Raw genomic sequence first — 115343 nt, forward strand, 5'->3', positions numbered from 1 at the left:
AATGATTCCAATGATTCCAATGATTCCAATGATTCCAATGATTCCAATGATTCCAATGATTCCAATGATTCCAATGATTCCAATGATTCCAATGAAAAATATTAAAAAATTAATTTAAAAACAAATATTTATGTATTATTTTAAGATGTTGAAATAATTTTGGAAAATTCTGGATAAAAAACTTGTCATGTATAGCACTATGCCGCAGAAAATGAAGTTGTATAATATTTAATCCAAAAATAAATATGATTAAATATTAACCACTTACGTAAAATAGGTGAGACCTTGATTAAAAAATGTCTTGTTAAATTAAAGGGTTAACAGAAGATAAGTATTCCCCTTATCTTCTGTTTTTTGTTCAATTAAGCGACAATTTTATTGAGATTGTTATGGTTCAGCTGCTCTGAAATCTCGAGTAATACAGCTTCAGTTTTATCCCATCCTAAACAACTATCTGTGACAGATTGACCATAAGTCATGCATGCAGAGATTTTTTGTTGCCCATCTACCAAATGGCTTTCTAACATCACACCACGTACTTGCGTTAAAGCACGTTCTTGTACAACCTGCTGCAAAATCTCAGGCTGGCGTAACGGATCTTTACCACTGTTGCCATGACTACAATCCACAATGATTGCTGTCGGCTGCTTTAACGTTTTTTGGATTGCCTGAATTGATGCTGCATCATAATTGGTAGACGTATTTGAGCCGCGTAAAATGATATGCGGTAAAGGATTTCCTGAGCTTGCGAGTAATACTGGCGCACCAGTTTGTCCCATTGCAAAAAACTGATGAGAATGCTGTGAAGACAAAATAGCATCTGTTGCAATTTGTACTGAACCATCTGTGCCATTTTTAAAACCTACTGGATATGGCAAACTGCTGGCAATTTCGCGGTGAATCTGTGATTCTGATGTCCGCGCACCAATCGCACCCCATGCTAAAAGATCATCAAAATAACCTGTCACCATTGGGTTTAAAATCTCACTTGCCAGTGGTAAGCCCAATTGTAAAATTTGTAAGTACAATGCGCGAGATTGCTGTAAGCCTTCATTTAAATCGGCTTCACCATTTAAATGTGGATCATACAAAAAACCTTTCCAACCTACTGTGGTACGTGGTTTTTCAATATAAGCGCGCATTACAACATAAATCTGTTTATCGACCTGAGTTTGTAATTGTTTGAGTTTTTCTGCGTACTCAAGTACTGCTTGAGGGTCGTGAATAGAACAAGGCCCTGTAATGACCAATAATCGCTTGTCCTGCCCTTTTAAAATTCTTTCAATGATTTGTCGCTGTTGTTGTACCTGTGCAGCAAGTTCTTGTGTGAGCGGTTGTTGCTGCTTCAGTTGTTGCGGAGTTTTCAAAATGCTGTTCATAAAATTTCCTTGGCGTTTAATCCATCAATAAGGGTGTATGTTTTGCTGATCGGTTATATGCAACATAAAGCCAGAATCGAGGTTGAAAATAAGCCACCAAATAAGTTGTAAACATCATCATTATTCTCCAAATTTAAAATATAAAAAAACCTGATTGGTGTTGCCAATCAGGTATAAATTTTTTTGATGGGCAACCTATCTTTTCCGTGCCCAAACGTGTTCGGGCGACTATCTAAAGTGCCAGAAATACGCATAATAAGTCATAAAGATAGGTTGCTGTAACATCAAAGTCATCACGAATAAACTATTAATTATTAAAATACGCCTGTTTATTTTATTAAACAAGTATTTTTATAAAATAAATAAACTTTTCTATGAAAATACTTTATTTTCATAAACTAAGGTAGAACACGGCGTAAAGTAACGACGCATTTATCTTGTTTTTCTGATGTACAAAACTGGATGGTATTGATGTTGCGCCACTGAACAAAATACTGTGACACCTCTCCTGCCTGATCTTGCTGATGCCCTGAGCAGTCTTTCTGATTGTTATCATATTTAACTTGCAAAGCTAAAGCACCAATTTTGGAGTTTTCAGGCGATGGCTGATATTCATAAATTCCGGTTGACCATTCAGCAGCGCTTTTAATAATGACTTGATTGTTGCTTTTAAAGTTATAATATTCCACACATTTTTTGTTATTTGGAATTTCCATTCCCCATAAACCTACAATTTGTGATCGTACAACAATATTAATTGAATTGTCATTTTGAGGGTTTGCTACTGACTGGGCAGACTGAGGTGCCGCCATTGCAAATGTTGAGCATATACAAAAAACACTGGAGATGAATAATTGCTTCATAAGTTGTTCTATACCTCTAAGTGATGAGAATAACTTAGCATATCTACTTGAAGAATTTGTATTAATAACTTGTTTATTTAACCTTTTGTTGCCAGAGCATCATCATGTTGACTATGGCGCGGCAACCAGTATGTCAGTGGTAAAGCCAGCAATACCACCATCGCGGCATACACAAAAATATGCTGCCCTGATAACAAGTTCCAGTAATGCCCGGCTAAAATACTGCCAACAGCAACACCAATACCCCACATCGTACTATACAATGCCTGACCGCGACCTTGCTGCTCGGCACTAAAGTGCTGAAAAATAACCTTCATCGCAATAAGATGAAACAAACCAAAACTAAAAGCATGAATCGTTTGCGCCAGTAGTTGCACTACAAAATAGGCAGACCCAACACCCACGATATACCAACGGATTGAGGTGAGAATCAAACACAGAATCACCAGTTTTTGCCAAGAAAACCGTTGTAAAAAGATACGCTGTGCATAAGCAAACATCACAATCTCAGCAATGACACCTGTTGCCCATAACGCTCCGATTTGTGCAGTGCTGTAGTGCTGCTCATGCAAATAATTGCTATAAAAACTATAAAATGGTGCAAATGAAAACAGCAGAATAAATTCGATGGAAAAAAATGCCAGAACTGTAGGATGGCGAATATTTTTCCAAATCGGTTGTAATTTTTTTTGTGCCTTCGGCGCATTGCTGGGTTCTTGAATGGTAAATGCCCAGATGAATGCAAGAAATGCGATACTTAATAGAATAATTGGAAGCCAGCGAATAGAAATGAGATCAAGCAGTTCACCAATCAAAAATACTGCAACAATAAATCCAACAGATCCCCATTTTCTGACCCTCCCATACAGTTTTGCCTTTTCATCACCTAACCAAAATAACGTAACACCTTCAAATTGCGCTAAAATTGCATTTTGAAAGAAACTAAAAATGAGCATTAAGGTCGCGATTGACTGAAAATTATTAGGAACAATAAAAATTAAAAACCAGATACATGTCTCAATCCAGGTGGCAATCCGAACCAAGAGCATACGTTTGCCAGATTTATCTGCAATCCAACCCCAAATGAACGGCGCAAAAAAACGAGTAATAATGGCAATCGAAGACAACCACCCAATTTGTTGAAAGCTAAATCCTTGATGTTGAAGGTATAAGTTCCAATATGGCATGAATGTGCCAACAATCGCATAGTAGAAGAAGTAAAAAGCACCTAGTTTGCTGCGGACTGGAATACTTAACATCTAGTTATATTCCATTTTATTTTCAATAGCTTAGTACTTTTAAAGACCATATCGACTTGCATTCAATTACTCTCGTTTATATTTCAACAGTCTACAAATTAGTTTACAAATCATAAAAAAATATTTTTTAGACCTGTGTAATTAGCCAACTTGGAGCCTATATATTAAAGCTTTTAACTCACAGACAAATATAAAATTTCTAGTCTCAGTAAAAAGCCTTCTTTCATATTTTCTGCTTTAGCCTGAGCAATTGAAAAATCAGCCGTAAATACTCTAAATAAAGTCATTATTGAAGGCTTAAAGCCAAAATAAAAATTTCATTGTGGATACTCTATCTGAAAAGGTGCTGCATATCGCTGAATAAAGTTTTTTTGTCTTCTCCATAAAAATAGCCTCAAGAAAATTCCTGAGACTATTTGGGTGATTCGCATGCTCTTGTTTTTTGAAGTACTACATAAAAGAAGTTAAAACTTAAATTCCAGCCAGTAATTGACTATAGCGAGCCATATCAATATTACCGCCACTGATAATGACTCCAATTCTTTTGCCCTTTAGCTCTTTTTTGAGCATTCTAGCTGCTGTAAAACCAAGACATCCTGTTGGTTCCACAATCATTTTCATACGTTCTGCAAAGAAGCGCATTGAGTTAATTAACTCCTCATCTGGCACTGTTAAAATATCATCAACTTTTTCTTTAATAATGGAAAAAGTATATTGACCTAAATGCTGGATTTGTGCGCCATCAGCAATTGTTTGTGGGGTATCTATATGTACGATTTCACCTTTTTGAAAAGATAGTTGACCATCATTACCTGCGTCAGGTTCAACTCCGTATATTTTACAATTTGGCGATAAATGCCTTGCAGACAAAGCTGAACCTGCCAATAGCCCACCACCACCAAGACAGACAAATAAAGCATCTAACTCACCAACCTCTTCAAATAGTTCCTTAGCCACAGTCCCTTGACCTGCGATAACATGAGGATGGTCATAAGGTGGAATTAAAGTTAGGCCTTTTTCTTTCGCTAATGCTTGCCCAATTTCTTCTCGGTCTTCCGTGTAACGGTTATATTCAATTACATTTCCACCATAGCCTTTGGTTGCTGCTTTTTTTGCAGCAGGAGCATCATGAGGCATAATAATGGTTGCAGGAATTCCCAAAAGTTTAGCTGATAAAGCAACACCTTGAGCATGATTTCCAGAAGAATACGCAACGACACCAGCAGCTCTTTGCACATCATTCAATTGAGCCAAAGCATTCATTGCTCCACGGAACTTAAACGCACCTATGCGTTGGAAATTTTCACATTTAAAAAATATTTTGGCACCAAAGTCTGTATCTGCCGTTCTAGAGGTTAATACAGGTGTTTTATTTATATGATGATTGATACGTTGAGCTGCAGCAATAACATCATCAAATGTTGGAAGTCTTTGTTCTTGCATGTTTTAAAACCTATCTAAAATTTTGCTTCAATATTTTAGATAAAATATACATAATAGGATTATTTGTCTAATTATTTTAGACTAAAATTCTAGTTCTTCGCTTTTTATTTTAATATTTAAGACAAAAAATCTAAAAATACAGCAAAATTGTCTAAAAAAAGATAAAATGAACTTAGAGATGAAATTTGGAATTGAAATGTCAGCATTTGATGAAAAGTACCTATTAAAACAATTAGATATGATTGCACAAGGATTAAGTGAAACACTTGCACCATTCTGTGAGGTTGTCGTACATGACCTAACCAATCCTGAACATTCAATTCTTGCCATACACAACAATTTATCTGGGCGAAAGGTTGGAGACCCTGCTACCGAGTTAGGTCTTGCGAGAATCACATCTTCGGAATTCCCCAGTTTAATAACTAATTACGCAAATCAATTTGCAGATGGTCGCCCTACAAAAAGCACATCTATAGGAATTAAAAATACAGATGGGCAATATGTCGCTGCTTTATGCATGAATATTGATTTAACGCTCTTTCGAGGAATGCAAAGTGCTTTAGATCGTTTTACTCATATAGAGAGCACAAGTATTGTTGAGCACTTAGAACCGAAAGGCAGTGAAGCCATTCGACAATATATTGATCAATATGCCGCTCAATCAGGTAAAACAGCACACATGCTTAAACTTCAGGAAAGAAAAGCCTTAATGGCTGAATTAAAACAAAATGGTTTACTGGAGATAAAAAAAGCAATTGAAACGGTTGCTCAGCATTTGAGTATATCAAGAGCAACGGCATATTTGTATTTTAAAGACCTTTAGGTTTTGTAAATCATTAATGCTCTTTATTTTAAAGATAAAATATCTAAATGCTTATTTGTAAATTAGAATCTTAAAAGAAAATTCTGGAATTAAAATTGGTTGGAATGAAAAAGCTTAAAGTTGCTATTGTTGGGTTTGGTTCTGTAGGCCGTAATATTGCTCAACTTTTGGAAAAACGTGCAGACGACTATGCTCAAAAATATGACATATCGATTCAAATTACAGGTGTATGTAAATCACGATCTGGTCTGATAGAAAATCAACACGGACTAAGCCTAGACGAAATTTTAGATATTCCTCAATATGTCTCGGGTTTAACCAATCATGATTTTATGCAACGGGTTGAGGCCGATGTCATCATAGATGTTGGGCCAAGTGACTATGTCACTGGCGGTAGTTCCTTAGAATATATTCGCCAAGCACTGAAAAATAAAATAAATGTGATCTGTGTATCAAAGGGTGCTTTAGTTTTAGAGTTAGAAAGTCTTTTAGAATTAGCTACTCAGAATCGGGTCAAACTTTTGTATAGCGGAGCAACTGCTGCTGCCCTCCCTACGGTTGATTTTATTCGATCCAACCTGTTGGGCTGTAAGATCCTCACCATTCAAGGCATTTTAACAGGAACGACCAATCTTATTTTGGATGAGATGATGCAGAACAATTTAAGTTTTGATGATGCCTTAACAAAAGCTAAAAATCTCGGTATTGCAGAACCAGATAGTAGTTTTGATACTCAAGGATGGGACACTGCTGCTAAAATTTGCATTATTGCTAAGACATTCTTTAAAAAAGAAAATATCGACTTTTATCACTTGTCTAAACAAGGCATTGAACACATTACTCAATTAGATATAGAGCATTGGCGCTTAAACAGTCTTGTCCCTCGCTTAGTTGGATATATTGATTGTATGGACCATAATTTGAGTGCGGGTGTCAGACTTGAACTATTTGAAAAGACTCACCCATTTTCCCTAGTTACTGGGAAAAATAAGGCTTTGCGAGTTCTGACTGACGATATGGGAGAATTTTATATTAGTGGAGGCGCATCTTCACCTGTTGCAACAGCCGCCGCCGCATTAAAGGATCTAGAATATCTCATTTTGAATAAGCTTGTTTGATGAACATGCTTATTTCAGAAAGCATGCTCAAAATTATCAGGTTTAGTTAACCATGCACAAAGATGTCTATAAAACCTCAAAAGTCCTTGTAGTAGTTAAAATTGTTGCGATGATTGGGCTTTAAAATAGTGATCTACCAACAGACCATGTAAAATCAGCAATCTATTTTGTTTGATTTAACCTGAAGAAATGCGAGACTCCACAATTAATTCCCCAGTTAAACATTGGTGTGAATTTGAATTTATCTCAAAAACGGTGAAAAATCCCAATATCCATATTCGGGGGAACTATAGCTATTACAGCGCTTTTTGGGATAGTGGCTTTGAAAGATGTGTCGTTAGATATCTACACAATAAACCGTCAACATCTGCAAATCAGATCGATCAGCTTTATATTGGTAACTTTGTCTGCTTTGGTGCGGAATGCGTGATTATGATGGGCGGTAATCAGTTACATCGGACAGACTGGATTTCAGCATTTCCCTTCGATACCCGCTGTTTTGTACCTGCTGGAGATACAATCATTGGGGATGGTTGCTGGATTGGTAGTCGTGCCATGATCATGCAGGGCGTAAAACTTGGTGAAGGTGCGATTGTGGCAACAGGCGCAGTTGTGACCAAAGATGTACCACCTTATGCTGTGGTTGCTGGTGTTCCTGCACAGATTATGAAGTATCGCTTTTCACCTGATGCCATACAGAAATTACTGTCTGCCAGAATTTATGATTTAGATGAAAAAGTCCTGTTAAAAATCAGAGAAAATTTGCAATCTGATAATGTCGATGCTTTGATTGAGTTTTTACAAAATCATACTGCTTAGCAAACGCTTATAGTAAATGATATCCATAATCAAACTTATGGATTCAAATCTTGAGAGATATTTAAAATAAAAAAGGCTCATCAAAGAGCCTTTTTCTCAAGAATATTTACTTATAAATAACGTGCCCACTGAACTGTTGCTGTAGTGGTTGTAGAACTGCTTGAACCAGAGCCTGAACTTGAACTTGAACTTCCACCGCCTGTTGAAAAATCAGGGTGATCTTTTAAAGTTGAGAGATCAATAGTTGTCGAACCTGTAAATTTAGACCCTTTACTGGTATCTCCAAGACCTGCAGCCGATAGAGAACCTACGATTTTACTATCACCAGATGTGCTTAACAGGTTACCTGCTATCACATTACCATAGACTGTAGCTTGTGCACCCAAGGAAATATTCCCACCAGTATATGTAGACTGACATAAAGCAACCGTTGTGGCGTTAGTACATGACCCAGCCAATAAAGCAATATTACCAATACTTGCAGGAATTAAGGACGTGCTTGAACTACATAAGTTGGTTGGTCGACCAAAATCCGTACTATTACAAACCACACTTGCTCCAGCATAGTTTGGAGCCTGCGAGGTAATAGAGCCACCATAATCGATGTTTCCAGTCGATAAGAAAGTATTCACATATTTACCTTGTAAGAGTTTTAGATCCCCTTTAAATAAAAATACGCCAGGAGCCAAAGAAGGATAACCTGAATTCCCATTGATATTTAAAGACCACGTTCCTCCACTGTAGGCAATAACATCGGCCCGTGAATATTTAGGGTAGATATAGCCCACTGGTGTACTCGTACAGATATTTTTCTTATCCACACTGCTACATAACTGTCCTATATAAGTATTGTAGTTCTCTACGTATGAAGCAATATGATAATTACCATTTGGAATTCCATTCACATTTTGCACAGTGACAATAATATTTTTACTGCTATCCACACTCAAAATATAATTTGCCTGAGACTCGTAACTCAAAGCATTCACAATAGGTTTACTTGGTGCTGTCACGGTGACCAAAGCACCGGTTGCCACAATAGAATTTGTGCCTGCAGGTAAAGTTGTTGCATTTTTAGTTGAACATGATTGAAATGAAACAGCTTTTAACCAGCTATACTTATCCCAACCTGTTGATACACATGTAAGTTTTCCCTCACTAGTTACATTAGAAATATTTCCCCATGTAGATAAGTTAACATTTCCCTTTGCTAGTACCTGATTTACTGAGCCACCACCACCACTAACATTAACATAATCGCCTGCTGTGAATGTTTGTGCTGAACCACCACCACTAGAAAATTCTATATAGCTTAAGGTGCTTGCATTATGCAGACTACCATTACTTATGGTTATATATTTATCTGCATATAAATCACCTTGTGTGCCGCCACTTTTAATATCTATCCACCCTTTCGCGGAAATTAACTGAGCAGATGCACCGCCTTTTAATGTCACATTTCCATTTGAATAAATATTATTAATTTGTGCCTGACTATCTAAAGTAACATTCCCTGTTGTAGTTAAACTATCTATACCTTTTAGACCAACACCACCTGTTGAAAAATCACCATAAACATTAATCGCGACTTTGCCAGTCCCATTTTGGCTAAATGTAATTCCCCCAGATAAATCCAGATTGCTATAAATATCCATAGCAGAAGTCGTACCAGTGCTTGTGCCCGTTCCAGTACTGCTTGATGATGTCGATGTCGGCATGACATTGTACAAAACCTGAATCGTGGATGCTGCTTGAGCAGTGCTACTTGTATTTTTAATGGTTGCAACGATTTGATATGGGTCTGCGCTGGTTGCTGGAGCTGTAATCGTATCAATGGATGCTGTGATTCCAGAAGCATTGATACTTATTGCACCTGTTTCTAAACTTTCAAGTTGGCTTTCGCTTAAACTTTCAAGATACTTGCGCAAAATTTCTACACCAGCCCAAGCACCCGCTTGCGCATTTGTCACAGCATGGCTAGATACCGCAGCCTGTTGCTTACTTCGAATATAATAAGCTGTACTTAAAATCGCGACGGCTAATGCAACCCCAACTAGCATCACGGTCAGTACGGTTGCAACACCTTTTTGTGAGGTTGCTAAATTTGGCTGGGCTTTTCTTATCATAAAAATGACCCTGTTAAGATGTAATGTTTGATAAGCAAATCGGGAAATTTGTAGAGTTTGCTGAAATTGTCAGTTTTGGATGATTTGCTACTTTCCCAACACCATATGGCGTACATGACTCTGTTGTTAGTGCAAAAGCAATGGTTGCAGTTGATGGTAGTACCGCTAAAACACGATCTATAGACCATTTCAAGCTATTAAGAGAAGCGGTTTGTGCACAGCCATCCGCTGCAGTTTTAAGTAAAACTAGCTTGTTCTGGTCGTTATTAATAACGCTTGCGATGCCCTGACACGTTAAAGTGTTTGCATTACCTAGCGTAGAGTAATAACGCCATAAAGCAGATTGTCTGTTGTCTACGGTAATGCCGCCATTTAATTGAAGTGGATTGGGTGCAATGAGAACATTGGTACCAGAAGAAAAGCCGAAGCCTGCGCTTTGTGCCAAGATTTGTGCAACGGTAAAACCATTATAGATTTGGGTTTGTTGCTTTGAACTCTGACGAGAATCAACGCTATTGACCATCACCGCACGAAAAATTGTGACCAGTGCAATTAAGCATAATAGAGAAATTAATAGACCAATCATCAGGCTAATCATGGTTGAACCTGTTTGATGATGCTTCATGATGATTCTCCAACGCGAACTTCCCCACCTAAAGAATCATCCGTTACACTCAATACAGGTTTTTGTATACTAATGCTACTTTGCCCCACGGTAATATTTTGCTGGGTACACGTCACAGTTACGTTTAAATTTTCATTATTGACCGTGATTTGTGGTGTTGTGCCACACAAATTACTTCCAGATTGTAATAAAACCCGAAGCTGGTCTACCGCGACTTGTTGAATGTTGCTTTGCCGTTGTGTTTTTAAAATTTTACCGATACTCAGCGCCCCACCCAAAGCAATAATGCTGGTTAAAAGCAATGCAACCAATGCTTCTAGCAAGGTGGAGCCTTTTTGACCAAGATTAGTTAAATGTATAGGTTTCATTGAGATTGCCATTGGTTATGGTTATGACTTGATCGCTTGTACATGGTGAAACAGAAAGTTGGCTTCCTAAATGTCCGAAAGCAATACATTGAACAGTAGCGCCAGATGTATCTTTAATTTGAACGCTCGATGGAAGATCAAAATTATAATTAGATGCGGAGTTACAGTTTGCTGCAGTGCTTGAACTGGATTTGTGTACAGATAACACCTGATTATTGAGACAGACCTGAGTTACAGCAGAATTATCTGTAAATCCACTTTCATTTTTAATTGCGGCTGATTTGGCTAGATTAATTGCATTATCTAGAGATGAGACCGTTTTTGTTAGCTCAGCTTGCCTGACCCAATCTCGTGTAAAGGCAGCACCTGCTACTGCTAAGATTGCCAAAATCGCAATTGTCACCATAATCTCAATCAGCGTAAAACCAAACATGTGACGCATAAACACTCCGGATTAATAGGTATCGCATGAACTTGGTGATGACGATGTATTCGTCATGGTCATTGTGCAATTCCCTTTGGTCGCGGTGAGCGTGTAGCTGCTTGCTGTTGAAGTTGCTGTGTAGGAAAAAACATCTTCACTCGGGTTCCATGAAGTGAAGGCTGTTTTAGTTGTTGCAGTATTTGTTGTTGTAGAAACTGGGTAGCTGAGCGTTCTTTGGTATGTGTTTTCTAACACTAAACTCAAAGCAACTAAATCAGACTGTGCTGCTTTAATATGTGCTCTTTTCACATAATTCCCATATGCAGGAATTGCAAAGCTGGCAATTATGGCCAATATGACAATCACGATCATCAGTTCAATTAAGGTAAAACCTTTAACTTTCGATATGTTATTCATCTTTATATTTGGTAATAACCCCATTATTTTGCTTGTGGAAATTGGCATTTTGTTACATATAAAACATTAAACCATATTTAATGCTTTAAGAAAATAAATTACCAAATGACATAACAATATTATTCAACAACTGAATATTAACAAAAAAATTGTAAACTATGTGACTTGATTCACAAAAAATGATTTTACCTAAGCTAAATCTAAGGTTCAATTATTTTTTATCTTTCATTAAAAATAACACTATTAGCAATAATGCTCATAAGGTGCGATGATTGTCATCTATTTTCGTTTCAAGTGAAATACACTACTGGAGTATTAATCAGAATATTTTTACACTACAAGGCATGATAGATTTTGCTATATTTCTTGTTCAGTAGCTCTTGTTAAATATTATTTTTCGCTGAGGATAGAGGATAAATGAAAAATTCCCAGATCATATCTCACACATCAAAACAATGTTTTGGCAAATTGACCTGAGAAAATTTTGCGATCACCTATTAAGCAACAGCGTTACATCAGTTTTTTCTTTTAGTCTGGTTTACATTGTTTTTATAAATTGAAGATTCCAGCAACACGCTGAAATCTATACGTCCATACTGTGATTTCTCAGGATTTTTGCCGTGTAGCAAACCAGCATAAAACAGATCCCGCACATACCATCGCAGCGCCTTGCCAAAATGCAAGTGATAACGGCGTATGCAAGACCGCCGCTGCAAGTGCAGAAGAAAACACAGGAATAAAATACGATGCACCCGCAAGAACGGTGACATTGCCATGCAAGATTCCAACATTCCATGCAGCATAGCCGAACCCCATTGCTGCAGCAGCCAAAACTAAATAGACAATAGCAGATACACTGAAATGCATTGGTTCAGCCGCCAAAATAAAGTATTTCACCCACAAAATACTGGCGGTGAGCATAAAAAATAAGGTTACACCATTTTTACCATTCGCGATTCTCGTGGTTACGGTACAGTAACCCGACCAAATCAATGCCCCAATAAATGCCAAACCATAACTCAACGGATTATCTTGTATATTGTACAGCATGCTCGGAAAATCCAAGCCTTGATCACCAGCCAACACCCAGCAAATACCAGAGATTGCAATAATAAATCCTGGAATGATCAATAGATTGGATTTTTGATGATTAAAAAAAATAGCGGCGACCATGGTGAGTGCAGGCCACAGATAATTAACAATCCCCACTTCTATGGCTTGCCTATGAGTATTGGCATATCCAATCGATAATGCCAGACACACCTCGTAAGAGACAAACAGAACACTACCCCAAATCAGATAACGCTTGGGAAATTCACGAATTTTTGGAAAACCAACACTAAGTAGCAGAAATACTGAGGCAACACTATAAATCATGGCCGCGCCTCCCGTAGCGCCAAGCGAATCACTAACACTACGAATCAGCCCAATAATCGAGCTCCATAGAAAAACTGCGATCAAGCCAATCAGCGTTGCATTTCTTTTGCTTATCATGATTTAAGCCACTTATAAAATTTCTGATAAAGATGAGGAGAAAATAAACCCATAAAATTTAATCATGCATGTGTACAAAACTTAGATAGCGTAAAATGGGTAGTAAATCTTTATATATTGAGTGCTTAGCTCAGGTCAATTCTAATCCTTTCAAGTCAGGCAATTATTTTTCAGCATAAAAAAACCACATAGTCGCGAAACCATGTGGTTAAAACTAAAAAACTACAGCGTAAGTATTCTTTAGAAGGATAAAGTATATAATAAATACACCTTTAATGTCAAACATAAATTTCTTGGTAGCGTAAAAGTGTGATTAACGACTGTCAGACCGATGATTTATAGCTTGTTGAATACAACAGATTAATTGCGCTAATGCCTGCTGTATCCGTTCATTCAGATTAAATGAACAATTAATTCGAATAAAATTCTGTGTCAAGGTGTTCAAACGAAATAAGCTACTTGGCGCAATGGCAATTTTATATTCAAGCAATTGCCGATACAGTGACATACTATCTACATGTTCAGGCAATTTGACCCACAAAAAATAACCACTGGAATAATAATAAATCTCACATTGCGTAGACAAATGCGCTTTTAAAAACTGGTAAAATACCTGTTTATTGTGCTCAAGTTGCAGCCGCAGTTGCCGCAAATGTTTTTCATAATGATGACTAGGTAAAAAATCCACTAGAGCGTGTTGTACCAAGGTACTAGCAGATAATGTACTCATCATCTGTAAATGCTGAATGGCATTGGAAAATTTACCGACATGAACCCACCCGATTCGAGTCCCCATGCCTATTGTTTTGGAAAATGAAGAACAGTGCAACACATAGTTATGCTGATCAAAGTACTTCATCGGTAGCGGTTTTTGTGCGCCGTAATAAAGCTCCTGATAGACATCATCTTCGATCAGATACACCTGATGTTCATGCAGCAATTTGGCAATTTGAAATTTAATCTCATTACTGACCGTAAAGCCAATCGGATTATGCGAATTGAGCATGAGCCAGCAGACTTTAATCGGGTATTTATTCAGTGCCGCGTCAAATGAAACCAGATCAAAACCATGCTGCGGATGCTCAGGAATGGTAATGACTTTTAAACCGAGACGTTCTGCTGCCTGCCATGCGCCGTAGAAAATATTTTGTTGCAGCAGGATATAATCGCCTGCTTGAGTCAGCGCTTGCAGTGAAAGATTAAGCGCTTCCAATGCGCCTGAAGTAATTACAATATCATTAGCATCAGTTGGAATGCCTTGCAGACTATAGCGACTCGCAATAATTTTTCGGAGTTCAAGATTACCTGGCGGCATACTGTCAGAATTTAAGTAGCTACGTTTACGCTTGGCATGTTGAGCAATAATTTGCATCAACTTGGCATTATAGAGCAAGTCCGAACAAGGAAATGCCGAACCTAGCGGTACAATCTCCTCATCCTGTGTGGCTTTTAAATAGTTAAAAACCTGAGAGTTAATCTCAATATGTGCATTAAGTTTGGTTTCGGGGTGATGCGCCAGTGCTTGTGTCGCCAGATTCCCAGCAACAAAATAACCTGATTTTTCTTTGGAATAGACCAGACCTTGCGCTTCAAGCTCCTGATAGGCGTTCAGCACCGTCATTAAGCTAAAGCCTGAACGCTGCACCTGTTCACGCAAGGATGGAAGTTTGCTGTGGGCTTGCCATGAACCATTTTCAATAAGTGCCCGTATGCTACGCGCCAATTGTTCTGATTTATACATAAACTATCAAGACAAACCCAATGTTGAAAAAATGATTATTGACTTCTTTCATCGTGCTTTACGCTTTTCAGAAAAAACACATCGACAAAAGAAGTCACGCTCTTGTTTTAATGCAAATTGGCTTTGGCAAGTAGCAGTAAACTGCGGAAAATTCCCGCAATGACAGCCAAACTCAAAAAGCCGAATAGCCATAATACAATAAACCATTGCCATTGTTTGAGTTGCGGTCGTTTAGTCATGATAACCCTCATCGCCTACTCGCACTTTGTCTTTAAACACCCAATACGCCAAACCTGTATACACTAAGATAATCGGCAATAAAATACATGCCCCAATCAGTGCAAACAGTTGACTGCTATATGGTGCAGCCGCCTGCCAAATCGTGATAGATGGCGGAATGATATTCGGCCACAGGCTAATCAGAAAACCAACATAGGCGAGTGTAACCAACGCCAACATATAGATAAATGGCTGTTTTTCCTGTTGATGCAGACAAGCTTGATACAATTGATAACTGACCCAAAGCACCAGTACAGGAACCAGACTCAAATAGTACAGGTTGGGCAAACTAAACCAGCGTGCTGCAATTTCAGCATGTTGCAAGGGTGTATAGATACTCACACCAAGGAAAATGACCAACAATGCCCATAATAGTTTAGGCATAAGTTGATACATGTGTTGCTGAAGATCAGTTTCGGTTTTCATGATCAACCACGCACAACCCAAAGCGGCATAGACCAGTACCACGCCAATCCCTGTAAAAACAGAAAATGGAGTCAACCAATCCCACGCACCTTGTTGTGGATGGATTCCTTGAATATAAGCACCTAAAATCATGCCTTGAAAGAAGCTGGCAAGTACCGATCCCCAAATAAATGCCTGATCCCACAAATAACGACTGCGATGTGCTTTAAAACGGAACTCAAATGCCACACCACGAAAAATCAGTGCAACCAGCATAAACATAATGGGCAAATACAACGCCGACAGCACCATCGAATATACCAGTGGAAACGCGGCAAATAGCCCTGCACCGCCTAAAACCATCCACGTTTCATTACCATCCCACACGGGTGCAACGGTATTCATCATCACGTCGCGTTGCTGTTTCTCAGCAACTACGGGAAATAAAATCCCGATACCGAGATCAAAACCATCTAAAACCACATAGATCCAAACCCCAAGACCAATAATCCCGACCCAGATTAATGACAAATCGATCATGATTTTTTCTCCTCATCGAGATCTTCGGCATCGAGCATACTCATAGGACGCATAGGGGTTTTAAAATGCCCAACACCCGCAGCTTCCTGATGTTCCAAGGTTTGATGCTGCGGCCCTTTACGAATCAGTTTGAACAGATAATAAAAACCACTGCCGAACACAATGCTATACACCACCACAAAAAGCGTCAGACTTAGACCAACCTGTGGTGCAGTCACCTGATGCGACAGACCATCAATGGTTTTCAGCAACCCATACACCACCCACGGCTGGCGTCCAACCTCTGTAGTGACCCACCCCGCCAGTAAGGCAATATAGCCGCTTGCACCCATCAACATCGCAAAGCGTAGAAAGCCACGACTGTCATATAAACGTTGACGATAACGTAACCAGAGTGCTAGTACAGACATCAGTACCATCAACATGCCCATCGACACCATGACACGGAAACTCCAAAACACCAGTAATGCATTTGGACGTTCATCACGCGGGAAATCTTTCAGACCTGTCACAGCGCCGTTCATTTCATGGGTTAAAATCAGGCTACCCAGATACGGGACACCCAGTTCAAAATGGTTTTTTTCTTGCTGCATGTCAGGAATAGCAAACAGTAACAGTGGCATTGGCTCTTGGTGATTGGTTTCCCAATGCCCTTCAATCGCTGCCAGTTTGACAGGTTGATGGTGCAAGGTATTTAAACCATGCTGATCACCAACAAGAACTTGTAGGCTGGACGTCAACAACACCATCCATAAGCCCATTGAAAATGAGGTTTTGACTAAAGCATCGCGCCGCCCTTTGAACAAATGCCATGCTGATGCACCTGTCACCAGTAAACCTGACACCAAAAATGCAGCAATACCCATATGCGCAAAGCGATAAGGAAAACTTGGATTAAAGACAATCGCCCACCAGTCTTTAGGCACTAAAATGCCATGTTCCAAGGCAATGCCTTGCGGCGTTTGCATCCAACTGTTTGATGACAAAATCCAGAACATGGAAATACACGTTCCAATTGCGACCATTAGAGTGGCAAAGAAGTGAGCTTTTTCACCAACTCGACCCCAGCCAAACATCATGATGCCTAAAAAGCCCGCTTCGAGGAAAAAGGCACTCAACACCTCATAAGTCAGTAATGGGCCAGTCACGCTGCCTGCGATTCGGGAAAATTCACTCCAGTTGGTACCAAACTGATACGCCATGACAATGCCAGAGACTACACCCATGGCAAATGCCACCGCAAAAATTTTCAACCAGTATTTAAACAAATCCTGATACAACGGGTTGCGGCTACGTAGCCATTTCCATTCTAGAACCGCAAGGAAACAGGCTAAACCAATCGAAGTCGCAGGAAAAATAATATGAAAAGAAACAGTAAAGGCAAACTGCATTCTTGCCAAAGCAAAAGCACTCAGACCAAAATCCATAATCACCCTCTACTTCACGAAGGTATTTAATACATTGCAAAAATTCATAACAGATGCTCTGTAAATGATGACTTTGTTATGATGCAGAGCGCCCTGTTGAATTGTTAGATACAAAATAAGATAGAAAAACCATAACAGTTTTAAAAAGAATTCAGCAAATGAATGGTCAAAAAGCTTCAATAAATCATTGATTAACTCATTTGCACCGTATCTAGCTTTAAATAACAGCTCATCTGTTATAGTTTTTTAGAACAGATTTGTATCTACTCAAGAGGCAGAATTTTTCTCAAAATAGATTCAAAAGTTCTATTGAGGAATCAGCACATGAACAACGATGATGAAAACAAAAAACCAGTACAAAAGTACGCCGACAGCAGCATTTCAGACAAAGCCTTTAAAAACTTACTGTTTTGGTTTGCGCTATATACTGTCCTGTTTTGTATTGGTGTAGTCTTCGCCGTTGGTGCGGACATGAAATAATGAATCAGTGCACACGAGAACCGCTCATGTTCATCACGCCTGAATTACAGCATTTGCCACGGGTTTTTAATTTAGAGCATCTTTCGGAAACTGTTCAGCATCGCCTGAGTATGGAATACATGAATCTGGAAGGTGCGATTTTACGGGCAAAAGTCGTTCGGGCATTTGGACGGCAAAATTTGCATTACATCATTCAGGATGCAGTACAGGAACAGGATGCCAATCTGGGATATGTATTTAGCCCATTTATTTTTGCCAATCTGAACAAGCCTTGTATCTACAGCACACTTAACACTCCCATGATTGAAAATATTTTGGGTCGTTTTGGGCAAGTCGACTACAAGATCAAGGCAGACTATGCACTTGATGCCATGCACATGTATTTAGATATTAGAGAATCTACTTACTCTGATGCGGAAATGTTGCAGTTAGGCTTGCTGCGCGCCTTGTGTCGCCCTGACCTCAAGCATGTGTTTCTCATTACCGATACCACACAGTTAAATACGCAGGCAATTACGGAAATTGAGCGGTTTCTCAAAATCCATATCCACCCGATTCACAAGCAGCAACAATCGGAATGGATAGTTCCTGTGGCAACCGAAATTAAACTCAAAAAATTGCTGTTTAAACATAAAGATTCGCAATATATGGCGTTATGCGAATATTTTTCTCAGCAAAATGCTGAATTACTCAAACGCTGTGACAGTTTAAAGCTAGAACAAAATACCCGCTTAATTGAAGACATGTTCTACAGTGAACACATCTTCGAAAAAATGTCGGTCTATAGTGAGTATATTCAGACCCTTTCACAAAATGCATTGCATGGCTGAGTACGCTATTCAGCCATCAGCAGGCTTGTTCTGTACTACTGCATCAGGTGTTTTGACTGCAAACTGTTGTAGCAAGTGCTGTAACTGCTCAGAAAACTGCTGTTGCAAATAGAGTTCTGACTGCGTTTGTTTAAGCTTTCCTTGGGTTTGCTCAAGCTGCTGCTGTAATGACTGGTGTATATGTTCAGCTTGCTCTAACGTATCTTGCTGCTGTTGAAATTGCTGCTTCAGCATTGAAAATGTTTGTGTCTGTTGTATATATTCTTGCTTTAAATCAGTCAGTTCATCTTGCTGTTGCTGGTTTGATTGCTGTAATTGTTGTACTTGATTCTGCTGCTGTTCCAGATATACAGTCTGTTTGGTGTGTTCCGTGTGCAATACAGACAGCTCATTGTTTTTGATCACAATAGTTTGCTGTAACTGTTGAATCTCAGTCTGTAGTTGCTGCACTGCCTGATCATGACGCCGTAAATCCTGCTGACGCTGTTCCTTGACTGACTCTCGGTAATGCTCCAATGCTTGTTGGGCATGTTGAAATTTATCTTCTAACGCCAAATGGTGCTGTTCATTTTGTTCAAGTAAGGCATTTAAATCCGTGGTTTGCTGTTCTAAACGATTGCGCAATATAGTTTCTTGTTGCAGCTTCTGTTGAAGTTGTTGCTGAGTCTGTATCAGTTCATCCACCTGAGTATTTTTCTGCTCTAGTTCTGCCTGAGTGTCTGTCAATTGCGTATTTAGATTCTGAATCTGCTGTTGTTGTTCTGCTTCACGTTGCTGCATTTGTTCCTGAAAAACATTGATTTTTTCTTGTGCTTCCTGATGCAACTGCTCGGAAAGTCGCTGTACCAAATTTTGTAGCGTTTCACTAATCGAGGGTTGTGTAATCACATCCTCATCTTCTTCTTCAAGTTCTTTTAAGTACTTATGAATCGTGCTTTTGGAGCCTGTGTTCCCGAGTTCAATCCGCACAGCATCAACAGATGGATATTTTTCTTGTGCTAACAAAGTATCACGGGCTTTCTTGACTTGCTGCTTGCTGAGACCTGTACGAGACATGTTACACCTGAATATCATAATGTATTATGTAATACATAATAACATAATAAAAATAAACACCATTATTTAAATTTAATTTGATATTAAAAGCAGGATAATTAAGGATTATCCTGTGTTATAGTCATTTGGGCAAAATGAGGGAAATTTGGTATTACACCTCGGTATGCAAGCGATATTGGAGCTAAAAACGCAAAATGAACCGTCTGGATCAGTATTTACAGGCTGCGACACGGGAAAATACCCGAAAAAGTTACGCTTCCGCGCTTAGACACTATGAAGTGGAATGGCAAGGTTTATTGCCTGCGACTGCGGACAACATCGCTCAGTATCTGGCAGATCATGCTGAAATCTTATCAATTAACACGTTAAAACAAAGACTTGCTGCACTTTCACAGTGGCATGTCGATCAAGGTTTTCCTGATCCAACCAAAGCACCTCTGGTCAAGCAGGTCTTTCGTGGCATCAAAGCGGTACATCCCGCTCAGGAAAAACAGGCAAAACCTTTACAAATCCTAGAGCTTGAACAGGTAGTGAATTATCTAGATCGAGAAATTGGTGTACAGCAAGCACAGGGAAATTTCGCACAGGAAATGCGTTTAAAACGTGATAAATCTTTATTATTGCTGGGTTTTTGGCGTGGTTTTCGTGGCGATGAACTGACCCGTTTACAGGTTGAGAATATTCAGGTTTCCCCTCAAGAAGGCATGCAATGCTTTTTGCCCTACAGTAAAACTGACCGACAGTTTCAGGGGCAAACATTTCAGGTGCCTGCTTTGGCGCGGCTTTGTCCTGTACAAGCCTATACTGACTGGATCGAGATCAGTGGTTTAACGGAAGGCTTTGTATATCGCGGGATTCATCGTTATGGCAAGTTGTCTGATCAGGGTTTGCATATCGATAGCTTGTTGCCCTTGCTGCGCAAAATTTTCACGCAAGCGCAAATTGCAACACCTGAAAGTTATAGTACCCACTCATTACGCCGTGGTTTTGCCAACTGGGCAAGCCAAAGTGGCTGGGATGTCAAAACGCTGATGCAGTATGTGGGCTGGAAAAATGTCAACTCGGCATTACGTTATGTAGAAGCAGCCAATCCTTTTCAAGGCTTTTCCAAGAATTGGCTGGAAACTAAAAATGATGGTTAGTTTAAGCTAGCGGTCTTAAAGTCAGGATTTGCTCACTACGTCCGAACGGCCCTTGTTCATCATGCAAAATCGAACTGGTCAACCCAATCCCATCTTCGCCGTATTGCTGCACGGTTTCCAGCCCTAGCCAGCGACCATGAGGCATACGGTGTAAATGGATTTGCAGGTCCAGATTGGCAAATGACCAAGAAAATTGCTCTTTTTGTCGAGGGACAATCCCATTTGCGGTATCGACCAATCCCATTAAATGTACAAAATCACTGGTTTCATGACCTTCAATCATTTCTATATGTGTGTTGAGCCAAACAATGCCTTTGCCTGCGCGGGTTAGTGATGCATGTGTTCTAACTTCTACACTTTCAATAAAGCCCCCTGGCCATTGTTTTAAACGTTCTTCAGGCAAACTATGTTCGGGCTGTGAAATACTGTCATCTTCCAGACCTGCAATGGCACGTGAATCCAGCGTCTGCATACGCCACGCCCGCGCTACAATGCAGGTTTTACCTTGTGCCTGCATTTGCGCTTCAATCAGCTCAATGGTTTTTCCTGCACGAATTACTTGTGTCTGAATCACAAATTCGCCCGCAGCAATTAAACCAAAAATGTCGAGGCTAATCCGGCCTATACGCATATTTTCACGCGGAAAAAACTGTTCTAGCTCAGCACATAAAATCCCTGTTGCAGGTGCCATATGCTGTTCATGGCTATTCCATGCGCCCTGTGTATGAATCGTTGAGCGATAATATGTAGTTGTCACTTGCTTCTGTGTATCTTGATGGCGCTGTAACAGTTGATAATATGCAGTCATAAAAAATCCCTATTTTTGTTTATTATTCTCATGAATTGTATGTTGCTACGCGACAAAAACCAAGTCACTGAAATGGTCAAGCCAGTTCATCATTTAAGGTATAAGGTTACTCAAATCACACCGAAGAAATGCCCATCTGCCAATATATACATTAGATATAAAACTCTCTACAATCAGCGTAATAAACCGCCAAATTGGCTTAGTATGTAATGAGTGTCTGGCCTCACATGAATAAATCTTCTTATTTACAACCGATTTGTCGGGTTCTCACAGTCTTAGCAATTTCTACAGGTTTGGTCGCTTGTGGTGATAACTCACTTTTTTCTAAAGATGATGAAAAAATCCTTCAGGAAAAACAGATCAAACGTCTAATTCCCCCTCATGCGAGTAATCGTGAGTCTTGGGCGAAAGATATGAGCGACATTATGGATGAACTCAAGATTGAGAAATCCAAACAGAATGTTTGTACGATCGTCGCCATTATCGATCAAGAATCTAATTTTGTTGCGAACCCTCGTGTACCAGGACTCGGTAAAAAAGCGGTAGCTGAAGTGAATACGCGCCTGCAAGAAAAATTTACCGACAAACTGGGTGAAACACTGGGAACTCCTATTGCAGGCTATTTTGAAAAAGTCTTAAAAACCCAACCATCACCTGAAAATAGCTATTTAAAACAGCTTGGAAAAGTTAAAACTGAACAGGATGTTGATGTTCTGTATCGTCAGATTTTTGACTATATGTCGAAACATTATCATGTCAGTGCCTTAACAGGAGCCGCAAAACTGGTTGGGCAAGATATTGGCGAACGTATGAACCCGGTTACCACTTTGGGTTCCATGCAAGTCTTGGTGCGTTATGCACAAGATCATCAAAAAGATCGAATGAATGTCAATGAACTCCGCGATTATTTATATACACAATATGGCGGCATGTACTACGGTATTCACCGTTTAATGATGTACAAAGCCGACTATGACAAACCGATTTACCGTTTTGCAGACTATAACTCGGGTATGTATTCAAGCCGTAATGCCTCTGTCCAGAAGGCACTAAATACATTAACCGATTCAGAGTTGTCTTTAGATGGCGACTTGCTGCTGTATGATAAAAACGAAAATGTACAATCTGCCCAAAGTTCAACTGAATTAGCAATTAGCAAGCTGTTTGCACAAAATGGTGTGATTATTACAGCGCGTCAGCTACGTAGTGACTTGAAGGAAGAAAAAACTCAGAATTTTGAAAAAACCCAAACTTATTTAACCATTGCTAAGCTCTATCAGCAAAAGACTGAAAAAGAAATGCCGTATGCAGTTATGCCGCAAGTGGTGATTTCTGGGCCAAAACTGAGCCGTGATTACAATACCAACTGGTATGCTAGCCGTGTGAATGGACGCTACGAAACATGCATGCATCGCGCAAAACGTCTGAAAGAATCTTGATTAAGGAGGGAAAAACCCTCGCCCTATTCGATTTTGATGGCACGCTTTGCCTGAGCGATAGCTTCACGCAATTTATTTTCTATACCTTGTCGAAAATGCATATTATTCGGCAAGGTATCAAAATCTTGCCGTGGATTCAGGGCTATTATCTGAACTTGTACCCTGCACATGCGATGCGTACCAAGCTTTATAGCCAAATGTTCAGTCAGCAGAACCTACAAGAAATCGAAAGCTTGGCATCAGAATATAGTCGCGAGCTATTAGAGCATTTAAATCCTGTTATTTTGGCGCAGCTTAAGCAACATCAGGATTTGGGTCATGAGGTAGTAATTGTTTCTGCATCTTTAGATTTGTACTTACAACCGATCGCCCAGCATCTAAATGTGAGACTGATTTGTACTGAAACGGAAAAACAGCAGAATATTTTGACTGGGCACTATATAAGTCCAGATTGTAGTGGCGAACAAAAAAAATTAAGAATTTTAGATTATTACAATCTTGAAAATTATGATCAAATCTACGCATATGGCAACAGCCATGAAGACAAACAAATGCTAAGCCTAGCGCATTATCCTTTTATGGTCGGCAAAGACCGACGCCTGCCTAGCATTCCTTGCAAAGCACACTGAGCATAACAGGCACTCCAGTGGAGCGCCTGCTCATCTGATCAAGTTAAGCAACTTTTGGGAAAAATACACTTGCACCACAAATCACACTTTGCATTGCATGTGGATGAAAACTAATCGTTAAAATATGTTGATCAATCTGAATATGATAATCATGAATCAAAGTTGAAATACCACGTTGACTATCGATTAGATACTCATCAACAATATTTAAAATACCTTCCAGATTAATTGTACTTGATGCACGGTCTTGACCAAATAAATCATAAATGGTTTGTAGATGGAAAGTGACTTCCTGTTCTGTTGGATGCTGTTTGATGTATTTTTCCAAAAACAACACCATTTTATGTGCAAAGAAAAAATAATCGGGTTTGTGTAGATATTCCATGTTCATCTTCTTCTCCTTAAACCTTTTTCAGACCATTTTGATCAAGTTTCCTTATGGTTTTAAAGTAAAAATACCACCTTAAAAAAATCTTAAAATATCTATTTTGTTTACATTTATTATCATATTATGAAAAAACATTAATTTTTATAAATTTATGATATTCAGAAACTACAGCAATGCAAGCTATTGAATCTACACAGCAATGCTTTTCAGAAAAATGTGAGTTTTTGACATCTTTCCAATGCTGCATTAAAAAATCATAATCCCAAACAATGGTTAAAATGTGTAAAAAACTGCTATTTTTTTTTACACATTGACCCAAATAAAAAGCCATCGCACAAGGCAATGGCTCTATGGCAACTGGGTCGCTTAACCCTGAATTTTAATAATAGGCTTGAGCGTAATCCCTTTTTGGCTGTCGAGAGCCGCCTGATTGATTTGTTCAAAGTCGTAAAACTTGACCAATTTATCAAATGGGAATAATCCTTGCTGATAAAGCTTAACTAATTCAGGAATAAATTTTTTCGGTGCGCCACTACCCTCAACCACACCCATAATCATTTTTCCGCCTAACAGCAAATCATTCACATCAAACTGTGCGGTTGTTCCTAAAGGCGGTGCACCAACCACTGCAATTTTTCCGAGTGTACCTAAAGCATCAATTCCCTGTTTTAAGATTTCAGGACGACCCGTTGACTCTAGTGCAAAGTTAACCCCACCACGTGTAATCTCTTTGATGGCCTGTACAGGGTCTTGTTCCTTGCTGTTAATCACATGGGTTGCACCTAACTCTTTAGCAAGTTCCAGACGAGATGGCACAACATCGACAGCAATGATGGTGGTTGCTCCACAGATCTTGGCGGCAAGTAATGCACTTAAACCCACTGCACCTGCGCCAAGTGCAACAAAACTACTTGCAGGTGTAACTTTAAGCGCATTAATAACGGCTCCTGCACCTGTCTGAATACCACAACCCAGTGGGCCAAGGAGTTCCAGTGGAGCATCTTCAGGCACTTTAATCGCGTTGTTTTCTCGGCTTAAAGCAAGGCTCGCAAAAGATGACTGAGCAAAGAAATGGTCATGCACTGCATCGTGCTGGTGGTTACACAGCGCTGTATGACCTTCTAGGTCGGCACCACCAAAGTTGCGCCCAAAAAATTCACTACAATACGCAGGATTACCTGTATTGCATTGGGTACATTTGCCACAGTAACCGTAGGTCAGAACTACATGATCACCGACTTTCAAGTCTTTCACATCGGGGCCAATCGCTTGAATAATGCCTGAACCTTCATGTCCAAGCACTGCAGGTAATGGTACGGGATAATACTGGTCACGCACAATCAGGTCGGTATGACACATGCCTGTTGCGACAATTTTCACCAAAACTTCATCATGCTGGGGTTGGCGAATTTTTAATGGCTGTAACTTAAAATCTGCGCCTTTACATTCAGTGACGGCTGCGGTGATATCTAAAAGATCCTGTTGGATTGTCATTGTTTCATTCCTTGTGTTGTTGTCTTTAAAACAGTTTTTAAACGATGATTTAGAACGGATAGTTAGGCGCTTGAGTTTGAATGGTCATCCATTGCCATTGTGTAAACTCATCCAGATTTGCCAGACCACCAATACGTGTACCATTACCCGATGCGCCGAAACCACCAAATGGATTGACGGTTTCATCATTCACAGTTTGATCATTAATATGTAATAACCCGACTTTAAGTTGCGCGCCAATTTGCATGGCATGTGCCACATTGCTGCTGATAATGCCTGCCGATAAACCATAATCCCCCATATTGGCCAGTTCAACCGCTTCGGCATCACTTGAGAATGGAATCAGTACCGCAACAGGACCAAAAATTTCTTCACTAAAAATCGGGTTATCGGCAGTAACGCCTGACAAAACTGTTGGCTGGAAAAATACGCCGTCTGCTTTACCACCGATTTCAAGAGTAGCGCCGTGTGTGACCGCAGCATTCACCAGTTGCTGTACTCGCTGACTTTGTTTTGCGTTAATCAGTGGCCCAAGATTGACATTTGGGTCGGTTGGATTACCCACCACAAAGTTTTTAACTTTCTCTATCAGGCGCTGCTTCAGTGTTTCATACAAACTTTTATGTACCAGAATTTTGCCCGAAGTCATACAGATCTGGCCTGAGTGTAAAAATGCACCCCACGCCACATTTTGTGCAGCAAGTTCAAGGTCAGCATCAGGTAAAATAATCAGTGAGTTTTTGCCACCGAGTTCCAAGGAAACTTTTTTCAGGGTTTTGCCTGCATTTGCCCCGATGATTCGCCCAACCTGTGTTGAACCTGTAAATTGAATACTGGCAATATTTGGATCAAGCGTCAGTGCTTCACCCACATCTGCACCGCCTGGAACGACATGCAGCAAACCTTTTGGTAAACCTGCCAATTCAAAAATTCGAGCAATCGCAAAACCACTACAGACTGCCGTGCGTTCATCAGGTTTCAATACGACTGCATTTCCAAGTGCTAATGCAGGTGCAACTGCACGTAGGGCCAAATACAATGGGAAGTTAAACGGTGAAATCACCCCAATTACGCCCAGAGGCACACGTTTTGCCAGACTGATTTTGCCTGTTTGCGTCGGTAAAATACTGCCTTGTTCGCTGGCAGGTAATGCGCTGCAGTGCTTAAGTATTTGCAAGGAAATGTGAGTTTCAAAACCTGCCTTGAGTTGAATCGAGCCGCTTTCACGGACTAACCAGTCAATAATTTCAGGTTGATGCTCAGTTAAAAGTTGAGCGGCACGTTCAAAGACTGCTGCACGTTCCTGATACGGCAGTGCTGCCCATGCTTGTTGTGCCTGTTTTGCACTGATAGCAGATTGAGCAACATCGTCTGCGGTAGCGCAACCGAGTTGTCCAAGCACTTCACCTGTTGCAACTTCGGTCACAGGCATGCTTTGCGTTGCTGGCAGCCATTCACCATGAAATAATCGCTGATTCCAGATTTGAGCATCTAATAACGACATAATACAACTCCTTGATTAATCTTATTATCCTGTCAATTAAAACAAATATAACAATCGGAAATTTGCACCGAGTTGCTTTTTAAAACCACTTTCTAATTGGGTATCTGAAGTTAGCTGTGCGCTAAATTGTGTTCTTGCATTCAGCATTTGTTGGTATTCAAAACGGACTTGCTGGGTTTTGGTTTGAGTATTCTGATCAACCCCATCGAGTTCTTGTTTACCACCATAGGTTGCCGAATAGCCTAGTGCGACACGTTGCTTAGGGTTGAAGTCATAACGCAGATTCGCTTGGGTTTGATAGCTTGTATGTTGCTTTAGGGTTTGGCTGCCATTGCCTGCCTGATCATTATTTCCGTAAAAAACCACGTCTTGATAAAATTCGGCTGACCAGTTTTTATAAAGCGGTTCAACCCAGCCCAGTTGCAAATCGTATTTAAAGCGGTTTTCACCCAGATTGACACTGTCGTGCTTGTTGTACTGACCGACAGGTAAATAAATCAGCGGTGTCAGACCAACATAACGTCCTGAAACACCCGCCTTGGGTTGGTTGACCAACCAAAAGGTCGCGCCAATGATCGGATCAGCAATGCCGCTAGCGTCATTTAAATGTTGTCCAGCAACACGGGTGTTATATACCGTTCCAAATGGCAGTAAAATTTGCGGGTCAACGGTCATGTTGCCAATTTGGGTAAAATGAATCAGACGCAAAATCCCGATATCCGACTGGGATTTGGCATCGATTTTATCTCCATTGACATAGTAACCGTCAGATTCGCCGTGTTGATAATATAACGCTGCAACATCGGTTCCTACGGGCAAAGCAGTATAATCACCTGCGTTGACATCGACTGCATACGCACTGTGGAGTGTTGTGAAACTGGCTACGAGTGCAGCAATTTTTTTTAAATGTGTAAAAAACATTCGTCAAATCCCCTGACTGAAATATTGTCCTTGACTGCGTGTGAACCTCAAACGCGGGTCGCAAGTAGCGATATCGTCCTGATCAATAGCTACCTGTGATACTTATGTTATTTGCAGCAACCGTGCCAATCTTATAATTATTTATATTTCAGTGGCTTATATTTTTTAATTTCAACTTTATGTCCAATATCTGGACAACTTCACGTGAACACTGTCCAAATACTGGACAGTGTATCTTACTGATTTTAATTTAAATACTTATAGACTGTAGTTCTGGAAATATTCAGGCGTTTTGCCGTTTTGGACACATTGCCTTGTTCCTGTTGCAGTACTTGCTGAATCAGTTGACGGGTTTGCTGTTCCAAATCAGCTGGGCTTGTAGACAGTTGTCCAGCAATTGAAGATGTAGACTGTTCAGGCAAATGTAAATGTTCTAGGATCGGCTGTTCAGACAATGCCACCGAAAGTTTTAAAACATGAATTAACTCACGAATATTGCCTTGCCAGTCATATTGTTCAAGTTGTTGTTCAACCTGTGTTGACCATTGCTGGATACCCAATTCCTGCAAAATCTGCCGCATCAAGACCAGTTTGTCACTGCGTTGTCGTAATGGTAATAACTGCACTTCATAACCTCGGATACGGTAGTACAGATCACTACGGAATTGCTGCTGTTTAACTTGAGTCGGCAAGTCCTGATTGGTGGCACAAATCAGTCTAAATCTAGATTGAATCGGTTGTCGTCCTCCAACACGGTAAAACTGCTGATCTTGCAAGACGCGGAGCACTTTGACTTGTAGATGCATTGGCAAATCACCAATTTCATCGAGAAATAAAAAGCCCTGATCCGCCAGTTCAACCAGCCCTTTTTCACCTTTGTGCTTGGCACCTGTAAATGCACCACCTTCATAACCAAACAGTTCTGATTCCAGTAAATTTTCTGGAATTGCACCACAGTTAATCGAAATAAACGGCAGGTGCTCAGGAAATTGCTGACGAAGTTGTTGGGCAAAATGCTCTTTGCCTGTGCCTGTTTCACCTGTAATCAGAATCGGAATATTGGCACGAACCGCTTTGACTGCTTGTTGGAGTTGTTGTTGCTGTGGAATCGCAGACTTTCTAATAGATTGGTTTGAGATGACTTGACGCGTTGGTCGATGCTGCCGTGCATAAAACAGCGCATGGTCACGAGTTTGAATCAGAAAATCGCCCGATTGTTCGACCATTGGCGTGAGGAAAAACTGCTGTAACGATTGTCCAAGTACTTCATGAATATCTCGATTGAGCAGTTTAAGCGCCATTTGATTGGCTTTGCGAATGATCTGCTGATCATCATATTCCAGCATCGCGCTATAAGCATTGCCAAGTAAATCGGGAGAATGCTGAAAAACCAGTAAATGCTGCTCAGACTGTTGAATCAAGAGCTGATTTTCCAGTTTATAGGTCTGATACAGTAAATGCCGTAACCAGTTACTGGCGAGCAGACCTTGCCTTGAAGTAATATCGAGTACCCCTAAAACACCACCTTGACCATCAAAAATCGGGACTGAAGCGCAAGAATAATCGCTAAATTCATCCAGATAATGTTGATGACCCACCATAATCAGCGGTTGCTGGCAGGACAAACTACAGGTCGGTGCAATTGCCCCAAACACGGTTTCATCGACAATTCGCCCTGTCTGTAAAAAGCTATAGCTTTGATGGGCAAAGTCATTGTGTTGCTCTGCAATAATTTTGCGTTGCTGATTAATCAGAAAGACACTAATGTCCTGTTGCCCAAAAATTTTCCATGTATCTTGCAAAATCGGTTGGGCCAGTTCTGCCAGATATTGGTCGCTATCTGTAAGCGCTGCATGTGGAAAATCACTCAGATCAGAAACTTTGGTCAACGGGCTTAAGCCTGCCTGTCGGGATTTTTGCCAACCCTGAATAATGGGGGAATCTGCCAAAATGGGGTTGGGCAAACTGCCCGTTTCAAAAAAATGATGTTTAATATCCTTCCATGGATAATGTGCGTGTCCGTGCATATCCTCTATCCTATTTAAAAATAAAATAACCCAATCATTCACAAGAACAATTGGGTTCGGCACAGCATGTTATTCCTGTCTGTTTTATACAATAAAGCCTTTTAGCAATTGATTAAAGTGCTCTGGTTGCTCAATGTTGGAAATATGCGAGGCTGCAATCTCAGCGAGTGTTGCGCCGTGAATTTGCTGTTGCATAAATTGCCCATCCGCAACGGTCGTCACAGGATCTGCAGAACCTGCAATAATCAACACTGGAATCTGAATTTTCGCAATTTCATCACATAAATCGGTATGAGCCAAAGCTTCACAGCACTGTGCATAACCTTCAGCGCTACCAGCAGCCAAATTCTCACTTAAAGTTTTAATCAAAGCAGAATTCTTTTCGATAAAAGCTTCAGTAAACCAGCGAGATGCTGCTGTTGCAGCAATCGGTTGCAAGCCTTGTGCGCGTACCAATGCAGCACGTTCTTGCCAAGCTTGTGCTTGCCCGATTTTAGCTGCGGTATTGCACACCACCACTTTTTTAAAGCGTTCTGGAAAATAGCGCGCCAGCCACTGACCTGTCAGACCACCCATCGAAATACCACAGAAATACGCCGTCTGAATGTTGAGGTGATCCAGTAAATCAATCACATCTTGTGCCAGTTCCGCACAGCCAAAAGGCTGTGTCGCCGTTGAAGATGCACCGTGCCCACGTGTATCGTAAGCAATCACAAAAAAATCTTTCTGAAAAAATTCAATTTGTGGTTGCCACATGCTCAGGTTGGTTCCAAGCGAATTGGAAAATAATAAAGCAGGATGCTTCGGGTCACCAAAAGTTTGATAATTCAGTGTAATTTGCTGTGGAGTCACAAAACTTGGCATTGGTTTATCCCTCTACGCGCTCAATAATCAAAGCAATCCCCTGACCGACACCGATACACATTGAACATAAGGCGTACTTGCCGCCTGTCTGTTCAAGCTGGTTCAAAGCCGTAGTCACCAGACGCGCACCTGAGGCACCCAGTGGATGACCCAGTGCAATCGCACCGCCGTTTGGATTGACGCGTGCATCATCATCTGCCAAACCAAGGTCACGGGTACAAGCTAACGCTTGTGCAGCAAAGGCTTCGTTCAGTTCAATCACATCCATCTGTGCCAAAGTCAGGTTGGCCTGTTTCAGTAATTTCTTGATCGCAGGTGCTGGTGCAAAACCCATGATGCGTGGTTCAACACCCACGGTAGTTGCCGCAATAATTTTGGCACGGGCTTTCAGTTCGTATTTTGTGATGGCTTCATCTGACGCAATCAAGAGTGCTGCTGCACCATCGTTAATGCCTGACGCATTGCCCGCAGTTACCGTACCTTCGGCTTTCACCACAGGTTTGAGTTTGGTCAAGGTTTCCAGCGTGGTTGCACGTGGGTGTTCATCGGTATCGATAACAATCGGATCACCTTTGCGCTGTGGAATGGTGACAGGCACGATTTCGTTGGCAAAGTAGCCTTTGGCTTGTGCAGCAGCAGTACGTTGCTGGCTGGTTAAAGCAAACTTGTCCTGATCTTCACGGCTAATGTGGAACTGTGCTGCGACGTTTTCCGCAGTTTGTGGCATGGTGTCCACGCCATACATTTCTTTGAGTTTCGGATTGATAAAACGCCAGCCCATGGTGGTGTCTTCAATCTTCTGGGTACGTCCGTAAGCGGTTTCCGATTTGCCCATCACAAATGGCGCACGGCTCATGCTCTCTACACCACCCGCGATGATCAGATCTGCTTCACCCGCTTTGATGGTACGTGCTGCCATGGCAATCGCATCTAGAGATGAACCACAGAGACGGTTGATGGTAGTGGCTGGCACTTGGTACGGTAAGCCTGCAAGAAGCGATGACATGCGTCCGACATTACGGTTATCTTCACCAGCTTGGTTGGCACAGCCATAGATCACATCATCCACCTGTTGCCAGTCCACGCTTGGGTTACGCTGCATCAAGGCTTTGATCGGTAAAGCACCGAGGTCATCAGCACGAACTGAGGCTAGACCACCAGCATAACGACCAAACGGAGTACGGATGGCATCAACAATATAAGCATTTTTCATTCTTTAATCCTGTCCTGTTACATCACCTTTTCCCTCTCCTTTCAGGAGAGGGTTAGGGAGAGGTTTTATCCCTGAGTCGCATCAATCAGTATTGCACCCGTCATTGCCTGTAGCTCGTCAAAGCTTAAGCCTTCGACTTTCTCCAGTACTTTTAGCCCTTCAGGTGTGACATCAATCACACACAGGTCGGTATAGATCCGGTCTACACATTTCAGCCCTGTCGCTGGATAAGTCAGTTCTGCCACGATCTTTGGTTCACCCTGTTTGGTGACATGATCTGTAGTGATAAAGACTTTCTTCGCACCCACAGCCAAGTCCATGGCCCCGCCTACGGCAGGAATGGCATTCGGTGCACCAGTATGCCAGTTGGCCAAATCACCATTGGCTGCAATCTGGAAAGCACCAAGCACTGCGATATCAAGGTGACCACCACGCATCATGGCAAACGAATCGCCATGATGGAAAAACGCGCCGCCTTTGAGCATGGTTACGAATTCTTTACCAGCATTGATCAGTTCAGGGTCTTCTTCACCTTCAGCTGGTGGTGGGCCAAAGGCCAACAAGCCATTTTCAGAATGCAAAAACACGTCTTTGTCTGCAGGCAGGTAGCTGGCGATCTTGGTCGGTAAGCCAATGCCAAGGTTGACATAAGCGCCATCAGGAATGTCTTGAGCGACACGTTCAGCAATTTGGTCACGGGTTAGTTTTTTATAGCTCATATCAGTCTCCTTATGCGCTTGTCAGTGGTGAAGTAGGTTCAACCTGAACCACATGCTGCACAAAGATGCCTGGGGTAATGATGTGTTCAGGATCAAGTGCACCCAGTTCAACCACTTCAGAGACTTGTGCGATGGTGACTTTCGCTGCCATCGCCATGATTGGGCCAAAGTTACGTGCGGATTTACGGTAAACCAGATTGCCCCAACGGTCGCCCTGCTGTGCCTTGATCAAGGCAAAATCGGCATGGATCGGGTATTCCAGCACATAGTCTTTACCCTCGATATGGCGGGTTTCTTTGCCTTCAGCCAGTAAAGTGCCATAACCTGTCGGCGTAAACACAGCACCTAAGCCCATACCAGCGGCCTGAATACGACAAGCGAGGTTGCCCTGTGGCACCAGTTCCAGCTCGATTTTGCCTGCACGGTACAGTTCGTCGAACACCCAAGAGTCAGACTGACGCGGGAAAGAACAGATGACTTTTTTCACAGCGCCCGCTTTAAGCAACTTGGCCAGACCATAGTCGCCATTGCCTGCATTGTTGCTGACAATGGTCAGGTCTTTGATGCCCAAATCCAGTAAGCCATCAATGAGTTCGGCAGGTTGTCCTGCGGTGCCAAAGCCACCAATCATGATGGTCGAGCCATCTTTGATGTGTGAAAGCACTTCTGTTATAGAAGCAGAGCTTTTGTCAATCATAATATTTCCTAATCAAACCTTACTGTGCTTGAGTTTTAAAGAATGCGTTGTTTTGAAGCTCAAAATGAAATGGGCAAGCATGCCGATACAAATGCCCCAAAACACCGAACTTAAACCGAGAAAATGCATACCTGAAACACTGGCTAAAAATGTGATCACGGCAGATTCACGTTGCTGTTCGTCACGCAGTGCAATGGTTAAATTGTTGGTAATGGCACTGAGTAGTGCCAAACCTGCTAAAGCTGCAATTAACTCTTTGGGAAATAAGCTAAATAACAACACAATACTACTGGCAAACAATCCACCCAGCAGATAGAACAGCCCATTGGCAATACCTGCAATATAGCGGCGCTGCGTCTGTTCATGACAATGTTCACTCATACATAGTGATGCAGTAATTGACGCCAAAACAATGCTAATACCACCCGTACATGCAACCAGTAATGATGCCAGACTGGTCGTGCCAATCACGGTGCGCCCTGATACTTCATAATCATGCAGTTTAAACAGCGCCATGCCCGGCAAAAATTGTCCTGTAATGCTCACTAAGATGAGAGGTAAAGCAAAATTGAGCGTCGATGCCCATGTCCAGTGCGGGCTAATCCATTCGGGAACAGTCAGCGACAATTGCAAGGCAACTGGATGTAATTTCCCGAGAAACAGACTAAGGAGAATGCCCGTACAGAGAACCCATAGCATGCTATAACGCGGGTTATAGCGTTTGGCACACAGATACACCACGAGCATGCTAAATACGATGGTTGGCATATGATTGGTGGCTTGAAATACACCTAAACCAAACTGAAATAAAATGCCTGCCATCATACCTGCGGCAATACCCGATGGAATCCAGCGCAACAAACGGTCAAATGAACCACTGACACCAATCAGCAGCATGACGACTGCTGCGGTTATATACGCAGCAACGACCTCATTTAAACTAATATGTGGAAATAACGTCACCAAGAGCGCTGTGCCTGGTGCTGACCATGCGGTAATTACAGGCACCTTGTAACGAATCGACAGGTAAATTCCTGAAATCGCAGCACCAATCGAAATGCCCCAAATCCATGAACTGAGCATATGTGAATCGATTTGTGCTTGTTGAGCCGCCTGAAAAAAGATAACCAGTGGCCCAGAATAAGAAATCAATACCGCCAAAAAACCTGCAATGGTGGCTGAAATTGACCAATCTTGTTTGAGGGACTGGATCAGATTAGACATCGTATGCCTCCATGCTCACGATATTATGATCATTCCGAATTTAACCGAGATCACCACCACCGACAGGCACAACACTACCTGTAATATATGAAGCTTCGTCAGACGCTAGGAAAGTAATGACGTTGACTTGCTCATCAATTGTGCCATAGCGTTTTAAGAAGGTACGATCAACTGTTTGATCTACAACTTCCTGCATCCATGTTTTGTCCTGTTCAGACATTGGCGCGCTATTACGTGGTACTTTACGTGGCGGAGCTTCAGTTCCACCAGTTGCCACAGCATTCACGCGAATCCCATCGTGAGCATGTTCAAATGCTAAAGATGCAGTTAAACCGTTCACACCACCTTTTGCCGCAGAGTAAGGAATACGGTTAATACCACGCGTTGCTACAGAAGATACGTTTACAATTGCACCAGATTGCTGAGCGATCATGCTCGGCAGTACGGCATGGCAACACCACAGAGTTGGAAATAATGAGCGGCGAATTTCTTTCTCTACTTCTTCAGGTTTAAACTCCTGAAAAGGTTTCATCCAGATTGCGCCACCCACGATGTTGAGGAGTACATCCACACGACCGTATTTTTCCAAGGCAGCATGAACAACTTTCTCGGCACCTTCGAACTGTTCCAGATCTGTACGTACCGTGATGGCTTCACCGCCAGCATCAATGACTTCTTTAAGGACGTCTTCGACATACTCAGAAAAATCTGCCATGACAACTTTTCCGCCTTCACGGGCAACGCGTAGAGCTACACCACGACCAATACCTTGTGCCGCACCTGTGACAATAACCACTTTATTGCTGAAACGTTGTTGACTCATCTTTACTTCCTTATCTTGCATGAATGAACCATGTTAAAATTTAGTTCGCAGAGAATTTCTCGAACAAGAAGTTAGCAGGTTTCACTCCTTCTTTATCTAACCAGCCACGTACTGCTTCAACCATTGGCACTGGACCACAAAGGTAGATATCAACATCACCGCCATTGAGCCATTCATTGTCGACATGCCCAGTCACATAACCTTTACGTTCATGTGCAGATTCTGGGTTAGCAACGACTGTACGGTATTCAAACCATGGGAATTTTGCTTGCATTTCATTCAGGCGTTCGATTGCAACCAAGTCAAAGTCATTGGTTACACCAAACACAAGACGTACTGGCTGTTCAGAACCTTTTTCTTCCAATACTGAAAGCATTGACAAGAATGGTGCAATCCCTGTACCGCCAGCAAGCATAAGCACTGGGCGAGCCACACTACGCAAATAGAAGCTACCAAACGGACCAGTGAAAGTCATTTTGTCGCCTACTTTTGCAGTTTGGCTGAGGTAAGTACTCATTTTTCCATTTGGCACGTTACGGACAACGAAACCTGTTTGACGGTCGCCTGGTTTAGAACTGAATGAATAAGAACGAGTTTCTGTTGTACCAGGAATACCCACATTGACATACTGACCTGCCAAGAAGTTGATGTCAGGTTCTGCTGCATCAAGCTCAATGCCAAAAGTAATCGTAGAGTCAGACAGATTTTCAACAGAAGTTAACGTACCTTGATAGGTATGAATTTCAGTTTTGCATACATCTGAAGTCGCATGAATCTGGAAGACTGCATCTGACGTAGGGCGACATTGGCAAGCCAAAATATAGCCTTCCGCAGCTTCTTCAGGTGTTAGTGCATCTTCAATATAAGTATCTTCAGGCATGTCATATGAACCTGATTCACAAAACGCTCGGCAGGTTCCGCAAGCGCCATCGCGGCAGTCTAGCGGAATATTGATCTTTTGACGGTAAGCAGCATCAGATAGTGTTTCACCATCTGTAACACTGATAAAACGTGTAACGCCATCTTCAAATTGAAGTGCAACATTGTGGTTTGACATGGCTGAATATCCTATATAAAGCTTTAAAACTAGACCTTTCAACCAATTTTCCATTTGATTGAAAGGTTTTTCCTTGCTGTATAAACAGCTTTAGAGATGGTAAATATCGATAACTTGGTTAATGTAATCGTTTTTCAACACGACATATTTGTTCACGATTTTTGGCTCATCACCAGAAAAATCAATTACATAACGAGACATACCAAAATAGCTATAGCTAGTTTTATAACGGAAACTTAACGTATTCCAGTTAAAACGAACTGTAACCAAATCACCATCTTGTTCTACAATTTCAATATTACTAATGTTGTGGCTAGTACGCGTATCTGGCATGGTTGCAGATGAGCGTTCAGTTTTGATACGAAACACACGGTCTTCTAAACCTTGACGGTCTGGATAGAAAATCAATGAGATTTCAGACTGTGGGTCTTCGGTTAGCTTGTCATCATCATCCCAAGCTGGCATCCAGAATTGTGCATTTGGTGCATAGCACTGCAACCAGTTATCCCATTGTTCGTCATCTAAAAAACGTGCTTCACGATAGAGGAACTGAGCAATATTTTCTAAAGTCATCGCGCTCATGCGTTTTCTCCTTCAGTTACAGCCATTTCTTTTTCAGTCGCAATTGCTTTTTTCATGAGTTTTAACCAGTATTCATGTTGAGCAAGGTATAGACCTTCATCTTCAGTTTTGATACCAGAAAGTTTTGGTTTTAAACCGATTTCATTCGCAGCATCATCTGGTCCTTGAACCCAGTGTTTTGCACCACGGCTCATGTCGTTCCATTCAAGGGCGATTCCTGCATAACCTGCTTGGCATGCACGGAATTCTTCCAAGTCATCTGGAGTTGCCATGCCTGACGCGTTAAAGAAGTCTTCGTACTGGCGGATGCGGCGTGCACGAGCTTCAGGTGCTTCACCCTTAGGCGCGATACAGTAAATGGTGACTTCAGTCTTATCTACAGACAGTGGACGAAGAACACGGATTTGTGAACCAAACTGATCCATGAAGTAAACGTTTGGATACAAGCAAAGGTTACGAGAACGCTCGATCATCCATTTTGCCATTGCAGCGCCATAACGCTCGGTGTATTCATCTTTTTTCGGGAAGTTTGGACGGTCTTCTGGGTTTGCCCATTGTGTCCAAAGCAACATGTGGCCATTTTCAAAACCGTAAGAACCACCACCTTGTTTACCCCAGGCACCAGCACTCATTGCACGGATGTTATCGCCACCTTGTTTTTCTTTACGTTGCTGTGTAGTTGCAGCATAGTTCCAGTGTACAGCAGACACGTGGTAACCATCGGCACCATTTTCAGCCGTAAGTTTCCAGTTACCTTCATAGGTATACGTAGATGCACCACGAAGAACTTCAAGACCGTCTTCAGATTGACCGACGATCATGTCAATGATTTTAGTCGCTTCACCCAAGTATTCTTCAAGAGAAGGAACATCAGGGTTCAAGCTACCAAATAAAAAGCCTTTATAACTTTCAAAACGAGCAACTTTTTTCAAGTCATGTGAGCCGTCTTGGTTAAAGCAGTCTGAATAACCCGCATCGCTTGGGTCTTTAACCTTAAGCAATTTTCCTGAGTTATTGAATGTCCATCCATGAAATGGACAGGTATAAGTGGCTTTATTACCACGTTTATTACGGCAAAGCTGTGCACCACGGTGCGAACAAGCGTTAATCATTGCATTAAGTTCGCCATTACGGTTACGTGCAATAATGATTGGCTGGCGTCCGATATACGTAGTGTAGAAATCGTTATTATTTGGAATTTGGCTTTCGTGTGCCAAGTATACCCAGTTGCCCTCAAAAATATATTTCATTTCAAGGTCAAAAATGTCCTGATCAGTAAAAACAGAACGATGGAGTTTAAATTCACCTGTTTCATAATTTTCAACAAGTAATTCATCGATACGATCTAGGTGACTGGTATTGATTACAGGAATACGTGGCATGTCCGTTCTCCGACTTTCCAAAAGTTAGGAAGTCACCAAAACGCTTGAGTGTAAAAATTAAGCGTTTTGGTTCCTTTAGATAGGGTGAATTAAGCGCTTGCGCGACGACGTTCAACTTCAGTAGAAGGAGCGCCAGCTTTGTCTTTTTGCAGCACAACATTGAACTGGATGTGTTTGAAAGGACCTTTCAAACCGCGACGTGCAATTTCAGCTTCGTCAGTTACATCAACAGCAGTTGCAACTAGGCCTTCACGAGTACCGAATGCAAAGTCGTCCCAAAGGTATTTATCACCTTCGATGTTGAACTGTGTGGTCAATTTACGGTGACCTGGTGCAGAGATGAAATAATGCACGTGTGCAGGACGTTGACCGTGACGAGAAATCTGGTTCAATACACCTTGTAGTGGGCCTTCAGGGTTCAAGCCATAGCCTACTGGCATAGTAGTTTGCGCAGTGTAGTTACCGTTTTCGTCAGACAAAATTGTACGACGTAGGTTGAAGTGAGACTGTGACTTGTCGAAGAACGAGTAGTTACCATGGCTGTTTGCATGCCACATTTCAACTTTCGCACCAGGAATGATGTCACCATCAGTATCTGTTACTGTACCGTCGATGATCAAAGTTGCAATTTTGCCTTCTTCAGAACCATCATCCATACGAGCGAAACCTACAGATTCAGGCGCACCAGCAACGTATAAAGGACCTTCAATCGTACGTGGCGTACCACCTGTCAAGCCAGCTTTAGCATCAGCTTCATCGGCACGAAGGTCAAGGAAGTGTTCAAGACCTACAGCAGAACCCATAAGTGCAAGTTCATCAGCCTTAGCGATATCGATCATAGTTTCGATACCTTTCCAAACTTCAGACTGGCTGAGATCAAGATCTTCGATTGCTTGGAACAAATCAGTAACCAAACGTACAAGAACTTGTTGTACACGTGGGTTTACTGGACCTTCAGAAGTGTCCACGTTACATGTTTTAACTACATTTTCAATTGTTTGGCGATCCATATAAATTCTCCTTGAATATGAATACTGGCTAATTGTGGCAAGCTATTCCTAAAAGCTGGCAAATGTTGCTAACCACATCCTTGTTTTAAAAACTAATCCTGTTCGTGTCGGTATCGACTAGCGATCATTTTCACGAATAGATGACGGGTGACGATTAAGTGCCATCACTTCAACATTCATGTATGGGTATAATGGCAACCCTTGTAAAATCTGGTGTAATTCTTCATTACTCTCGACATCAAAAATACTGATGTTGGAATACTGCCCTGTAATACGCCAAATATGACGCCATTTACCCTGACGTTGTAATTCCTGTGAGTAGGCTTTTTCAACAGCTTTGATTTCAGCTGCTTTATCTACTGGCATATCTAACGGAATATTGACATCCATGCGTACCTGAAAAAGCATATGTGCGACTCCTTTAAACCTTACTGGCGACGTAATTGATCGATTTTGTCTTCATCCACTTCAATCCCAAGACCTGAACCTGTTGGAACCTTAAGTTCAAAGTTTTCGTATTGCAGTGGAGTTTTGAGAATGTCCTGAGTCAGTAGCAATGGCCCAAATAACTCAGTGCCATAGGCAAGCGATTCAAATGTTGCAAAGGCATGTGCTGAAGCAATTGTCCCAATAGGACCTTCCAGCATCGTACCGCCATATAGATCAATACCTGCCAGTTTGGCAATTTTGGCAACTTCACATGCTTCAATCAGACCAGCAGACTGGTTAATTTTGACTGCAAAAACATCTGCACCATGCTGTTTAGCAAGACGATATGCACTATCTGGCCCAGTTAATGCTTCATCTGCCATAATGGCAACATCAAAACGCTGGGTTAAACGAGCAAGTGCATTCGTGTTTTCAATTGCACAAGGTTGTTCAATTAAATCAATGCCGCCATCTTGTAACTGTTGAATTCCTTTAATACATTCAATTTCAGACCAAGCACGATTGACGTCTACACGAATACTGATGTCATCACCAAGTGCTTTTTTAATCGCAATAACGTGATCAACATCTTGTTGTAATTTGTTAGCACCAATTTTTAATTTGAATGCATTGTGACGTTTAATCTCAATAAGCTGCTGTGCTTCAGCAATATCTTTCTCAGTATCGCCAGAAGCTAAAGTCCAAAGTACAGGCAAGGCATCACGTAAACGACCACCAAGTAACTCGCTGACTGGAACACCTAAGCGCTTACCTTGAATATCAAGCAAAGCCGTTTGAATCGCACATTTCGCAAAACGGTTACCATTAATGCTCTTACGAATCACTTTTAATGTTTGAGCAATATTTAAACCTTGGACTGATTTCAACAAAGGCGCGAAATAAGTTTCGACATTTGTCTTTACACTTTCCGGGCTTTCTTCACCATAGTTCAAGCCACCAATAGTGGTTGCCTCACCCCAGCCAATAAAACCATCGTCTGTTGTGATTTTTACCAAGACCAATGTTTGTGTACTCATCGTTGCAACAGAGAGCTTATGCGCACGAATTGTTGGTATATCAATCAGAATTGTTTCAATGGATTTATACATGGTCTTTTAGTGTCCAAGATATTCTTGCTTGTGTATACTTTAAAGGAATGGTTAAATTATGTGAAAGACTGTTTTTGCATTTTTATATATCTTTTAGGTATGGAGTTAGGGTATGGAATTACGTCATCTACGCTATTTTGTGGCGGTGGTAGAGGAGCAAAGCTTCACAAAAGCAGCCGAACGATTATTTATTGCTCAACCTCCTTTAAGTCGGCAAATTCAGAATCTAGAGCAAGAGCTTGGAATTCAGCTATTTGAACGAGGAAGCCGTCCTTTAAAAACGACTCCCGCAGGCGATTTCTTTTATCAGCATGCCATTAAACTTTTGTCGAATGCAGAGCAAATGGTGTCGATGACTCAGCGCATTAATGCTGTACAGACCACCATTCGTATTGGTTTCGTGAGCTCATTATTATTTGGTTTATTACCCCGAATTATTTATTTATATCGACAAAAGCACCCACATTTAAAAATTGAATTGATCGAAATGGGCACACAGGCCCAGGTAGAAGCTCTAAAAGATGGGCGAATAGATGTTGGATTTGGTCGTCTTAGAATCAGTGATCCTGCAATTAAACGTGTTTTATTACGCAATGAAAAACTAACCGTAGCAGTACACGCCAGTCATCCATTAAATCGATATAAAACTCAAGGTGTGCATTTAGCGGATTTAGTAGATCAAAATATCTTACTTTACCCTTCTACTGCCAAACCAAATTTTTCAACACATGTGCTTTCTATTTTTTCAGAGCATGGTTTAGAGCCACAAAAATTGACTGAAACGCGAGAAATTCAACTTGCTTTAGGTTTGGTTGCTGCTGGTGAAGGAGTTTGTATTGTGCCTGAGAGTACAAATAGTATTCAGTTAGCTCAATTAAATTACTTACCATTAATTGATCCAAATGCCCTTAGTTCAATTTTTATTACGATTCGAAACATGGAAGATAGCAGTTATATTTATGCTTTATTTGAAACGATTCGTCAAATTTATGATTATGAAGGTATTCGTTATGATGATACTGAAATAAATAATTATTAATTTACTTAGGCTATTTTTAATCAATATATCCTGCCTGCTAAATTTTAAAAGATCGTAGCACAGAGGTATTTTATAAGAGCTTTTGTGCTGCCACATTAGGTTATTAACCAGATGATATAAAATGAGTTTTTATGGAAGCTATACTTCTCTTACACTTGAGGGATGAAATTGATTTATAAAAATCTTAAATGCTTCTTTATAATTTTTTAACTGGAATATTTAAAATGACGTGTTTTATTTTTATTAGTTTACTTAGGCTATTTAAATCATTTTAAAGATTAACGTAACAAACCTTGTGGTTGTAATATGATGATTGCAGCGCCAATAAGCACAATCACCCCACCCAAAACATCCCAACGAGTTAGAATTACTTGATCAACAAAGCGCAGCCAAAGCAAGGCTGTGAAAATATAAACTCCACCATACGCTGCATAAATTTTACCTGAAGCAGCAGGATGCAATGTCAGTAACCAGACAAATAACATCAGGCTAATTGCCGTGGGCAACCAGAGCCATGCACTCCTCCCCTGATTTAAAATCAAATAAGGAAAATAACATCCAAGCAGTTCAGCAATTGCTGTAATAAGAAATAACCCAAATACACGAAGTATTTGGGCTATAGGTAAAATTTCATTCATAAATAATTATGCAGGTTCTGCGGTTTGATCTTCAAATACAGTAAGTTGTAGACCAACATCTTTCCCATTTTCTTTTTTAACGGTCACAGCAACATTGCCACCATATTCTGCTAACTCTCCAAACAGGATCATTTCAGCCAATGGTTTTTTCAAGTGCTCTTGAATCAGGCGTTGCATTGGACGAGCACCCATTAGACGATCATAACCATTGGTTGCTAACCAGTCACGTGCACTTTGATCCACTTCAAGCACCACTCTTTTATCATCAAGCTGTGCTTGCAATTCAGTTAAGAATTTATCAACCACAGATTCGATGACGACAGGAAGCAAGGCTTTAAATTGAATCACACTGTCTAGACGGTTACGGAACTCAGGTGAAAAAGCTCGTTTCATTGCTTCCTGATTGTCATTGCTGTTGTCTTGTTCAGTAAAACCAATGCTGCTTCGTGAGATACTCTCTGCGCCAATATTGGTGGTAAGAACTAAAATAACATTACGGAAATCAGATCTACGACCGTTATTATCGGTTAATGAGCCATGATCCATAATTTGCAACAACAAGTTATAAACGTCAGGATGTGCTTTCTCAATTTCATCAAGCAGCAACACGCAGTGCGGGTTTTTATGAATGGCGTCTGTGAGCAATCCGCCTTGATCAAAACCGACGTAACCAGGAGGTGCACCAATTAAACGAGAGACTGCATGACGTTCCATGTACTCAGACATATCAAAACGTACCAGCTCTACACCTAAAAGTTTTGCCAACTGTTTGGTGACTTCGGTTTTACCCACCCCTGTTGGACCTGCAAATACAAAACTACCTACAGGTTTATCTGGTGATTTCAAACCAGCACGTGACAGTTTAATCGCAGAAGCCAAGGCAGTAATTGCTTCGTCTTGACCAAAAACTACACGTTTCAAATCACGTTCAAGGTTTTCCAAAACAGTTTTATCATCTTTCGATACGGTTTTTGGTGGAATACGGGCAATTTTAGCAACAACATCTTCAATGTTTTCAACCGTAATCAGATTGTTATCTTCTTTTGGTTTTAAACGGCGCTGTGCCCCTGCCTCATCGATGACATCAATGGCTTTATCTGGCAAGAAACGGTCTGTAATGAATTTCGCTGCGAGTTCAACGGCTGAAACAAGCGCTTTATCGTCATATTCCACATGATGGAATTCTTCGAATTTGCTTTTCAACCCACGAAGAATGTCAATGGTTTCTGAAATACTTGGTTCATTGACATCAACTTTTTGAAAACGACGAGATAAAGCATGGTCTTTTTCAAATACCTGACGGTATTCTTGGAATGTAGTTGAACCAATGCAACGCAATGTACCATTTGCCAATGCAGGTTTAATCAGGTTTGATGCATCCATCGTGCTGCCCATACTTGAGCCTGCACCAATAATCATATGAATTTCATCAATAAATAAAATTGCATTTGGATTTTTTTTCAACGCAGTCAATAATTGTTTCAAGCGTTTTTCAAAATCACCACGATACTTGGTTCCTGCAACCAATGCGCCAATATCCAGACTATAAACTTCAGCTTTACTCAGTGGTTGTGGTGCTTTTCCATTCACAATCAGCCAAGCCAAACCTTCGGCAATTGAGGTTTTACCCACGCCAGGATCACCTACAAGAAGCGGGTTATTTTTGCGGCGACGGCAAAGAATCTGTGCGGTACGTTCAATTTCTTTTTCACGACCAATGAGCGGATCAGTTTTACCTTTGGCAGCTTCAACATTTAAATTGGTTGTATATTGTTCTAAAGGGCCTGCTGCCGCGTTGGTGGTTTCACCTTCAAGATCGTCAGATTCTTCTTCAACCTGAATTTCTTCTTTACGCGAACCATGAGAAAGATATTGAGTCAAAGTTAAACGATTAATTTGATGACGTTTTAATAAATAAACTGCAAAAGTATCTCGTTCAGAATACATAGCAACAAGGACATCTGCACCTTCTACAGTACGGTCTCCGCCGCTAGATTGCACATGGAAAATCGCACGTTGCAAAATACGATCAAAACTTTCAGTTGGATGTGGTGCCTGCTCACTATTTTCGCCAAGTTTTGGCGTATGCTGTTCAACATATTCTTCCAACTCTTTACGCAACGTAACAACATCTGCACCACATGCTTTTAAGGCATTAACCGCAGAATCATTGTCGAGCAATGCAAGGAGTAAATGTTCAACCGTCAAAAACTCATGTCTCTTTTGCCGAGCCATGCTTACAGCTAAACGCAATGATACTTCTAATTGGCGACTGAGCATGTTGACCCCCTTATTATGATTTTGGCTCAATCTGACAAAGTAATGGATGACCTTGTGACCGAGCGTAATTATTTACCTGATTTGCTTTTGTCTCAGCAATATCTCGAGGATAGACGCCTGCGACACCTTTCCCCTCATAATGTACAGTTAGCATTACTTGAGTGGCTTGGTCAAGATTCATTGCAAAGAATTCTTGTAAAATTTCAATAACAAAGTCCATAGGTGTGTAATCATCATTCAACAACACCACAGCATACAATGGAGGACGCTTTAGTTCGGGCGGAGCCGTTTTGACAGCGAGGTCAGAATCAGGATGCTCGTCAGACTGATCATGCAAAGACGGGTTGAAATGCCAGTCGACATATCCTGATTGCTGAAAGGTCATTTTGACATCATTTAGACAAATTTTTCGTTTCATGTTTGCTGTCATATCTAATTTCATGGTTATTGTGCTCGGGCTTCTGCTTGTGGAACTTCGGAAACGAAAGCTGATGTATTTTTCACTTCTTCTCCACGTAACCAGCTAAAGCGTTTAACTTCCGACACAGAACCATTTAAATGAATTTCAATATATTGTGGCACAAAGTCTTTTGGCATCGTCCAGCGCCCTGTAAGGCGTTCAAAGTCCATAAAGTTGAATTGGCTGTCTTCCATAGGTACAGCCAACACCTCAGTACCACGAATCAGACGAATTTCAACTGAACCAACTGCACGACTGTTATTTGGACTAATTTGTGCCAAATCAAGCTGATATTCATAGGCATTTTCAGGTAATGGCTTAACACTTAAATTTTGAATGCTTAGACTTAAACCGCCACGTTGCCGTAAAACATCGCGATAAATTTTACTTTGCGATTGTGCAATCGATAAATCATCTTTGGTTTTTTTCAAAACTGCTGTCAAGTCATTGGTATTGCTCACAGCAATATCACGTTCCTGAATCGCCATGTTATAACTTTTATTGAGATTACTCAGGTTGTCTTTTTGCTTTTGTACGATCCCGACCAACTCCTGAGCGTCAGCATCGTAACCAACCACTGACAAACCTTGTCGATGCCCTACAGAATACCCCAGTATTGTTCCACCACATAGCAGCACAACACCAGCCAATATCAAAAATTTATTGGATTGTAAAAAGGGAGCTTTTGGCTCAGAGTATGAATCTAAAGGATTATTCGATTCTGTAGTTTGATCTGTCATCTCGAATGCTCAATTTTTTACTGTGCCATCACAATAATGGCACTTCTTTTTGCTTTAAAAAAATTATGGTAATAAACCAATACCTGCCAAGCCTTCATCTTCTGCAAAACCGAACATAATGTTCATATTTTGCACGGCTTGCCCTGCTGCACCTTTCACCAGATTATCTTGCGCAGATAACACGATCAGTTTGTTTGGATGAGGTTTATGCAAAGCAATACGTAACTGGTTTGCACCACGCACACTACGGGTTTCTGGCGAACTACCCGCTGGCATAACATCTACAAATGGCTCGTTGGCATAAAACTGCTCGTACAAGGCTTGTAAATCGGTCTGAGCACCTGCTTCAGTCAAGTCCACATAAATGGTGCTTAACATACCGCGAATCATTGGCACTAAGTGCGGAATAAAAATCACGTGTTCAAATACACCAGTTTTACCCGAAATATTTTCAAGTGCCTCTACAATTTCAGGATGATGGCGATGCCCTGCAACCCCATAAGCCTTGAAGTTATCGGCATTTTCCGAGTAGATCATGCCAAGGCTAGCTTTACGACCAGCACCTGAAACACCCGATTTTGCATCAATAATAATACTTTCAGGTTTAATGAGGTCTTGTGCTGCTTTTAATACAGGTGCCAAACCAAGCTGTACAGTTGTTGGATAACAACCCGGGTTACCAATCACGTTGGCTTGTTTGATTTTGTCGCGATTTAACTCAGACAAACCATAAACCGAGTCTTTTAACAACTCAGGGCAAGCATGTTGCATGCCATACCATTTCTCAAATTGTTCAAGGTTTTGTAAACGGAAGTCAGCCGCCAAATCAATCACTTTGGTGTTTGCTTCGGTCAGTGCTTGAGCATGTTGCATGGCAACCCCATGCGGTGTCGCAAAAAACACCACATCACACTGTTTCAGCACGTCAATATCTAAATCAGAAAATTCTAGATCGGTATGCCCACGTAAATTTGGAAACATATCGGCAACACGTTTACCAGCTTCAGTCCGTGAAGTGAGAACTTGCACTTGAGCTTGCGTATGTCGAAGTAAAATACGCAAAAGTTCAACACCTGTATAACCCGTGCCACCCACAATACCCACTGAAATCACTTTGTGTTACCTCATGCTGTACTTTAAAAAAATAGGTCTAGTATGACAGGAAGATTGGCTTTTCTAAACCTATTTCATAATCAACTGGATAGATTTTTCAAGCCTTAAATCAAAATCGCTTTAACCTAGCCACCAATTTGACCACTGAAATTTTTTCAATATCTGCCGATGTTGCTGAAAATTGGCGTCGTGTCGGGCAACTTCCTGCCAAAATTCAGCACTATGGTTAAAATGGCGTGTATGCACAAGTTCATGCACACAGACGTAGCGAATAATTTCTTTGGGTAATAAAACCAGCGCGGCATTCAGCATAATTTTGTGCTGAGTACTACAACTTCCCCAACGTGACTTGGCAAAACGTATCTGATAAGACTGGTAAGGCAAGCCGATCTGCTGGCTCACATCTTCAAGAAATTCGGGTAAGGTATTTTTGGCATGGGCAATCACAAAACTTTTTAAAGCTTTGGCAGCCTGTTGCTGATGTAAATAAACACAGTTATTTTCAGGTTCAAAAACAAAATTTTGTTGCTGTAAGCGCGGTACAATTGCCAGTTGAGGAAAGTTGAATAAGTCCAAACTATCAGGAAAATCAGCAGGTTTTTGTTGTTGGATTTTTTGCCAAGTGTCTTGTAGCCAAGGCTGTGAATCTTCTAAGAATTGTTGAACCTGTTTTTGTTTGCAGCGCAATGGAACTGTTAGACGAATCTCATGTGTGTAGACACGCAAGCGCAACTGGGTTGCCCTCGCGTGACGTACAATTTTAATTTCAGGTAGCGTAACCTGCGACATGGTTAAACTGCGAAACGCTCTTCAATGCCATCGTTAGTGGCAACAATCGCAATATCAGCCTTGTTTAACGCAAAAATACCATTGGTCACGACACCTGGAATGTTATTGATGGTTTTCTCAAGTTCTAGTGCATCTAGAATATTTAAGTTATAAACATCCAGAATCACATTACCATTGTCGGTAATCACTGCTTGTTCCTGATCATCTACACGAAATACAGGATCACCACCCAAAGACACCAGTTTACGTGCAACAGCTGAACGCGCCATAGGAATCACTTCAACAGGAAGCGGGAAATCACGTCCAAGTTGCTCAACCCATTTTGAATCATCAACGATACATACAAATTTTCGGGCAATTGATGCCACAATTTTTTCACGAGTTAATGCCGCACCGCCGCCTTTGATCATATGCAAATGACGGTCAATTTCATCGGCACCATCAACATAGGCATCGAGACTTCCCACCTGATTCATATCAACAACTTCAATCCCTAGCTTTGTTAAACGCTCGGCAGTTGCTTTTGAACTTGCCACAGCCGCTTCAAGTTGTAGTTCTGGTAACAAGTCAATTAAAAAGTTAACTGTACTGCCTGTACCAACACCTAAAATGCCGCCTCTAGGCAAATGTTTCAATGCGGCTTGTGCTGCAGCTTGTTTTTTCGCATCTTGGGTTGCATATAGACTCATAATGGTTTTAACTCAATATCTCAAATGATGAAAGATTTAGCGTAATTTAGCCGCCCAAAAGACAAGCGGTTTGTTACAATGTAAATCTATTTTAAACTGTTAAATGGAAGATGAACATGTTGTTTCGCTTGGTAAGACAAATTTTACAAGCAACAGTCTATGACGTTGCAATTGAATCTCCTCTCGAAGCGGCACCACGAATTAGTCAAAAACTCAATAATAATATTCGTCTGAAGCGTGAAGATTTACAACCTGTTTTTTCTTTCAAGCTGCGTGGTGCTTATAACCGTATCAGCCAACTTCCTAAAGAACAGTTAGAACGTGGTGTGATTACGGCTTCGGCAGGTAACCATGCACAAGGTGTGGCATTGTCTGGCGCAAAACTCGGTATTCCAGCGATTATTGTCATGCCGCAAACCACGCCAGATATTAAAGTTCAAGCTGTAAAACGTCTTGGTGGACAAGTGGTTTTACATGGTGACGCTTTTGATGCAGCCAACAAATATGCTCAGCAACGCGCGCAAGAAGAAGGTCTAACGTTCATTCCCCCATATGACGATGAACTGGTGATTGCAGGTCAAGGCACAATTGCCAATGAGATTCACCGTCAATGGCGCGAAGTCGACTATATTTTTGTTGCTGTTGGTGGTGGCGGTCTAATTTCAGGCATTGCCGCATACTTCGGTGAAGTTGCACCTCATGTCAAAGTTGTCGGCGTTGAATATGATGAATCAGCCTGTTTAAAAGCAGCATTAGCAGCCAATGAACGTGTTGTTCTACCTCAAGTGGGTTTATTTGCCGACGGTACAGCAGTTGCACAAATTGGCGCACTGCCATTTGATATTTTGCGTATGGACAAATCAGATGGTTCAGGAAAAATCATTGAGCCTGAAATCATTACCGTCAATACTGATGAAATCTGTGCAGCAATCAAAGACACTTATGATGAAACTCGCAGTATTGTCGAGCCATCGGGTGCTATGGCACTTGCAGCAATCAAAAAATTTGTGGCTGAAACCGGTATTCAAGGCAAAAACATGGTGTCTATCGTGTGTGGCGCCAACATGAACTTTGACCGTTTACGCTACATTGCAGAACGTACCGAACTTGGTGAACATCGCGAAGCAATTTATGCAGTGACTATTCCTGAAGAAAAAGGGTCTTTCCTGAACTTCTGCCGTGCCTTGCAAGGTCGCAACATTACCGAATTTAACTACCGTTGTAATGATGAACATTCAGCGCAAGTCTTTGTCGGCATTAGCTTAAAAGGTGGTCAGGCTGAACGCAAAGAAATCTTTGAGTCGCTCAAAGCCAATTACGATGTGGACGATTTATCTGATGATGAAGTCGCAAAATTACACATCCGTTATTTGATTGGTGGGCATGCCAACATCAACAATGAGCGTCTGTTCCGTGTCGAATTCCCTGAACGCCCAGGTGCATTACTAACTTTCCTAGAGCGTTTAGGACCAAACCATAACATTACCTTATTCCACTACCGTAATCACGGTGCGGCTGAAGGTCGTGTACTTGTTGGTTTACAGGCGACAGATGCAGATGAACAACCAGACGTATTAATTGAAACATTAGAAAAGATTACTTATCCGTATGAAGAAATTAGCCAAAACTTAGGCTACAAACGCTTCTTAAAATAAGTTGCTTGAAACAAAAAACCGATGCCTCATGCATCGGTTTTTTGTTTTTGGCGAAGTTTATTGCTTTTAAAGTGTATTTAAACTGAAGCTCTGACTATAGCTTTAACTACCTATATACTGATTTTTTGTGGTTTATATATCATGCCAATGTTTAAACCCAATAAAAGTTTTTAGATTGACTGTTTGTTTGCAGTCATGTCTGCGGTATGCCTGGCTGAATGATGATCAGGGATTACAACACAGTTAAACTCATTACTAAGGTATTTAGTTCTTTATTTGACTTAATTTAACCGCAGTATTGAAGAAAAGCTCTTTGAATTATTTTATGACTCGAATTAATTGATGGTTTAATTTTAGTTTTTGAGTAAGTTTAAACTATGAAATACTTAGGCTATTTAAATTTTGTTTATAAAAAAACCATGCTTAGCATGGTTTTTTTAATGTGGGAAAATTTAGAACCAATCCATCAAGGAAACACCCACCCCGATGTAATTAGCACGATGGTTATAGTCAATCAAACTTTCACCATAACCACTAAAGTACTGAATTTGACCACGTAATTTACCTTTAATCGGGAATGTCCAGTCAAACTGTACTGCACCATGCGATGCATCGCCTGTACGTAAAGAGTGGCGTAACATTAAAGAGAAGTCATAGTCATTTACGCGGTAAAATGCCGTAATATCGCCGCGCCCCATATAATTTTCAATATCAGGGTTGTTATCATCCCGCGTATTTTCAGGAATTCGATACCATGGGCGAATCATAATGGCAAAATTGTCACGTTCAAAACCAAAGTTTAACATGACACGATTCCAGCTACGCGAAAATGGATCGGCACGCCCATTGGACTGATGGTTAAAACTTACGCCAAACAAACGACCATCTAGTCCCATCAGGTTATAGTTGGTGCGAAAAATCAGGCTTGCTTCAGGTTCATAGTTGGTTTCCCGAAATGGGCGTGAATTTTCTGCATTATAGACTTGCCAACGTGACGACTGAGTATAACCAATCCATAAATCACCATTGTCACCAAAGATGTTTTCCCATGCTTTGGTTTTTAAAGACAACTGGAATTTGGATTCTGTGAACTTCAGATCTTGCCGCTCGGTCACAGTATTCAACGGATTTGGGCTGCTCGGGTATACATTACGATTGCTTGTCCAAAAAATTGGTAACACATAAATCGGTTTATATCCCCGAATATTCCATGTACCCAATTTGCTTTTTTCAGACAATTCCCAACGGCTGTCTAGCAAAGAGTTTTGGGTATTCAAAGGTTGCCGCGCATCATTTGAATAAATATAGTGCAAAGAGCGGGCGAGCTTTTCTTTTAAGCTGGCATCTTCTGTGCTGCTTTGCGCCACTGTTGTAGCAGGCACAGACATGAGCTGACTTGGTTGAGTCGCTGTCTCGGTCAAAGCATTTAAAGGCGCATTATCTTGTAAGAGCTTCGGTTTAAAATAGCTGTCATAACAGGCCAGACGGTCAGAATCAGCGATAATTCCTGCACAGGCCTGCCCACTGGTAGGATGAAAATTTTCTGATGTTTTTTCTTCAGCAAAACTCATAGAGCAACACAATAACCCGCCACCAAGCACTGGAATAAATCGCAGTGCCTGATAAGTACGTTCAATCGCTTTGAACGACATATGTTGAATCTCCAACAGATTAATTGACTTGTTGAATCTCAAAACCTAGTTGTTCCAGTTGCTCTCGTTTGGTAAATGGTGCAACAACCGCTTTTACTGCTTTATGGTTAAGCAAATATTGCTCTACAACACGTTTTAAATCATCTAATGTGACTGCCAATATTTGTGCACGTAGCTGGGTTCTAAATGCAGGTGAACGTTTGTGTAACAACGCATAACATGCACTAATCGCTTCACCTGCTGGAGAACCTGGTTTATCCATACCAGCAATCAAGCCCAAAATCGCCTCTTCAAGCTGATGCGGTAACTGTGGTGCAGTCATCAACCAATTCAAGCTCGCTTCAAAATCTTGGAAAGTTTCAGTGAGACGCGGGTCACGGTAGCTATAGAAACGGAACGCACAGGCATTGCCATCGTAACTTGCGCCACCACCATACGCACCACCCTTTTCACGAATCGCGCTATGTAAGAAACCATTGCGCAAGTAGCCTGCCAAGACCATAAATACCGCAGCGTCAGGATGTGATACTTCTACAGCCTGATAAGCAGCCGAACAGAATTGTACATTGGTCTGAATGAGCCATGCCTGATCTTGCTTAGAATCTTCACGGCGTACTGTACTTAATTCGATTGGCTCATGAGAAAATTCAACTTTATCCCAAACATCCTGTACATGCTCAACCAATGTTTGACTGTGCATGTCTTCACAAACCAGTAAAAATTGTTTTGGTGCTTGCAATAACAACTGATGAATATTTTTTAATTCCTGAATAAAATCAGTATAAGCCTGTTCATCTTTTTGAATTTTTTCAATCAGCTCTATCAGCCAGTTCAAAGCACCCAGACCTGTGTTGAAATAATCACGCTCTGCTAAAGCACTCATGTGACGCGAAGCAATCTGCATAGCATAACTGTGTCCTGAGCCAGACAAACGTGATTGCCAACGTGTTTTACGCTGTTGCAACAATTCTAAAATACGGTCTTTTTCATCGAAACGTAGTTTTTCAAACGCCAGTTTCAATAAACCAATCGCATCAAAACGATCTGCCAAAGACTTCGTGGTTAAAGTTAAAAATGCACTGATCTGATTTTTATCATTCAAACCGCTACGTAATGAAGCTCCCATGCCCAAACCACCACTCACAGCAGTTTGTACATGTTGAAGCGCCAAGTAGTCATACTCACCAGCACCAACTTCGCCAACTAAAATTGACAGTAAGTTGAAATATGGCGATTGCACCACAACATCTGGAATTTCAACAATCACTTGTTGATAGTACAAACCATTGGTTCCTGCATGGTATAAATGCAACGGCATATCGTGGTTATTGCTAATAATTTCGCGCAACTCACCTTGTACAATCTGGATTTCAGCTGGAATGTCTTCTAAACCGACTTTAGGTAACAGCTCAAGATTATCTGGTGTTTCCTGACGTTTGTTGAGTGCTTCTGTATTAGCAATAATCTCAGCGCGATCAGCGTCTGTTAAATTCGCTTCAATCTGGTCTAAACGTGCCTGTTCCAGTTGTTTTTCATGCGCTGATTTATTGGCATCTGGCACTAAAGTCAGCTGCACACAGTGTGTATTATCAAGCAAATAGGTTTGTATTAGTTTAGACAACCACATTGGGTCTTTCAGTTCTTCTTTCACAGCTTCCATAGCCGCATCAACATCCCATACATGTACAGGATCACTGTGATGAATCGCGCTACTTAAACCATTTAAAATCAGACTTAAACCATACGGCGTACCATCTCCACCGACTTCACGCTGATGTAATTCAATCTGATGTAAAATTGAATCAACCATCTTGGAATCAACAGGTTTAGAAGCAGCTTCTTGCAGTATGTTTAATACGCCCTCTTTAAACGTTTGGGCATGTTCAGGATCTGAGCCCTGTACCGCACAGTAAAAGGTCATTTCAAAGTTGCTGTCATCGACGCCCATAAATGGACCTGTAGAATCGGCATAACCACACGTTTCCAAATAATGGCGCAGTGGTGATGCAGAATTTTCCAGTAAAATACCTTCAACCAGGCGCATACCTAAACGCAGTTTAATATCACTGGCTTCAGGCAATAACCACGCAAGTACATGATAAGTTTTACCTTTGAGGTCTTCTGCATCGACTGCATAAGTTTCAGTGACTTCAATCGGTGCGGCCAAGCGCTGTTCTGGAGTCGAGTGTAAAGTTCGCCCTGCCTGGAATTTATGCAATACCTGAGTTTCAATCTGCTCTTGTAACTCATATGCAGTTTGATCACCAAAGGTCATAAACACGGCGTTACTTGGGTGATAATGTGTTTGATAGAACTCAAGCAGTTCGCCATAGGTCAAATCTGGGATATCTTTTGGGTCACCGCCAGAGTTGTAATGATAGGTCGTCGTCGGGAATAAATGATGCGCCAGTTGATGGTAAAGCTGATCTGAAGGCGAACTCATTGCACCTTTCATTTCATTAAATACCACGCCTTTAAATACAGGCTTGCCTTGCTCATCTAACTCGACCCGAATCCCTTCTTGGGCAAAATCTAAAGGATTGAGGTTTGCAGCAAATGCTGCGTCAAGGTAAACAGCAAGCAGATTTTGAAAATCTTTTTTGTTTTGTGTTGCAAATGGATATGCTGTCCAGTCTGCTGAAGTGAACGCGTTCATAAACGTATTTAATGAACGGCGAATCATTAAAAAGAACGGATCGCGCACAGGAAAACGCTCTGAACCACAAAGCGCTGTATGTTCCAAAATATGGGCTTCGCCTTTAGAATCCATTGGCTGGGTACGAAACGCAACTAAAAATACATTTTCATCATTTTGACTGGCTAAATGATAATGCACAGCACCAGTCACTTTGTGTTTATATTCATAAACATCGATGTCTAAAGCCTCAACATGATGCTGACGTAACAGCTGAAACGCGGGATGAATCGTTTGAGTAATGGTTTCAGTGACATCTACAGTCATGTGCTCTCCTAAATAAAAATCATCATCAATCATATTTTGGTATTATGCGACAGATACTCTAGATTTTCATGTAAAAACTTGAGTATTTTGGTTTTATATCATGCAAGCGCAGATCAGATTTACAACGAAAAATAACCCCTTTCATCCATGTAAAAATACAAAGTGTAGATGACAATGAAAAAATCTTACTTATTTGCAATCTCTTGTCTTATTTCAAGCAGCTTATATGCAAGCCCCAACTGTGATCAGCTTGCCAAAATTGCTGAGAACAATGGTGGAGTACAAGGTCTCTACAAGGTAAAAAGCCTAAAAGGCTTGCGTAGTTATTTTTATTCTGCCCCATCAGAACAGTGCAAAAGCAAAAATGTGTTTATTATTTCTAAAGATACAGTGTTTATGTATCAAAAAGTCAAAAATGAAAATCAATGGTGGATGTATGTGATGTATACCGCCAATGACGGCGTGACAGATACTCAAGGTTGGGTCAAAGTAAGGGATTTCGATAAGCTTGCAGGACGAACTAGCCCGCATTTAGACTGAATACACTGAGAACACAAAATCTGAAACTTTGTTATTCAAGTAATTGTGGTTTGAAACTGATGATCGTATCTGCAATATCCTCTGCCGATACATCATCAGTTTCAGGATAAAAATGAGATTGGTGACATCTAGCATTTCAGAAAGTTGAATTAACTGTTCAATATCAGCATCTAGCTCTGCGTCTGAACCTTCTGCATTCATAATACGTATAATCAAATTAATGAGTTCTTTACGATTAAGTCGACTCATTTTCTTACTATTTCAATATCATCGAATCTGATTTTCAGTTTTAACCAATAATCGTGTTAAACATTCAATCGGATTTTTCAAAAAAATTTCTTCTTGTGAGTCTCTTATAATGAAAATAAAAGGAATTTATAAAAGAGGCTTGATATTCTAAATGCGTTTTTGTGTTAAAATTCATCAACAAAACTTAGGCTATTTAGTGACTAAAACAACCTTAAAAATGGTCAGCACAATAAAAAACCTAGCCATTATTACTGCTTAATTCATTATTTTTGAATAAAAATCCACTTTTACAGTCAAAACCTGAATTTTATTCATCTTAACTACTGTATTGTTTTCGCTTAGTGTAAAATGTTCAGCCTTAAAAACTTGCAATGAGCCCACACATGTCAAAAATTGCCCTTTTTGCACTTGGTAATGCCCTGATTGACCAAGAATTTCAGGTTTCCGATGACTTTTTAGCAACACAAAATTTGCAAAAAGGTACCATGCAACTGGCTGATGGTGAGGCTCAGACACGTCTTTATACAAATTTACAAGCCTCTCAAACCTATAAAGGTCAAGCGAGTGGTGGTTCCGCTGCCAATACAACTGTCGCATTTAGTGCTTTAGGTGGCCGTGCCTTTTATGGTTGCCGCGTGGGTCACGATGAACTCGGTCAGACCTACCTTGATGGTTTAAATGAAGCAGGTATCTTCACAGCTCAACAATCTATTAGTGAAGGTGTAACAGGAACCTGTATGGTTCTGATTACTCCAGATACTGAACGCACTATGCATACCTATTTAGGGATTACCGCAGAGCTGTCTGTCGATCAAATCGACTTTCAACCTTTAGAACAAGCGCAGTGGCTATATATTGAAGGTTATTTATCTACCAGTGATACTGCTCGCCACGCGGTTGCCAAAGCACGCGAAATTGCCAAAGCCAATGATGTCAAAATTGCATTGTCTTTGTCTGATCCAGCTATGGTGCAATATGCTCGTGCAGGTTTAACCGAGTTATTGGCTGACGGTGTGGACTTGTTGTTCTGTAACGAACAAGAAGCCTTGATGTTTACCGAAACTGCTGACTTGGATGCAGCATTAGCTGTTTTACTAGAAAATAATCAAAATGTTGTGATTACTCTAGGTGCAAAAGGTGCACTGGTTGCGAGCCAAAACGAAAAAATTCATGTAGAAGGTCGTAAAGTCAAAGCTGTTGATACCAACGGTGCGGGCGATGCTTTTGCAGGTGCATTCTTATATGCGATTCACCAAGGTTCAAACCTAGAACAAGCAGCTGAACTTGCAATTTTAATTTCAAGCGAAGTTGTAGCTCAGTTTGGCCCACGTCTCGCAATTGAAAAATATGCTAGACTACAGCAAAGCATCGAACTGGATCTTGCATAATGACCCACAAAATTTGCATGACTGAAGATATTCCTGAACGTGAAGCACGTGCCTTTGACAATGATAAAGGCGAAACTATTTTTGTGACTCAACGTGATGGAATGTTTTACGCATATAAAAACCTGTGCCCACATTTGCAAGTTGAACTTGAATTTCTAGAAAATCAATTTTTAGATCAAGATCAGGAATTTATCCAATGCTCTACTCATGGTGCGTTATTTAATGTAGAAACAGGTGAATGTATTTCTGGACCATGTCTGGGCGAATCCCTACAAAAAGTAGAGCTTCGGATACATTCAGATGGCGGTATTTACTTGTCTTGAGTTGCTCATGAGCAGTTTACATGCTTTTCTGACCAGTTATGAATTGATGCCATTTCACGCCAGTGTGATGGCATTGGTGATTTTGAGCCTGGTTGAAACAGTCGGGTTTTATTTGGGTGGACGCCCTTTCGCCTCGTTAAAACACCTGTTTCCACATATCATCAAAACGCCACTGTTAGACATCAAATTTTCAAAACTCCTGATTGTGGTTTTTTTTCTGATTAATTTCAGCTTTGCTGGTTATTTTTTGCAACTGTTCTTTTTTGCATATCAAAATCATTTTGCGCCTGTTGTCTATCTGCTTCTACCCGCACTGGTGATTGCCCTATTTTTTACTGTGTTTATGATTCACTGTTTAGATCAGGTGATTCGACCGAAATTTGAGAGCAAACAAAAAAACCTGATTGGTCGACTTGCTACGATTTGCAATGGCAATGCTCGTCCTGAAAGTACAGCTCAAGCCCGTGTGCGCGATGAATATGGACAATTGCATTATGTACAGGTTCGTTCAGAGTTTGGAGAACTTGAACTCAACTCGCAAATTATTTTAATTCGTAGACGCGAATCTTATTACATCGCTAAAAAAATTGTCGAATCGAATCATTTATTTGACGATGATATGTTTAGCCATCACGATGCCTAAGCACAACCACGATTTAACTTGTCGAAAGCCGATTTGAGTCATACAATCCAGCATCTTTTTTGGCGTTTACCGCCATTTGTCATTAAAATACAAGATGTAAGGTTATCTCATGAAAAAACAACTTGGAAAGCTCGCCTTTAAACTTTCAGGTTGGACATATCATCTTCAAGACGACATTCTTGAGGACAAACAAGTAATTATTGGTTTTGAACATACATCCATGCTTGATGGTGTCTTATCTATATCACTCTTTCAAATTTTGGGTTTACAAACCCATACCTTAATGAAAAAGGAACTATTTAAAGGCCCTATGGCACCCCTGCTCAAAGCTGTAGGTGCGATTCCTGTTGACCGCAAAGCCAAACAAGATACAGTTTCACAAATGGTGGAACTTTTTCAAAGCAATAATAAATTTAATCTGGTGATTGCACCTGAAGCCACACGTGCCAAAAATGGTGAACCCCGCAAACCAATCCGCACAGGTTTTTGGCATATTGCCAAAGCAGCAAATGTTCCAATTGTGATGATGTATGCCAACCCCAAAACCAGACAAGGGGGCATTATTGGAAAAATTTACCCGCATGATTTTGATCAGGACATGCAAACGCTTAAAGACCTTTACAAAGAACTCGCAGAGCTGGATATTGTTATTCCAGAACCCAAAAACACATAAGCTTTATAGGGATTTACCGAAATCTTCTTGGTGAAATAAAAGTGATTATGCTAAAATCACGCAGTTTTTTGATCTGGTATAGACCAATCTTTTGAGGAGCATATTTACATGGCGGGTCATTCCAAGTGGGCAAACACAAAGCATCGTAAAGCAAAACAAGATGCCAGCCGTGCTAAAGTTTTTACCAAATATATCCGTGAAATTGTAACCGCAGCAAAATTGGGCGGTGGCGATGCAGCAAGCAACCCTCGTTTACGTGCTGTGGTTGAAAAAGCTTTATCGGTAAATATGACTCGTGAAGCAATTAACCGTGCCATTCAACGTGGTGCTGGTGGTGAAGATAACGACGATTTAAACGAAGTAACATATGAAGGTTACGGCGTAGGTGGTGTTGCAGTACTGGTTGAAACCATGACTGATAACTTAAACCGTACTGTTCCTGATGTTCGCCATTGTTTTAGCAAAACCAATGGTAACTTGGGCACCAATGGTTCTGTATCTTACCTGTTTACTAAACGTGGTGAAATTACATTTGAAGATGTGTCTTTAGAAGATAAAATCATGGAAGTGGCTTTAGAAGCTGGTGCAGATGATATCGAAATTGATGAAGACGAAATCTTGGTGATTACCTCACCTGAAAGCTTTGGTACAGTACAAGATGCTTTAACTGCGGCTGGCTTAAAATCTGACAATGCTGAAGTGGTTATGAGTCCATCGACTAAAGCTGAAATTACAGACATCGACCAAGCCAAACAAATCATGAAAATGATTGATATGCTTGAAGATCTAGATGATGTTCAAAACGTTTATACCAACGTTGAATTTTCTGATGAAGTTCTTGCACAGCTAGATGCTTAATTCGCTTGCTTCAGCTAAAAACGAGATTTAAAATTTTAAATCTCGTTTTTTTATGTTTACACAATCAATATATGAAACTTAAGCAAAATTAAGAATTATAAAAAAATCATTATTATCAAAATTTTACCAACCGAAACACACTAAGCTGCACATCATATCCGACCTTTACACTATTGCCCATTCATAAAAAATGGGAACTTACACATGCTGAATAAAGTACCTCAGGTCACTTTAATTTTCTGGCTGATAAAAATTGCTGCTACAACACTTGGTGAAACGGCGGGAGATGCTCTCTCAATGTCACTCGATTTGGGGTATATCCTCAGTAGTGCTATTTTTTTCTTGCTCTTTGCTTTTTTTGTGAGCCTACAGATTAAAGCTAAACAATATCATCCATATCTTTACTGGCTCACCATTATTACCACGACAACATTAGGCACAACAATTGCAGATTTTGTCGATCGTTCACTAGGTATTGGGTACTTCGGTGGAAGCTTGTTATTGCTTACACTTTTATTGTGTTCGCTCGCAATCTGGTATTACAGTGATCGTTCTCTTTCCGTGCAAAATATTCGATCCACGAAAACCGAGATGTTTTACTGGGTGACCATCATGTTTTCACAAACGCTGGGAACAGCCTTGGGAGACTGGGTTGCGGACACTCAAGGCTTAGGCTATTTATATTCTGCGATTATTTTTGGCAGTATGCTACTGCTGCTCACTCTGGGCTACTTTTGGACAAAGATCTCACACACATTTCTGTTTTGGAGTGCGTTCATTCTTACTCGCCCATTAGGCGCCGTTTTAGGTGATTTTCTGGATAAACCGATTTCTCATGGTGGTTTAGACCTAAGCCGTTTTGGGGCATCATTCGTTCTTATTGTATTGATGTTTATCTTTATTTTTATTTCCACACGTGCTTCAAAAGCAAATACATAAATCCGAAATAAATAAGGAGATCACATTGATTTGATCTCCTTGATTTTAATTAAATACACAACAACACTACAGCAAAAATAGAAAAACAGATACCTGACAGATAATAGATATGTGGCGTATAGCGCTGTAAATATTGCAAGCATTGTGGTCGGGTCAGCCATGTCACTACACTGATATTCCAAATCAAAACGACCATCACCATCCAGATACTTATGGAAATTTTATAAACAGCACTGGTCTGCTGTGGAAGTAAAATCATTAGACTACTATAAAACATCCAGTTTTTAGGATTGAGTAAACTTGATTGTAGCCCCATCCCAAGTAAAGATTGCCAAGTCACCTCAGCATTCATCTGCTGATGTACTGACTGTTCTAAGTTCAAATGATGGTGAGCGTAGCGAAGACACAGCCATGAAAGATAAAATAAATACAGCGCTCCCACATAGCGCAACCCAAACAAGAAATTCGAACTCAACTGCCCAAGAGTATTAAGCAACACCATCAACACCCCAAGAATCAAGGCATTACCCAATGCGATTCCCCAAGCAACTCGATAAGCTGCCCGATGTGAATAACGCAGTAATGTCGTTAATAACAGGAAGAAATCGGGGCCTGGAGAAAGCAAAGCAAGAAAATGTGTAACGGCAATAACAACAAAAAAATTCATAGCGCACTCAAATACTGACGTGGCTTGAGCTTAGGAAATTGCTGAACAATTTTATTGTAAAAAAGTGCGGGAAAAACCTTGCTGATACTGTTTCGGAGTCACACCAGCATGCGCCTTAAAGACTTTATGAAAATGACTTTGATCACTAAAACCCAGATCGGTTGCGAGCGTACTAATTTTTGCGCCTGTTTTTAATGCTTGACGAGCTTGATGAATTTTAAGATTAACTTGAAACAAATGCGGGGTTAAACCAAGATTAGCTTTAAATAAGCGAATGACCACATAACGACTAACACCAATTTTCTCTGCAAGTTGCTCTAAAGATAAAAAACCTTGTGCATTTTGGCAAAGGGTTATCAGCAGGTGTAAATGTTGATGAAAATAAGCATGTTGCGGTAATTGTTGCCAGTCGATATATGGAAATAAGAGCTGTGTGAGACACTCGATTAATACTTGTTCTTTTTCTGTAATTAACACATCTGAATCAAGCAATGTCTGATTCATCTGACAAAATGCTTGATAAGTCACAGAGCCATGTAGCACAAGAGGCTTGAGCTGCGGCATCGGCATTTTTTCGAGCAATAAACAATGCACTTCACTCGATAATTGTTCTAACCAAGTTGCATCAACATGCAACATTTGGTAACTCCAGTGCTGATGCTGCACTGGATTACAAGAATGCTCAATATGTGCAGGAATAACAACAAGGCTTCCTTGCTGAATGGTCACTTCATCAGTAAAAGCACTATAAAAAGTGCTTTGCCCTGCATCCACCGCACCAATTGACAGTGTTGGATGACTATGTGCCTTATAGCAAATACGACTTTCACATGCCCGCCGTGTTTCCACATAAGGCATGCGAGGATCTGACCAGAACTCAAGCAAATTGGGTAACAGCAAGTGCGCGTTCAATATCCTGCTCTAAACTTTCAGGTTTGGTCGTTGGTGCATAGCGATTAATCACCTCGCCATTTCTCCCAATCAGGAATTTAGTGAAATTCCACTTAATACTTTGACTACCTAAAATCCCCTTAGCTTCACGGGTGAGCAGGCGAAAAATTGCATGTGCTTCAGGGCCTTTTACATCGACTTTAGCAAACATTGGAAAACTTACACCGTAATTCCGCTTGCAAAAGTTATCTATTTCTTCGTTGCTTCCAGGGTCTTGTCCACCAAACTGATTACATGGAAAGCCCAATACAACTAACCCCTGATCCCGATACTTTTGATAGAGCTTTTCCAGACCCGAAAACTGTGGAGTGAAACCACACTTACTGGCAGTATTGACGATCAGCAGCACCTTGCCTTCGTAATCGGCCATAGACTGGATATGACCGTCTAGGCGTTCTGCTTCAAATTGATAAATTTTAGTCATGGATAAGTTTCCTCATCGCCTTTTTCTTGTGTTTTTAGTTCCAGAGATGCGGAATTTACACAGTAACGTAGGCCTGTTGGCTGTGGGCCATCTTCAAAAACATGCCCCAAATGTGCATCGCAGTGATGACAAACAATTTCGACACGTACCATTCCGTGGCTCAAATCATCATGTTCTTCTATTGCAGTATTATTAATCGGCTTATAAAAACTTGGCCAACCACAACCACTATCATATTTGGCATCTGACTCAAATAATGGCGCACCGCAACAGCGACACACATAAGTTCCTGACTGTTTAGTATTCCAGTATTTCCCTGTAAATGGAGCTTCTGTACCTTTTTGGCGTGTAATTCTATATTCTTCTGGCGATAACTCTCTTTGCCATTCTCTTGGTGTTTTATTCAATTTTCCCATGATTCTATCCCTGTCTATTTTGCTGTTTAAAATAGGATAATCCTATATTTACGTTATTCATTCTAAAATTTCTAGTCTTTAATTCACAAATTACAAAACATGTATAAACAATAAAAAAGCAAAAAGGAAGCAATATTAACAATAAAAGTAAGCAATTTTATTTGGTAAGTGCTTTTTTGTGAGCAATATTAGTGTTACTCTTACAGCCATTCTTGCTTAGGATTAAAAAATGTCGCAAAAAAAGAGCGTTATTTTTAAAAATCTACTGCCCGTGATTAAACAATATCAACAGGCAGGATTTACGCATGAAAAAATTGTTAGCTTACTTCGAGATCAACATGACCTTGACCTAGTAACAACTGAAACATTCAAAAGTTATTTATATCGTTATGCAAAAGTGAACCCCACTCCTTCTGAGAGCATCAAAATGACGAACACTATCCAAACCCCACGAGAAATTAAAAAGTCATCAAAACTTGAGCATGTTTGCTATGACATTCGTGGACCAGTGTTACGAGCGGCCAACGAGATGGAGGAACAAGGGCACAAGATTATCAAGCTCAATATTGGCAACCCTGCCCCGTTTGGCTTTGAAGCCCCACAAGAAATTATTAACGATGTTGCTTTAAACTTACCAAATGCAATTGGTTACACAGACTCGCGCGGCATTTTCCCTGCACGTAAAGCGATTTGCCAGTATTATCAGCAAAAAGGCATTCTCAACATGCATGTCAATGACGTATATGTTGGTAATGGCGTATCCGAACTGATTGTCATGGCAATGCAAGGCTTGCTTGATGACGGCGATGAAATGCTGGTTCCAATGCCAGACTATCCACTTTGGACAGCCGCAGTCAATTTATCGGGTGGTACAGCAATTCACTATAAATGTGATGAGGAAAATAGCTGGTATCCAGATATTGCGGATATGGAAAGTAAAATCACCGCAAATACACGCGGGATTGTGGTCATTAACCCAAACAACCCAACGGGGTCAGTTTATCCGCGCCACATTTTGGAGCAGATTGTTGCTCTTGCAAAAAAATACGATCTGATTTTGTTTGCAGATGAAATCTACGACAAAATCATTTATGACGGAATTGAACATGTTGCTTTAGCATCTTTAGCGGGAAATCACCTGTGCATTTCCTTCAATGGATTATCTAAAGCCTATCGTATCGCTGGTTTCCGCGCAGGCTGGATGGCAATCACGGGCGACAAGTCTCGTGCAACCGACTATATCGAAGGCTTGGACATGCTGGCATCAATGCGTCTTTGTGCAAACCATCAGGCACAATATGCAATTCAAACTGCACTGGGTGGCTATCAGTCAATTAATGATTTGATTCGCCCAGGTGGTCGCCTGTATGAACAACGCAATATTGCATGGCAAATGCTGAATGAAATTCCTGGTGTGAGTTGTGTCAAACCTGAAGGTGCAATGTATTGCTTCCCTCGCCTTGACCCAACAGTATATCCAATTAAGGACGATGAAAAGTTAATGCTTGACCTGTTACGTGCCGAGAAAGTCTTACTGGTACAAGGAACAGGTTTTAACTGGCCAACACCAGACCATTTCCGTGTCGTGTTCTTGCCTGCAGAAAATGAACTAAGAGAAGCAATCACTCGAATGGGGCGTTTCTTAGCCACTTTACGTTAAGTTAAATGATGCAATGGAAAAAGCAGCGCTCAAAATAGACGCTGCTTTTTTTTCATACCAAACCCAAGCCAATTTCTTCGATTATAAATAACAATTAATTAACTTAATTACTCAATTAAAAGCCAAGAATAAAATAAATGATATATTTATCAAAAATATAGGAAACAAAAAACAATTATTATCTCTCTTATTCCCCCATGTTTAATTTTTACTATTCATTAAAATTTTTAATATATTCCATGCCATAAGCAACAAATGCTATGTAAAAAATGCATACTACTTTCTTTTTTTGCATTTAACACTGCTTCAAAATCGAGCAACAATGCCCACCTGCACAATAATATTACGACACCCGAATTCGGTCAGAGCAGATACAGATTCAGGAATAGAATCCGTAAAACTAACCGAACTTACAAGGAAAGCTTTCAATCATTCCTAGACTGCTACTCTCTAGAAAGTGATTGAATCAAATGGATAGAGGTTCGCATGAATCAAAAAAAGCTGCTCAAGTATATTGTATTTGCTATTTTGCTTGGAATTTTGACAGGCTGGATCTGCCATCATTTTTTCAATCAAGGTGAGCAACTTAAGCAAATCGCGTCTTATTTTAATATCATCACAGATATATTCTTACGCTTGATCAAAATGATCATTGCACCATTGGTATTTGCGACCATCATTTCAGGTATTGTATCAATGGGGAAATCTGCTTCTCTAGGCAGTATTACCTTTAAATCCATGACTTGGTTTATTACCGCGTCATTCGTTTCACTGGCGATTGGGATGGGACTTGCCAATTTTCTGCAACCAGGTGCAGGATTACATTTAGCCTTGCCGACCGCACAACAAGTCAGTAATGCTGCTCTCCCAGCGACAACAGGATTTACCCTACAATCATTTATGACGCATGTGTTTCCTCGCAGTATTGCGGAGGCAATGGCAAATAATGATATTTTACAAGTGCTTGTTTTTTCAATCTTCTTTGGTTCTGCGCTTGCCTATGTCAGCCATGGTAAAGAATCAACCATTATCCGTTTAACAGAAGAACTCAGCAAAGTGATGTTTCGCATCACAGATTATGTCATGTCATTTGCTCCAGTTGCGGTCTTTGCTGCAATGGCATCTGCAGTTACATTACAAGGTCTAGGTCTGATTGTTGATTATGGCGTTTTGATTGCCGAATTCTATTTCGGTTTATTCCTACTTTGGATTGTACTGTTCACTGTGGGTGCAATCGTACTTAAAAAAGATATCTTCCGCTTAGGCAAACTTATTCGTGAACCAGTTACACTTGCTTTTGCAACAGCATCAAGCGAGTCAGCTTATCCAAAAGTTATGGATGCACTCACCAAGTTTGGTGTGCCAAAAAAAATCACCAGCTTTGTTCTACCTTTAGGCTATTCATTTAACCTTGATGGTTCAATGATGTACACCACCTTTGCAGTACTCTTTATTGCTCAGGCTTATCATATTGAATTGAGTTTCACACAACAGATTTTAATCTTGTTGACACTCATGGTTACGAGTAAAGGGATTGCGGGTGTTTCTCGGGCATCTATTGTAGTCATTTCAGCAACACTCACCATGTTCCACTTACCAGAAGCAGGAATCTTGTTACTCCTCGGTATTGACCAATTCCTTGATATGGGACGTACTGCAACCAATGTTGTCGGAAATAGTATTGCTACGGCTGTTGTCGCAAAACTTGAAGGTGACAAGGTAGCAGAAACTGAAGAAGCTCCAGAGCAGGCATTAATTAACCCACAACAAGAACAAAACATCGCTTAATTCGTTTTACTCCTTAACAGAGCAATTTTATTATGGTTATATAAAATTGCTCTTTTTTTAAATTTTGAATTAATATTAAAATTTATATTTTTATAATTAAACTTCAAAAGAATTAAACCTAGTTATTAAACAACTTCATATAAAAAATATAATTCAATTAACCATTTTGTTTATTTTCATGATAAAAAACAAAGGCAATAAAATATCAAGATATAAGATTTTAAATAAAATAATTTTAAAAAAACTACACTCTACATTACCTACTTTAAGATTTACTGGCGACTCATGCCACATAACCAAGATTCATCACAATGGATTTAACTTAAAAATAAATTAATAAAAATCATTTACATAAAATTATTCAAAAGATTTATTTATGCATTTCACAAATCGCTTTGATGTGTTTACATACAAAAAATAATGATATAAAAATGATCAATTTCACAATATTAAAAAGCATAAATCATCATTTCTTATTTTATCGATTAAAATTAAAACAATATTTGATTAAATTTATAGCAATTAGAAAAAATTAATAGATTTTTTTATTATTCCATGTTATTTATTACTCGCAAATAAAAGCAATGACACAGGCATTTTGTTAAAACAAAATATTATTCAATACTGCTTTTTATTGACCAATGTTTAAACGTGCTAAATATGGTATGTATTTCGCTTAAATGCAAGGATGTTTGAACACCATTTATTTTCGTCACTTCATAAGGATATTTTCGATGTTGACTAAAACCGTTAAATCTTTAGGTTTAGCAATGGGCTTATTTGCCTGCTCTCTTCCACTTTATGCCAAAAACAATGTTGTTGTAGTTGCAACAGGCGGTACGATTGCAGGTGCAGGTGCAAGTTCAACCAACAGCGCAACTTATACAGCCGCAAAAGTTCCTGTCGATGCACTGATTAATGCCGTTCCTCAAGTTCAGGATTTGGCAAATGTACGCGGTGTACAAGCCCTACAGATTGCGTCTGAAAGCATTACCGATAAAGAATTGTTAAACCTTGCACGACAAGTTAATGATTTAGTTAAAAAATCAGATGTAAATGGTATTGTGATCACCCATGGTACAGACACCATGGAAGAGACTGCATTTTTCCTGAATTTGGTCGTACATACAGATAAACCGATTGTACTCGTAGGATCGATGCGTCCAAGTACCGCAATGTCTGCCGATGGCCCACTGAACCTGTATAGTGCAGTCGCGTTAGCATCTTCAGAGTCAGCCAAAGGTAAAGGCGTCCTGGTGATGATGAATGATAGTATTTTTGCTGCGCGCGATGTCAGCAAAACCATCAACATTCATACCAATGCTTTTGCGAGCCAATGGGGTGCTTTAGGCACTGTCGTTGAAGGGAAACCTTACTGGTTCCGCGAAACCCCTAAGCGTCATAACAGTTCTTCTGAATTCAACATTGAATCCATTAAAAGTGACAGCTTACCTCTAGTTGGTATTGTCTATGGTTCAGATAATATGTTGCCACAATCATACCTTGCACTTCAGCAAGCAGGTGCAAAAGCGATTATTCATGCAGGTACGGGAAATGGTTCAGTTGCCAACTACATCGTACCGACATTGAATAAATTACAATCTGAAGGCGTACAAATCGTGCGTTCATCTCGTGTACCGCAAGGTTTTGTACTTCGTAATGCTGAACAACCAGATGACAAATATGGCTGGGTTGCAGCACATGATTTAAATCCTCAGAAGGCACGCATTTTGACTGCTTTAGCATTAACAAAAACCAAAGATGCCAAAGAAATTCAACGTATGTTCTATGAATACTAATTTATAAACAGACGCATAGATCCCGAGGTCTTTGGCTTCGGGATTTTTTTATCAAAACTGCATAGATTTTCCACAAAGAAAAATTACAGGCTTATATTGTAGAAATAGCATGTTAAAATAAACGTTGCTTTCGCGAAGGACGTTTTTATGCAGCAGTTTGTACATCTTGGTATCCATACAGAGTTTTCGATTACCGAATCGATTGTTCGTATACCTGATTTAATTAAAGCTGCGGTAAAACAAGAAATGCCTGCTTTGGCATTGACCGACTTGTCGAACCTGCATGCTGCGGTCAAATTCTATAAATCCTGCTTGGGCAAAGGCATTAAACCCATTTTAGGCAGCACTATTCGCCTAAACGATGCTGAACATAAAGCCACCCTACTCGCAATCGATAACCACGGTTGGCGTAGTATTACCGAACTGGTTTCTCAAGGCTATATCGAAGGGCAACAACTCGACATTCCTTGTGTGCAAAAAGAATGGATCCTTAATCAGCACGAAGGCATTATTGTACTGCTTGGCATTCACAGCGATGTCGGTAAACTGCTCTGCTCGTCCAATCCGCAAAAAGCTGAGCCACTGTTTCAAGAATGGCATGAAAAATTTGGCAATCGGGTTTACTTCGCACTTACCCGCACTAACCGTCCTAACGAAGAAGATTTTATTTCAGAAGCAATTAAACTTGCCGCCAAATATCAGGTTGGTGTTGTCGCACACAATGACGTGCACTTTATTACTGAAGAAGATTTTGAAGCTCACGAAGCCCGCGTCTGCATTGCCGAAGGTTATGTCTTGGCAGATGATCGCCGCCCACGTTTATACAGCCCTGAGCAGTACTTTAAAACTTCTGAGCAAATGATTGAACTGTTTGCAGATATTCCAAGTGCGATTGAAAATACTGTCCAGATTGCCAAACGCTGTAATGTCAGTTTACGCCTAGGCAAATACTTCTTGCCTGACTATCCGATTCCTGAAGGCTTCACCATCGACAGCTACTTTGAGCACTTAGCCCAAGAAGGTCTGGAAGAACGCCTTGAACAGCTTTATCCAAGTGCAAAACGTGATGAAGACTGGACAGAAATACGCAAACCTTACGATGAACGCCTACGTTACGAAATCGATATTATTCTTAAAATGGGGTTTCCGGGCTACTTCCTCATCGTAATGGACTTCATTCAGTGGTCGAAAAATAACGGCGTCCCTGTAGGGCCTGGACGTGGTTCAGGTGCAGGTTCATTGGTCGCGTTTAGTCTAAAAATTACCGACCTTGATCCACTGCGTTATGATTTGCTATTCGAACGTTTCTTAAACCCTGAACGTGTTTCCATGCCCGACTTTGACGTCGACTTCTGTATCGCGGGACGTGACCGTGTGATTGACTATGTTGCGCGTCACTATGGGCGCGATGCTGTATCGCAAATTGCGACTTTTGGTACCATGGCAGCTAAAGGCGCGATTCGTGACGTAGCACGGGTACTGGGCAAATCTTATGGTTTGGCAGACCGTATTTCTAAAATGGTACCAACCAAACCGCTCGGTGTGGATTTGGCAACAGCCATTGAAATGGAACCACAACTTAAAGATATCGTGACCAATCCATCGAACCCTGACTATGATGATGCCTCAGAAATCTGGGAAATGGCGCTAAAACTCGAAGGCATCACCCGAAATACAGGCAAACACGCAGGTGGCGTGGTCATTGCACCAACCAAAATTACTGACTTTTCTGCGGTGCTTTGTGATGCCGATGGTACTAACCGCGTCGCCCAATACGATAAAGATGATGTTGAATCCGCAGGTCTGGTCAAATTCGACTTCTTGGGTCTGCGTAACCTGACCGTCATTGAAGATGCTATACAAAATATTAACAAGCGACGTGCAGCAGATGAGCAATTACTCATTTCTAATGTTACCTTAGATGACCCTCACGCCTATAAAATCTTTGCTGAAGCCAACACCACAGCGGTATTCCAGTTTGAATCCGTTGGTATGAAGCGCATGCTCAAAGAAGCACGCCCAAGCAAGTTTGAAGAGATTATTGCGTTTGTATCCTTGTACCGCCCAGGCCCAATGGATCTGATTCCGGACTTTATTCACCGTATGCACGGTGGCGAGTTTGAGTATTTACATCCACTGTTAGAAGGTGTCCTCGAACCAACGTACGGCATTATGGTATATCAGGAACAGGTGATGCAGGCAGCGCAGTACTGCGCAGGCTATACCCTCGGTGGTGCGGACTTACTCCGTCGTGCCATGGGTAAAAAGAAACCCGAGGAAATGGTCAAGCAGCGCCAGATCTTTATTGAAGGTGCAGCCAAAAAAGATATTGATGAAGCCACGGCCAACCATATCTTTGACTATATGGAAAAGTTCGCAGGCTACGGTTTTAACAAATCACACGCCGCAGCTTATGCACTGGTTGCTTACCATACAGCATGGCTAAAAGCACACTATCCTGCCGAGTTCATGGCGGCGGTGATGTCTTCGGAAATGCAAAACACAGACAACGTGGTGTTCTTGATCGATGACTGCCGTAGCAATGGTCTAGAGGTCTTGCCACCATCAGTCAATATGTCACTGTATCATTTCCATGCCAGCGCAGAACGTACGATTGTTTATGGTTTGGGAGCGATCAAAGGCGTCGGTGAACAAGCCATGCAATCGGTGATTGAGTCTCGCGAAAAGGATGGTCCTTATCAGGATTTATTTGATTTTTGCCACCGCATTGACCTGAAAAAAATCAATAAGCGTACTCTCGAAGCACTGATTCGTGCAGGTGCGCTTGACTGTTTAGGTATTGAACGTGCAAGCCTGATGGCACAGCTTCCTGAAGCGGTGCAAGCAGCGGAACAGGCACGCCAAAACCGTGAAACAGGCATTATGGATTTGTTTGGTGAAGTCGAAGAGGTTCAGCGTAAACCTGCCAAACCTGTTAAACCGTGGTCAGATGAAGTTCGCTTAAAAGGTGAAAAAGATACACTGGGCTTATACCTGACAGGTCACCCGATTGATGTGTATCGGTCAGAACTCAAAGCATTCATTCCAAATAAAATCAGTGAACTTAGCCCGACCCGTCGAGGACAAACCACTGTATTTGCAGGTTTAGTGATGGATGTTGCCAACTTCCCGAACCGTATGATGATCACACTAGATGACGGCACAGCCCGTATTGAGGTGAGTTGCAACCATGAACGCTTCCAGCGCTTTAAAGAGATTATTCAAAATGAGCGCGTGGTGATTATTGAAGGTGAGATTTATGAGCGTGAAGGCTTTGAACGCCCGATGGCACGCTTAACCAAAGCCTTTGACCTCAACGAAGTTCGCCAAAAACGCGCACAGAATATTCAGATTAAACTTGATCAGCACAGTTTTAGCCCAAGCTTATCAGCAGATTTACAGCAACTGTTGCAACCATTTAAGCAATTGCCCGAGTATCAACATATTCCTGTGGTCTTAAAACTCGATTTTAGCTATGCACAGGCAGAACTGCATTTCGCTGATCACTGGAAAATCGCACCTACAGATGATGCTTTGCGTAAACTGCGGGATTATTTCGGTAAAGATGCACTGTATGTGGAATACCACGTCAAGTCCAAAGCGGCTAAAGCCATCAGTCTCGAAGAAGCTCAGGTGGCAAATGTACCCCCTCCGCCTGCCGACATGAGTATGGATGAAGCCCTTGATTTATATCAGGCTGAAGTCAGTCAGTATTCGTAAAATCTTGGAAAAATTATGAAAACTTTTGATAATGCGATGGTGTCATCGCATTTAAACCATGTGCGTATTGTCATGGTCAACACCACTTTACCTGCCAATATTGGCAGTGCCTTGCGCGCCATGAAAACCATGGGGCTCAGCAAACTGGTACTGGTTGCACCAAAGACTTACCCGCATCCAGATATTGATGCTTTGGCCGCAGGTGCAACCGACCTGATTGAACAGATTGAGATTGTAGAAACGCTTGAGCAAGCGATTGCTGATTGTCATCTAGTGTTTGGCACCAGTGCACGTAGCCGCACTATTCCTTGGCCACTACTTGATGTACGCCCTGCCAGTGAAAAAGCGCTGCAAGCTGTGGTACAGCAACAACAGGAAGTTGCGATTATTTTTGGGCGTGAAGATCGCGGTCTGACCAATGAAGAACTGGCGCTTGCCAACTACCATGTGACGATTCCAGTCAATACAGAATATGGCGTGTTAAACGTTGCTCAGGCGATTCAGATTATCTGCTATGAGCTGCGGATGGCAACGCTTGCATACGAACAACAAGACGATAACGACGCACAAAGCATGCCTGTTAATAACCAGATTGACATGCACTGGGATGAGCCACTGGTGACTCAGGAACAGATGCAACAATTTTACCCGCATCTTGAAAAAATGCTTGAAGAAATTGAATTTTTAGATCTAAATAATCCAAGACTACTGCCACTACGTTTACGACGGTTATTTGGCAGAATTCAGCTTGACCGTATGGAATATAATTTATTACGCGGTATCTTTACCCGCGTACAGGCGCTCAGCCAAGGCAAATGGAAAAAATCGACAGATAAGGAGGATCAGCCCCATGTTTAAGCAGCTCAAAGAAGATATCAATGCTGTTTTTGCTCGAGATCCAGCCGCACGCAATACTTTGGAAGTTCTGACGACTTACCCCGGAATTCATGCGCTGATCATGCACCGCATGGCACATGAATTGTGGAAGAAGAACTGTAAAGGAAGTGCGCGCGCCTTATCTTCTTTTAGTCGTTTTGTGACAGGGATTGAAATTCACCCAGGTGCAAAAATTGGTAAGCGTTTTTTCATTGACCACGGTATGGGTGTCGTCATCGGCGAGACTGCAGAAATTGGCGATGATGTGACGTTATATCATGGCGTGACTCTCGGAGGCACGACATGGAATAAAGGCAAACGCCACCCAACCCTTGAAGATGGGGTAATTGTCGGTGCGGGTGCCAAAATCTTAGGGCCATTTACCGTACATAAAAATGCCAAAGTCGGTTCAAATGCAGTTGTGACCAAAGAAGTTCCTGAAGGCGTCACTGCTGTGGGCAACCCTGCTCGCTACATCTTTAAAGAAAAAGATAAAGAAAAAAATGCTGAAGAAGCACGTCGCCGTGACTATGCTGAACAAATCGGTTTCCAACCGTATGCAGCATCTCAGGATCAAACTGATCCAATTTTAGAAGGTATTCGTGTTTTACTTGATCGCATGCAAAACAATGAGCAACGCATGAATACACTATGCCAGCGCCTGTCTTTGCTTGACCCGACCTTTAAAAAGCAACAAACTGAACAGCAACCATATAGTGAAGAAGAGCTGAAAATTATTGAGGAAGTGCGTCGCGAGTGTGAATCCCAGACTCGTCAGTCAAAAAGCTAAAGTTGTGAATAGCATCCTGTTACACGCTTGTGCTTGTATGCAGTTTTGCTTTTTTTTAGACTTCTGAAATATCGTTTGCCATCAACCAAATTGGAAACCAAGATGAGATTAAAAGCTATAGCAACTATGCTGATGACAGCAACATTTCTTTCAGCATGTAGCCCCGTTGCTGTAAAAAATAATAATTCTCAAAATACCCCGATTGTTTTTACTGAACCAGAGGTTAGCCCACCATTTTATGCGCTAAACCCATTTAACTATACTGCACCACCTGCATTTGAAATTGACTTAAAAAATGCAAATTCCAACAAGTTGATTGTACCAACCATTGGTTATAAGCAAGCTAATATGAAATATGCGGCTTCAGCAGGTCAAAATGAGCTGGATGTCACACATATTGATGATTTCTTACAACTCGCTGAAGGAAAAGCACGCCACTATCCACCACAGTTCACAAATCGAAATGAGCGTTGTGGTTATGAGTCAAAATTGCGTGAAATCAGCGTTCAGTTAGATGCGCTTGCGGCTAATGACAACGCTTCTTATGATGTCTTGGTACGTGCATTTAAAGTCAGCGTCATGGCGCGTAATTTGGATATGGGAACACAGTACACCACCAAATCACTCAAATATGCACAACGTCTTATCAAGATGAATCCAAACGATCCAACCACAAACTTCTGGTTTGGTTTCTCTTTATCTGAAGGTGGCGGTCAGCATGAGGCGATTCCTTATTTAGACAAAGCCATGAAAGGTGGTGTACAAGAAGCCTATTTGTCTGCAGTCAACAACTATTTATTCCTTGAACAACGCAAAAATGCGCTTGCAACTTTATCAAGTTATAAATCTAAATATCCTGAAGAACGTCAAGTTGCTGATCGTTTATTGATGGAAATTCAAAAACAAGGTCGCAACAACGTTTGGGAAAACCTGACTGCCATGAAACAAGGCCGTTACTAAAATATGCTTTAAGTTTTAAATCTTGTCATGACCTGAAATAGGTTGGCAGCTTTATAAAAGACCGAGTTAAGCGATTGACTCGGTTTTGTATTTTTTAGCGGTATAGATACGGATCACATAAGACTCAAATATATAAGCCTATTTCAAAGCATGATTAGAATTTAATAAAAAAGCCCAATCAGATGATTGGGCTTTTTCGTTTATTCAGTTGATATGCAATATATCAACTAAAACCAAAACTTAGAGTTGTACAAGTTCTTGGATGTATTGAACCGCAGCATCAAACTCGGTCAATGTCACGGTCGAATCTGCCTGTTCAGCATCATCAACAATCACAACCACGCCTGTTTCACGTAACAAACTGATTTGTTCAACAGTTAAACCTGCTTTAGCTACTGCAACCACACCTGTTTCAAGCAATGCACGTTCAAGCTGTTGCGCCTGAGCAAACACTTCAGCAGTCACAGCCAATACGGCAGGTTTTTGACCTAAACGTGCAGCACGTTCTTCAGCAGTTACTGGGCTGGTATGTGCAGTCCATTCAACAGACTCTTCCACCATACCTGCACCAACAGTCACGTTGTTCAGACGGTCAATAAAGATAAATGAACCTGTGTAACGGCTGTCTTGATAACGGTCAAATACGACTGGCGCATCAAACTCGATGGTGACATTGGCAATTGCGTTCAATTCCAATGCTTCAACCTGAACATGCTCAAGTGTGTTGACATTGGTACGGAAGTTAATCGCAGTCACTTTAGCAGGAACAGTTTGTGTACCTACTTTCAAGTTATACAGCTTACCCACCACCAACGGATGATCAGCCATCCACACTACAGTTGCTTTCACTGAACGAGAAATGGTTGGAGCAGCTTGATCTGCACGTACCAGCATGTTACCGCGTGATACATCGATCTCGTCATTCAAGGTCAACGTCACTGCTTGACCTGCAAATGCGTGTTGCAAATTGCCATCAAAAGTTACGATTTCTTTGACAGTTGAAGACTTACCAGATGGTAAAGCCACAACTTTATCGCCCACGTTGATTTCACCCAACGCAATTGTACCTGCGAAACCACGGAAATCGAGGTTAGGACGGTTAACATACTGCACAGGGAAACGGAAATCATGTTTTTCAGTATTACGATTAATCTGAACAGATTCCAGCGTACCCATCAAGGTTTCACCTGTATACCATGGGGTATTTGGCGATTTGTTCACCACGTTATCGCCATTCAATGCAGAAATTGGCGTAAATATGATATTGCTTGGCTTACGGTCACCCAACTGGTTCACGAAGTTTGCATAGTCAGCTTGGATTTCATTGAAGCGTGCTTCAGAAAACTCCACCAAGTCCATTTTGTTGATTGCAACAATAATGTTCTTAATGCCAAGCAGGCTCGCAATATACGTGTGACGACGAGTCTGGGTTTGCACACCATAACGCGCATCAATCAAGATGATTGCAAGGTCACAAGTAGACGCACCTGTTGCCATGTTACGTGTGTACTGCTCATGCCCTGGAGTATCAGCAATGATGAACTTACGTTTTTCAGTTGAGAAATAACGGTAAGCTACATCAATGGTAATGCCCTGCTCGCGTTCTGCTTGCAGACCATCTACAAGAAGTGCCAAGTCAGGTGCATCACCTGTTGTCCCGACTTTTTTACTGTCACGGGTTACTGCTTGTAATTGATCTTCATAAATCAATTTTGAATCATACAGTAAACGACCAATTAAGGTACTTTTACCATCATCGACGTTACCGCAAGTTAAAAAACGCAGTAAGTCTTTGTTTTCATGTTGTTTCAAATACGCCAAAATATCTTGGCTAATTAGATCTGATTGATGCGACATCGCTCAAACTCCACAAATTCGTTGAAATCGGTCTCTTAAATCTCTTTCCTTCCACCTCGTTCCCCTCTTTCTCAAAGAGGGGTTAGGGGAAGTTTCCAAGGAGATTAATTAGAAATAGCCTTCTTGCTTTTTCTTTTCCATTGAGCCTGCTTCATCATGGTCAATCATACGACCTTGACGCTCAGAGCTTGTGGCTAAAAGCATTTCTTGAATAATTTCCGGCAAGGTGTCCGCAGTTGACTCAACTGCACCTGTTAACGGGTAACAGCCAAGCGTACGGAAACGTACCGATTTCATTTGTGGAACTTCACCTTCACGTAGTGGGAAGCGCTCATCATCGATCATGATCAGTGTGCCATCACGTTCAACCACAGGACGTTCTGCAGCCAAATACAATGGAACTAATGGAATATTTTCCAAATAGATATATTGCCAGATGTCTAGTTCAGTCCAGTTAGACAATGGGAAAACACGGATGCTTTCGCCTTTGTTGACTTTACCGTTATAGATATTCCAAAGCTCTGGGCGTTGGTTTTTCGGATCCCAACGGTGTTTGCTGTCACGGAACGAATACACACGTTCTTTGGCACGTGATTTTTCTTCATCACGGCGCGCACCACCAAATGCTGCATCAAATTGATATTTATCAAGTGCTTGCTTTAAAGCTTGCGTTTTCATGATGTCAGTATATTTTGAACTACCGTGATCGAACGGGTTAATATTCTGCGCGATACCTTCCAGATTTTTATGTTCAATCAATTCAAGACCAAGTCGCTTAACCATTTCATCACGGAAAGTGATCATGTCCTTGAATTTCCACCCAGTATTCACATGCAATAATGGAAATGGCAATTTTGCAGGATAAAAAGCCTTCATTGCCAAATGCAACATTACTGCTGAGTCTTTACCAATCGAGTAAAGCATGACGGGATTTTCAAATTCCGCAGCGACTTCTCGAATAATATGAATACTTTCAGCCTCAAGCTGTTTAAGGTGAGTTAATCTTTCCTCAGTCATTGATATACCCAGCTACACGGAGATTTTGCGCTTTATGTTAGCATGTCTGAAGCATAATAGTGCGGCTCTAAATCATTACGATTTCTGAATACCTAAATCATTTTTTCTACTTTAGAAGTTTTATTTTTCAAAGGTTTGCTGATTAAGCATTTAGCTCATTTGCAGTTTTATTCATAAGCTATGCATTATATTTCATATAGACCAACCACGCTAAAGCATCGTCTATTTTTGTATCAGAGGACGATCTTCTGTTGCAGCATGACACAAATATAAAATTTGATTTAAAACTGCCATCAATCGACTTCTTTTATAATTGCCTACACCCTGTTTATTTTTCTCCCTGAGCGAAATTGGAATATATTCCAATACAGCGCAAGAGAAATAAAAAGGACTTATGCAAGAAGCCTAATCTAACCAATTGTTGCGTCTAAAATGAATTTTAAAATATTGGAATGGTTAAAATATCTCAATAAAACCTGATGCAATCTAGGATATTTGACAGATCACAACTTTTCTCCCTATGATCGGAACAAATCATCATAAAAATTAATGTAACAAGCGATGTCTATCAACAATAAATATCTACCTCACTATCATTTTATAGAAACCCATTCGATAAAAATCGCAGCATCTCAAGCAGATGTAATGCATGCTGTGCTCAATTATCGGGGTGATGATGACGCTTTTTTCAAATTTGCGATTGGCTTAAGGGAGCTACCCATCAGACTTCTTGACAAAATCACGGGGCAACAGCGCATTTCTAAGCAAGCCTTCGGTTTAGATAATTTCACAAGATTAGAACACATTGAACAGCAAGAACTGATGATGGGCTTGGCGGGGAAATTCTGGCAGCTTAATTATGGGCAACAGCCAATTCTTGACGCAACATCTTTTTTAGCATTTTCAGAATCAGGCTCAGCCAAACTGACGCTGCATTTTTGGGCTGAAAAAATCAGTGACACGCACACAGAGCTCACGACTGAAACACGTGTTTTTTGTGTAGATCAAAAAGCGTTGTCTAGTTTTCGACCCTATTGGTATCTGATTCGACCTGTGAGTGGTTTGATTCGCAAACGCATCTTAATGAAAATCCAAAAGAATTGTCAGGTTCAAGATACCTAATTATTAGACTTCTTTCATATTACCCTTTATTTCTCTCTACGGCAGAAAAAATAAATAGTGTTTAAGCATTTGTTTTATATAAAATATAAATTTTTATTTTTTAAATATTTATATTTCTAATAAGAGATTTTATGAAAAACGAAATTATGAGTAAGTCTGAAGTAAACAGTTTTGTTTGTATTTTTTTAGGCTTAGTTGGTTATTCTATTTTTATGTTTTATCTTCTTGTTAAAAGAAGTAAGGGGATAAATTACTTCGATGATTTATCTTCAGTGAATAGATTTATAGTATATTCTTCAGTTGCTCTAGAATTTATTTGTTTAAAAATAGTGAAAAATATTTTAAAAATAATAATTTAAATCTTATGAGTTTTCTTGGACGTATTATTGAATTTATAGGTGGTATTTTATTAGCTGCTATTTTTTTACGATAGTTTTATGATTAATAAGAATTTACCATCCGCACTTAAAGAATAATTTGATTGTAATACGATGCAGAATCCAGCCATTTCTATGAATTTTTCTATATGTTATCAATTCTAAATCTGCGTTTAAATTGTGTTAAAAAGAGATATTTCACACAATTTCACGCATTCTCTTACGGTAAATTTGTTGTGTTTTGATAAAACGTCCACATATTATCACATGATGAGTTAAACCCGAATTTGATCATAATTAGGATAGCATATGGATCTTCTCAACCTTGCCCAACAACGCTACACCACCAAAGCCTACGACCCAAATAAAAAAATCCCGCAAGACCAGATTGATCTTCTCCTTGAAGTACTCCGTTTAGCTCCTTCATCGATTAACATCCAGCCTTGGCATTTTTTGGTGATACAAAGCCCTGAAGCAAAACAACGCGTAACCAAAGCCATGACTGGCAAATATGCCTACAATGCGCCTAAAGTACTCGACTCTTCACATACCATTGTGTTGTGTACACGTAATGACGCCACTGAAGCCTATCTGGAACAACTGGTTGAGCGCGATGATGAATTGGGGCGTTTCAAAGATGCAGCGACTAAACAGGCGCAGCGTGAAACCCGTGCAGGTTATATCGACTACTATCGCAACGAAAAAGGCAATATTAAGCACTGGATGGAAACCCAAACCTTTATTGCACTCGGTGAATTGCTTTTGGCTGCACCAATTTTAGGAATTGATGCCACTCCGATTGGCGGCTTTGATGATGCAGTGCTGAATCAAGAATTTGATTTAATCAATCAAGGTTATCATAGCTCAGTCGTGTTAACTTTGGGCTATCGCAGCGAGCAAGACTTTAATGCGAAACTACCAAAATCACGTTTAAGCAAAGAACAGCTATTTACGATTCTTTGATTTTATTCATTGCGTTTTACCGTATGACTTAGGCTATTTTAGCTTAAGCCATACGCATCACAGAACATGCCACGGCAACTAGACTCGGCAGCAAACACACAGCGGTCTTAGATAGGCTCAAGCAGAAAAGCTTCTCGGCAACAACATACCCCGTAAATCAATCTGTTACCATGGCGTTTCTTGTCCATTCAACTGTATATAATCAGATTGAAACTCAATAATATAAAAGCCTCATCATGACATAATTCCAGCAGACCATGATTTGTAAAACTGAGCAGACATATCACTTAAATTGCTTCAATGCATATAAAGTCAACACTACAGGCGCGGCAAAAATAGAGGCTTATGTAGAGACACTCGGATTTTTATCAACTACTTAAAAAAACTTAAGCTTTGTTCCAGTTCAGTTCGATTAATACTGTGCCCAAGACCATCAAATAAATGTACAGTTGCATTAAAGCCCGCTTGAGTTAAATACTGCTCTGCCTGAACCGATTCAGTCGCTGAAATGACTGTATCACTCTGACCATGTAACAATAAAATTTTAGGTTTATAAGCCAAATCGGCTTGAATTGGGCTAGATAAACGCCCAGAAAAACCAATCACGCCAGCAACCGCCCAGCGTCCTGAAACCACAGCGTCGAGTGCCATAATCGTGCCTTGTGAAAACCCGCAAAACACCACCTGATCCAAATGATCCTGTAACTGATGTTGCTCTAAAATTTGTTGAATCGCCTGATCAAAAGCAGGACGCGCCTGTTCAATCCGCTGTAACCGATTCTCTACAGTCACCCCATCAATACTGAACCACTGAAAGGCTTCAGGGCTATTCATAAACCGATAAGGTGCGTTCGGCGCTGCGATTTTTAGTTCAGGATAATAATGTTGCCAAAACTTGCCTACAGGCAATAAATCTGCGCCCTGACTCCCAACACCATGCAAGAAAATCACCAGTTTAATTTTCATCGTATTTTCACCTTATAAGGGTAATTGAAAGTTAATTTCGGGTCCAACAGGCACAATACCTAGAGGATTTAAGGACTTAATTGAATAATACCCCTGTTTGATATGCTCAAAATTCACTGTCTGAGCAATACCAGGAATCATGAGAATATCCTGTACATAGCGTGTCAAATGCGGGTAGTAACGTAACTGTTTCAGATTACATTTGAATAAACCATGATACGCCACATCGAAGCGAATTAAAGTCACAAACAAACGGATATCCGTTTCGGTCAGTTCATTTCCAAACACATAACGGCGCTGTGACAATCGCACTTCGAGTTGTTCCAGCATTTCAAAAACGTCCGCAACTGCATGTTCATAAGCGATTTGTGTCGTTGCAAAACCAGCGCGATACACCCCATTGTTGAGTTTTTGATAGATCTGTTCATTCAATACATCAATTTCAGACTGTAGCTTTTCAGGATACAACTCGTAATCAGACTGTGCCAAATCAGCAAACCCAGAATTAAACATCCGAACAATATCGGACGATTCATTATTAACGATCGTTTTGCGTTTTTTATCCCAAAGCACAGGTACAGTGGCCCGCCCAGTGAAATTCGGATCGGCAAGTGTATAAATCTCGTGCATATATTGCTTATGATTTAAGCTGTCGATATTCGCAGAAAAGGCATGTCCGAAACGCCAACCAAAGTCGCTCAATTGCGGTTCAACCACAGAAACCGACACAATATCGGTTAATCCTTTTAATTCACGGGCAATCAGCGTCCGTGAAGCCCAAGGACAAATCAGCGCAACATACAAATGATAGCGCTCTTTTTCTGCCTCAAAACCACCCTCACCCGTTTGACCTGCCCGACCATCAGGCGTGATCCAGTTTCTAAAACTTGATATTTGGCGGACAAAGCCACCTTCTTGGTCAATTGCCTGTACGGGTTGCCAGTTCTCTACCCACTGCCCATTTACTAACATGGTTTCATCCTATTCAAAGCAAAAAAGTGTAGTGCTGATTTAGTACCACACTTCATTTTTATTTTATGATTTAAAAGAAGATTTTAAATGATATGATCCATCACCAATTAATGCTAGGCTGATTAACCCGACAATCCAGAACGCCGGATATTCCCAGCCGCCATTGGCATTGGTAAACCAGAAACCTGCCGCACCATGTACAGTAAAGATTGCACCAAGTAATACAGGAATCAGTGCCAATGCAGCTAAACGTGGCTTAAAGCCCACTAGAAGTGCAATTGCGCCTAAAAATTCCCAAGTTATCGTCACATATGCCATCCAGCCTGGAACGCCAACAGATTCAAAAAATTTGGCTGTGCCTGCGGGTGTAAAGACGAAAATTTTTAGCCCTGCATGTGCAAAAAATAAAATCGCTAGACTCACCCGTAACAGCAAAGCGGCATAAGGCGCGGTTCGTGCAGTATTCATGATCATTTCCCTGAACAATGTCGTTATGGAAATAGCATAATTATTTTTAATCTGTAGATTAATCACGTAGCAAGCAAAATATTATTTCCATTTTAGAAATAATTGAGCTTCTTTCACAAGTTCATTCTGTTTATTTCTATGAGAGAAATAAAGACGGCAATCATGATGAAAAAGGTTTATTCATTATTCTGAATCAATAAAATCCCACTCTGGACGACTCTGATAATAGCTTTTTAGAAAATCAATCAAGCGCCTGACCTTGTTTGCCAAATGCCGTGATGGTGGATAAACCGCATATAGCCCACTACTTTTGATCCGATAATTCGGCATGAGTGGAATCAATTGTTTGGTTTTTAATGACTGCCCACAAATAAAGGCAGGCATTCTACAAATCCCTAAACCTGCCAAAGCTGCTGTATGACAAGCTTCAGTATTTGCAAAATGAATTCGACCTTGTATTTGCACCACTTCCTGTTGATCAGGCGATTGCACTCTATTAAAACGCCATAATTCAGGCTCTTTAAAATTGCGGTCAATAATGCACTGATGCTCTAGTAAATCTTGTGGATGCTCAGGTAACTGTACTTTCTGTAAATAACTCGGTGCAGCCACAAGTAGAATCTGTATATCCAGCAAATGTCGTGCAATCAGGTTGCTGTCTTTTAAAGAACCAATTCGGATCGCAAGGTCAAAGCCTTCATCAATCACATTCACCAGACGATCGGTAAAACTGACATCAAGTTCAATTTCAGGATATAACTGGGCAAAGTCAACCAGTGCATGACTTAACTGGTTCACCCCAAAAGAACTGGGAACACTAATTTTAATACGCCCACTGGGTGTTTGTGACTGATTTTTAACACTCACTTCCAGTTCGTCAAACTCAGCCATGAGTTGCTTGACTTGCAAATAATAGGCCTGCCCAATTTCTGTCGTGCGCAAAGAACGTGTTGAACGATGCAACAATTGCACACCCAATTCATTTTCCAGACGTGCTATCAGTTTAGAAGCCTGAGCCACACTGGTCAGACGCTGTTCGGCAGCTTTGGCAAAGCTGCCTTGTTCTATCACCGCAATCAGCATCCGATTGCATTCCAAGCGATCCATATCTGCAACTTATAACGATTTCAGCACCAAAGTATTGATACTACAATAAAATCGTTTTTGGATAAAAAATCTTATCTGTATTTTAGATACGGTATCCTTTTAATAAAAAAATAACTTTGTAATGGTGCAGTATGTTTTTATCATTTGAGTCACTTCGTTGTTCGCCAGACGTTCTAACTGGCTAAAACCTAAATAATGAAGCAGTTTTCTTTCGGAACTTTTTGAGTTGTATCAAACTCTCAATGTAGAACTGGATAATGATTTGTAAGTAAAAATTTAGGCGCTATTTGATATTTAGATACAATATAAAACTACATCTTTTTTTTGCATCCGTGCATTGTAATAGGGTCGGTTAAAAAATCGTCAATCTTATAATTTTAGAAAAGGATGAATAAAATGACTAAGCAAAAGCACCCTAAGGATGAATTAGAGTCTAACAACACTGAAGAGCAATCAAGTCTAGATGATGCTCCGCCGAAAAAGAACCCTAAAGATAAATCTAATGAGCATGAGCAACATAAATCAAGCCATTATCATCAGCACCATGATACAACCAGCAACTATAAACAGCCGCATTGAGTAGGCATTCACACCAATCCTGTATAGAAAGCATAAATATAAATTTATGCTTTCTAAGGGCTGCCGAGTTTGACTATACAATAATAGTGAATAGATAAATTCTATCGTTAGATAGCGATACCTTAAATTACGTCATTGCATGAATTTTCTACTATTGAAACCGTTCTTTATGCTGAATAAAGAGATGTTTAAATCATTCTGTCGTTGTATTCAGTAATTTGTATTTTATTCTGCGCTTCTTAAAAGCGTTAGAATTCAAGTGAGTGAAAAAAATAACTTATAAAAAATCGGTGCAAAATAAGCCGAAAACTTATAGTTTATTACATAGTGCTTACTTGAATTTATAAAACAAAAAACCACTTAGGATTAGTGCACCTAAGTGGTTGTTTTATATGGTGGGCCCACACAGACTTGAACTGTGGACCAACGGATTATGAGTCCGCTGCTCTAACCAACTGAGCTATAGGCCCTATACAACAATAAATCCTTGTATTTACAAGACTTTATTACGAAATGCATCATATATAAGTTCATTGAAAATTACAAGTTTTTTTACTGGGTAGACACATAGTAACCGAAGAAAATATGTAATCTCACCACATGTTGCAACGTGCAGGATTTTAGCTCATGTCAACAATAAGAGTAAAGCTAGTCAAGCCATTTATTGATCAAATCAAACTTCATTTTCAATGATTTATCAAATAATAAACAAATTCGCTCCCTTATATAAACCATACGTCTAATCCAAATTTTACGGGTCGACTCAATGCCATAATTCATCAGCATTATTATGTGATCTAAATACGCAAATAATTTAAAAAATCCGAATATATTCAATTGAATATGCTGACAAAATATCTGGTAAATCCATAAAAACACTCGATAAATGCGATGCAAGGAATCCAATAAAAAAACCATAAACCAAGGTTTGATAATTGAGAAGATCACGGTTGATTTTAATTTTCAAGAATGGAATTTTATACAATACTTGCTGGATGGTTTTGGGATTTGACAATGCCAGTGCAATACAAAACCAGCCGATATAACTGAGAGTGGGCGATTTATCCAACATTAACCACGAAGAACTTTTTATATCATACGCATAGGACAACCATGTTGCGTGGTTAGAATACAAGTAAGTAATAATTTTTCCTGGCAATAAGCCCAAATCTAAAATCCAGAAAAACCATAGAAAATTTTTAAGTACAAAAAAACTAAATCCAACTTCGTTAAAAACAAAATCTATATTTTTCTTATGCTCATCGGTGCTAATTTTTATTGAATTGTCCTTAGACCTAAACATGTAAGTATCTCGAAAAATAATCTGCTGTAATTTTAGAGCATCTTACTCCGCTGTGCGTATAAATTTTATTGAGAACAGCTGACAGATTCCCTATTTTGGAGGGTTCTGCCCTAATTTTTATTTAAAATTTAACCTCAATGCAACAAAGCTCACGTTTTAACGCAAAGGCATTAGTTTACTCATCAATTTTTCTTGCTCCGCACATAAATCCGATTTTTATAATTAAACACATCATTGATTTTTTTATTTTGTTTGGTGATCTGCCTGAAAGTCCAGATAGGTTTTACGTGACAATAGCAGGTCTTGCTCATTCAATGGCTTAACCTCTTGCAGACTGTGCAAACAGCGCTGAGTCAATTCGATATATTGTTGTGTTCCTTGGGTTTTCCATGCAATCTCTTCAGCTCTTAATTCCCGAATAATTTTTGCAGGGCTGCCCAGTGCCAAGCTGTTGGCAGGAATCTTGGTCTTTGCCGTTACAGTACTGTTTGCACCGACAATGGCATTTTCACCAATCTCGCAGTCATCCAGAATCACGCTGTTCATGCCAATCATGGCATTTTTTCCGACTTTACAACCATGCAAGATCGCGGCATGTCCAATATGCCCCATATCTTCGACCACGGTAACGCTTTGTGGAAAGCCATGAATCACACAGTTGTCCTGCACATTGGCTTGGTAACCAATTCGGATACCACCAAAATCGGCACGCAGAACAGCCAACGGTCCGATATAGGCCCCAGCATCTACCACCACATCGCCAATCAACACGGCGGTTGGGTGCACAAATGCCTGACGATGAACCACAGGCATTACCCCATCAATTGCATAACACGGCATATACAGTCATCCTTTTTTTATAAAGTGGCAGCAAGTTCCAAGCCACCAAAACGCTTGTAAAAGCTCGAATTAATCGCAGGCAGTGAACCTTCGGCAGTTTTGGCAATCGATAGAAAATATTCATCGGCCTGTTCAAAGATACGTTTGTAAATATTTACGCTTAAATTGCGGGCATTCACCGCAGGCCAGTCGGCAGGCAACAGCTCCAGCGGCAAAGACGGGTCTTTGAGTAAAATACGGCGATAATGATGAATCAATAAAATACGCAGTAAAAATGCCTGCTGTGGGCTAATTTCTTCCTGTTCATGATTCAGCAAGGTCGCAATTTCTCGGAAATGTTCCAAAAATTTCAAATAACGCTGTTTGATTTCGTCAATCGGCCAGTTGACTTCCAGCATACGCGCCACCGTATCGGAAGAACCTGCCCATAAATCGAGGGTTTGTGCTTTAAACACCACCACCTGATCCATCATGTTCAGCTCAATCAACAGCTTTTGCAGCTTGGCTTGATCGCAACCAGGATATGCCATCAGATTGGTAGCAATACTGGAAAAACCGAGCCATTCCAGTTCTTTTTTCAGTGTGATTTTATTTTCCATCTCCACCGAACTGAGCAAAATCAGATCCCAATAGCGATCCCACTCGCGCATTTGATGGTTATAAATACGCTGTTCTGCCTGCAAATACACTTTGCGACTGGCGTCGGTAATGCGATAAAAACTGGTACGACCCACCTTTTGTGAATCGAGCCATTCATTTTTCACCAGTCGAAATACGGCTGTACGTACCGCACGATCATTAAACCCAAAGGGTTCAATCAGTTGAATCAGGCTCGCCAGACTAATGTTGCCGCCCCGATGCAAAATCGAATCCCCATAAATGCTCGACACTAAGGAAGTCGCACTAAGGGGTTCTTGCTCAATCAAATACTGAATAATGTGCTGAATACGTACGCTCATATCTCTCTAACTTTTAAATATGCAGGTTGTCCTGCTTAGGCAATCTTTCTTAAGTCAATGACGCGCTTTGCCTTGCCTTCCGATCTCGGCAGCATCGTTTCAGCCAGAATTTCAACTGTTACAGAAACACCAACCATGGTCTTGATTTTGTGCTGTAACTCTTGTGCGAGCTGTAACGCGGCGGTTTGCGTATATTGACTCATTTCCGTTCGGATATGCAATGTATCCATATATCCTTTCTTGGACACATGAATTTCATAGTTGGGAATCAGTTGTGGAATTTTAAGAATCTGCTCCTCTATCTGGGTCGGAAAAACATTAACCCCGCGAATAATCAGCATGTCATCACTGCGTCCAACCACTTTTTGCATACGGCGCATGGCACAGTGTTGCCCCTGCATCAGACACGTCAAATCGCGGGTACGGTAACGAATCACAGGCATGCCCTGTTTGGTAATGGTGGTAAATACCAGTTCCCCCATTTCACCATCAGGCAAGACTTCACCTGTTTCAGGATGAATAATTTCAGGGTAAAAATGATCTTCCCAAATGGTTAAACCTGTGTTGTCATCTGCTGCCTGCATGGCAACCCCAGGCCCCATCACTTCAGATAGTCCGTAAATATCCAGCGCCTTGATATTCAGACGGGTTTCAATTTCACGGCGCATTTCTTCTGTCCACGGTTCAGCGCCAAAGATCCCGACTTTTAAAGAAGTTTCTTTGGCTGTGCCATATTGCTTCTCTAACTGTTCAATAATATTGACACAATAAGACGGTGTAACCATCAAGGCAGTTGGCTGAAAGTCCTGAATCAGTTGAATCTGTTTTTCGGTTTGTCCGCCTGACATTGGAATCACTGTTGCACCCAGCCGTTCCACACCATAATGCGCCCCTAAACCACCCGTAAACAAACCGTAGCCATAGGCTACTTGCACCGTATCTGAATGATCTAGCCCTGCGACACGCAAACAGCGTGCCACAAGATCCGCCCATGTATGGATATCTTGCTGGGTATAACCAACTACCGTGGGTTTACCTGTTGTACCCGATGAAGCATGCAGCCTGACAATGTCCTGTTTCGGGACAGCAAACATGCCAAATGGATAATTTTCGCGTAGATCCTGCTTGGTGGTAAAAGGAAACTTGGCCAAATCTGCCAGTGTGTGCAGATCATCGGGGTGTACCCCTGCTGCATCAAACTTGCGCCGATATACGGCACTGTTTTGATAAGCGTGATGCAGCGTTTGCTTGAGGCGCTCAAATTGCAACTGACGTAATGCTTCAAGTGGCAAGTTTTCATGAATATCCGTATCTTGAACCTGCATTGTGACTCTCCCTGAGTTTTTATTTTATTTTTAGTTGTCCTTAGACTGCACTGAGATTTTCCAGAATCAGTGCCACACCCTGACCCACACCGACGCACATGCTACACAAGGCATAGCGTCCCTGACGCTGTTTCAGTTCATGGGTTGCGGTAATCACTAAACGCGTACCACTCATGCCCAGTGGATGCCCCAAAGCAATCGCACCGCCATTTGGATTCACGCGTGCATCATCATCACTCAAACCCAACTCTCGTAGTACTGCCAGCGACTGCGAAGCAAAGGCTTCATTCAGTTCAATCACATCCATTTGTTCCAAGCTCAGTCCTGTTTGCTTCAAGACTTTGTGTATGGCGGGCACAGGGCCGATGCCCATATATTTCGGCTCAACACCTGCACTGGCATAACCCACCACGCGTGCCAAAGGTTGTAACTGATGCTGCTCGGCAAATGCCTGACTGGTCATCAGCACACATGCCGCGCCATCGTTCACACCCGAAGCATTGCCTGCGGTGACTGTTCCACCTTGGGTACGAAACGGCGCTTTGAGTTTTGCCAAGGCATCCAAGGTTGTTTCAGGACGCAAATGCTCATCTTGAGTGATCTGCGTGACCTGTTTCTTACGATTGATAATCTCCACAGGCATAATCTCGACATCAAAGCGCTTTGCCTGCTGAGCTTCTGCGGCCTTTTGCTGACTGCGTAACGCAAACGCATCCTGATCGGCACGGCTAATCTGATATTTTTCTGCCACGTTTTCAGCCGTTTCAGGCATGCTGTCGATCCCAAAATTCGCCTGCATTTTCTTATTCACAAAACGCCAGCCAATGGTGGTGTCATAGATTTCAGGGGTACGAGCAAAGGCTTCTTGGGATTTAGACTGTACAAAAGGCGCGCGGCTCATGGATTCAACCCCACCTGCCAGCATAAATTCTGCTTCACCCGCCTTAACACTTCGCGCTGCCAATCCAACCGCATCTAAGCCTGAAGCACATAAACGATTGACGGTCACCGCAGGCACACTTTCAGGCAGTCCTGCCAACAATGCTGCCATGCGCGCCACATTACGGTTATCTTCTCCCGCTTGGTTGGAGCAGCCCAAAATCACTTCATCGAGTTGTTCCCACGGCAAATTGGGATGTTTATTTTTTAAATACTGAATTGGCAAGGTCGCCAAATCATCGGCACGCACTGAACTCAGCGCGCCTGCATAACGACCAATCGGGGTACGGATCAGATCACAGATTACAACATTGTGCATAGTTCATTCCTTTATACTGACGCGGGCAAAGCTGCCAAATGTGAAAGTTGCTGTTGTTGAGCCAATAACAGTTTGAGATAAACGCTCGGGCGATATTTTTCTTCGCCATAAAATTCATACAGATTCTGCAAGGTCTTTAAAATGTGAGCCGTACCGATTTGCTGTAACCATTCAAATGGGCCTTGCGGATAATTCACGCCATATTTCATGGCATTATCAATATCTTCAGGGCTGGCAACCGCTTGCTGCACCGCTTCACAGGCTTCATTAATTAACAAGGCAATGATGCGTAGACTCAGCAAAGCTGGATGATCTTTCAGCCAAACGACGGCAACGCCTAAGCCTGCAAAAAAGTCTTCAACTTTCGCCAGATCTTCAGGCTGGCAAGACAGGTTATGACTCAGTGCAATCGCTTCGGCACTTTGCCAGTTAGCATGCCAGTCCATAACCACGGTTTTTTGCTGTGGATCACTGAAATTCACAGCTTCACCGCTACTCAAAGTCACGGCGATATCATCAATCCACAACACATTGTGTTTGGCAGAGACTTGTCGAAGCTCATAAATCGCCTGTATCCGTTCCACAAATGCAGGCTGATTTTTCCAAGTTCCCGCCAAAGTCGCATCATCCCATTCAGCAGAAGTGCTTTTTGCTAAACTTGGCCGATAACGCACTCGGCTTGCATCGTTATAGTTATAAAATCCCTGACCTGTTTTACGACCATAACAGCCTGCATCGACCAGTTGCTGTTGCACCAGACTCGGACGGTAGCGTGGTTCATAGAAAAATTGCTGATACACCGTTTGGGTGACTGAAAAATTGACATCTTGCCCGATCAGATCAGTCAGTTCACAAGGCCCCATGGCAAAACCACCGCACTGGCGCAACAGATAATCCAACTGTTCAGGCGAAACCACTTGCTCCTGCAAGGCACGAAAGCCTTCCGAGTAAAATGGGCGAGCAATACGATTGACAATAAAACCAGGGGTTGACTGGGCCAAAACAGGGACTTTGCGCCACTTCAACATCAACTGCTGTAATGCCTGACACAATTGCACAGGAGTTTTTAAACCCTGAATAATCTCCACCAGTTTCATGATCGGTGCAGGATTAAAGAAATGCAGTCCCACGACACGCTCAGGTTGTGGCACTTGCGATGCAATTGCGGTAATTGAAATCGACGAGGTATTGCTGGCAAAAACAGTATCGGCTGGGCAAATCTCGGCAAGTTGCTGAAACAAAGCCTGTTTAACCTGTTGTTTTTCGACAATTGCTTCAATCACCAAATCTACAGTTTTCAGTTCTTTTACAGCATTGGCAATGACCAGTCGTGACCATGCTTGCTCAAGCTGTTCAGTGGTCAGTTTCTGTTTAGTAACAAGCTTTTCCAAAGTCGGGCGTAGTGCTGCAACGGCTTGCTGAGCTTTCACCAGATCGGTATCGTACAAATAAGTGTGATGACCATGACAAATGGCAAGCTGCACAATGCCCATGCCCATTGTCCCTGAACCAATGACCGCAATACGCGCATTGGACAAATCCCGATTCGCCATATCAGCACCCCGTATAGTTGGGTTCGCGTTTTTGCATAAAGGCTTGTACACCTTCACGGTAATCGTCCGAACGCCCTGCGATACGCTGTAAGTCACGCTCTAAAATGAGTTGCTCTTCAAACGTGTTATGACTGGACTGGTGAATGGCTTTTTTGATTAAAGACAGCCCAAATGTCGGTTGTTTTGCCAGACGCTCTGCCAATGCTGTGACTTGATCTTGAAGCTCAGCATCTTCTGCCACATCCCAAATCATGCCGAGTTGTTTGGCATCTTCAGCAGACAATTTATCGCCCAGTAATGCCAATCCCATCGCCCGTGCATGTCCAACTGCACGTGGTAAAAACCATGTCCCACCTGAATCTGGCACTAAACCTAGACGGCAAAATGCCTGAATAAAACTGGCAGATTTGGCTGCAATTACCAAGTCACATGCCAAAGCAATATTTGCACCTGCACCTGCGGCGACACCGTTCACTGCACAAATCACAGGCTTGGGCATATTCACCAAAGTTTTGATCAGCGGGTTATAAAATTTCTCGATCGAAACACCCAAATCTGGCGCAGCCGCATCGGGATCGACCACACGATCACTCAAATCCTGTCCTGCACAAAAACCACGCCCTGCACCACTAATCACCACACAGCGGATATCAGGATTGACCGTCCAGTTTTTTAATACTTCCGCAACTTCCTGATGCATCGCCACATTAAAACTGTTGAGCTGCTTTGGGCGGTTCAGGGTCAGATAACCCACTTCATTGTGTTCTTTAACTAAAATATGCTGATAATCCATCATCTTATTGTCCTTTAAATACGGGTTTTCTTTTTTCAAAAAATGCACTGATGCCTTCTTGGCGGTCTTGGGTGGCAGCCAGCCAGACAAAACTTTGCCGCTCCAGTTTTAAGCCCTGACTCAAACTGGTTTCATGAATATTTTTGACAGATTGTTTAATGGCACGTAATGCCAGTGGTGCCTGTCGGGCAATTTTTCCTGCCAGTTCCACCGCGTATTGCACCGTCAATGCGACAGGTGAAATCTGACTACAAATCCCGTGTTGCAAGGCTTGCTCGGCACCGAGCATTTCACCTGTCATTGCCCAGCGCATTGCCAGTTGTTGCCCGACCAGACGGGCTAAACGCTGCGTACCACCTGCACCAGGCAACATGCCCAAACCAATTTCAGGCAAGGCAAATTTGGCATTTTCCCCGCAAAGTACGATGTCAGCATGCAGTACCAGTTCAAAACCTGCACCCAGTGCATAACCATTTACCGCTGCAATCAAAGGCTTGGAAAAACTGTCAATTTTTTGCCAAAGCTGTGGGCGCTCATCAAGCTGCAAATTCACCACGTCCAAATCGGCAAGTTCGGTCAAATCTGCACCTGCTGCAAAACAGGAAGTATGGCCTGTAATTACAACTACACCGACATCTGGGTTTTGCTCAGCCTGTTGCAACAGCTCGACCAAATGGCGCAAGGTGGCATTGTTGAGGGCATTACGTTTTTCAAGCCGATTCAAACTCAGTAGCAATACTTTTTCCGCAGGATAACTTTGCGTGATCAGTTCTTGCATCGTCATTCCCCTTACTCGTCAAAACTCAGGCGAACATCGACCGTTTTTGGCAATGCCTGACAGCTCAAGACATAGCCTTTTGCCACCTCTTCATCTTCAAGGCTATAGTTGATCAGCATATCCACTTCACCTTGCAAGACCTTGCAACGGCAGGTCGCACACACCCCACCTTTACAGGCATATGGTAAATCTGCACCCGCACGCAATGCTGCATCTAAAATGCTGTCATCTTGCTGCCCGACATCAATACGTAGTTCACGACCATCCAGCACAATACTGACCTGAGCCTCCTGACGATCAGCCTGCTGTTCAGCCGAACGGGGTTTCATCTCGCCTGTATTAAAACGCTCAGTATGAATACGGGTTTTGTCGATGCCCAATTCAGGCAACACGGTTTCCACAGCCTGCATCATTTCTTCAGGGCCGCAGGCAAAGCAGTGATCAAAAATCGGTTCAAGCACTTGATGATCAAACAGTTGTTGCAACTTGGCGATATCAATTCGCCCATTCATCAACTCGCTTTCATTCATCTCGCGGGAAAAAATATTGATGAGCTGAAAACGGGTTTTGAACTGGTCTTTCAAATCCATAATCTGTTCAGCAAACATGGTCTGTTTCCATGAACGGTTGCCATACAACAAGGTAAAACTGGCTTCAGGCTGTTCAAACAACACATGCTTGATGATCGACAAAATTGGCGTAATGCCGCTGCCTGCAGCCACACCTAAATAATGCCGACCACCCTGCTTGGCCGCTTTCTGGAAAAACACCCCTTGAGGTGGCATGACTTCCAAGATATCGCCCACCTGCAAATGCTCATTTGCCCATGTGGAAAATTGTCCCTGATCAATTTTTTTCACTGCGATACTGATATCTTCGGTAGCAGCATGACTGCAAATCGAATAACAACGGCGAATTTCACCTTGCTCTGTAAGATGACGAATGGTCAGATGTTGCCCTGCCTGAAAAGCAAACTGTGGCTGCGCATCATTGGGTACATCAAAGGCAATACAAATCGCCTGATCGGTCTGCGGTGTAATGGTTTTTACTTTTAATGGAATAAATGTGTTCATGGCTAATTTCCTTATCTTCAGGCTCAAATGCACTTAAAATAGTCAAAAGGTTCGAGGCAACTCCAACATTGATACAGTGCCTTACAAGCCGTTGAACTAAACTCGCTGAGCAATCGGGTATCGCTACTCTTGCAATGTGGACAAGCCACTCCATCACTCAATGCAACATGTGTCCCGCAGTGTTCAGCCTGACCTTGTGGCGGAGCAATCCCGTAAGCCTGCAGCTTTTGCTTGCCCTGTTCAGACATCCAGTCAGTTGTCCAAGCCTCCGACAAATCCAGCAAAACCTGTACGGGTTCAAAGCCCTGTTCATTCAGCGCCTGTTGAATCTGCTGCTTCAGCAAATCTGTTGCAGGACAACCGCTATAGGTTGGGGTTAAACGCACCAAAATTTCATTTGCGGCATTCAGCTCCACCCCACGAATCATCCCCAGATCAATCACCGACAACACAGGAATTTCTGGGTCGCTGACACTTTCCAAAATCTGCCAGCACTGCTCAACACAATGTTGAATACGTTGCATGCCTCATCTCCCTGATTCGACTACCACACCAAGTTGGGATAAGCGCGTTGAATGGATTGCATTTCTGCAAGCAAATAGCCCAAATGCTCAGTATGCAAACCTTGTTTAGCACCACGACGATATGCCGTTTCAGGGACTTGTAAGCCAAAGCGTTGTAGCTCAGCAGCAACCTGCTCATCCCAAAGGGTTTTGTTGGATGCAAGATCAGGAATCACACCTGTATCGACCAGAGCCTGTTCTTCTGCGGTCAACTCAAAAAGCTCCGCACTAAAACGCCATAACTGATTGAGTGCTTGTTGCATACGTTGATGCGCTTCGTCTGTGCTTAAACTTAAACGCTCCATCCAGCCTGTAGAAAAGCGCACGTGATATTTAATTTCTTTTAATGACTTGGTTGCCAATGCAGCGACTTCGGCATGCTGTGACTGTGCCAATGTACTCATTAACAACACATGGTAATGATCGATAAACCATTGACGGACAATGGTCTGGGCAAAGTCACCATTCGGCTGTTCACATAGCAGTAAATTCAGAAATTCGCGCTCTTGACGAAAATACGCCAGTTGATCTTCATCTTGTGGCGGGTTTTGTTGTTGCCCTGCCAACGTCAAGAAATTACGTGCCTGCCCCAGCAAGTCCAGTCCAATGTTTGCCAGTGCAATATCTACCTCAAGTTCAGGCGCATGCCCGCACCACTGCATCAAACGCTGTGCTAGTACCAGTTGACTGTCGCCAATATGCAGCAGAAATTTTGATAATGCTAAATTCGTCATTTTGATCCTCCCTGCTTACATGTGCTCAATGCCATCTGGAATGTGGTAAAAAGTCGGATGGCGATAGACCTTATCCAGTGACGGATCGAAAAATTCAGGTTTTTCATCAGGCTGAGAGGACTTGATTAGTTCAGAACGCACTACCCAAATGCTAATGCCTTCATTACGGCGGGTATAAACATCGCGGGCATGTTGCAGTGCCATTTCATCATCCGCAGCGCGTAAGCTCCCAACATGGCGGTGGCTTAGACCTTGTTTGCTACGAATAAATACTTCATAGAGTGACCAGTGATTTTTCTGTTTCATGGCTGATATCCTTATTCAAAATTTTGTGTTGTTAGGCAACTTTGCTCTGAGCGACTGCTTGCTTTTGTGCATACACTGCGGCTGCCTCACGCACCCACTGACCGTCCTGCCACGCTTTACGACGTGCTTCGATGCGCTCATGGTTACATGGGCCTTGCCCCTGAATCACCGCCATAAACTCATCCCAATTAATTTCGCCAAAGCTGTAATGGCCTGTGCTCTCATTCCATTGCAAATCTGGATCAGGTACCGTCAAGCCAAGCTGCAACACTTGCGGTACGGTGTTATCGACAAATTTCTGACGCAGTTCATCATTACTAAAACGTTTAATTTTCCACGCCATGCTCTGCGCACTATTTGGTGAATGATCATCGCTTGGGCCAAACATCATCAATGCTGGCCACCAGAAACGATTAACCGCATCTTGTGCCATTTGTTTTTGATGCTCGCTGCCTTGAGCCAATGCCATCATGGCCTCGAAACCCTGACGCTGATGAAAACTTTCTTCTTTACAGATGCGTACCATGGCACGGGCATAAGGGCCATAAGAGGTACGGCACAATGCCACCTGATTGACAATTGCCGCACCATCAACCAGCCAGCCAATCGCTGCAACATCTGCCCATGTCAGTGTTGGATAGTTAAAGATTGAGGAATATTTCATTTTCCCTGCAATCAGTTTTTCCATCATGTCATCACGGTCCGCACCCAGCGTTTCTGCCGCACTGTACAAATACAAACCATGCCCTGCTTCATCCTGCACTTTGGCAAGCAATACTGCTTTACGCTTCAAAGTTGGTGCACGAGTAATCCAGTTACCCTCTGGCAGCATACCGATCACTTCAGAATGCCCATGCTGCCCAATCTGACGAATCAAGGTCTTACGATAGGCATCAGGCATATCATCTTTGGCTTCTATGGCAATATCCTGTTCGATACAGGCATTAAATTTATGATACTTATTTTCCACAGCAGTAATCCTTTTTGCTTCACATCCATGTTTCTATTTTTTGATACAACAATCGTTATGTCAATACATTTTTATGTATCACTTTCTAAAAATAATTATAAAAATAAATTAATCAATATAAATACAATAACTTAAATCAAAATATAAAAATTAATTTGCACAAAAATATTCAAAATATGATTGACAATTGGAAAAATTTAAAAGAAATTATGAATCATATATTTTATTAAATTAATTTTTACGTATCATAAAATGGAGTTTTAAGATGCTAGATCTCGATACTACAAACTCAATCGAACCCAGTTCAACAACCCATATTCCTCATAGAGAGAACATTCCAAGTCTGGCATCTTTTGTGTATGGGACATGGCATCATGCAACCCAGGATTTCCGCGAGGTCTATCACGCAATTACTGGCGAACCCATTTATCGAGTTAGCAGTCATGGCATTGATATGGCAAAAGCCGTCAACTATGCAAAACAGCATGGTGCAGAACTGGCGAACTGGACATTTCATCAACGCGCAAATGCATTAAAACAAATTGCTCAGGCACTACTTGAACGCAAAGAAGAATTTTATGCACTGGCAACCGCAACAGGTGCGACGCGTAAAGATGCATGGGTGGATATTGAAGGTGGAATTCAGACTTTATTTGCCTACTCAAGCCTGGTTCGCCGTGAGCTAAATGATGAAAAAATCATTACTGAAGATGCGTGGATTCCACTCTCAAAACATGGCAGTTTTGGCGCAAAACATATTTTATCGGCCAAAGCTGGCGTTGCCGTACATATCAATGCATTCAACTTCCCGATTTGGGGCATGTTGGAAAAAATTGCACCTACACTCTTGGCTGGTGTGCCTTGCATCGTCAAGCCTGCAACTGATGGCGCACAACTGACCCAAGCGGTAGTTCATGCCATTTTGGATATCCAGCTTTTACCACAAGGTGCTTTACAACTCATCTGTGGACAAACCTATGATTTGTTTGAGCAACTCTCAGCACAAGACTGTGTTACATTCACAGGTTCAGCCGATACAGGGCAGAAATTACGTCAGCATCCACACCTAAACCGCCATTCAATTCCATTTAGCATGGAAGCTGACTCGGTCAACAGCGCAATTTTAAGCCCTGAAGCCAATGAAACTACCATTGAGCTATTTGTCCGCGAAGTTTTCCGAGAAATAACCAGCAAAGCAGGGCAAAAATGTACTGCTATTCGCCGTGCCTTTGTTCCTGAAAACCTGCTCGATACCGTTCAGTCCCAATTGATCAACAAACTCAAAAAAGTAGTCGTTGGTGATCCTGCTCGAAGTGATACGACAATGGGGGCATTGGCAAGCCTAAAACAAAAACAAGATGTCACTCACAAAGTTCAACTACTGGCGCAAGAAGCTGAAATTGTATTTGGTGGCAATCCTGATTTTAAATTCAATGCCGAGTTCCCAGAACGTGGCGCATTTTTTCCGCCAACCCTGCTCCGCTGCACAACGCCAGATCAGGCTTCAATTATCCATCAAACTGAAGCTTTTGGCCCTGTTTGTACCCTCATGCCTTATCAATCAATTGAGCAACTTGCTCATCTGGTTGCCCGTGGCGAAGGGAGTCTGGTCGCTTCAATCGTTAAAAATTGCGATGAAAATATCGAAACACTGGTACAAAAAATTGCACCTTGGCATGGTCGCCTACACATTTTAGATGAAGAATCTGCAAAAGAAAGCACAGGTCATGGTTCACCTTTACCTCACTTGGTTCATGGCGGACCTGGTCGTGCAGGTGGTGGTGAAGAATTGGGTGGTATTCGCGCAGTTAAACACTACATGCAGCGTACAGCTATTCAAGGTTCACCAAACAGCCTAACTCAAGTCACACATGCATGGACTGCAGGCGCAAGTGTCCGCGAAGACCGTGTTCATCCTTTCAAGAAAGATTTTGATGAACTGGTGATTGGCGAACGTCTACTTACTGCACGCCGCACTGTAACTGAATCTGACCTTGTCAATTTTGCCTGTCTCAGTGGCGATCACTTCTATGCGCATACTGACAAAATCGCTGCCGCTAATTCCTTCTTTGGGGAGCGTGTGGCACATGGCTATTTTATTGTCTCGGCTGCCGCAGGTTTATTTGTCGATGCTGCCGAAGGGCCAGTGATCGCCAACTATGGTATGGATAACCTGCGTTTTGTTGAACCCGTTAAAATTGGTGACTCGATTCAGGTTGAACTGACTTGTAAACAAAAGACACCAAAACCACAAAAAGACCCGACACAACCTGCACATGGCGTTGTAGTATGGGACATTAAAGTGAAAAATCAGCATCAGGAACTGGTGGCAACTTACGATATTCTCACGTTGGTTGCCCGTGCAGCGAATCACTAAATCGAAAGATGCTTATGTTATTAATGCAGCATAAGCATCCCGCAATACACATGGATATCTGAAATAAAACAATGGAACTGCAATGAACAAGATTTATCCCGATAGTCAGTCGGCAATTTTCGATATTATTCAAGACAATATGGTTCTCGCTGTCGGTGGCTTCGGACTATGCGGCATTCCTGAAATGCTGATTGAAACTGTACGTGATTCCAATGCCCAAAACCTGACCTGTATCAGTAACAATGCAGGGATTGATGGCATCGGTTTAAGCCTTTTGCTTGAATCTCGTCAGGTCAAAAAAATGATTTCCTCATATATTGGTGGCAACAAAGAATTTGAACGCCAATATTTAGCAGGCGAACTAGAAGTTGAACTCACGCCACAAGGCACTATGGCAGAAAAACTACGCGCCGCAGGTGCAGGTATTCCCGCTTTTTATACCCGCACAGGTGTAGGTACCGTGGTGCAAGATGGTAAAGAAATCCGTAATTTTGATGGCAAAGACTATCTGCTGGAAATGGCACTACATGCCGATATTGCCCTCGTCAAAGCCTATAAAGCAGATAAAGCAGGCAATCTGGTTTTTCGAAAAACAGCTCGAAATATTAACCCAGACTGTGCTGTAGCAGGCAAAATTACCATTGCCGAGGTTGAACAACTGGTTGAAATCGGCGATTTGGATCCCGATGAAATCCACCTCCTTGGGATTTATATTGACCGTATTGTGGTCAATACCAACCCAACTAAACACATTGAAATTCGTACTGTCAAAACTAAAACTGTATAACGGAATATACTCATGGCTTGGACGCGTGAACAAATGGCTCAACGAGCCGCTCAAGAATTACATGATGGTTTTTATGTCAATTTAGGCATCGGGCTACCTACTCTGGTTGCCAACTACATCCCTGAAGATATCCATGTCTGGTTACAGTCTGAAAATGGATTACTCGGGATTGGTGAATATCCACACGAACACGAGGTCGACGCTGACCTGATCAATGCGGGAAAACAAACCATTACCACCAAGAAAGGCGCTTCTCTATTTTGTAGTTCAGAATCATTTGCCATGATTCGTGGCGGGCATGTTGATATTGCGATTCTAGGTGCCATGCAAGTTTCAGCGACAGGTGATATTGCCAACTGGATGATTCCAGGACAAAAAGTCAAAGGTATGGGCGGTGCCATGGATTTGGTCGCAGGTGCAAAGAAAATTGTGGTGTTAATGGAACATTGCAGCAAAACTGGTGAAGCCAAAATTCTGAATCAATGCAGCTTACCGCTTACAGGCTTGGGAGTAGTTTCCCGTATTATTACTGATTTGGGGGTATTTGATATTACACCCGAAGGCATCAAAGTGGTTGAACTGGCAGATCAGGTAGAATTTGAAGAAGTACAGCAAAAAACTGGCGCACCACTTATCAACCAGCAACACTATCTGCAAAGTGCCTAAAAAACATGAAAAGTGATTTTCATAAAAAAAGATGCCAAAAGGCATCTTTTTTTATCATGCTATCCTGCTTAACGCAAAATACCACGCTGTGACTGTTCTAAAGAATCAATCAGCAACTGAACTTCAGCCACCTCTGGCAAGATTTCTGCACGAATACGCTCAAGCGCTTCTACGGTTGTCAGACTTTCTTTATAAATCAGCTTGAATGCTTCGCGTAAGCCTTGAATCACTTGTTTTGACCAACCTTTACGACGCATTCCTTCAATATTCAAACCAAAAGCATGGGCTGGGTTTCCAGATGCCATCACATAAGCAGGCACATCTTTCACAATTAAAGATGCCGCACCAATCATGCTGTAAGAGTCGATCTTACAGAATTGATGAATTCCAGAGTTTCCACCAACCACAACATAGCTTCCAACATGAACGTGACCTGCCACGCCCACATTATTGGCGAAAATATTATGATCACCAATCTGACAATCGTGAGCAATATGTGTATTGACCATCAGTAAGTTATGACTACCTACTTTGGTTAAACCATGATCTTGCACCGTACCACGGTGTAAGCTGCAATGCTCACGAATCACATTATGATCGCCAACTTCAAGCCATGTTTCCTCGCCTTTATATTTAAGATCCTGACAGACCTCACCTACACTAGCGAACTGGAAAATCTCATTGTGTTCACCAATACGAGTATATCCGCCAATCACAACGTGAGAGTGAAGTTTAGTACCTGCACCTATTGTCACGTGAGGACCAATCACACAGTAAGGACCAACTTCTACATCTGGTGCAATAACTGCAGATGAGTCAATAATAGCGGTTGGGTGGATATATTCTTTATTGCTCATGCCTACTCTAGATTCTTTGATGAGAGATAATAATTTCAGCCGTTGTTGCCACAATACCATCAACGCTAGCAGTACAGTTGTATTTGTAAATACCGCGTTTTTGCATGACAAGCTCAGATTTCAGCACAAGCTGATCACCTGCAACAACTTGCTTCTTAAAACGAACTTTCTCTGCACCTGCAAAAAGGAACAAAGAACCTGGTTGTGGTTTTTCGTTATTTAATACGAAACCCAACACACCAGAAATTTGTGCCAATGCCTCAACGATTAAGACACCTGGCATAATTGGATATTCTGGGAAATGCCCTTGAAGAAATTCTTCATTAATAGACACATTCTTATAACCAACAATACTGTTATCGGTAATTTCTGTCACTCGATCCACCAACAAGAATGGATAGCGATGTGGCAAATATTCACGAATTTGTTGAATATTCATTGGTAATGCTGGTTTATTCAAATCTTGATTTTGTGACTCTGTCATATTCATTTACGCATATTAAAAGTTGATTCAAGTGACTCAATACGAGTTTGTATATGATCTAGTCGTTTGACAATTTGGGTCAATGGCACATCTGCTAATTGTCTCAAGCGAACAATCGTACGACGCCAGTGTCCACTTTCAAACAAACCAGTTCCTGAAGAATAAGTACCAGACTCAAAAATACTTTTTGTGACCATTGACATTCCTGTTAATGTCACATTGTCCGTAATTTTTAAGTGTCCAGCCACCCCACAAGCGCCAGCAAGTATACAGTTTTTGCCAATCGTTGTACTACCTGCAATGCCTGTTTTTGCAGCAATCGCAGTATTTTCACCAACATGCACATTGTGGGCGATTTGCACAAGGTTATCTACAATGACCCCATCTTCCAAAATTGTGTCATCTAATGCACCACGGTCAATACTACAATTTGATCCAATGCGCACATTATTGCCAATTTTCACAGAGCCTAACTGTGCAATGCGATGCCACTTTCCTTGATAAGGCGCGAAGCCAAAACCTTCGCTTCCAATCACTGTATTGGCATGAATGCGCACATTGTTGCCAATTTTGCTAAACCCAGTAATCGTGACATGTGAGTCAATAAAACATTTCTGCCCAATTTCCACACCATCATCAATCTTGGCATGTGACTCAATAAATGTATGATCCCCAACGACACAGTTCTCACCAATGACCACATAGTGACCAATATAGGCAGTATCTGAAATCATAGCAGAGGGATGAATTTGAGCTGTACTCTCGATTCCCACATCTATTTTTTTAATTTCAAATACATGTGTAAGCATCGCAAAAGCAAGATATGGATTTTCAACAACAATAAAATTCTGATGTGTTGTCAATTGAGCTTGTAAGTCACGTGTGACAATTAGCACAGCAGCCTTAGAAGCAAGTGCTTGCTCTAAGTATTTATCCCCATTCACAAAAGAAATCTGCTGTGATGTCGCCTGCTCTAAACTAGACAAACCTGAAACTTTCGTTTCAGGTTGTCCAATTAATTCACCATGTACTAAAGATGCTAATTCTTTAAGTGTATATGAACGCTGAATCATTGATTATTTCATCGCATTAACCTTTTGAATCATTTTATCAGTTAAGTCGTTCTTAACGTCATAGGCAAGTGCTGAATTTTTATTCAAAACGAAATCTAAACTGTTTTCTTTACGCAATTGTTCTGCAGCTTGCTGTACGCGTGTCGTAAAAGTTTGTCCTGTCGCCTGAGAAGTAGACTGTACACGCTGCTGAATGTTTTGTTCCAATGAATTAATTTCTTTTACTTTCGCATCATATTGTGTTTTAAGCTGCTGCACTTCTGCTGGTTTAGCTGTAGCTGCTTTGTTTTGCAAATCCTGAATCTCTTTATTTAACTGCTCAACACGTGTAGCAGCTGGTTTTACTGCTTGTTGTAAACCGTCATTTTGCTGTTTCAAATAAGTACTGTTTTCAACAACGCGTTGCATGTCAATCACACCATAACCTGCGGCGTGTGCCATACTCATAAAACCTAAACCTGCTGCAAATGCTACTGCTAATTTTTTCATTCATATATCCTTAAATCATTACATTTTTAACGACTGGCTGAAGGCCGAACTTAGAAAGTTCGACCAATCTGGAATTGTACTGCTTGTGTTTGATCAGTTGCTTTCTTATTCAATGGGAAAGCATAACTGATTGAAAGAGGACCAATCATGGTATTCCAAGTCAGACCAAAACCAACACTATAACGTAAATTACCCATATCAAAACCGTAGTTATCTTTACAGTATTGCTTTGCTCCAGCATCTGTAGATGTACTTGGAGTAGCAGGATTGTTATAAGCGTTTACATTACAAGTTGTATCAAAGACATTACCACCTTCAGCAAACAACACAGGGCGAACATTACGTGCCCAGTCGCCTTTTGATGGCACAGGTAAAATCAATTCCGCACCAAATTGTACGAGTGCATTTGCACCTGTAGAATCTCGACTGCTGCTTTGTGCTATGTTATTCGCGCTATAGTACACCCCAGGGTAAGCTGGCCCTAAAGTATTGTCTTGATAACCACGAACTGATCCCCAACCACCAGCATAGTAGTTTTTCCAGAATGGCAGATCATGACCGTAACCTAACTTACCATAACCATGAACTCCCCAACCTTTACTACCAATTGGGAAAAATACTTGGGTGCTATAAGTCAATTTCTGATATGCAGCATCACTACCTGGCAAAGCAACTTCCAGATTCACACTGTGCAACTGACCTGATGTTGGCAACATTGGTCGGTTCAGAGTATTAAATGACCAACCCAAGTTTAGAAGGTAATTTAGATAGCTTCCTTCAAACTCACTAGCGTAAGGTTCCCCCCCAGCGGTTGGCGTTGCCGTTGCTTTCACTTTACCGCCATGACTCAGCAAATAGTCTCTAAATGCAACAGAACCATACTGGTCAGTAGAAATATCGGTACTTTCTAAGCCCAATGAGCCACTAACACTCTGATTCTCATCGATTGGATAAGACAGGCTTGTATTGGCGCCGAGTGTTTTAGAATAGTAATCACTAACGTGGTAGTCTTGGTATGGCTTAGTTTCTTTATAGTAGACATTATAACCCGCACTTACACCATCGATCGTAAAGTATGGGTCTGTGACTGCCAAACTATAAGACGTTGCGTACTGAGACTTGGTAAAGTCAAAACCTACACTTTTACCAGTGCCCAAAAAGTTAGACTGGCTAATCCCGGCTTGATAAGTAATACCGCCACTTTGTGAATAACCCAGTGCTAGAGTACTTGTACCTGAATGTTGCTCTTCAACATTCACGTCCAAATCAATTTGGTCTGGTACATTCGGAATACGTACAGGTTTAACATCAACAGTTTTAAAGTAACCTGTGCGTTCTAAGCGTACTTTAGACAAGTCAATTTTCTCATTACTTGCCAAAGCGCCTTCCATTTGACGCATTTCACGACGTAATACCTGATCTTCAGTTTTAGTATTACCTGTAAAGTTAATACGACGAATCGTTACTTGCTGACCTGGATTAATATAATAATTCAGATCAACGATTTTCTTATCATTATCAATTTGTGGAACAACATTGACTTCCGCAAAGTAATACCCTGCATTACCATATTTATGCAATAAGAGGTTTTTAACGGCATCAATTTTTTCTTGAGAATAAGTATCGCCATCTTTATAAATTTGCAGCGTTTTTAATTCTTCAGGTTTAAATAAAGTATCACCTAAGAACTTGGTCTGCCCAACCTTGAATTGCTGACCTTCAGTAATTGAAACTTCAACAAAAATATTTTTCTTATCATTACTGATATTCAAATTTGATGAATTCACAGCAAAATTGACATAACCCGCATTCAAATATAATGCACGTAATGCTTCTAGGCTTGCTGCCATACGTTCTTTAGCATAGCGGTCATTACGAGTAACGATAGATGACCAACTGCTTTCTTTAAGTGCGAATGCTCGTTTAATTTCATCATCGCTAAAAACTGTGTTACCAATCACACTAATATTGACAACTTTAGCAGCCTTACCTTCATTAAAATTAATGGTCAAGTCAACACGGTTATTTGGGCGTGGCGTGGTTTCAACTTTAATATCAGCATTATAACGACCTTGCTGATTGTATTGCTGCTCAAGCTCTGTCTCAAGATTTTGCAGAGTCGACTTTTTCAGCACTTCGCCTTCTGCGATTCCCATTTTTTTCAAGCCGTCTTGCAAAGCTTCTTTAGGAATGAGCTTGTTGCCTTTAAATTCAACTTTAGAAATAATCGGACGTTCAACAACATTAAAAACTAAAGTATTCCCCTGCTGGGTTGCTTTAATGTCATCAAATAAACCTGAATCATATAAAGTATGTATAGCATTATTGAGGGTCGCATCATTTACACGATCACCACTTTTTATTGGCAACATACTATAAATATTGGCAGGAGTTAAGCGAACTAAACCTTCGATTTTAACATCTTGGGCAACAAACTCATCCGCGGCATAAACTTGTTGTACAGCAGCCATTGCACTCACCAGTGCTAAAGGCATTAAAAAATGTGTGTGACGCATGCCTATTTTTCCACTAAGTTGGATATTTCGTAATTCTGTTATAAACGCATAAAATCATTAAATAAAGCAAGGACCATCATGCTACCCAGCAATACCATACCGATTTTAAAACCAATCATTTGTATTTGTTCAGAAACAGGTTTACCTCGAATTGCTTCTATAAAATAATAAACTAGATGTCCACCATCAAGCATTGGAATTGGTAACAAGTTCAAAATCCCCAAACTTACACTCATCAATGCCATAAATGAAATAAAAGTTTGCCAACCCATTTCTGCGCTTTGTCCAGCAACTTTAGCAATCGTAATCGGACCTGATAAATTTTCCAAACCAATTAAACCACGAACCATTTTGGTCATTGAATTTAAAATCATACTGGAAATTTCACCTGTCTTTTGTACCGCTTTTCCGAACGCTTGTACAGGTGTATATTGAATAGTTTGCTTATATTGGCTAGGAACAGTAATGTGTGCTGACTTGGTTTGTACTCCCAGCATGCCTGTCACATTTCCCATATTGTCACGCTTGCCCTGAGGCATGACCTGCAACTGAAGAATCTTGCCTTGCCGCTCAACATCAATTTTAAGTAATTTTTCTGGCGACTTTTGTACAATATCAACCACATCAAACCAGTCAGGAGTTTTCACGCCATCAATTGCAATAATCTTGTCGCCTTTTTGCATACCTTGACGATTAGCCGCACCATCTGGCACAAGCTGATCAACAACAGGTTCAATTTTTGGACGATATGGCAAAAATCCCAAAGTATCTAAAGCGGACTGTGTTTGATCTTTTAAGAAATGCTGAATGGGTAGACTAAAATTTTTGAGTTGCCCCTGATGTTCAGCCTGTACCTGAATTTGCCCTGTCTCTCCCGCACGATCAACCAGTGCAAAATTTAAAGCCTCCCAAGTCGGAGTGGTTTTGCCATCAATTGCAACAACTTTATCACCAACCTGTAAACCCGCAATCGCAGCAGGTGTTTCAGGTATCACTTTGCCAACACGAGTATTGAGCTGCTCCTGTTGGGGTAAAAACAGTATCCAAAACAATAAAACGGCAAAGATCAAGTTAATCAGTGGTCCTGCTGCAACAATCGCAATACGTTTCCATGGAGACTGACGGTTAAATGCAAAAGGCAGATCTTCAGCTTTAACATCACCTTCACGTTCATCGAGCATTTTGACATAACCACCCAAAGGCAATGCTGATAAACGATACTGAATTCCTGACTTTTTAGATGTCCAATTCAGTACAGTTGGCCCAAAACCAATTGAATAAACCAAAACCTTGACACCTAATTTGCGCGCAACCCAATAATGACCAAATTCATGAATGGCAATCAGTGGCCCAAGCAAAAAAATTGCCGCAAGCACAATAAATAAAATACTCATTATTTTAGCCTTAAAGCATCAACACGCTGAGTTGCTATATTACGAGCAAACTGATCTGCTTGTAAAATAGTCTCTAGCGAATTGGCCTGAGCATTTTCCATATCATTTAAGGTATGTTCTACAACTTCAGGAATTGCGGTAAATTTTATTTTTTGCTGTAAAAATGCAGCAACTGCAATTTCATTGGCAGCATTTAAAATCGCTGGTGCAACACCACCCGCTTGCATAGCATGACGAGCTAAACGCAAGGCTGGAAATTTAATCGTGTCGGGTTGCTGAAAATTAAGCTGTTGATGTACAAATAAATCTAAAGCATCTACGGGTGTTGAGATGCGCTGTGGCCAAGCCAATGCATGTGCAATTGGCGTACACATATCAGGATTACCCATTTGAGCCAAAGTTGAACCATCCACATATTGAACCATAGAATGAATAATACTTTGTGGATGGATAACGACTGTAACAAAATGTTCTGAAATTGAAAACAAATGACATGCTTCAATCAATTCCAGACCTTTATTCATGAGCGTTGCGGAATCGACAGATATCTTCTGACCCATTGACCAATTTGGATGTTTACATGCCTGCGCAGGGGTCACATCATGCAAGTCATTCAATGATGTATTTAAAAATGGCCCACCTGATGCAGTCAGCAGAATCCGAGAGACACCCTGCTTGGGTTGACCTGTACGCTCTGACTGACAATAGCCATTTGGCAAACACTGAAAAATCGCATTATGTTCAGAGTCCACAGGCAGCAAAAGCGCCTGATGCTGTTCAGCCGCTTGCATCATGATTTCGCCAGACATGACCAAAGCTTCTTTGTTCGCAAGTAGTACGCGCTTACTGGCTTTGACTGCCGCTAATGTCGGGAGCAGCCCTGCTGCACCAACAATTGCCGCCATGACAATATCAACCTGTGGATGCTCAGCAACAGCAACCAAACCTGCTTCATCAGTTAAAATTTCTGTATAATCAATCTGATGCTGTTTGAATAACTGTGCCAATCGATCTTGTTTCGTTGAGGGAACAACAGCGACTTGAGGATGGAACTGTTTGCATATTTCAACCAATTTTTCAAGTCGACTATACGCCGTAACTGCAAAAACCGAGTATTTATCTGGATGTTGCTGCAATACTTTTAATGTACTTTCACCAATTGAACCAGTTGCACCCAATATACAAACAGATTGAGACATTTAGAGATCTACACCGATAAGTTTTAGTAAATAAATTCCTGTTGCAAAAATCGGTGCTGCTGCAAGCAATGAATCAATGCGATCCAAAACACCACCATGCCCAGGAAGAATTCGACCCGAATCTTTCACACCAGCTCGACGCTTAATCATTGACTCAAACAGGTCACCTTGAACCGAACCAAGTACAGTGATAATCGAGAGAGTTAGAAATAGTACATGTTGTAATAAAGTTAAATGTAAATAATGGCTTTGAACAATAACAACAATAATACCTGAAGTGATTAAGCCACCAAACAAGCCTTCAACTGATTTATTCGGACTGACATTTGGCGCCATTTTACGCCGCCCCAACTTTCGCCCAACAAAATACGCACCACTATCTGCACCCCAAACCAAGAGGAATAGATACATTAACCACCACGGTGAATGTTGCCAGACAGAAAAAATTGCACTCACTGCTGATGAAATCAGGATCAGGCCAACCAGATTCAGGCTTTTATTATACCAGCCATCATACTCTGGAAAGTTTTTCACCCAGTATACACTGGTGAGCCACACCAAAATGGAAGCTATCCAAAAAAGCAATGTAATATCATGAACATACAATGCAATCACAGATACAATCAAGGCAATACAAGCATATCCAAAAACAAAAAATGGTCGTATCGATGCATCCTGCTTTGGCATTAATTTGTACCACTCATACCCTGCAATCGTTGCAGCAATGACCATCAATGCTTGCATAGGGTAATGCGAGGTTGTAGCAAACATACAACTTAAAACAATTGCTACCAATACCAACGCGGTTTTAATCCGCTCAAACATGTATTATTTCTCAGTTTTCTCTTGTTGGATTTGTTCAGAGGTTTTACCAAAACGGCGTTCACGCTGTGCAAATACCTTAAAGGCTTGGTTGAGTTCTTCTACCAAAAACTCAGGCCATAATGTTTTAGTAAAATAAAGCTCTGCATATGCAGACTGCCACAGCAAGAAATTAGAAATTCGATAATCTCCACCTGTTCGAATGAGCAAGTCTACTGGAGGCAAATCTCCAAGGTGAATATATTGACCAAACAGTGCGGGATTAATCTGATCAACTGTAATTTTGTGGTCAAGTACATCTTGAGCAATACGCTTGGCTGAATCCGCAATATCCCACATACCGCCATAACTAATCGCGATCGTCAGCGTCATTTGCTTAAAGTGAGCAGTTTGTTGCTCAGCAGTATTGAGTAACTCTTGCAAATGTAATGGAAGTCGAGAACGCTCACCGATAAAACGTAGAGCAATCTCAAATTTGATCATACGTGGGATTTGCTCATGAACGGTCTGCTCTAGCAAATGCATCAGCAAATCAACTTCAGGTTGAGGTCGATTCCAGTTTTCACTTGAAAAAGCAAAAACCGTCAACGCCTGAACCCCAAGCTCACGGCAGCGCTCTACGACAGGATCTAGCGTATTTTTACCTTCTTTATGCCCAGCGCCTTGCGCAAGATGCATTTTTTTAGCAAAACGATTGTTGCCATCCATAATGATGGCAACATGTTGAGGAAGGTGATGAATGCCGTTTAAACTCGTCATTCATTAAACCTTCATTAACTCTTCTTCTTTTGCAGCTAGACGTTTATCTACTTCAGCTACATATTTATCAGTGATCTTTTGAATATCATCACTTGCGCGGCGTTCATCATCTTCAGAAATTTCTTTTTCTTTCAATAATGTTTTTAAGTCACCCAAAACGTCACGGCGAATGTTACGAATTGCAACTTTGGCATTTTCAGCTTCAGTACGTGCAACTTTTTGCATATCACGGCGAGTTTCTTCAGTGAGTGCTGGTAATGGCACACGAATTGCGTCAGCAGTAATTGGATTTAAACCCAAATCACTTTCACGAATCGCTTTATCAATTGCAGAAACCATTGTGCGTTCAAATGGTTGAACAATCAACATACGTGAATCTTCAACACCCACGTTTGCCACTTGGTTTAATGGCACATCCGAACCGTAGTAAGGAACCATGACACCATTTAAAATAGATGGATGCGCACGGCCAGTACGAACTTTTGCAAATCCTTGTTCCAAGGACTCGATTGACTTTTGCATTCGCTGTTCGCTGTCTTTTTTAAGATCGTTAATCATATGATCTTCCTTACTTTCTCAAAATGTAAAATAAAATTAGCGCTAGTATAAAGAGCTTTCTCAGTTACGTATATTACTTCGTAACGTGAGTTCCCTCTTTTTCACCCATCACAATTGAAAGCAATGCGCCAGATTTGTTCATATCAAATACTTGTAAAGGCACATTATGATCACGGCATAAGCAAATCGCAGTAAGATCCATTACACCTAACTTTTCATCCAACACTTGATCAAAAGTCAAACGATCATATTTTACCGCATCGTCATATTTACTTGGATCTTTATTATAAACGCCATCAACTTTAGTGGCCTTTAGGATAAGGTTCGCTTCAATCTCGATACCACGCAAACATGCAGCTGTATCTGTTGTAAAGAATGGATTGCCTGTACCCGCCACAAATACGCAGACTTCACCTTGACTGAGGTGACGAATTGCATCACGGCTTGAATATGGCTCAACGACAGTACCAATAGACAACGCAGACATCAGGCGGGTTTTGATATTACGACGCACCAGCGCATCACGCATGGCCAAACCATTCATAACGGTTGCAAGCATACCCATTTGGTCACCTGTAACACGCCCAACGAGACCATCTTTTTGTAATTGGCTACCGCGATATAAGTTACCGCCACCTACTACGATGCCCACTTGTACACCCAAACCAACCAAATGTGCAATAGACAATGACATTTGATCAAGAACTTGAGCATCGATCCCCATCTCACGGTTGCCTGATAGTGCTTCACCAGACAACTTAAGTAAAATACGTGAGTAACGAGGACTATTTGTTTCTGCCATGACGGTGCTCCGAAAAAGTTTTCATTCGAATAAAGTTAAATTTGTAAATGTGAGCCGATTAATTTGCTTTAATTTTAATCAATTTAGCAAACAGATCATATTCATCTGCATCGGTAATTTCGACTTCCAGCAAATCGCCCGCTTTAATTTGTGATTTATCAATGTCTTCAACAAAAACATTGCCATCAATTTCTGGGGCATCTGCATAAGAACGCGCAACCGCAACTGGATATTCATCTTCCAGACCATCAACCAATACCGTCATAGTTTGGCCAATGCGTTGTTGCAATTTTGCTGCTGAAATCTCTTGTTGTACCTGCATAAAGCGTTCATAACGCTCTTGTTTGATCTCTTCAGGAACATGATCTGGTAAGTCGTTGGCTGTTGCGCCTTCTACTGGTGAATAGGTGAAACAACCGACACGGTCAAGCTGCGCTTCTTTGAGCCAGTCAAGCAGTATTTGGAAATCTTCTTCAGTTTCACCAGGAAAACCAACAACAAACGTTGAACGAATGACTAATTCAGGACATTTTTCACGCCAAACCTGTAAACGCTCTAGCGTATTTTCGCTATGTGCAGGGCGTTTCATGAGTTTTAAAATGCGCGGGCTTGCATGTTGGAATGGAATATCCAGATAAGGTAAAATTTTACCTTGTGCCATCAGGTCAATCACTGCATCGACATGTGGATATGGGTAAACATAGTGTAAACGTACCCAGATACCTAACTGACCGAGTGCTTCACACATGTCATAAAATTTGGTTTTGACTGGCTGTCCGTTCCAAAAGTCCAGCTTGTATTTGGTGTCGACACCATAGGCTGACGTATCTTGAGAAATCACCAAGACTTCTTTGACACCTGCACGTTTTAGTGCCGCAGCTTCTTCAAGAACCGAACCTACAGGACGTGAAACCAAGTCGCCACGCATACTTGGAATAATACAGAAGGTACAACGGTGGTTACAGCCTTCTGATATTTTTAAATAAGCATAGTGTTTTGGCGTAAGACGCACACCTTGCTCAGGAACTAAATCAATAAATGGGTTATGTTTTGGTGGAGCAGGTACATACTCATGTACAGCTTCCATCACATCTTGATATGCTGCTGCGCCCGTCACTTTCAATACATTTGGATGCATTTGACGGATTTTATCTTCATCTTTCCCCAAGCAGCCTGTCACAATTACACGACCATTTTCATTCATGGCTTCGCCAATTGCATCTAACGACTCTTGTACCGCAGACTCGATAAAACCGCAGGTATTTACTACAACGAGGTCAGCACCATCATAATCTGATGCAACCTGATAACCTTCAGTACGCAACTGGGTTAATATACGCTCAGAATCGACCAATGCCTTAGGACAACCTAAAGAAACAAAACCGACTTTGGGGGATTTCATGCAAACAACACTCCACTAGAATGCGCGTATTGTATGACTTTTCCCTGCGTAAGCATAGGCATAAACGGTAATGTTTCATTCATGCACCAAAATATTGCTCATGTTTTAACAAAACAAATAAGCAGCACCAATATAGTGCTAAAAACTCCTCATTTTGATACTGTTTTAGGGGTGAATGCCCAAAAGTCACTTTAAAAGCATGTCAAAGGTCAATTTTTGCCTAAAAACAAGTCATTTTATAAAGTTGGCTTACATTTTGCTTTAATCAGGCTAGTTTTAATTTTAGAAAATGTTCCATAACAGGGAGCAAATACAATGACAAAGATGCCATTGCGCTATTTTACTTCAGGAAGATTACGCTAATGGACCCTATTCCAACGATTGATTACCGTCTACTCGTCGATAATTTGACCACAGCCATCTTACTGGTCGATAAAAATTTAAATATTTTTTACCTTAACTCGTCTTGTGAAGCACTTTTTGACATGAGTTTGTTACGTGCTTCAGGTATACCTGTTGTTCAGCTTCTACAAGCACCAAATGATACCTTTGATACACGTGAAGCATTATTGAACACGTTAAATACTGGGCAGGCTTATACACGGCGCGAAGCCATTATTAATGTCAATTTTAAAGACATTCATGTGGATTATTCTGTTTCACAGCTCAATGCTGGACGTCCCTATCATCCTTTATTACTGATTGAACTCAACCCGATTGACCGAATGCTGAAAATCTCCAAGGAAGAAAACCTGATTCAGCAACACCAAGTCACACGACAACTGATTCGTGGCGTCGCACATGAAATCAAGAATCCATTAGGTGGCATTCGTGGGGCAACACAGCTTTTGGCACGTAGCCTAAACGATCCAAAATACAATGAATTCACCGACATTATTATTAGTGAAGTGGATCGTTTACGTACACTGGCAGACACCATGCTCGGTTCGCGGCAACTGCCCAGCTATGTCGATGTTAATGTGCATGAGCCTTTAGAACGTGTCCGTTCTCTGATTACCAATCAAACCAAGAAGAAAATTAAAATCACACGTGATTATGATTTATCACTCCCCGATGTCAAAGCAGATCGCGATCAACTGATCCAGGTCATGCTCAATATTAGTGTCAATGCTGTGCAGGCCATGCTCGAACACAAGGATTTTTTCCAAGAGCATAAGCCTGAGTTGATCTTACGCACCCGTATTCAACGCCTTGTTACCATTAATGGTGTTTTGCATCGCTCTGCAGTGCGCGTTGACATTGAAGATAATGGGCCAGGTATTCCCGAAGAAATTTTAGAGTCTGTATTTTATCCGCTGGTCACAGGTCGTGCCAATGGCACAGGGCTTGGACTCAGTATTGCACAAAATATTATGCATCAGCACAACGGTATGATCGTTTGTCATTCTGTGCCGAGTAAAACCATTTTTAGCTTATATTTACCTTGGGAGTCGCACCATGTCGCGAAATAAAATTTGGGTCATTGATGATGATCGCGCCATGCGCTGGGTGTTGGAAAAAACCTTCAAAGAAGAAGGCTTCGATGTCACCAGTTTTGAGGAAGCTCAAAGCGCATTAGACCAACTACCACACGAAGCGCCCGATGTCATTTTAACTGATATCCGTATGCCAGGAATCGATGGTTTAACCTTTTTAGGCAAGGTAAAAAGTAGCTACCCTGAACTACCCGTCATTATTATGACGGCACATTCAGATTTGGAATCTGCTGTTTCAAGTTATCAAACTGGTGCATTTGAGTACTTACCTAAGCCGTTCGATATCGATGAAGCATTGGCGTTGGTGAATCGTGCGATTTTGCATATTACGAAGCTACAACAACAAGAATCTGCGAATAAAACCACTTCCCCAATTCATTCGACTGAAATCATTGGTGAATCACCTGCCATGCAGGAAGTCTTCCGTGCCATTGGTCGATTATCTCAATCGCATATTACGGTTCTTATTAATGGTGAATCAGGTACAGGTAAAGAGCTGGTTGCACACGCACTGCACCGCCATTCACCACGCAAGAGCAAACCTTTTATTGCCTTAAACATGGCCGCGATTCCCAAAGATTTGATTGAAACCGAATTATTTGGACATGAAAAAGGTGCATTCACAGGTGCAAATACACAACGCCAAGGTCGTTTTGAACAAGCCAATGGCGGCACATTATTCCTTGATGAAATTGGCGATATGCCATTTGAAACCCAAACC

111 protein-coding genes and 1 tRNA gene (1 of these 112 running past the window's edge) are annotated in these 115343 nt (G+C 41.2%); 33 read left to right on the top strand and 79 right to left on the bottom strand.

The genetic code is table 11. The features are described 5' to 3' along the window. Positions 1–362: 362 nt before the first annotated feature. The 4 genes from P255_RS06270 to P255_RS06285 all read right to left on the bottom strand — a co-directional run bounded on the left by P255_RS06270 (position 363) and on the right by P255_RS06285 (position 4944). Positions 363–1379 carry a 3-deoxy-7-phosphoheptulonate synthase gene (locus P255_RS06270; protein ID WP_004901657.1) on the bottom strand — a complete coding sequence of 339 codons (1017 nt, stop codon included), beginning with the start codon at positions 1377–1379 and terminating at the stop codon, positions 363–365. 398 nt (positions 1380–1777) lie between these two features. Continuing rightward, positions 1778–2242 carry a hypothetical protein gene (locus tag P255_RS06275; RefSeq protein WP_035365062.1) on the bottom strand — a complete coding sequence of 155 codons (465 nt, stop codon included), beginning with the start codon at positions 2240–2242 and terminating at the stop codon, positions 1778–1780. Positions 2243–2319: 77 nt separating this feature from the next. Then, entirely contained in the window at positions 2320–3501 is a 1182-nt protein-coding gene (locus P255_RS06280) for an MFS transporter (RefSeq protein ID WP_004901663.1), read from the bottom strand. Between the two features lie 471 nt (positions 3502–3972). Beyond that, positions 3973–4944 (bottom strand): threo-3-hydroxy-L-aspartate ammonia-lyase, encoded by a 972-nt coding sequence (locus P255_RS06285; RefSeq protein ID WP_004901665.1) that lies wholly within the window; start codon positions 4942–4944, stop codon positions 3973–3975. A gap of 196 nt (positions 4945–5140) precedes the next feature. On the opposite strand from P255_RS06285, the gene P255_RS06290 reads away from it, so the two are divergent. The 3 genes from P255_RS06290 (at position 5141) to P255_RS06300 (ending at position 7704) form a co-directional block, all read left to right on the top strand. After that, the gene (locus P255_RS06290) at positions 5141–5767 is read left to right on the top strand and encodes a helix-turn-helix transcriptional regulator (RefSeq protein ID WP_035365301.1); all 627 of its coding nucleotides are present in this window, start codon (positions 5141–5143) and stop codon (positions 5765–5767) included. Positions 5768–5871: 104 nt separating this feature from the next. After that, complete coding sequence (locus P255_RS06295) at positions 5872–6885, top strand: homoserine dehydrogenase (RefSeq protein WP_004901670.1); 1014 nt, start codon at positions 5872–5874, stop codon at positions 6883–6885. Between the two features lie 189 nt (positions 6886–7074). Continuing rightward, positions 7075–7704, top strand: coding sequence for a CatB-related O-acetyltransferase (locus P255_RS06300; protein ID WP_035365064.1), 630 nt, complete (start codon positions 7075–7077; stop codon positions 7702–7704). 110 nt (positions 7705–7814) lie between these two features. Here P255_RS06300 and P255_RS06305 read toward each other — a convergent pair whose 3' ends face one another. The 10 genes from P255_RS06305 to P255_RS06345 all read right to left on the bottom strand — a co-directional run bounded on the left by P255_RS06305 (position 7815) and on the right by P255_RS06345 (position 17550). Next, complete coding sequence (locus P255_RS06305; protein ID WP_004901676.1) at positions 7815–9830, bottom strand: hypothetical protein; 2016 nt, start codon at positions 9828–9830, stop codon at positions 7815–7817. A gap of 13 nt (positions 9831–9843) precedes the next feature. Next, a complete protein-coding gene (locus tag P255_RS06310; protein WP_004901677.1) occupies positions 9844–10455 on the bottom strand; it encodes a hypothetical protein in 612 nt (203 codons plus the stop codon). Further along, entirely contained in the window at positions 10452–10823 is a 372-nt protein-coding gene (locus tag P255_RS06315) for a prepilin-type N-terminal cleavage/methylation domain-containing protein (protein WP_004901679.1), read from the bottom strand. The genes P255_RS06310 and P255_RS06315 overlap by 4 nt, the downstream gene beginning before the upstream one ends. Further along, positions 10801–11265: a pilus assembly FimT family protein gene (locus P255_RS06320; protein WP_004901682.1), complete on the bottom strand. Its 465-nt coding sequence runs from the start codon at positions 11263–11265 to the stop codon at positions 10801–10803. The genes P255_RS06315 and P255_RS06320 overlap by 23 nt, the downstream gene beginning before the upstream one ends. Positions 11266–11277: 12 nt before the next feature. Then, on the bottom strand, positions 11278–11664 hold the full coding sequence (locus tag P255_RS06325) for a type IV pilin protein (RefSeq protein ID WP_035365067.1): 387 nt from the start codon (positions 11662–11664) through the stop codon (positions 11278–11280). Positions 11665–12270: 606 nt separating this feature from the next. Further along, entirely contained in the window at positions 12271–13158 is an 888-nt protein-coding gene (yddG, locus tag P255_RS06330; RefSeq protein ID WP_004901687.1) for an aromatic amino acid DMT transporter YddG, read from the bottom strand. Positions 13159–13471: 313 nt separating this feature from the next. Beyond that, positions 13472–14899 carry an aminotransferase-like domain-containing protein gene (locus P255_RS06335; protein WP_004901691.1) on the bottom strand — a complete coding sequence of 476 codons (1428 nt, stop codon included), beginning with the start codon at positions 14897–14899 and terminating at the stop codon, positions 13472–13474. A 107-nt stretch (positions 14900–15006) separates the two neighbouring features. Further along, complete coding sequence (locus P255_RS15680) at positions 15007–15138, bottom strand: hypothetical protein (protein ID WP_004901694.1); 132 nt, start codon at positions 15136–15138, stop codon at positions 15007–15009. Next, entirely contained in the window at positions 15131–16123 is a 993-nt protein-coding gene (cydB, locus tag P255_RS06340; RefSeq protein ID WP_004901696.1) for a cytochrome d ubiquinol oxidase subunit II, read from the bottom strand. Before cydB ends, P255_RS15680 begins: the two co-directional genes overlap by 8 nt. Further along, a complete protein-coding gene (locus tag P255_RS06345; RefSeq protein ID WP_004901697.1) occupies positions 16120–17550 on the bottom strand; it encodes a cytochrome ubiquinol oxidase subunit I in 1431 nt (476 codons plus the stop codon). The genes cydB and P255_RS06345 overlap by 4 nt, the downstream gene beginning before the upstream one ends. A 324-nt stretch (positions 17551–17874) precedes the next feature. On the opposite strand from P255_RS06345, the gene P255_RS15465 reads away from it, so the two are divergent. Then, positions 17875–18030 carry a hypothetical protein gene (locus tag P255_RS15465; RefSeq protein ID WP_004901698.1) on the top strand — a complete coding sequence of 52 codons (156 nt, stop codon included), beginning with the start codon at positions 17875–17877 and terminating at the stop codon, positions 18028–18030. Then, complete coding sequence (locus tag P255_RS06350) at positions 18030–18860, top strand: hypothetical protein (RefSeq protein WP_004901701.1); 831 nt, start codon at positions 18030–18032, stop codon at positions 18858–18860. Before P255_RS15465 ends, P255_RS06350 begins: the two co-directional genes overlap by 1 nt. A gap of 9 nt (positions 18861–18869) precedes the next feature. On the opposite strand, the gene P255_RS06355 is transcribed toward P255_RS06350, so the two are convergent. Continuing rightward, the gene (locus P255_RS06355) at positions 18870–19916 is read right to left on the bottom strand and encodes a DNA-binding protein (protein ID WP_004901705.1); all 1047 of its coding nucleotides are present in this window, start codon (positions 19914–19916) and stop codon (positions 18870–18872) included. Positions 19917–20110: 194 nt separating this feature from the next. Between P255_RS06355 and P255_RS06360 the strand changes: the two genes are divergently transcribed. Then, a complete protein-coding gene (locus P255_RS06360; RefSeq protein WP_004901706.1) occupies positions 20111–21058 on the top strand; it encodes a site-specific integrase in 948 nt (315 codons plus the stop codon). Position 21059: 1 nt separating this feature from the next. On the opposite strand, the gene P255_RS06365 is transcribed toward P255_RS06360, so the two are convergent. Continuing rightward, entirely contained in the window at positions 21060–21866 is an 807-nt protein-coding gene (locus tag P255_RS06365; protein WP_004901709.1) for a thioesterase family protein, read from the bottom strand. A gap of 227 nt (positions 21867–22093) precedes the next feature. Between P255_RS06365 and P255_RS06370 the strand changes: the two genes are divergently transcribed. Together P255_RS06370 and P255_RS06375 are read left to right on the top strand one after the other, a co-directional pair. Continuing rightward, positions 22094–23305, top strand: coding sequence for a DUF1615 domain-containing protein (locus tag P255_RS06370; RefSeq protein WP_035365070.1), 1212 nt, complete (start codon positions 22094–22096; stop codon positions 23303–23305). Then, positions 23269–23934 carry an HAD family hydrolase gene (locus P255_RS06375; RefSeq protein WP_004901713.1) on the top strand — a complete coding sequence of 222 codons (666 nt, stop codon included), beginning with the start codon at positions 23269–23271 and terminating at the stop codon, positions 23932–23934. The genes P255_RS06370 and P255_RS06375 overlap by 37 nt, the downstream gene beginning before the upstream one ends. Positions 23935–23977: 43 nt before the next feature. On the opposite strand, the gene P255_RS06380 is transcribed toward P255_RS06375, so the two are convergent. From P255_RS06380 to P255_RS06465, 17 genes are all read right to left on the bottom strand, one after another. Next, positions 23978–24325 (bottom strand): hypothetical protein, encoded by a 348-nt coding sequence (locus P255_RS06380; RefSeq protein ID WP_004901716.1) that lies wholly within the window; start codon positions 24323–24325, stop codon positions 23978–23980. Positions 24326–24688: 363 nt separating this feature from the next. Next, a complete protein-coding gene (locus P255_RS06390) occupies positions 24689–25816 on the bottom strand; it encodes an NAD(P)-dependent alcohol dehydrogenase (RefSeq protein ID WP_004901718.1) in 1128 nt (375 codons plus the stop codon). Positions 25817–25865: 49 nt separating this feature from the next. Then, positions 25866–27320 carry a benzaldehyde dehydrogenase gene (locus P255_RS06395; RefSeq protein ID WP_004901720.1) on the bottom strand — a complete coding sequence of 485 codons (1455 nt, stop codon included), beginning with the start codon at positions 27318–27320 and terminating at the stop codon, positions 25866–25868. 36 nt (positions 27321–27356) lie between these two features. Beyond that, positions 27357–28241: a transporter gene (locus P255_RS06400; protein ID WP_004901722.1), complete on the bottom strand. Its 885-nt coding sequence runs from the start codon at positions 28239–28241 to the stop codon at positions 27357–27359. 245 nt (positions 28242–28486) lie between these two features. Beyond that, entirely contained in the window at positions 28487–30268 is a 1782-nt protein-coding gene (locus tag P255_RS06405) for a sigma-54-dependent Fis family transcriptional regulator (protein ID WP_004901723.1), read from the bottom strand. Positions 30269–30352: 84 nt separating this feature from the next. After that, a complete protein-coding gene (gene pcaD / locus P255_RS06410) occupies positions 30353–31132 on the bottom strand; it encodes a 3-oxoadipate enol-lactonase (protein WP_004901726.1) in 780 nt (259 codons plus the stop codon). Positions 31133–31136: 4 nt separating this feature from the next. Then, positions 31137–32345: a 3-oxoadipyl-CoA thiolase gene (gene pcaF / locus P255_RS06415; protein ID WP_004901729.1), complete on the bottom strand. Its 1209-nt coding sequence runs from the start codon at positions 32343–32345 to the stop codon at positions 31137–31139. Between the two features lie 65 nt (positions 32346–32410). Beyond that, positions 32411–33064, bottom strand: a complete 654-nt coding sequence (locus tag P255_RS06420) for a 3-oxoacid CoA-transferase subunit B (RefSeq protein ID WP_004905042.1) — start codon at positions 33062–33064, stop codon at positions 32411–32413. A gap of 10 nt (positions 33065–33074) precedes the next feature. Further along, positions 33075–33761: a 3-oxoacid CoA-transferase subunit A gene (locus tag P255_RS06425; protein WP_004905040.1), complete on the bottom strand. Its 687-nt coding sequence runs from the start codon at positions 33759–33761 to the stop codon at positions 33075–33077. Positions 33762–33773: 12 nt separating this feature from the next. Beyond that, the gene (locus P255_RS06430) at positions 33774–34985 is read right to left on the bottom strand and encodes a benzoate/H(+) symporter BenE family transporter (protein WP_004905039.1); all 1212 of its coding nucleotides are present in this window, start codon (positions 34983–34985) and stop codon (positions 33774–33776) included. 40 nt (positions 34986–35025) lie between these two features. Continuing rightward, on the bottom strand, positions 35026–35808 hold the full coding sequence (locus tag P255_RS06435; RefSeq protein WP_004905036.1) for a 1,6-dihydroxycyclohexa-2,4-diene-1-carboxylate dehydrogenase: 783 nt from the start codon (positions 35806–35808) through the stop codon (positions 35026–35028). Positions 35809–35848: 40 nt separating this feature from the next. Next, positions 35849–36865: a benzoate 1,2-dioxygenase electron transfer component BenC gene (benC, locus tag P255_RS06440; RefSeq protein WP_004905035.1), complete on the bottom strand. Its 1017-nt coding sequence runs from the start codon at positions 36863–36865 to the stop codon at positions 35849–35851. A 90-nt stretch (positions 36866–36955) separates the two neighbouring features. After that, on the bottom strand, positions 36956–37447 hold the full coding sequence (gene benB, locus P255_RS06445; protein ID WP_004905032.1) for a benzoate 1,2-dioxygenase small subunit: 492 nt from the start codon (positions 37445–37447) through the stop codon (positions 36956–36958). Next, positions 37444–38829 (bottom strand): benzoate 1,2-dioxygenase large subunit, encoded by a 1386-nt coding sequence (gene benA / locus P255_RS06450; protein ID WP_004752223.1) that lies wholly within the window; start codon positions 38827–38829, stop codon positions 37444–37446. Before benA ends, benB begins: the two co-directional genes overlap by 4 nt. Positions 38830–38918: 89 nt before the next feature. After that, entirely contained in the window at positions 38919–39839 is a 921-nt protein-coding gene (gene catA, locus P255_RS06455) for a catechol 1,2-dioxygenase (RefSeq protein ID WP_004905031.1), read from the bottom strand. Positions 39840–39956: 117 nt separating this feature from the next. After that, positions 39957–40247, bottom strand: a complete 291-nt coding sequence (gene catC / locus P255_RS06460) for a muconolactone Delta-isomerase (RefSeq protein WP_004905028.1) — start codon at positions 40245–40247, stop codon at positions 39957–39959. A 20-nt stretch (positions 40248–40267) separates the two neighbouring features. Then, complete coding sequence (locus P255_RS06465) at positions 40268–41377, bottom strand: muconate/chloromuconate family cycloisomerase (protein WP_004905027.1); 1110 nt, start codon at positions 41375–41377, stop codon at positions 40268–40270. A 112-nt stretch (positions 41378–41489) separates the two neighbouring features. Here P255_RS06465 and P255_RS06470 point away from each other — a divergent pair, with 112 nt between their 5' ends. Further along, positions 41490–42416 carry a LysR family transcriptional regulator gene (locus tag P255_RS06470; protein ID WP_004905024.1) on the top strand — a complete coding sequence of 309 codons (927 nt, stop codon included), beginning with the start codon at positions 41490–41492 and terminating at the stop codon, positions 42414–42416. Between the two features lie 278 nt (positions 42417–42694). Here the strand turns inward: P255_RS06470 and P255_RS06475 are convergent, their stop codons facing one another. The 7 genes from P255_RS06475 to rpiA form a co-directional block, all read right to left on the bottom strand. Beyond that, on the bottom strand, positions 42695–43054 hold the full coding sequence (locus tag P255_RS06475; protein WP_004905023.1) for a YnfA family protein: 360 nt from the start codon (positions 43052–43054) through the stop codon (positions 42695–42697). 6 nt (positions 43055–43060) lie between these two features. After that, positions 43061–45334, bottom strand: a complete 2274-nt coding sequence (gene clpA / locus P255_RS06480; protein ID WP_004905020.1) for an ATP-dependent Clp protease ATP-binding subunit ClpA — start codon at positions 45332–45334, stop codon at positions 43061–43063. Positions 45335–45347: 13 nt separating this feature from the next. Beyond that, positions 45348–45764: an ATP-dependent Clp protease adapter ClpS gene (gene clpS / locus P255_RS06485; RefSeq protein ID WP_035365305.1), complete on the bottom strand. Its 417-nt coding sequence runs from the start codon at positions 45762–45764 to the stop codon at positions 45348–45350. A gap of 14 nt (positions 45765–45778) precedes the next feature. Then, positions 45779–46534, bottom strand: a complete 756-nt coding sequence (locus tag P255_RS06490; protein WP_004905016.1) for a DUF6776 family protein — start codon at positions 46532–46534, stop codon at positions 45779–45781. A 63-nt stretch (positions 46535–46597) separates the two neighbouring features. After that, the gene (gene argC, locus P255_RS06495; protein WP_004905015.1) at positions 46598–47647 is read right to left on the bottom strand and encodes an N-acetyl-gamma-glutamyl-phosphate reductase; all 1050 of its coding nucleotides are present in this window, start codon (positions 47645–47647) and stop codon (positions 46598–46600) included. 120 nt (positions 47648–47767) lie between these two features. Continuing rightward, the gene (locus tag P255_RS06500; protein WP_004905014.1) at positions 47768–48436 is read right to left on the bottom strand and encodes a M48 family metallopeptidase; all 669 of its coding nucleotides are present in this window, start codon (positions 48434–48436) and stop codon (positions 47768–47770) included. A gap of 2 nt (positions 48437–48438) precedes the next feature. Then, positions 48439–49125: a ribose-5-phosphate isomerase RpiA gene (rpiA, locus tag P255_RS06505; RefSeq protein WP_004905012.1), complete on the bottom strand. Its 687-nt coding sequence runs from the start codon at positions 49123–49125 to the stop codon at positions 48439–48441. Between the two features lie 110 nt (positions 49126–49235). Here rpiA and ilvA point away from each other — a divergent pair, with 110 nt between their 5' ends. Further along, the gene (gene ilvA / locus P255_RS06510; RefSeq protein WP_171063656.1) at positions 49236–50780 is read left to right on the top strand and encodes a threonine ammonia-lyase, biosynthetic; all 1545 of its coding nucleotides are present in this window, start codon (positions 49236–49238) and stop codon (positions 50778–50780) included. Positions 50781–51232: 452 nt separating this feature from the next. Here the strand turns inward: ilvA and P255_RS06515 are convergent, their stop codons facing one another. Then, positions 51233–52432: a phospholipase A gene (locus P255_RS06515; RefSeq protein ID WP_004905010.1), complete on the bottom strand. Its 1200-nt coding sequence runs from the start codon at positions 52430–52432 to the stop codon at positions 51233–51235. Positions 52433–52451: 19 nt separating this feature from the next. After that, entirely contained in the window at positions 52452–55394 is a 2943-nt protein-coding gene (locus tag P255_RS06520; protein WP_004905008.1) for an insulinase family protein, read from the bottom strand. Positions 55395–55568: 174 nt separating this feature from the next. Between P255_RS06520 and P255_RS06525 the strand changes: the two genes are divergently transcribed. Then, positions 55569–55934: a hypothetical protein gene (locus P255_RS06525; protein ID WP_004905007.1), complete on the top strand. Its 366-nt coding sequence runs from the start codon at positions 55569–55571 to the stop codon at positions 55932–55934. Here P255_RS06525 and P255_RS06530 read toward each other — a convergent pair. Beyond that, positions 55926–56183, bottom strand: a complete 258-nt coding sequence (locus tag P255_RS06530; RefSeq protein WP_004905005.1) for a hypothetical protein — start codon at positions 56181–56183, stop codon at positions 55926–55928. The genes P255_RS06525 and P255_RS06530 overlap by 9 nt on opposite strands. A 383-nt stretch (positions 56184–56566) precedes the next feature. Here P255_RS06530 and P255_RS06535 point away from each other — a divergent pair, with 383 nt between their 5' ends. The 6 genes from P255_RS06535 to P255_RS06560 all read left to right on the top strand — a co-directional run bounded on the left by P255_RS06535 (position 56567) and on the right by P255_RS06560 (position 61007). Then, positions 56567–57571: an adenosine kinase gene (locus P255_RS06535; protein ID WP_004905004.1), complete on the top strand. Its 1005-nt coding sequence runs from the start codon at positions 56567–56569 to the stop codon at positions 57569–57571. 17 nt (positions 57572–57588) lie between these two features. After that, a complete protein-coding gene (locus P255_RS06540) occupies positions 57589–57894 on the top strand; it encodes a Rieske (2Fe-2S) protein (protein ID WP_162183193.1) in 306 nt (101 codons plus the stop codon). A 7-nt stretch (positions 57895–57901) separates the two neighbouring features. Further along, positions 57902–58537, top strand: coding sequence for an OB-fold-containig protein (locus tag P255_RS06545; RefSeq protein WP_004905000.1), 636 nt, complete (start codon positions 57902–57904; stop codon positions 58535–58537). A 109-nt stretch (positions 58538–58646) separates the two neighbouring features. After that, positions 58647–59210: a 1-acyl-sn-glycerol-3-phosphate acyltransferase gene (locus P255_RS06550; RefSeq protein ID WP_004904998.1), complete on the top strand. Its 564-nt coding sequence runs from the start codon at positions 58647–58649 to the stop codon at positions 59208–59210. Between the two features lie 108 nt (positions 59211–59318). Further along, positions 59319–60068 (top strand): YebC/PmpR family DNA-binding transcriptional regulator, encoded by a 750-nt coding sequence (locus P255_RS06555; protein ID WP_004904995.1) that lies wholly within the window; start codon positions 59319–59321, stop codon positions 60066–60068. Positions 60069–60272: 204 nt separating this feature from the next. Further along, the gene (locus tag P255_RS06560) at positions 60273–61007 is read left to right on the top strand and encodes a COG4705 family protein (RefSeq protein ID WP_004904993.1); all 735 of its coding nucleotides are present in this window, start codon (positions 60273–60275) and stop codon (positions 61005–61007) included. Between the two features lie 49 nt (positions 61008–61056). Here P255_RS06560 and P255_RS06565 read toward each other — a convergent pair whose 3' ends face one another. From P255_RS06565 to msrB, 4 genes are read right to left on the bottom strand one after another with little or no spacing between them, the layout of a single operon-like run. Beyond that, a complete protein-coding gene (locus P255_RS06565; protein WP_004904990.1) occupies positions 61057–61674 on the bottom strand; it encodes a LysE family translocator in 618 nt (205 codons plus the stop codon). Positions 61675–61725: 51 nt separating this feature from the next. Continuing rightward, positions 61726–62532 carry a helix-turn-helix transcriptional regulator gene (locus P255_RS06570; RefSeq protein WP_044450473.1) on the bottom strand — a complete coding sequence of 269 codons (807 nt, stop codon included), beginning with the start codon at positions 62530–62532 and terminating at the stop codon, positions 61726–61728. A gap of 19 nt (positions 62533–62551) precedes the next feature. Then, a complete protein-coding gene (locus P255_RS06575) occupies positions 62552–63049 on the bottom strand; it encodes a glutathione peroxidase (RefSeq protein WP_004904986.1) in 498 nt (165 codons plus the stop codon). After that, positions 63046–63465, bottom strand: coding sequence for a peptide-methionine (R)-S-oxide reductase MsrB (gene msrB, locus P255_RS06580; protein WP_004904985.1), 420 nt, complete (start codon positions 63463–63465; stop codon positions 63046–63048). The genes P255_RS06575 and msrB overlap by 4 nt, the downstream gene beginning before the upstream one ends. A 229-nt stretch (positions 63466–63694) precedes the next feature. Between msrB and P255_RS06585 the strand changes: the two genes are divergently transcribed. From P255_RS06585 to P255_RS06615, 7 genes are all read left to right on the top strand, one after another. Further along, the gene (locus P255_RS06585; protein ID WP_004904984.1) at positions 63695–65125 is read left to right on the top strand and encodes a pyridoxal phosphate-dependent aminotransferase; all 1431 of its coding nucleotides are present in this window, start codon (positions 63695–63697) and stop codon (positions 65123–65125) included. A gap of 486 nt (positions 65126–65611) precedes the next feature. After that, positions 65612–66913: a dicarboxylate/amino acid:cation symporter gene (locus P255_RS06590; RefSeq protein WP_004904982.1), complete on the top strand. Its 1302-nt coding sequence runs from the start codon at positions 65612–65614 to the stop codon at positions 66911–66913. 734 nt (positions 66914–67647) lie between these two features. Next, positions 67648–68712, top strand: a complete 1065-nt coding sequence (locus P255_RS06595; RefSeq protein ID WP_004904980.1) for a type II asparaginase — start codon at positions 67648–67650, stop codon at positions 68710–68712. A gap of 147 nt (positions 68713–68859) precedes the next feature. After that, positions 68860–72432, top strand: coding sequence for a DNA polymerase III subunit alpha (gene dnaE, locus P255_RS06600; RefSeq protein ID WP_004904978.1), 3573 nt, complete (start codon positions 68860–68862; stop codon positions 72430–72432). 15 nt (positions 72433–72447) lie between these two features. Next, complete coding sequence (locus tag P255_RS06605; protein WP_004904977.1) at positions 72448–73290, top strand: RNA methyltransferase; 843 nt, start codon at positions 72448–72450, stop codon at positions 73288–73290. Further along, a complete protein-coding gene (gene cysE, locus P255_RS06610) occupies positions 73283–74098 on the top strand; it encodes a serine O-acetyltransferase (protein ID WP_004904975.1) in 816 nt (271 codons plus the stop codon). Before P255_RS06605 ends, cysE begins: the two co-directional genes overlap by 8 nt. A 102-nt stretch (positions 74099–74200) precedes the next feature. Further along, on the top strand, positions 74201–75058 hold the full coding sequence (locus P255_RS06615; protein WP_004904973.1) for an ABUW_2363 family tetratricopeptide repeat lipoprotein: 858 nt from the start codon (positions 74201–74203) through the stop codon (positions 75056–75058). A 240-nt stretch (positions 75059–75298) separates the two neighbouring features. Here the strand turns inward: P255_RS06615 and cysN are convergent, their stop codons facing one another. Then, complete coding sequence (gene cysN, locus P255_RS06620; RefSeq protein WP_004904971.1) at positions 75299–76915, bottom strand: sulfate adenylyltransferase subunit CysN; 1617 nt, start codon at positions 76913–76915, stop codon at positions 75299–75301. Between the two features lie 108 nt (positions 76916–77023). Continuing rightward, complete coding sequence (gene cysD / locus P255_RS06625) at positions 77024–77932, bottom strand: sulfate adenylyltransferase subunit CysD (RefSeq protein WP_004904970.1); 909 nt, start codon at positions 77930–77932, stop codon at positions 77024–77026. Between the two features lie 561 nt (positions 77933–78493). On the opposite strand from cysD, the gene P255_RS06630 reads away from it, so the two are divergent. From P255_RS06630 to nfsB, 3 genes are all read left to right on the top strand, one after another. Continuing rightward, positions 78494–79054: a hypothetical protein gene (locus P255_RS06630; protein WP_004904969.1), complete on the top strand. Its 561-nt coding sequence runs from the start codon at positions 78494–78496 to the stop codon at positions 79052–79054. A gap of 131 nt (positions 79055–79185) precedes the next feature. Continuing rightward, positions 79186–79413, top strand: a complete 228-nt coding sequence (locus P255_RS06635) for a hypothetical protein (RefSeq protein ID WP_004904968.1) — start codon at positions 79186–79188, stop codon at positions 79411–79413. A 327-nt stretch (positions 79414–79740) separates the two neighbouring features. Continuing rightward, positions 79741–80394, top strand: coding sequence for an oxygen-insensitive NAD(P)H nitroreductase (gene nfsB / locus P255_RS06640; RefSeq protein WP_004904967.1), 654 nt, complete (start codon positions 79741–79743; stop codon positions 80392–80394). Between the two features lie 372 nt (positions 80395–80766). On the opposite strand, the gene P255_RS06645 is transcribed toward nfsB, so the two are convergent. The 4 genes from P255_RS06645 to P255_RS06660 form a co-directional block, all read right to left on the bottom strand. Beyond that, positions 80767–81360 (bottom strand): alpha/beta hydrolase, encoded by a 594-nt coding sequence (locus P255_RS06645; RefSeq protein ID WP_004904966.1) that lies wholly within the window; start codon positions 81358–81360, stop codon positions 80767–80769. Between the two features lie 12 nt (positions 81361–81372). After that, on the bottom strand, positions 81373–82332 hold the full coding sequence (locus tag P255_RS06650; RefSeq protein WP_004904965.1) for a glutathione S-transferase family protein: 960 nt from the start codon (positions 82330–82332) through the stop codon (positions 81373–81375). Between the two features lie 63 nt (positions 82333–82395). Then, the gene (locus P255_RS06655; RefSeq protein WP_004904964.1) at positions 82396–82800 is read right to left on the bottom strand and encodes a DoxX family protein; all 405 of its coding nucleotides are present in this window, start codon (positions 82798–82800) and stop codon (positions 82396–82398) included. A gap of 183 nt (positions 82801–82983) precedes the next feature. After that, positions 82984–83907: a LysR family transcriptional regulator gene (locus P255_RS06660; protein WP_228127538.1), complete on the bottom strand. Its 924-nt coding sequence runs from the start codon at positions 83905–83907 to the stop codon at positions 82984–82986. Between the two features lie 396 nt (positions 83908–84303). On the opposite strand from P255_RS06660, the gene P255_RS06665 reads away from it, so the two are divergent. Continuing rightward, positions 84304–84486 carry a hypothetical protein gene (locus tag P255_RS06665; protein WP_004904958.1) on the top strand — a complete coding sequence of 61 codons (183 nt, stop codon included), beginning with the start codon at positions 84304–84306 and terminating at the stop codon, positions 84484–84486. Between the two features lie 393 nt (positions 84487–84879). On the opposite strand, the gene P255_RS06670 is transcribed toward P255_RS06665, so the two are convergent. The 14 genes from P255_RS06670 to paaA all read right to left on the bottom strand — a co-directional run bounded on the left by P255_RS06670 (position 84880) and on the right by paaA (position 96941). Next, positions 84880–84956 (bottom strand) — tRNA-Ile (locus P255_RS06670). Positions 84957–85300: 344 nt separating this feature from the next. After that, entirely contained in the window at positions 85301–85789 is a 489-nt protein-coding gene (locus P255_RS06675) for a hypothetical protein (RefSeq protein ID WP_004904956.1), read from the bottom strand. Positions 85790–86032: 243 nt separating this feature from the next. Beyond that, positions 86033–86629 carry a gamma carbonic anhydrase family protein gene (locus tag P255_RS06680; RefSeq protein ID WP_004904953.1) on the bottom strand — a complete coding sequence of 199 codons (597 nt, stop codon included), beginning with the start codon at positions 86627–86629 and terminating at the stop codon, positions 86033–86035. 17 nt (positions 86630–86646) lie between these two features. Continuing rightward, complete coding sequence (gene paaX, locus P255_RS06685; RefSeq protein ID WP_004904951.1) at positions 86647–87588, bottom strand: phenylacetic acid degradation operon negative regulatory protein PaaX; 942 nt, start codon at positions 87586–87588, stop codon at positions 86647–86649. A gap of 35 nt (positions 87589–87623) precedes the next feature. After that, positions 87624–88913 (bottom strand): phenylacetate--CoA ligase PaaK, encoded by a 1290-nt coding sequence (gene paaK, locus P255_RS06690; RefSeq protein WP_004904948.1) that lies wholly within the window; start codon positions 88911–88913, stop codon positions 87624–87626. A gap of 40 nt (positions 88914–88953) precedes the next feature. Beyond that, positions 88954–90171 carry a 3-oxoadipyl-CoA thiolase gene (gene pcaF / locus P255_RS06695; protein ID WP_004904945.1) on the bottom strand — a complete coding sequence of 406 codons (1218 nt, stop codon included), beginning with the start codon at positions 90169–90171 and terminating at the stop codon, positions 88954–88956. An 11-nt stretch (positions 90172–90182) separates the two neighbouring features. Continuing rightward, complete coding sequence (locus tag P255_RS06700) at positions 90183–91724, bottom strand: 3-hydroxyacyl-CoA dehydrogenase (RefSeq protein WP_004904943.1); 1542 nt, start codon at positions 91722–91724, stop codon at positions 90183–90185. A 1-nt stretch (position 91725) separates the two neighbouring features. Next, entirely contained in the window at positions 91726–92517 is a 792-nt protein-coding gene (gene paaG / locus P255_RS06705; protein WP_004904941.1) for a 2-(1,2-epoxy-1,2-dihydrophenyl)acetyl-CoA isomerase PaaG, read from the bottom strand. A gap of 4 nt (positions 92518–92521) precedes the next feature. Further along, positions 92522–93295: an enoyl-CoA hydratase-related protein gene (locus P255_RS06710; protein ID WP_035365078.1), complete on the bottom strand. Its 774-nt coding sequence runs from the start codon at positions 93293–93295 to the stop codon at positions 92522–92524. 11 nt (positions 93296–93306) lie between these two features. Further along, entirely contained in the window at positions 93307–94368 is a 1062-nt protein-coding gene (paaE, locus tag P255_RS06715; protein ID WP_004904937.1) for a 1,2-phenylacetyl-CoA epoxidase subunit PaaE, read from the bottom strand. A 23-nt stretch (positions 94369–94391) separates the two neighbouring features. Further along, a complete protein-coding gene (gene paaD / locus P255_RS06720; protein ID WP_004904935.1) occupies positions 94392–94892 on the bottom strand; it encodes a 1,2-phenylacetyl-CoA epoxidase subunit PaaD in 501 nt (166 codons plus the stop codon). A gap of 20 nt (positions 94893–94912) precedes the next feature. Then, the gene (gene paaC / locus P255_RS06725; RefSeq protein ID WP_004904933.1) at positions 94913–95665 is read right to left on the bottom strand and encodes a 1,2-phenylacetyl-CoA epoxidase subunit PaaC; all 753 of its coding nucleotides are present in this window, start codon (positions 95663–95665) and stop codon (positions 94913–94915) included. A gap of 15 nt (positions 95666–95680) precedes the next feature. Further along, positions 95681–95971, bottom strand: a complete 291-nt coding sequence (gene paaB, locus P255_RS06730; RefSeq protein WP_004904931.1) for a 1,2-phenylacetyl-CoA epoxidase subunit PaaB — start codon at positions 95969–95971, stop codon at positions 95681–95683. A gap of 31 nt (positions 95972–96002) precedes the next feature. Next, positions 96003–96941, bottom strand: coding sequence for a 1,2-phenylacetyl-CoA epoxidase subunit PaaA (gene paaA / locus P255_RS06735; RefSeq protein ID WP_004904930.1), 939 nt, complete (start codon positions 96939–96941; stop codon positions 96003–96005). A gap of 265 nt (positions 96942–97206) precedes the next feature. On the opposite strand from paaA, the gene paaZ reads away from it, so the two are divergent. The 3 genes from paaZ to P255_RS06750 all read left to right on the top strand — a co-directional run bounded on the left by paaZ (position 97207) and on the right by P255_RS06750 (position 100771). After that, positions 97207–99318, top strand: a complete 2112-nt coding sequence (gene paaZ, locus P255_RS06740; RefSeq protein ID WP_004904928.1) for a phenylacetic acid degradation bifunctional protein PaaZ — start codon at positions 97207–97209, stop codon at positions 99316–99318. An 82-nt stretch (positions 99319–99400) separates the two neighbouring features. After that, entirely contained in the window at positions 99401–100105 is a 705-nt protein-coding gene (locus P255_RS06745) for a CoA transferase subunit A (protein WP_004904926.1), read from the top strand. A 12-nt stretch (positions 100106–100117) separates the two neighbouring features. Beyond that, the gene (locus P255_RS06750) at positions 100118–100771 is read left to right on the top strand and encodes a CoA transferase subunit B (protein ID WP_004904923.1); all 654 of its coding nucleotides are present in this window, start codon (positions 100118–100120) and stop codon (positions 100769–100771) included. A gap of 68 nt (positions 100772–100839) precedes the next feature. Here the strand turns inward: P255_RS06750 and lpxA are convergent, their stop codons facing one another. From lpxA to rimO, 12 genes are all read right to left on the bottom strand, one after another. Further along, the gene (gene lpxA, locus P255_RS06755; protein ID WP_004904922.1) at positions 100840–101628 is read right to left on the bottom strand and encodes an acyl-ACP--UDP-N-acetylglucosamine O-acyltransferase; all 789 of its coding nucleotides are present in this window, start codon (positions 101626–101628) and stop codon (positions 100840–100842) included. A 7-nt stretch (positions 101629–101635) separates the two neighbouring features. Continuing rightward, on the bottom strand, positions 101636–102112 hold the full coding sequence (gene fabZ, locus P255_RS06760) for a 3-hydroxyacyl-ACP dehydratase FabZ (protein ID WP_035365307.1): 477 nt from the start codon (positions 102110–102112) through the stop codon (positions 101636–101638). Positions 102113–102114: 2 nt separating this feature from the next. Continuing rightward, positions 102115–103185 carry a UDP-3-O-(3-hydroxymyristoyl)glucosamine N-acyltransferase gene (gene lpxD / locus P255_RS06765; protein WP_004904919.1) on the bottom strand — a complete coding sequence of 357 codons (1071 nt, stop codon included), beginning with the start codon at positions 103183–103185 and terminating at the stop codon, positions 102115–102117. 3 nt (positions 103186–103188) lie between these two features. Beyond that, a complete protein-coding gene (locus P255_RS06770) occupies positions 103189–103674 on the bottom strand; it encodes an OmpH/Skp family outer membrane protein (protein ID WP_004904917.1) in 486 nt (161 codons plus the stop codon). Between the two features lie 50 nt (positions 103675–103724). After that, positions 103725–106190, bottom strand: coding sequence for an outer membrane protein assembly factor BamA (gene bamA, locus P255_RS06775; protein ID WP_004904915.1), 2466 nt, complete (start codon positions 106188–106190; stop codon positions 103725–103727). A 38-nt stretch (positions 106191–106228) separates the two neighbouring features. Beyond that, on the bottom strand, positions 106229–107584 hold the full coding sequence (rseP, locus tag P255_RS06780) for an RIP metalloprotease RseP (protein WP_004904913.1): 1356 nt from the start codon (positions 107582–107584) through the stop codon (positions 106229–106231). Beyond that, a complete protein-coding gene (gene ispC / locus P255_RS06785; RefSeq protein ID WP_004904911.1) occupies positions 107584–108783 on the bottom strand; it encodes a 1-deoxy-D-xylulose-5-phosphate reductoisomerase in 1200 nt (399 codons plus the stop codon). The genes rseP and ispC overlap by 1 nt, the downstream gene beginning before the upstream one ends. Then, a complete protein-coding gene (locus tag P255_RS06790; protein ID WP_004904909.1) occupies positions 108784–109608 on the bottom strand; it encodes a phosphatidate cytidylyltransferase in 825 nt (274 codons plus the stop codon). Between the two features lie 3 nt (positions 109609–109611). Then, positions 109612–110364, bottom strand: coding sequence for a polyprenyl diphosphate synthase (gene uppS, locus P255_RS06795; RefSeq protein ID WP_004904908.1), 753 nt, complete (start codon positions 110362–110364; stop codon positions 109612–109614). Positions 110365–110367: 3 nt separating this feature from the next. After that, complete coding sequence (gene frr, locus P255_RS06800) at positions 110368–110922, bottom strand: ribosome recycling factor (RefSeq protein ID WP_004904905.1); 555 nt, start codon at positions 110920–110922, stop codon at positions 110368–110370. A 73-nt stretch (positions 110923–110995) separates the two neighbouring features. Further along, the gene (gene pyrH, locus P255_RS06805; protein WP_004751913.1) at positions 110996–111724 is read right to left on the bottom strand and encodes a UMP kinase; all 729 of its coding nucleotides are present in this window, start codon (positions 111722–111724) and stop codon (positions 110996–110998) included. A 58-nt stretch (positions 111725–111782) separates the two neighbouring features. Beyond that, on the bottom strand, positions 111783–113126 hold the full coding sequence (rimO, locus tag P255_RS06810; protein ID WP_004904903.1) for a 30S ribosomal protein S12 methylthiotransferase RimO: 1344 nt from the start codon (positions 113124–113126) through the stop codon (positions 111783–111785). A gap of 362 nt (positions 113127–113488) precedes the next feature. Between rimO and glnL the strand changes: the two genes are divergently transcribed. Further along, positions 113489–114598: a nitrogen regulation protein NR(II) gene (gene glnL / locus P255_RS06815; protein ID WP_004904902.1), complete on the top strand. Its 1110-nt coding sequence runs from the start codon at positions 113489–113491 to the stop codon at positions 114596–114598. Continuing rightward, on the top strand, positions 114585–115343 hold the 5' portion of the coding sequence (gene glnG, locus P255_RS06820; RefSeq protein ID WP_004904900.1) for a nitrogen regulation protein NR(I). It continues 741 nt past the right edge of the window; 759 of the gene's 1500 nt are visible here — the first part of the coding sequence; it begins with the start codon at positions 114585–114587; its stop codon lies beyond the right edge, outside the window. Before glnL ends, glnG begins: the two co-directional genes overlap by 14 nt.

Origin of the sequence: Acinetobacter brisouii CIP 110357 (assembly GCF_000488275.1) — a bacterium.
GTDB lineage: Bacteria > Pseudomonadota > Gammaproteobacteria > Pseudomonadales > Moraxellaceae > Acinetobacter > Acinetobacter brisouii.

Excerpts from the sequence above, each read along its gene's own strand:
- P255_RS06315 (WP_004901679.1), bottom strand. The coding sequence starts at position 10,823 with ATGAAACCTATACATTTAACTAATCTTGGTCAAAAAGGCTCCACCTTG.
- P255_RS06770 (WP_004904917.1), bottom strand. The coding sequence starts at position 103,674 with ATGAAAAAATTAGCAGTAGCATTTGCAGCAGGTTTAGGTTTTATGAGT.
- P255_RS06405 (WP_004901723.1), bottom strand. The coding sequence starts at position 30,268 with ATGCACGGACACGCACATTATCCATGGAAGGATATTAAACATCATTTT.
- P255_RS06500 (WP_004905014.1), bottom strand. The coding sequence starts at position 48,436 with ATGTCGCAGGTTACGCTACCTGAAATTAAAATTGTACGTCACGCGAGG.
- pcaF (WP_004901729.1), bottom strand. The coding sequence starts at position 32,345 with ATGAAAAATGCTTATATTGTTGATGCCATCCGTACTCCGTTTGGTCGT.
- paaB (WP_004904931.1), bottom strand. The coding sequence starts at position 95,971 with ATGAAACAGAAAAATCACTGGTCACTCTATGAAGTATTTATTCGTAGC.
- P255_RS06470 (WP_004905024.1), top strand. The coding sequence starts at position 41,490 with ATGGAATTACGTCATCTACGCTATTTTGTGGCGGTGGTAGAGGAGCAA.
- lpxD (WP_004904919.1), bottom strand. The coding sequence starts at position 103,185 with ATGATTCAGCGTTCATATACACTTAAAGAATTAGCATCTTTAGTACAT.
- P255_RS06535 (WP_004905004.1), top strand. The coding sequence starts at position 56,567 with ATGTCAAAAATTGCCCTTTTTGCACTTGGTAATGCCCTGATTGACCAA.
- P255_RS06540 (WP_162183193.1), top strand. The coding sequence starts at position 57,589 with ATGACTGAAGATATTCCTGAACGTGAAGCACGTGCCTTTGACAATGAT.
- P255_RS06710 (WP_035365078.1), bottom strand. The coding sequence starts at position 93,295 with ATGCAAGAACTGATCACGCAAAGTTATCCTGCGGAAAAAGTATTGCTA.
- P255_RS06425 (WP_004905040.1), bottom strand. The coding sequence starts at position 33,761 with ATGATTGACAAAAGCTCTGCTTCTATAACAGAAGTGCTTTCACACATC.
- P255_RS06420 (WP_004905042.1), bottom strand. The coding sequence starts at position 33,064 with ATGAGCTATAAAAAACTAACCCGTGACCAAATTGCTGAACGTGTCGCT.
- ispC (WP_004904911.1), bottom strand. The coding sequence starts at position 108,783 with ATGTCTCAATCTGTTTGTATATTGGGTGCAACTGGTTCAATTGGTGAA.
- P255_RS06365 (WP_004901709.1), bottom strand. The coding sequence starts at position 21,866 with ATGACTGCATATTATCAACTGTTACAGCGCCATCAAGATACACAGAAG.
- pyrH (WP_004751913.1), bottom strand. The coding sequence starts at position 111,724 with ATGGCAGAAACAAATAGTCCTCGTTACTCACGTATTTTACTTAAGTTG.
- rimO (WP_004904903.1), bottom strand. The coding sequence starts at position 113,126 with ATGAAATCCCCCAAAGTCGGTTTTGTTTCTTTAGGTTGTCCTAAGGCA.
- bamA (WP_004904915.1), bottom strand. The coding sequence starts at position 106,190 with ATGCGTCACACACATTTTTTAATGCCTTTAGCACTGGTGAGTGCAATG.
- paaC (WP_004904933.1), bottom strand. The coding sequence starts at position 95,665 with ATGACGAATTTAGCATTATCAAAATTTCTGCTGCATATTGGCGACAGT.
- fabZ (WP_035365307.1), bottom strand. The coding sequence starts at position 102,112 with ATGACAGAGTCACAAAATCAAGATTTGAATAAACCAGCATTACCAATG.
- benB (WP_004905032.1), bottom strand. The coding sequence starts at position 37,447 with ATGAGCGCGATGACTTTAGAAAATATTGCTCAGTTCCTCTATCGTGAA.
- P255_RS06680 (WP_004904953.1), bottom strand. The coding sequence starts at position 86,629 with ATGCCGTGTTATGCAATTGATGGGGTAATGCCTGTGGTTCATCGTCAG.
- P255_RS06530 (WP_004905005.1), bottom strand. The coding sequence starts at position 56,183 with ATGAGTCGACTTAATCGTAAAGAACTCATTAATTTGATTATACGTATT.
- P255_RS06400 (WP_004901722.1), bottom strand. The coding sequence starts at position 28,241 with ATGTTTTTTACACATTTAAAAAAAATTGCTGCACTCGTAGCCAGTTTC.
- P255_RS06630 (WP_004904969.1), top strand. The coding sequence starts at position 78,494 with ATGTCTATCAACAATAAATATCTACCTCACTATCATTTTATAGAAACC.
- cysN (WP_004904971.1), bottom strand. The coding sequence starts at position 76,915 with ATGTCGCATCAATCAGATCTAATTAGCCAAGATATTTTGGCGTATTTG.
- P255_RS06380 (WP_004901716.1), bottom strand. The coding sequence starts at position 24,325 with ATGAACATGGAATATCTACACAAACCCGATTATTTTTTCTTTGCACAT.
- P255_RS06290 (WP_035365301.1), top strand. The coding sequence starts at position 5,141 with ATGTCAGCATTTGATGAAAAGTACCTATTAAAACAATTAGATATGATT.
- P255_RS06270 (WP_004901657.1), bottom strand. The coding sequence starts at position 1,379 with ATGAACAGCATTTTGAAAACTCCGCAACAACTGAAGCAGCAACAACCG.
- P255_RS06745 (WP_004904926.1), top strand. The coding sequence starts at position 99,401 with ATGAACAAGATTTATCCCGATAGTCAGTCGGCAATTTTCGATATTATT.
- P255_RS06615 (WP_004904973.1), top strand. The coding sequence starts at position 74,201 with ATGAGATTAAAAGCTATAGCAACTATGCTGATGACAGCAACATTTCTT.
- cysE (WP_004904975.1), top strand. The coding sequence starts at position 73,283 with ATGTTTAAGCAGCTCAAAGAAGATATCAATGCTGTTTTTGCTCGAGAT.
- lpxA (WP_004904922.1), bottom strand. The coding sequence starts at position 101,628 with ATGAGCAATAAAGAATATATCCACCCAACCGCTATTATTGACTCATCT.
- glnL (WP_004904902.1), top strand. The coding sequence starts at position 113,489 with ATGGACCCTATTCCAACGATTGATTACCGTCTACTCGTCGATAATTTG.
- P255_RS06435 (WP_004905036.1), bottom strand. The coding sequence starts at position 35,808 with ATGAGTCAACAACGTTTCAGCAATAAAGTGGTTATTGTCACAGGTGCG.
- P255_RS06285 (WP_004901665.1), bottom strand. The coding sequence starts at position 4,944 with ATGCAAGAACAAAGACTTCCAACATTTGATGATGTTATTGCTGCAGCT.
- yddG (WP_004901687.1), bottom strand. The coding sequence starts at position 13,158 with ATGATAAGCAAAAGAAATGCAACGCTGATTGGCTTGATCGCAGTTTTT.
- P255_RS06475 (WP_004905023.1), bottom strand. The coding sequence starts at position 43,054 with ATGAATGAAATTTTACCTATAGCCCAAATACTTCGTGTATTTGGGTTA.
- P255_RS06355 (WP_004901705.1), bottom strand. The coding sequence starts at position 19,916 with ATGTCTCGTACAGGTCTCAGCAAGCAGCAAGTCAAGAAAGCCCGTGAT.
- P255_RS06655 (WP_004904964.1), bottom strand. The coding sequence starts at position 82,800 with ATGAATACTGCACGAACCGCGCCTTATGCCGCTTTGCTGTTACGGGTG.
- P255_RS06645 (WP_004904966.1), bottom strand. The coding sequence starts at position 81,360 with ATGAAAATTAAACTGGTGATTTTCTTGCATGGTGTTGGGAGTCAGGGC.
- P255_RS06565 (WP_004904990.1), bottom strand. The coding sequence starts at position 61,674 with ATGAATTTTTTTGTTGTTATTGCCGTTACACATTTTCTTGCTTTGCTT.
- P255_RS06665 (WP_004904958.1), top strand. The coding sequence starts at position 84,304 with ATGACTAAGCAAAAGCACCCTAAGGATGAATTAGAGTCTAACAACACT.
- P255_RS06390 (WP_004901718.1), bottom strand. The coding sequence starts at position 25,816 with ATGACAATCCAACAGGATCTTTTAGATATCACCGCAGCCGTCACTGAA.
- pcaF (WP_004904945.1), bottom strand. The coding sequence starts at position 90,171 with ATGCACAATGTTGTAATCTGTGATCTGATCCGTACCCCGATTGGTCGT.
- rseP (WP_004904913.1), bottom strand. The coding sequence starts at position 107,584 with ATGAGTATTTTATTTATTGTGCTTGCGGCAATTTTTTTGCTTGGGCCA.
- P255_RS06650 (WP_004904965.1), bottom strand. The coding sequence starts at position 82,332 with ATGTTAGTAAATGGGCAGTGGGTAGAGAACTGGCAACCCGTACAGGCA.
- paaD (WP_004904935.1), bottom strand. The coding sequence starts at position 94,892 with ATGCAACGTATTCAACATTGTGTTGAGCAGTGCTGGCAGATTTTGGAA.
- P255_RS06275 (WP_035365062.1), bottom strand. The coding sequence starts at position 2,242 with ATGAAGCAATTATTCATCTCCAGTGTTTTTTGTATATGCTCAACATTT.
- paaE (WP_004904937.1), bottom strand. The coding sequence starts at position 94,368 with ATGAACACATTTATTCCATTAAAAGTAAAAACCATTACACCGCAGACC.
- P255_RS15465 (WP_004901698.1), top strand. The coding sequence starts at position 17,875 with ATGAACAACGATGATGAAAACAAAAAACCAGTACAAAAGTACGCCGAC.
- benC (WP_004905035.1), bottom strand. The coding sequence starts at position 36,865 with ATGTCAAACCACAATGTTGCACTTCAATTTGAAGATGGCGTTACACGT.
- P255_RS06790 (WP_004904909.1), bottom strand. The coding sequence starts at position 109,608 with ATGTTTGAGCGGATTAAAACCGCGTTGGTATTGGTAGCAATTGTTTTA.
- catA (WP_004905031.1), bottom strand. The coding sequence starts at position 39,839 with ATGGATCGCCAAACAATTGAAAATGTAGTTAAAACATGTAACGTGGAC.
- catC (WP_004905028.1), bottom strand. The coding sequence starts at position 40,247 with ATGCTTTTTCAGGTACGCATGGATGTCAATATTCCGTTAGATATGCCA.
- P255_RS06590 (WP_004904982.1), top strand. The coding sequence starts at position 65,612 with ATGAATCAAAAAAAGCTGCTCAAGTATATTGTATTTGCTATTTTGCTT.
- P255_RS06570 (WP_044450473.1), bottom strand. The coding sequence starts at position 62,532 with ATGCCTTATGTGGAAACACGGCGGGCATGTGAAAGTCGTATTTGCTAT.
- P255_RS06370 (WP_035365070.1), top strand. The coding sequence starts at position 22,094 with ATGAATAAATCTTCTTATTTACAACCGATTTGTCGGGTTCTCACAGTC.
- P255_RS06300 (WP_035365064.1), top strand. The coding sequence starts at position 7,075 with ATGCGAGACTCCACAATTAATTCCCCAGTTAAACATTGGTGTGAATTT.
- P255_RS06350 (WP_004901701.1), top strand. The coding sequence starts at position 18,030 with ATGAATCAGTGCACACGAGAACCGCTCATGTTCATCACGCCTGAATTA.
- P255_RS06525 (WP_004905007.1), top strand. The coding sequence starts at position 55,569 with ATGAAAAAATCTTACTTATTTGCAATCTCTTGTCTTATTTCAAGCAGC.
- P255_RS06560 (WP_004904993.1), top strand. The coding sequence starts at position 60,273 with ATGCTGAATAAAGTACCTCAGGTCACTTTAATTTTCTGGCTGATAAAA.
- P255_RS06550 (WP_004904998.1), top strand. The coding sequence starts at position 58,647 with ATGAAAAAACAACTTGGAAAGCTCGCCTTTAAACTTTCAGGTTGGACA.
- P255_RS06345 (WP_004901697.1), bottom strand. The coding sequence starts at position 17,550 with ATGGATTTTGGTCTGAGTGCTTTTGCTTTGGCAAGAATGCAGTTTGCC.
- P255_RS06515 (WP_004905010.1), bottom strand. The coding sequence starts at position 52,432 with ATGTCGTTCAAAGCGATTGAACGTACTTATCAGGCACTGCGATTTATT.
- P255_RS06675 (WP_004904956.1), bottom strand. The coding sequence starts at position 85,789 with ATGTTTAGGTCTAAGGACAATTCAATAAAAATTAGCACCGATGAGCAT.
- P255_RS06575 (WP_004904986.1), bottom strand. The coding sequence starts at position 63,049 with ATGACTAAAATTTATCAATTTGAAGCAGAACGCCTAGACGGTCATATC.
- paaX (WP_004904951.1), bottom strand. The coding sequence starts at position 87,588 with ATGAGCGTACGTATTCAGCACATTATTCAGTATTTGATTGAGCAAGAA.
- P255_RS06660 (WP_228127538.1), bottom strand. The coding sequence starts at position 83,907 with ATGGATCGCTTGGAATGCAATCGGATGCTGATTGCGGTGATAGAACAA.
- P255_RS06375 (WP_004901713.1), top strand. The coding sequence starts at position 23,269 with ATGCATGCATCGCGCAAAACGTCTGAAAGAATCTTGATTAAGGAGGGA.
- msrB (WP_004904985.1), bottom strand. The coding sequence starts at position 63,465 with ATGGGAAAATTGAATAAAACACCAAGAGAATGGCAAAGAGAGTTATCG.
- P255_RS06395 (WP_004901720.1), bottom strand. The coding sequence starts at position 27,320 with ATGTCGTTATTAGATGCTCAAATCTGGAATCAGCGATTATTTCATGGT.
- P255_RS06335 (WP_004901691.1), bottom strand. The coding sequence starts at position 14,899 with ATGTATAAATCAGAACAATTGGCGCGTAGCATACGGGCACTTATTGAA.
- P255_RS06750 (WP_004904923.1), top strand. The coding sequence starts at position 100,118 with ATGGCTTGGACGCGTGAACAAATGGCTCAACGAGCCGCTCAAGAATTA.
- P255_RS06490 (WP_004905016.1), bottom strand. The coding sequence starts at position 46,534 with ATGACAGATCAAACTACAGAATCGAATAATCCTTTAGATTCATACTCT.
- pcaD (WP_004901726.1), bottom strand. The coding sequence starts at position 31,132 with ATGCCAAGTTTTGTGACTCCACAGCAAATTACACTGAATTATCAAACT.
- frr (WP_004904905.1), bottom strand. The coding sequence starts at position 110,922 with ATGATTAACGATCTTAAAAAAGACAGCGAACAGCGAATGCAAAAGTCA.
- P255_RS06635 (WP_004904968.1), top strand. The coding sequence starts at position 79,186 with ATGAAAAACGAAATTATGAGTAAGTCTGAAGTAAACAGTTTTGTTTGT.
- P255_RS06700 (WP_004904943.1), bottom strand. The coding sequence starts at position 91,724 with ATGGCGAATCGGGATTTGTCCAATGCGCGTATTGCGGTCATTGGTTCA.
- dnaE (WP_004904978.1), top strand. The coding sequence starts at position 68,860 with ATGCAGCAGTTTGTACATCTTGGTATCCATACAGAGTTTTCGATTACC.
- P255_RS06295 (WP_004901670.1), top strand. The coding sequence starts at position 5,872 with ATGAAAAAGCTTAAAGTTGCTATTGTTGGGTTTGGTTCTGTAGGCCGT.
- P255_RS15680 (WP_004901694.1), bottom strand. The coding sequence starts at position 15,138 with ATGACTAAACGACCGCAACTCAAACAATGGCAATGGTTTATTGTATTA.
- P255_RS06545 (WP_004905000.1), top strand. The coding sequence starts at position 57,902 with ATGAGCAGTTTACATGCTTTTCTGACCAGTTATGAATTGATGCCATTT.
- clpS (WP_035365305.1), bottom strand. The coding sequence starts at position 45,764 with ATGACAGCAAACATGAAACGAAAAATTTGTCTAAATGATGTCAAAATG.
- benA (WP_004752223.1), bottom strand. The coding sequence starts at position 38,829 with ATGCCACGTATTCCTGTAATCAATACCAGTCACCTAGATCGTATCGAT.
- P255_RS06325 (WP_035365067.1), bottom strand. The coding sequence starts at position 11,664 with ATGAATAACATATCGAAAGTTAAAGGTTTTACCTTAATTGAACTGATG.
- P255_RS06305 (WP_004901676.1), bottom strand. The coding sequence starts at position 9,830 with ATGATAAGAAAAGCCCAGCCAAATTTAGCAACCTCACAAAAAGGTGTT.
- P255_RS06310 (WP_004901677.1), bottom strand. The coding sequence starts at position 10,455 with ATGAAGCATCATCAAACAGGTTCAACCATGATTAGCCTGATGATTGGT.
- P255_RS06605 (WP_004904977.1), top strand. The coding sequence starts at position 72,448 with ATGAAAACTTTTGATAATGCGATGGTGTCATCGCATTTAAACCATGTG.
- paaZ (WP_004904928.1), top strand. The coding sequence starts at position 97,207 with ATGCTAGATCTCGATACTACAAACTCAATCGAACCCAGTTCAACAACC.
- P255_RS06595 (WP_004904980.1), top strand. The coding sequence starts at position 67,648 with ATGTTGACTAAAACCGTTAAATCTTTAGGTTTAGCAATGGGCTTATTT.
- P255_RS06585 (WP_004904984.1), top strand. The coding sequence starts at position 63,695 with ATGTCGCAAAAAAAGAGCGTTATTTTTAAAAATCTACTGCCCGTGATT.
- P255_RS06280 (WP_004901663.1), bottom strand. The coding sequence starts at position 3,501 with ATGTTAAGTATTCCAGTCCGCAGCAAACTAGGTGCTTTTTACTTCTTC.
- P255_RS06555 (WP_004904995.1), top strand. The coding sequence starts at position 59,319 with ATGGCGGGTCATTCCAAGTGGGCAAACACAAAGCATCGTAAAGCAAAA.
- P255_RS06430 (WP_004905039.1), bottom strand. The coding sequence starts at position 34,985 with ATGTCTAATCTGATCCAGTCCCTCAAACAAGATTGGTCAATTTCAGCC.
- ilvA (WP_171063656.1), top strand. The coding sequence starts at position 49,236 with ATGAACATGTTGTTTCGCTTGGTAAGACAAATTTTACAAGCAACAGTC.
- rpiA (WP_004905012.1), bottom strand. The coding sequence starts at position 49,125 with ATGAGTCTATATGCAACCCAAGATGCGAAAAAACAAGCTGCAGCACAA.
- P255_RS06320 (WP_004901682.1), bottom strand. The coding sequence starts at position 11,265 with ATGCGTCACATGTTTGGTTTTACGCTGATTGAGATTATGGTGACAATT.
- P255_RS06360 (WP_004901706.1), top strand. The coding sequence starts at position 20,111 with ATGAACCGTCTGGATCAGTATTTACAGGCTGCGACACGGGAAAATACC.
- paaK (WP_004904948.1), bottom strand. The coding sequence starts at position 88,913 with ATGCAGGTTCAAGATACGGATATTCATGAAAACTTGCCACTTGAAGCA.
- clpA (WP_004905020.1), bottom strand. The coding sequence starts at position 45,334 with ATGCTCAGTCGCCAATTAGAAGTATCATTGCGTTTAGCTGTAAGCATG.
- P255_RS06465 (WP_004905027.1), bottom strand. The coding sequence starts at position 41,377 with ATGTATAAATCCATTGAAACAATTCTGATTGATATACCAACAATTCGT.
- uppS (WP_004904908.1), bottom strand. The coding sequence starts at position 110,364 with ATGACGAGTTTAAACGGCATTCATCACCTTCCTCAACATGTTGCCATC.
- cysD (WP_004904970.1), bottom strand. The coding sequence starts at position 77,932 with ATGACTGAGGAAAGATTAACTCACCTTAAACAGCTTGAGGCTGAAAGT.
- cydB (WP_004901696.1), bottom strand. The coding sequence starts at position 16,123 with ATGATCGATTTGTCATTAATCTGGGTCGGGATTATTGGTCTTGGGGTT.
- paaG (WP_004904941.1), bottom strand. The coding sequence starts at position 92,517 with ATGGATTATCAGCATATTTTAGTTAAAGAACACAATGAAGTGGGTTAT.
- P255_RS06520 (WP_004905008.1), bottom strand. The coding sequence starts at position 55,394 with ATGACTGTAGATGTCACTGAAACCATTACTCAAACGATTCATCCCGCG.
- nfsB (WP_004904967.1), top strand. The coding sequence starts at position 79,741 with ATGGATCTTCTCAACCTTGCCCAACAACGCTACACCACCAAAGCCTAC.